Annotated in this window: 112 protein-coding genes and 1 riboswitch (1 of these 113 only partly in view); of the genes, 57 read left to right on the forward strand and 55 right to left on the reverse strand. The window is 62.4% G+C overall.

Going from position 1 to position 112,467, the window contains the following annotated elements; all coding sequences use genetic code 11:
- Both ACE3PR_RS03185 and ACE3PR_RS03190 read right to left on the reverse strand, forming a co-directional pair.
- Positions 1-1,750 (reverse strand): DNA translocase FtsK 4TM domain-containing protein (locus ACE3PR_RS03185; protein ID WP_374368098.1); only part of this gene is annotated, 1,750 nt, incomplete at its 3' end.
- 4 nt (positions 1,751-1,754) lie between these two features.
- On the reverse strand, positions 1,755-2,993 hold the full coding sequence (locus tag ACE3PR_RS03190; RefSeq protein WP_374368100.1) for an aminotransferase class I/II-fold pyridoxal phosphate-dependent enzyme: 1,239 nt from the start codon (positions 2,991-2,993) through the stop codon (positions 1,755-1,757).
- 390 nt (positions 2,994-3,383) lie between these two features.
- Here ACE3PR_RS03190 and ACE3PR_RS03195 point away from each other — a divergent pair, with 390 nt between their 5' ends.
- Positions 3,384-4,232: a lysophospholipid acyltransferase family protein gene (locus ACE3PR_RS03195; RefSeq protein ID WP_374368103.1), complete on the forward strand. Its 849-nt coding sequence runs from the start codon at positions 3,384-3,386 to the stop codon at positions 4,230-4,232.
- Here the strand turns inward: ACE3PR_RS03195 and ACE3PR_RS03200 are convergent.
- From ACE3PR_RS03200 to recA, 6 genes are all read right to left on the reverse strand, one after another.
- Positions 4,229-5,503, reverse strand: a complete 1,275-nt coding sequence (locus ACE3PR_RS03200) for an NAD(P)/FAD-dependent oxidoreductase (protein WP_374368105.1) — start codon at positions 5,501-5,503, stop codon at positions 4,229-4,231. The two genes, ACE3PR_RS03195 and ACE3PR_RS03200, sit on opposite strands and share 4 nt — an antisense overlap.
- 15 nt (positions 5,504-5,518) lie before the next feature.
- On the reverse strand, positions 5,519-6,442 hold the full coding sequence (locus ACE3PR_RS03205) for a 3-hydroxyacyl-CoA dehydrogenase family protein (protein ID WP_374368107.1): 924 nt from the start codon (positions 6,440-6,442) through the stop codon (positions 5,519-5,521).
- Between the two features lie 72 nt (positions 6,443-6,514).
- Positions 6,515-8,665, reverse strand: coding sequence for a methyl-accepting chemotaxis protein (locus tag ACE3PR_RS03210; RefSeq protein WP_374368109.1), 2,151 nt, complete (start codon positions 8,663-8,665; stop codon positions 6,515-6,517).
- Between the two features lie 151 nt (positions 8,666-8,816).
- Positions 8,817-10,166 carry a hypothetical protein gene (locus ACE3PR_RS03215; protein WP_374368111.1) on the reverse strand — a complete coding sequence of 450 codons (1,350 nt, stop codon included), beginning with the start codon at positions 10,164-10,166 and terminating at the stop codon, positions 8,817-8,819.
- 26 nt (positions 10,167-10,192) lie between these two features.
- Positions 10,193-10,825, reverse strand: coding sequence for a molybdenum cofactor guanylyltransferase MobA (mobA, locus tag ACE3PR_RS03220; RefSeq protein WP_374368113.1), 633 nt, complete (start codon positions 10,823-10,825; stop codon positions 10,193-10,195).
- Between the two features lie 163 nt (positions 10,826-10,988).
- The gene (gene recA / locus ACE3PR_RS03225) at positions 10,989-12,065 is read right to left on the reverse strand and encodes a recombinase RecA (protein ID WP_374368115.1); all 1,077 of its coding nucleotides are present in this window, start codon (positions 12,063-12,065) and stop codon (positions 10,989-10,991) included.
- Between the two features lie 324 nt (positions 12,066-12,389).
- Between recA and ACE3PR_RS03230 the strand changes: the two genes are divergently transcribed.
- The 8 genes from ACE3PR_RS03230 (at position 12,390) to ACE3PR_RS03265 (ending at position 19,875) form a co-directional block, all read left to right on the forward strand.
- On the forward strand, positions 12,390-12,968 hold the full coding sequence (locus ACE3PR_RS03230; protein WP_374368117.1) for a LemA family protein: 579 nt from the start codon (positions 12,390-12,392) through the stop codon (positions 12,966-12,968).
- Positions 12,969-12,980: 12 nt separating this feature from the next.
- Positions 12,981-14,000: a M48 family metallopeptidase gene (locus ACE3PR_RS03235; protein ID WP_374368119.1), complete on the forward strand. Its 1,020-nt coding sequence runs from the start codon at positions 12,981-12,983 to the stop codon at positions 13,998-14,000.
- 142 nt (positions 14,001-14,142) lie between these two features.
- Positions 14,143-14,709: an elongation factor P gene (gene efp / locus ACE3PR_RS03240; RefSeq protein ID WP_374368121.1), complete on the forward strand. Its 567-nt coding sequence runs from the start codon at positions 14,143-14,145 to the stop codon at positions 14,707-14,709.
- A 25-nt stretch (positions 14,710-14,734) separates the two neighbouring features.
- Positions 14,735-15,526, forward strand: a complete 792-nt coding sequence (locus tag ACE3PR_RS03245; protein ID WP_374368123.1) for an inositol monophosphatase family protein — start codon at positions 14,735-14,737, stop codon at positions 15,524-15,526.
- Between the two features lie 122 nt (positions 15,527-15,648).
- Entirely contained in the window at positions 15,649-16,908 is a 1,260-nt protein-coding gene (locus tag ACE3PR_RS03250; protein WP_374368125.1) for an OmpA family protein, read from the forward strand.
- Between the two features lie 44 nt (positions 16,909-16,952).
- The gene (locus tag ACE3PR_RS03255; RefSeq protein WP_374368128.1) at positions 16,953-18,101 is read left to right on the forward strand and encodes a flagellar motor protein MotA; all 1,149 of its coding nucleotides are present in this window, start codon (positions 16,953-16,955) and stop codon (positions 18,099-18,101) included.
- Positions 18,102-18,104: 3 nt separating this feature from the next.
- On the forward strand, positions 18,105-19,256 hold the full coding sequence (locus tag ACE3PR_RS03260; protein WP_374368131.1) for a peptidoglycan -binding protein: 1,152 nt from the start codon (positions 18,105-18,107) through the stop codon (positions 19,254-19,256).
- A gap of 10 nt (positions 19,257-19,266) precedes the next feature.
- Entirely contained in the window at positions 19,267-19,875 is a 609-nt protein-coding gene (locus ACE3PR_RS03265; RefSeq protein ID WP_374368134.1) for a class I SAM-dependent methyltransferase, read from the forward strand.
- Positions 19,876-19,891: 16 nt separating this feature from the next.
- Here ACE3PR_RS03265 and ACE3PR_RS03270 read toward each other — a convergent pair whose 3' ends face one another.
- The gene (locus ACE3PR_RS03270; RefSeq protein ID WP_374368137.1) at positions 19,892-20,836 is read right to left on the reverse strand and encodes a hypothetical protein; all 945 of its coding nucleotides are present in this window, start codon (positions 20,834-20,836) and stop codon (positions 19,892-19,894) included.
- Between the two features lie 294 nt (positions 20,837-21,130).
- A complete protein-coding gene (locus tag ACE3PR_RS03275; protein WP_374368139.1) occupies positions 21,131-21,700 on the reverse strand; it encodes a hypothetical protein in 570 nt (189 codons plus the stop codon).
- Between the two features lie 170 nt (positions 21,701-21,870).
- Here ACE3PR_RS03275 and ACE3PR_RS03280 point away from each other — a divergent pair, with 170 nt between their 5' ends.
- Genes ACE3PR_RS03280 through ACE3PR_RS03290 form a run of 3 tightly spaced genes read left to right on the forward strand, consistent with a single transcriptional unit; the run spans position 21,871 to position 23,135 of the window.
- Positions 21,871-22,041, forward strand: coding sequence for a hypothetical protein (locus ACE3PR_RS03280; RefSeq protein WP_374368142.1), 171 nt, complete (start codon positions 21,871-21,873; stop codon positions 22,039-22,041).
- Positions 22,042-22,086: 45 nt separating this feature from the next.
- Entirely contained in the window at positions 22,087-22,614 is a 528-nt protein-coding gene (locus tag ACE3PR_RS03285; RefSeq protein WP_374368145.1) for an MFS transporter, read from the forward strand.
- Complete coding sequence (locus tag ACE3PR_RS03290; RefSeq protein WP_374369310.1) at positions 22,545-23,135, forward strand: MFS transporter; 591 nt, start codon at positions 22,545-22,547, stop codon at positions 23,133-23,135. The genes ACE3PR_RS03285 and ACE3PR_RS03290 overlap by 70 nt, the downstream gene beginning before the upstream one ends.
- A gap of 9 nt (positions 23,136-23,144) precedes the next feature.
- Here the strand turns inward: ACE3PR_RS03290 and ACE3PR_RS03295 are convergent, their stop codons facing one another.
- The 7 genes from ACE3PR_RS03295 to ACE3PR_RS03325 form a co-directional block, all read right to left on the reverse strand.
- Positions 23,145-25,262 carry a methyl-accepting chemotaxis protein gene (locus ACE3PR_RS03295; protein ID WP_374368148.1) on the reverse strand — a complete coding sequence of 706 codons (2,118 nt, stop codon included), beginning with the start codon at positions 25,260-25,262 and terminating at the stop codon, positions 23,145-23,147.
- A 167-nt stretch (positions 25,263-25,429) separates the two neighbouring features.
- Positions 25,430-25,858, reverse strand: coding sequence for an SRPBCC domain-containing protein (locus tag ACE3PR_RS03300; RefSeq protein ID WP_374368151.1), 429 nt, complete (start codon positions 25,856-25,858; stop codon positions 25,430-25,432).
- A gap of 11 nt (positions 25,859-25,869) precedes the next feature.
- Entirely contained in the window at positions 25,870-26,406 is a 537-nt protein-coding gene (locus tag ACE3PR_RS03305; RefSeq protein ID WP_374368154.1) for an SRPBCC family protein, read from the reverse strand.
- A gap of 27 nt (positions 26,407-26,433) precedes the next feature.
- Positions 26,434-27,189 (reverse strand): hypothetical protein, encoded by a 756-nt coding sequence (locus tag ACE3PR_RS03310; protein WP_374368157.1) that lies wholly within the window; start codon positions 27,187-27,189, stop codon positions 26,434-26,436.
- Positions 27,186-27,554 (reverse strand): metalloregulator ArsR/SmtB family transcription factor, encoded by a 369-nt coding sequence (locus tag ACE3PR_RS03315; RefSeq protein ID WP_374368159.1) that lies wholly within the window; start codon positions 27,552-27,554, stop codon positions 27,186-27,188. Before ACE3PR_RS03315 ends, ACE3PR_RS03310 begins: the two co-directional genes overlap by 4 nt.
- A 108-nt stretch (positions 27,555-27,662) precedes the next feature.
- Positions 27,663-28,313, reverse strand: coding sequence for a DUF1013 domain-containing protein (locus ACE3PR_RS03320; RefSeq protein WP_374368162.1), 651 nt, complete (start codon positions 28,311-28,313; stop codon positions 27,663-27,665).
- Between the two features lie 215 nt (positions 28,314-28,528).
- Positions 28,529-29,527 (reverse strand): NAD(P)H-quinone oxidoreductase, encoded by a 999-nt coding sequence (locus ACE3PR_RS03325; protein WP_374368165.1) that lies wholly within the window; start codon positions 29,525-29,527, stop codon positions 28,529-28,531.
- Between the two features lie 92 nt (positions 29,528-29,619).
- Between ACE3PR_RS03325 and ACE3PR_RS03330 the strand changes: the two genes are divergently transcribed.
- Positions 29,620-29,817, forward strand: coding sequence for a DUF1192 domain-containing protein (locus tag ACE3PR_RS03330; RefSeq protein WP_374368168.1), 198 nt, complete (start codon positions 29,620-29,622; stop codon positions 29,815-29,817).
- A gap of 425 nt (positions 29,818-30,242) precedes the next feature.
- Here ACE3PR_RS03330 and ACE3PR_RS03335 read toward each other — a convergent pair whose 3' ends face one another.
- Complete coding sequence (locus tag ACE3PR_RS03335) at positions 30,243-30,707, reverse strand: Hsp20 family protein (RefSeq protein ID WP_374369312.1); 465 nt, start codon at positions 30,705-30,707, stop codon at positions 30,243-30,245.
- A 303-nt stretch (positions 30,708-31,010) separates the two neighbouring features.
- Here ACE3PR_RS03335 and ACE3PR_RS03340 point away from each other — a divergent pair, with 303 nt between their 5' ends.
- Both ACE3PR_RS03340 and ACE3PR_RS03345 read left to right on the forward strand, forming a co-directional pair.
- Positions 31,011-31,460, forward strand: coding sequence for a DUF1465 family protein (locus ACE3PR_RS03340; RefSeq protein WP_374368170.1), 450 nt, complete (start codon positions 31,011-31,013; stop codon positions 31,458-31,460).
- 84 nt (positions 31,461-31,544) lie between these two features.
- Positions 31,545-31,712, forward strand: a complete 168-nt coding sequence (locus tag ACE3PR_RS03345; protein WP_374368173.1) for a hypothetical protein — start codon at positions 31,545-31,547, stop codon at positions 31,710-31,712.
- A gap of 108 nt (positions 31,713-31,820) precedes the next feature.
- Here ACE3PR_RS03345 and rpmE read toward each other — a convergent pair whose 3' ends face one another.
- Entirely contained in the window at positions 31,821-32,054 is a 234-nt protein-coding gene (rpmE, locus tag ACE3PR_RS03350; RefSeq protein ID WP_374368175.1) for a 50S ribosomal protein L31, read from the reverse strand.
- Positions 32,055-32,237: 183 nt separating this feature from the next.
- Entirely contained in the window at positions 32,238-32,861 is a 624-nt protein-coding gene (locus ACE3PR_RS03355; protein ID WP_374368177.1) for a glutathione S-transferase family protein, read from the reverse strand.
- 194 nt (positions 32,862-33,055) lie between these two features.
- Between ACE3PR_RS03355 and ACE3PR_RS03360 the strand changes: the two genes are divergently transcribed.
- The 10 genes from ACE3PR_RS03360 (at position 33,056) to ACE3PR_RS03405 (ending at position 42,509) form a co-directional block, all read left to right on the forward strand.
- A complete protein-coding gene (locus ACE3PR_RS03360) occupies positions 33,056-33,337 on the forward strand; it encodes a type II toxin-antitoxin system RelE/ParE family toxin (protein ID WP_374369314.1) in 282 nt (93 codons plus the stop codon).
- Positions 33,338-33,349: 12 nt separating this feature from the next.
- Positions 33,350-33,637, forward strand: a complete 288-nt coding sequence (locus ACE3PR_RS03365) for a HigA family addiction module antitoxin (protein WP_374368179.1) — start codon at positions 33,350-33,352, stop codon at positions 33,635-33,637.
- A gap of 168 nt (positions 33,638-33,805) precedes the next feature.
- The gene (gene cyaY / locus ACE3PR_RS03370) at positions 33,806-34,153 is read left to right on the forward strand and encodes an iron donor protein CyaY (RefSeq protein WP_374368183.1); all 348 of its coding nucleotides are present in this window, start codon (positions 33,806-33,808) and stop codon (positions 34,151-34,153) included.
- 9 nt (positions 34,154-34,162) lie between these two features.
- Positions 34,163-35,953: an ABC transporter transmembrane domain-containing protein gene (locus tag ACE3PR_RS03375; RefSeq protein WP_374368185.1), complete on the forward strand. Its 1,791-nt coding sequence runs from the start codon at positions 34,163-34,165 to the stop codon at positions 35,951-35,953.
- Positions 35,953-36,894, forward strand: a complete 942-nt coding sequence (locus ACE3PR_RS03380; RefSeq protein WP_374368187.1) for a carbohydrate kinase family protein — start codon at positions 35,953-35,955, stop codon at positions 36,892-36,894. Before ACE3PR_RS03375 ends, ACE3PR_RS03380 begins: the two co-directional genes overlap by 1 nt.
- On the forward strand, positions 36,891-37,802 hold the full coding sequence (locus tag ACE3PR_RS03385; RefSeq protein WP_374368189.1) for a pseudouridine-5'-phosphate glycosidase: 912 nt from the start codon (positions 36,891-36,893) through the stop codon (positions 37,800-37,802). The genes ACE3PR_RS03380 and ACE3PR_RS03385 overlap by 4 nt, the downstream gene beginning before the upstream one ends.
- Before the next feature lie 167 nt (positions 37,803-37,969).
- A complete protein-coding gene (locus ACE3PR_RS03390) occupies positions 37,970-39,208 on the forward strand; it encodes an aromatic ring-hydroxylating dioxygenase subunit alpha (RefSeq protein ID WP_374368192.1) in 1,239 nt (412 codons plus the stop codon).
- Between the two features lie 78 nt (positions 39,209-39,286).
- Positions 39,287-39,937, forward strand: coding sequence for a transcriptional regulator BetI (gene betI / locus ACE3PR_RS03395; protein ID WP_374368194.1), 651 nt, complete (start codon positions 39,287-39,289; stop codon positions 39,935-39,937).
- A 27-nt stretch (positions 39,938-39,964) separates the two neighbouring features.
- Complete coding sequence (locus tag ACE3PR_RS03400; RefSeq protein ID WP_374368196.1) at positions 39,965-41,140, forward strand: acyl-CoA dehydrogenase family protein; 1,176 nt, start codon at positions 39,965-39,967, stop codon at positions 41,138-41,140.
- 91 nt (positions 41,141-41,231) lie between these two features.
- Positions 41,232-42,509, forward strand: coding sequence for an MFS transporter (locus ACE3PR_RS03405; RefSeq protein WP_374368198.1), 1,278 nt, complete (start codon positions 41,232-41,234; stop codon positions 42,507-42,509).
- Here the strand turns inward: ACE3PR_RS03405 and ACE3PR_RS03410 are convergent.
- Positions 42,506-44,572 (reverse strand): FAD-dependent oxidoreductase, encoded by a 2,067-nt coding sequence (locus tag ACE3PR_RS03410; protein WP_374368200.1) that lies wholly within the window; start codon positions 44,570-44,572, stop codon positions 42,506-42,508. The two genes, ACE3PR_RS03405 and ACE3PR_RS03410, sit on opposite strands and share 4 nt — an antisense overlap.
- 111 nt (positions 44,573-44,683) lie before the next feature.
- Between ACE3PR_RS03410 and ACE3PR_RS03415 the strand changes: the two genes are divergently transcribed.
- A complete protein-coding gene (locus ACE3PR_RS03415) occupies positions 44,684-46,153 on the forward strand; it encodes a M81 family metallopeptidase (protein ID WP_374368202.1) in 1,470 nt (489 codons plus the stop codon).
- Here the strand turns inward: ACE3PR_RS03415 and ACE3PR_RS03420 are convergent.
- From ACE3PR_RS03420 to ACE3PR_RS03450, 7 genes are all read right to left on the reverse strand, one after another.
- Entirely contained in the window at positions 46,150-47,073 is a 924-nt protein-coding gene (locus ACE3PR_RS03420) for a ribokinase (RefSeq protein ID WP_374368204.1), read from the reverse strand. The two genes, ACE3PR_RS03415 and ACE3PR_RS03420, sit on opposite strands and share 4 nt — an antisense overlap.
- A complete protein-coding gene (locus tag ACE3PR_RS03425) occupies positions 47,070-49,313 on the reverse strand; it encodes a trehalase family glycosidase (RefSeq protein ID WP_374368206.1) in 2,244 nt (747 codons plus the stop codon). Before ACE3PR_RS03425 ends, ACE3PR_RS03420 begins: the two co-directional genes overlap by 4 nt.
- Positions 49,310-49,915 (reverse strand): cysteine hydrolase family protein, encoded by a 606-nt coding sequence (locus ACE3PR_RS03430; RefSeq protein WP_374368208.1) that lies wholly within the window; start codon positions 49,913-49,915, stop codon positions 49,310-49,312. The genes ACE3PR_RS03425 and ACE3PR_RS03430 overlap by 4 nt, the downstream gene beginning before the upstream one ends.
- On the reverse strand, positions 49,912-50,985 hold the full coding sequence (locus ACE3PR_RS03435) for an ABC transporter ATP-binding protein (protein WP_374368210.1): 1,074 nt from the start codon (positions 50,983-50,985) through the stop codon (positions 49,912-49,914). The genes ACE3PR_RS03430 and ACE3PR_RS03435 overlap by 4 nt, the downstream gene beginning before the upstream one ends.
- Entirely contained in the window at positions 50,978-51,793 is an 816-nt protein-coding gene (locus ACE3PR_RS03440) for an ABC transporter permease (protein ID WP_374368212.1), read from the reverse strand. Before ACE3PR_RS03440 ends, ACE3PR_RS03435 begins: the two co-directional genes overlap by 8 nt.
- On the reverse strand, positions 51,790-52,653 hold the full coding sequence (locus tag ACE3PR_RS03445) for an ABC transporter permease (protein ID WP_374368214.1): 864 nt from the start codon (positions 52,651-52,653) through the stop codon (positions 51,790-51,792). The genes ACE3PR_RS03440 and ACE3PR_RS03445 overlap by 4 nt, the downstream gene beginning before the upstream one ends.
- A 72-nt stretch (positions 52,654-52,725) precedes the next feature.
- Complete coding sequence (locus ACE3PR_RS03450; RefSeq protein ID WP_374368216.1) at positions 52,726-53,838, reverse strand: PotD/PotF family extracellular solute-binding protein; 1,113 nt, start codon at positions 53,836-53,838, stop codon at positions 52,726-52,728.
- A gap of 243 nt (positions 53,839-54,081) precedes the next feature.
- Between ACE3PR_RS03450 and ACE3PR_RS03455 the strand changes: the two genes are divergently transcribed.
- Together ACE3PR_RS03455 and ACE3PR_RS03460 are read left to right on the forward strand one after the other, a co-directional pair.
- Complete coding sequence (locus ACE3PR_RS03455; protein WP_374368219.1) at positions 54,082-55,323, forward strand: aminotransferase class V-fold PLP-dependent enzyme; 1,242 nt, start codon at positions 54,082-54,084, stop codon at positions 55,321-55,323.
- Between the two features lie 39 nt (positions 55,324-55,362).
- On the forward strand, positions 55,363-56,037 hold the full coding sequence (locus tag ACE3PR_RS03460; RefSeq protein WP_374368221.1) for a Fe2+-dependent dioxygenase: 675 nt from the start codon (positions 55,363-55,365) through the stop codon (positions 56,035-56,037).
- Here ACE3PR_RS03460 and ACE3PR_RS03465 read toward each other — a convergent pair.
- On the reverse strand, positions 56,034-57,215 hold the full coding sequence (locus ACE3PR_RS03465; protein ID WP_374368223.1) for an acetyl-CoA C-acyltransferase: 1,182 nt from the start codon (positions 57,213-57,215) through the stop codon (positions 56,034-56,036). The two genes, ACE3PR_RS03460 and ACE3PR_RS03465, sit on opposite strands and share 4 nt — an antisense overlap.
- 95 nt (positions 57,216-57,310) lie before the next feature.
- Here ACE3PR_RS03465 and ACE3PR_RS03470 point away from each other — a divergent pair, with 95 nt between their 5' ends.
- The gene (locus ACE3PR_RS03470) at positions 57,311-57,790 is read left to right on the forward strand and encodes a MaoC family dehydratase (protein ID WP_374368225.1); all 480 of its coding nucleotides are present in this window, start codon (positions 57,311-57,313) and stop codon (positions 57,788-57,790) included.
- 4 nt (positions 57,791-57,794) lie between these two features.
- Here the strand turns inward: ACE3PR_RS03470 and ACE3PR_RS03475 are convergent, their stop codons facing one another.
- On the reverse strand, positions 57,795-59,651 hold the full coding sequence (locus ACE3PR_RS03475; protein WP_374368227.1) for a prolyl oligopeptidase family serine peptidase: 1,857 nt from the start codon (positions 59,649-59,651) through the stop codon (positions 57,795-57,797).
- A 146-nt stretch (positions 59,652-59,797) separates the two neighbouring features.
- Between ACE3PR_RS03475 and ACE3PR_RS03480 the strand changes: the two genes are divergently transcribed.
- Positions 59,798-61,105 carry an aspartate aminotransferase family protein gene (locus ACE3PR_RS03480; protein ID WP_374368229.1) on the forward strand — a complete coding sequence of 436 codons (1,308 nt, stop codon included), beginning with the start codon at positions 59,798-59,800 and terminating at the stop codon, positions 61,103-61,105.
- A gap of 2 nt (positions 61,106-61,107) precedes the next feature.
- On the opposite strand, the gene thiQ is transcribed toward ACE3PR_RS03480, so the two are convergent.
- From thiQ to ACE3PR_RS03500, 4 genes are all read right to left on the reverse strand, one after another.
- Positions 61,108-61,809 carry a thiamine ABC transporter ATP-binding protein gene (gene thiQ, locus ACE3PR_RS03485; RefSeq protein WP_374368231.1) on the reverse strand — a complete coding sequence of 234 codons (702 nt, stop codon included), beginning with the start codon at positions 61,807-61,809 and terminating at the stop codon, positions 61,108-61,110.
- Positions 61,796-63,400 (reverse strand): thiamine/thiamine pyrophosphate ABC transporter permease ThiP, encoded by a 1,605-nt coding sequence (locus ACE3PR_RS03490; protein WP_374368233.1) that lies wholly within the window; start codon positions 63,398-63,400, stop codon positions 61,796-61,798. The genes thiQ and ACE3PR_RS03490 overlap by 14 nt, the downstream gene beginning before the upstream one ends.
- The gene (thiB, locus tag ACE3PR_RS03495; RefSeq protein ID WP_374368235.1) at positions 63,376-64,389 is read right to left on the reverse strand and encodes a thiamine ABC transporter substrate binding subunit; all 1,014 of its coding nucleotides are present in this window, start codon (positions 64,387-64,389) and stop codon (positions 63,376-63,378) included. Before thiB ends, ACE3PR_RS03490 begins: the two co-directional genes overlap by 25 nt.
- 64 nt (positions 64,390-64,453) lie before the next feature.
- Positions 64,454-64,569, reverse strand: a riboswitch (TPP riboswitch).
- Between the two features lie 27 nt (positions 64,570-64,596).
- Complete coding sequence (locus tag ACE3PR_RS03500) at positions 64,597-65,484, reverse strand: phosphotransferase (protein ID WP_374368237.1); 888 nt, start codon at positions 65,482-65,484, stop codon at positions 64,597-64,599.
- A 72-nt stretch (positions 65,485-65,556) separates the two neighbouring features.
- On the opposite strand from ACE3PR_RS03500, the gene ACE3PR_RS03505 reads away from it, so the two are divergent.
- From ACE3PR_RS03505 to pip, 3 genes are all read left to right on the forward strand, one after another.
- Positions 65,557-66,549 (forward strand): GGDEF domain-containing protein, encoded by a 993-nt coding sequence (locus tag ACE3PR_RS03505; RefSeq protein ID WP_374368239.1) that lies wholly within the window; start codon positions 65,557-65,559, stop codon positions 66,547-66,549.
- A 66-nt stretch (positions 66,550-66,615) separates the two neighbouring features.
- On the forward strand, positions 66,616-67,161 hold the full coding sequence (locus ACE3PR_RS03510) for a hypothetical protein (protein WP_374368241.1): 546 nt from the start codon (positions 66,616-66,618) through the stop codon (positions 67,159-67,161).
- A gap of 84 nt (positions 67,162-67,245) precedes the next feature.
- On the forward strand, positions 67,246-68,184 hold the full coding sequence (pip, locus tag ACE3PR_RS03515) for a prolyl aminopeptidase (protein ID WP_374368243.1): 939 nt from the start codon (positions 67,246-67,248) through the stop codon (positions 68,182-68,184).
- A 61-nt stretch (positions 68,185-68,245) separates the two neighbouring features.
- On the opposite strand, the gene secA is transcribed toward pip, so the two are convergent.
- Positions 68,246-70,885, reverse strand: a complete 2,640-nt coding sequence (gene secA / locus ACE3PR_RS03520; protein WP_374368245.1) for a preprotein translocase subunit SecA — start codon at positions 70,883-70,885, stop codon at positions 68,246-68,248.
- A 216-nt stretch (positions 70,886-71,101) separates the two neighbouring features.
- Between secA and ACE3PR_RS03525 the strand changes: the two genes are divergently transcribed.
- Genes ACE3PR_RS03525 through ACE3PR_RS03545 form a run of 5 tightly spaced genes read left to right on the forward strand, consistent with a single transcriptional unit; the run spans position 71,102 to position 74,965 of the window.
- A complete protein-coding gene (locus ACE3PR_RS03525) occupies positions 71,102-71,989 on the forward strand; it encodes a peptidylprolyl isomerase (RefSeq protein WP_374368247.1) in 888 nt (295 codons plus the stop codon).
- Positions 71,990-72,026: 37 nt separating this feature from the next.
- On the forward strand, positions 72,027-73,262 hold the full coding sequence (argJ, locus tag ACE3PR_RS03530; RefSeq protein ID WP_374368249.1) for a bifunctional glutamate N-acetyltransferase/amino-acid acetyltransferase ArgJ: 1,236 nt from the start codon (positions 72,027-72,029) through the stop codon (positions 73,260-73,262).
- Positions 73,243-73,845, forward strand: coding sequence for a GNAT family N-acetyltransferase (locus ACE3PR_RS03535; RefSeq protein WP_374368251.1), 603 nt, complete (start codon positions 73,243-73,245; stop codon positions 73,843-73,845). The genes argJ and ACE3PR_RS03535 overlap by 20 nt, the downstream gene beginning before the upstream one ends.
- Positions 73,842-74,249 carry an 8-oxo-dGTP diphosphatase MutT gene (gene mutT / locus ACE3PR_RS03540; RefSeq protein ID WP_374368253.1) on the forward strand — a complete coding sequence of 136 codons (408 nt, stop codon included), beginning with the start codon at positions 73,842-73,844 and terminating at the stop codon, positions 74,247-74,249. Before ACE3PR_RS03535 ends, mutT begins: the two co-directional genes overlap by 4 nt.
- A gap of 35 nt (positions 74,250-74,284) precedes the next feature.
- Positions 74,285-74,965, forward strand: coding sequence for a FecR domain-containing protein (locus ACE3PR_RS03545; protein WP_374368255.1), 681 nt, complete (start codon positions 74,285-74,287; stop codon positions 74,963-74,965).
- On the opposite strand, the gene ACE3PR_RS03550 is transcribed toward ACE3PR_RS03545, so the two are convergent.
- Entirely contained in the window at positions 74,962-75,873 is a 912-nt protein-coding gene (locus tag ACE3PR_RS03550; RefSeq protein WP_374368257.1) for a methyltransferase domain-containing protein, read from the reverse strand. The two genes, ACE3PR_RS03545 and ACE3PR_RS03550, sit on opposite strands and share 4 nt — an antisense overlap.
- Positions 75,874-75,942: 69 nt before the next feature.
- Here ACE3PR_RS03550 and ACE3PR_RS03555 point away from each other — a divergent pair, with 69 nt between their 5' ends.
- From ACE3PR_RS03555 to ACE3PR_RS03570, 4 genes are all read left to right on the forward strand, one after another.
- Positions 75,943-76,707 (forward strand): ComF family protein, encoded by a 765-nt coding sequence (locus ACE3PR_RS03555; protein ID WP_374368259.1) that lies wholly within the window; start codon positions 75,943-75,945, stop codon positions 76,705-76,707.
- A 126-nt stretch (positions 76,708-76,833) separates the two neighbouring features.
- Positions 76,834-77,097 carry a glutaredoxin 3 gene (grxC, locus tag ACE3PR_RS03560; protein WP_374368261.1) on the forward strand — a complete coding sequence of 88 codons (264 nt, stop codon included), beginning with the start codon at positions 76,834-76,836 and terminating at the stop codon, positions 77,095-77,097.
- A 27-nt stretch (positions 77,098-77,124) separates the two neighbouring features.
- Positions 77,125-77,988, forward strand: a complete 864-nt coding sequence (locus ACE3PR_RS03565; protein ID WP_374368263.1) for a carbon-nitrogen hydrolase family protein — start codon at positions 77,125-77,127, stop codon at positions 77,986-77,988.
- 32 nt (positions 77,989-78,020) lie between these two features.
- Entirely contained in the window at positions 78,021-78,656 is a 636-nt protein-coding gene (locus tag ACE3PR_RS03570; RefSeq protein ID WP_374368265.1) for a peroxiredoxin, read from the forward strand.
- Between the two features lie 46 nt (positions 78,657-78,702).
- On the opposite strand, the gene ACE3PR_RS03575 is transcribed toward ACE3PR_RS03570, so the two are convergent.
- From ACE3PR_RS03575 to ubiA, 3 genes are read right to left on the reverse strand one after another with little or no spacing between them, the layout of a single operon-like run.
- Positions 78,703-79,437: an MOSC domain-containing protein gene (locus tag ACE3PR_RS03575; RefSeq protein WP_374368267.1), complete on the reverse strand. Its 735-nt coding sequence runs from the start codon at positions 79,435-79,437 to the stop codon at positions 78,703-78,705.
- Positions 79,438-79,439: 2 nt separating this feature from the next.
- Positions 79,440-80,093 (reverse strand): methyltransferase, encoded by a 654-nt coding sequence (locus ACE3PR_RS03580; protein WP_374368269.1) that lies wholly within the window; start codon positions 80,091-80,093, stop codon positions 79,440-79,442.
- On the reverse strand, positions 80,090-81,001 hold the full coding sequence (gene ubiA, locus ACE3PR_RS03585; protein ID WP_374368271.1) for a 4-hydroxybenzoate octaprenyltransferase: 912 nt from the start codon (positions 80,999-81,001) through the stop codon (positions 80,090-80,092). Before ubiA ends, ACE3PR_RS03580 begins: the two co-directional genes overlap by 4 nt.
- 77 nt (positions 81,002-81,078) lie before the next feature.
- Between ubiA and ACE3PR_RS03590 the strand changes: the two genes are divergently transcribed.
- The 4 genes from ACE3PR_RS03590 to ACE3PR_RS03605 all read left to right on the forward strand — a co-directional run bounded on the left by ACE3PR_RS03590 (position 81,079) and on the right by ACE3PR_RS03605 (position 84,398).
- On the forward strand, positions 81,079-81,861 hold the full coding sequence (locus ACE3PR_RS03590; RefSeq protein WP_374368272.1) for a 16S rRNA (uracil(1498)-N(3))-methyltransferase: 783 nt from the start codon (positions 81,079-81,081) through the stop codon (positions 81,859-81,861).
- Between the two features lie 14 nt (positions 81,862-81,875).
- A complete protein-coding gene (locus ACE3PR_RS03595) occupies positions 81,876-83,240 on the forward strand; it encodes a glutamate--cysteine ligase (RefSeq protein ID WP_374368273.1) in 1,365 nt (454 codons plus the stop codon).
- A gap of 25 nt (positions 83,241-83,265) precedes the next feature.
- Positions 83,266-83,889, forward strand: coding sequence for a LysE family translocator (locus tag ACE3PR_RS03600; RefSeq protein ID WP_374368274.1), 624 nt, complete (start codon positions 83,266-83,268; stop codon positions 83,887-83,889).
- A 62-nt stretch (positions 83,890-83,951) separates the two neighbouring features.
- A complete protein-coding gene (locus ACE3PR_RS03605; RefSeq protein WP_374368276.1) occupies positions 83,952-84,398 on the forward strand; it encodes a DnaJ family molecular chaperone in 447 nt (148 codons plus the stop codon).
- A 6-nt stretch (positions 84,399-84,404) separates the two neighbouring features.
- Here the strand turns inward: ACE3PR_RS03605 and ACE3PR_RS03610 are convergent, their stop codons facing one another.
- Together ACE3PR_RS03610 and ACE3PR_RS03615 are read right to left on the reverse strand one after the other, a co-directional pair.
- Positions 84,405-85,589, reverse strand: a complete 1,185-nt coding sequence (locus ACE3PR_RS03610) for a VWA domain-containing protein (protein ID WP_374368278.1) — start codon at positions 85,587-85,589, stop codon at positions 84,405-84,407.
- A 6-nt stretch (positions 85,590-85,595) separates the two neighbouring features.
- Positions 85,596-86,450 carry an AAA family ATPase gene (locus tag ACE3PR_RS03615; RefSeq protein ID WP_374368280.1) on the reverse strand — a complete coding sequence of 285 codons (855 nt, stop codon included), beginning with the start codon at positions 86,448-86,450 and terminating at the stop codon, positions 85,596-85,598.
- Positions 86,451-86,558: 108 nt separating this feature from the next.
- On the opposite strand from ACE3PR_RS03615, the gene hspQ reads away from it, so the two are divergent.
- Both hspQ and nhaA read left to right on the forward strand, forming a co-directional pair.
- Positions 86,559-86,888: a heat shock protein HspQ gene (hspQ, locus tag ACE3PR_RS03620; RefSeq protein ID WP_374368282.1), complete on the forward strand. Its 330-nt coding sequence runs from the start codon at positions 86,559-86,561 to the stop codon at positions 86,886-86,888.
- Positions 86,889-87,213: 325 nt separating this feature from the next.
- On the forward strand, positions 87,214-88,383 hold the full coding sequence (nhaA, locus tag ACE3PR_RS03625; RefSeq protein ID WP_374368284.1) for a Na+/H+ antiporter NhaA: 1,170 nt from the start codon (positions 87,214-87,216) through the stop codon (positions 88,381-88,383).
- Here the strand turns inward: nhaA and ACE3PR_RS03630 are convergent.
- Both ACE3PR_RS03630 and ACE3PR_RS03635 read right to left on the reverse strand, forming a co-directional pair.
- Complete coding sequence (locus ACE3PR_RS03630; protein ID WP_374368286.1) at positions 88,380-89,147, reverse strand: serine protease; 768 nt, start codon at positions 89,145-89,147, stop codon at positions 88,380-88,382. The genes nhaA and ACE3PR_RS03630 overlap by 4 nt on opposite strands.
- A 17-nt stretch (positions 89,148-89,164) precedes the next feature.
- The gene (locus ACE3PR_RS03635) at positions 89,165-89,518 is read right to left on the reverse strand and encodes a hypothetical protein (RefSeq protein WP_374368288.1); all 354 of its coding nucleotides are present in this window, start codon (positions 89,516-89,518) and stop codon (positions 89,165-89,167) included.
- 277 nt (positions 89,519-89,795) lie between these two features.
- Here ACE3PR_RS03635 and ACE3PR_RS03640 point away from each other — a divergent pair, with 277 nt between their 5' ends.
- A complete protein-coding gene (locus tag ACE3PR_RS03640) occupies positions 89,796-94,610 on the forward strand; it encodes an NAD-glutamate dehydrogenase (protein WP_374368290.1) in 4,815 nt (1,604 codons plus the stop codon).
- On the opposite strand, the gene ACE3PR_RS03645 is transcribed toward ACE3PR_RS03640, so the two are convergent.
- From ACE3PR_RS03645 to ACE3PR_RS03655, 3 genes are read right to left on the reverse strand one after another with little or no spacing between them, the layout of a single operon-like run.
- Positions 94,607-95,239 (reverse strand): LysE family translocator, encoded by a 633-nt coding sequence (locus tag ACE3PR_RS03645; protein ID WP_374368292.1) that lies wholly within the window; start codon positions 95,237-95,239, stop codon positions 94,607-94,609. The two genes, ACE3PR_RS03640 and ACE3PR_RS03645, sit on opposite strands and share 4 nt — an antisense overlap.
- Positions 95,240-95,257: 18 nt before the next feature.
- Positions 95,258-95,902: a methionine biosynthesis protein MetW gene (metW, locus tag ACE3PR_RS03650; RefSeq protein ID WP_374368293.1), complete on the reverse strand. Its 645-nt coding sequence runs from the start codon at positions 95,900-95,902 to the stop codon at positions 95,258-95,260.
- A 10-nt stretch (positions 95,903-95,912) separates the two neighbouring features.
- On the reverse strand, positions 95,913-97,106 hold the full coding sequence (locus ACE3PR_RS03655) for a homoserine O-acetyltransferase (protein WP_374368294.1): 1,194 nt from the start codon (positions 97,104-97,106) through the stop codon (positions 95,913-95,915).
- Positions 97,107-97,321: 215 nt separating this feature from the next.
- On the opposite strand from ACE3PR_RS03655, the gene pheA reads away from it, so the two are divergent.
- The 5 genes from pheA (at position 97,322) to ACE3PR_RS03680 (ending at position 102,160) form a co-directional block, all read left to right on the forward strand.
- The gene (gene pheA / locus ACE3PR_RS03660) at positions 97,322-98,230 is read left to right on the forward strand and encodes a chorismate mutase (protein ID WP_374368296.1); all 909 of its coding nucleotides are present in this window, start codon (positions 97,322-97,324) and stop codon (positions 98,228-98,230) included.
- Between the two features lie 22 nt (positions 98,231-98,252).
- The gene (gene hisC, locus ACE3PR_RS03665) at positions 98,253-99,353 is read left to right on the forward strand and encodes a histidinol-phosphate transaminase (RefSeq protein WP_374368297.1); all 1,101 of its coding nucleotides are present in this window, start codon (positions 98,253-98,255) and stop codon (positions 99,351-99,353) included.
- Positions 99,350-100,231 carry a prephenate/arogenate dehydrogenase family protein gene (locus ACE3PR_RS03670; protein ID WP_374368298.1) on the forward strand — a complete coding sequence of 294 codons (882 nt, stop codon included), beginning with the start codon at positions 99,350-99,352 and terminating at the stop codon, positions 100,229-100,231. The genes hisC and ACE3PR_RS03670 overlap by 4 nt, the downstream gene beginning before the upstream one ends.
- Positions 100,232-100,235: 4 nt before the next feature.
- Entirely contained in the window at positions 100,236-100,556 is a 321-nt protein-coding gene (locus ACE3PR_RS03675; RefSeq protein ID WP_374368300.1) for a chorismate mutase, read from the forward strand.
- Between the two features lie 179 nt (positions 100,557-100,735).
- Positions 100,736-102,160 (forward strand): homospermidine synthase, encoded by a 1,425-nt coding sequence (locus ACE3PR_RS03680; protein WP_374368302.1) that lies wholly within the window; start codon positions 100,736-100,738, stop codon positions 102,158-102,160.
- Positions 102,161-102,208: 48 nt separating this feature from the next.
- Here ACE3PR_RS03680 and ACE3PR_RS03685 read toward each other — a convergent pair whose 3' ends face one another.
- The 8 genes from ACE3PR_RS03685 to ACE3PR_RS03720 all read right to left on the reverse strand — a co-directional run bounded on the left by ACE3PR_RS03685 (position 102,209) and on the right by ACE3PR_RS03720 (position 109,527).
- Positions 102,209-103,240: a DUF2125 domain-containing protein gene (locus ACE3PR_RS03685; protein WP_374368304.1), complete on the reverse strand. Its 1,032-nt coding sequence runs from the start codon at positions 103,238-103,240 to the stop codon at positions 102,209-102,211.
- Entirely contained in the window at positions 103,237-103,962 is a 726-nt protein-coding gene (locus tag ACE3PR_RS03690) for an ABC transporter permease (RefSeq protein ID WP_374368306.1), read from the reverse strand. The genes ACE3PR_RS03685 and ACE3PR_RS03690 overlap by 4 nt, the downstream gene beginning before the upstream one ends.
- 18 nt (positions 103,963-103,980) lie before the next feature.
- Positions 103,981-104,712: an ABC transporter permease gene (locus ACE3PR_RS03695; RefSeq protein WP_374368308.1), complete on the reverse strand. Its 732-nt coding sequence runs from the start codon at positions 104,710-104,712 to the stop codon at positions 103,981-103,983.
- A gap of 177 nt (positions 104,713-104,889) precedes the next feature.
- Entirely contained in the window at positions 104,890-105,690 is an 801-nt protein-coding gene (locus ACE3PR_RS03700) for a transporter substrate-binding domain-containing protein (protein ID WP_374368311.1), read from the reverse strand.
- Positions 105,691-105,921: 231 nt separating this feature from the next.
- Positions 105,922-107,091 carry a pyridoxal phosphate-dependent aminotransferase gene (locus ACE3PR_RS03705; RefSeq protein ID WP_374368313.1) on the reverse strand — a complete coding sequence of 390 codons (1,170 nt, stop codon included), beginning with the start codon at positions 107,089-107,091 and terminating at the stop codon, positions 105,922-105,924.
- A gap of 116 nt (positions 107,092-107,207) precedes the next feature.
- Positions 107,208-108,872 carry a tetratricopeptide repeat protein gene (locus ACE3PR_RS03710; RefSeq protein WP_374368315.1) on the reverse strand — a complete coding sequence of 555 codons (1,665 nt, stop codon included), beginning with the start codon at positions 108,870-108,872 and terminating at the stop codon, positions 107,208-107,210.
- A 119-nt stretch (positions 108,873-108,991) separates the two neighbouring features.
- Positions 108,992-109,276 (reverse strand): hypothetical protein, encoded by a 285-nt coding sequence (locus ACE3PR_RS03715; protein ID WP_374368317.1) that lies wholly within the window; start codon positions 109,274-109,276, stop codon positions 108,992-108,994.
- A gap of 32 nt (positions 109,277-109,308) precedes the next feature.
- Positions 109,309-109,527, reverse strand: coding sequence for a hypothetical protein (locus ACE3PR_RS03720; RefSeq protein WP_374368319.1), 219 nt, complete (start codon positions 109,525-109,527; stop codon positions 109,309-109,311).
- A 192-nt stretch (positions 109,528-109,719) separates the two neighbouring features.
- Between ACE3PR_RS03720 and ACE3PR_RS03725 the strand changes: the two genes are divergently transcribed.
- The gene (locus ACE3PR_RS03725) at positions 109,720-110,607 is read left to right on the forward strand and encodes a CoA ester lyase (RefSeq protein WP_374368321.1); all 888 of its coding nucleotides are present in this window, start codon (positions 109,720-109,722) and stop codon (positions 110,605-110,607) included.
- A 2-nt stretch (positions 110,608-110,609) separates the two neighbouring features.
- On the opposite strand, the gene ACE3PR_RS03730 is transcribed toward ACE3PR_RS03725, so the two are convergent.
- Positions 110,610-110,774 carry a hypothetical protein gene (locus ACE3PR_RS03730; protein WP_374368323.1) on the reverse strand — a complete coding sequence of 55 codons (165 nt, stop codon included), beginning with the start codon at positions 110,772-110,774 and terminating at the stop codon, positions 110,610-110,612.
- Positions 110,775-110,890: 116 nt separating this feature from the next.
- On the opposite strand from ACE3PR_RS03730, the gene ACE3PR_RS03735 reads away from it, so the two are divergent.
- On the forward strand, positions 110,891-111,637 hold the full coding sequence (locus ACE3PR_RS03735) for a Crp/Fnr family transcriptional regulator (protein ID WP_374368326.1): 747 nt from the start codon (positions 110,891-110,893) through the stop codon (positions 111,635-111,637).
- Positions 111,638-111,643: 6 nt separating this feature from the next.
- On the forward strand, positions 111,644-112,467 hold the 5' portion of the coding sequence (locus tag ACE3PR_RS03740; RefSeq protein WP_374368328.1) for a hemolysin family protein. 520 nt of this gene lie beyond the right edge of the window; the window shows 824 of its 1,344 coding nt (coding positions 1-824); its start codon is at positions 111,644-111,646; its stop codon lies beyond the right edge, outside the window.

The raw sequence follows: 112,467 nt of genomic DNA on the forward strand, positions 1-112,467 counted from the left end.
TCTGCACGCGCCGGGTCAGCGTCTCGCCGGCCAGCCGCGCCTGTTCCAGGCGCTGGGTGAAGCCGTCGATATTGCGGACACCCAGGCGCGACATGGCGCGGTAGCGGTTTTCCATCTCGCGCACGACCCAGCGCAAGGCGACGATCGCCTTCTTCGGCTCCGTGACCACGGGCGACAAGAGATGCGGGATGCCGTCATAGACGGAAAGTTCCAGCATCTTGGGATCGATCATGATGAATTTGCACTGCTCGGGCGTGAGGCGATAGAGCAGCGACAGGATCATCGTGTTGATGGCGACGGATTTGCCGGATCCGGTGGTACCGGCGATCAGCAGATGCGGCATACGCGCCAGATCGACCACGATCGGGGCACCGCCGATATCCTTGCCAAGCACGAGGGCGAGGCGCGATTGCGTGCCCTGATAGCTATCATCCTCGATCAATTCGCGGAACGCCACCACCTCACGCTCGCGGTTCGGGAGTTCGATGCCGATGACACTGCGCCCTGGCACGACGGCGATGCGCACCGACACCGCGCTCATCGAGCGAGCCACATCGTCGGCGAGGCCGACCACGCGGCTGGTCTTGGTGCCCGGCGCCGGTTCGAGTTCATAGAGGGTGACGACCGGGCCTGGCCGCACCTTGACGATCTCGCCCTTCACGCCGAAATCGTCGAGCACGGTTTCAAGCAGCCGCGCATTCTTTTCGAGGCTTTCCTCGTTGATGCGCTGCACCGCGAGATTGGCCGTCGGCATCGAGAGAATATCGACCGGCGGCAATTCGAACTCGCTCTCGTCAAGGACGAGCTTGGCCTGGCGCGCATTCTTGGCGGCTTTCGCCGGCTTGGTTTTCTCCCTGGTCTTGGCCATGGGGGCAACCACCAGCTTGCCGCTGCGCTCGGAACGGTCATAGACCTCCGGCTCATGCGGCATCTCGATGGCGGGGCGGCGTGCGTCATCGCCTTCGAAGCGCGGCTCGCGCCGGGCATTGGATTCCTTCGACCCACCGAAGCTGAATCGCGGCAGGCGCAGCTGGAACCCGCGCGGCCGCGCGCCATCCTGCTGAGACATTCCTTGCCGGCCCCGATCGATCACCTCGCCCATGCTACGGCCCATTCGTGCCACTCGCCGGCCGAAGCGGACATAACCGCCAACACCGATGCCCAGCACGTGATAGAGCACGACAAGGCCAAGCGCGAAGATCGCCAGCGCCAGCAGGCGTTCCACTAAAGCCGGGTCGAGTTCCGGCGCGATCCGCAGGGCAAGTGCCGTGAGACCACCGGCGCCATCCGAACCGGAGAGAATCATGTGCCCGGCAAGGCCGCCCAGCCCGGTGAGCCAAGGCCATGCGCCCGTCCCCGGCAGGACCGCGAAGGCCGCAGCCAACAGCAGGGCGCTGACCGGCAGCAGCACGAGCTTCAGCCAGACGCGGCCGAGAGCGTGGTCGCGCAGGAGGCCGATACCCCAGGCGATGAAGGCTGCCGGCGGCACCAAAGCGGCCAGGCCCAGACCTTGCAGGACAAAATCGGCGAAGACGGCACCGCCGGTACCAAAGAGATTGGCGACGGGCTGGTCGGCGGCGCGGTTGAAGCTGGGGTCGGCCCCACTCGCGGTCAAGAGCGCCAGCAGATAGACGAGTCCCGCCAAGACCAGCGCGATGCCGAGTGATTCGATCCCGCGCCGTTTGAGAAAGGGCCCAAGATTGCCGAGGCCGAAACCGGATTGCAGCGTCATGCCGCCATTCGCCGCCATCTTGTTATCCCCCAACCAGAGCCGGCTTGGCCGGTCGTTTCACATCGAGCCTACGTAGCACACCGGCCATCCGCGTCAGCGCCCCTTCGAGCAGCGCCGGTTCATAGACCAGAGCCACCCGGATATAGGGTGCGCCGGGATTGCGACCCGCGGCATCCGGCCGGCTCATATAGCCACCCGGCAGCACCTTGATCGCCGCCTCGCGCCACAAGGCCGTCGTCGCCGCTTCGCCGTCGCCGACATCAAGCCAGAGAAAGAAACCACCGGCAGGGCGCACGGTTCCGAAGATCGGCGACAGAATCCGCTCGGCAAGATCGAAACTCTGGCAATAGCGGGCGCGGTTCTCGACCACATGCGCCTCATCTGACCACAGCGCGGTCGAGGCGGCCAGCACCGGCAGCGGCACGGCAACACCGCCGTAATTGATCAACTGGGCGATGCGGCCGACCTGGCGCCGGTCGCCGGCGATGAAGCCGGAGCGCATGCCAGGGGCACTCGACCGTTTCGAGAGCGAATGGAAGATCAGGAGATTATCGGTGGAGCCGCTTTCCTGCGCCGCCTCGATCGCTCCCGCCGGCGGTGCGCCGGTATAGATTTCGGCGTAACATTCGTCGGCGGCAATGATGAAATCGTGTCGGCGGGCGAGAACCAGCCAGCGCCGCCAGAAATCCTTGTCGGCCACGGCCCCCTGGGGGTTGGCCGGCGAGCAGAGATAGACCATGGCCGTTTCGCGGAGGAGTTCCGCCGGGACCGCCTGCGGATCCGGAAGGAAGCCGGTCTCGCGCCCGGCGGGCAGGAAGGCCGGCTCGCCACCCGCCACCACCGCGGCCCCGGCATAGGTATGGTAGAAGGGATTGCCCATCAGCACCTTGCCCTTGCCTTTGGGCAGCCCTTGGGCGACGGCGGATAGCGCGATATGGAACAGTGCTTCACGGGTGCCGGAAACCGGGAGGATCATGCCATCGGTGCTGACGAAACCCTGCTCGATGCCATAACGGCGGCCAAGCCAAGCCTGAACGGCGCCGCGAAAGGCCTCGGTGCCGATGGTCGGCGGGTATTTGCTCCAGGCGTCTTTTGCGTTAGCGATCGCTTCGATGGCAAAGACCGGCGGCTGGAATTGCGGTTCGCCCAGCGATAACAGCAAAGGCGTATTGCCGCCCCCCGGATGGACCCCTTCCAGCAGCTTGTTGAGCCGCGTGAAAGGGTGAAATTGGGCCAGCGACTCGACACGATCCTGATTCATTCCCGAAACCTTGGCCGCCAAGGGCAAAAATGCAAGCTACATCAACGCCCGACTCGGACGCGACTCGGCGGCGACTCGGAATGAGTACAAACCGGCACAAGCAGGGAACGACACTAATCTCTTAAGAGTCACCCATCAAGCGCTTGTATTCACGCAGATTCCAATCACTAGGCGGATTGCCTGTCATGGTCGCGAAAGGTTCCATCTGCGTTCACGCCGGTTCATAAACGCATTTAATAACTGTATTTAGAGTAAAATTATTGTTTTTACATTTTATGGCAATGCCACAAGCCGTCTATTTGGCAGCGCGGCAAGGTCGGAATCAGCCCTGTCACCCCGATGTCATTCAATTGCGATGGGTATGAAACGCGACAGAATTACTTTGTTCGGATGACCAACCTCTCGCTCACCTATGCCAGCGATTGCGACACCAAGCTGTCGCGTCTCTCCATCCGCGCCATCGAGGTCCTAACCGGCCAGACCCGGCTGAAGCGCCTTTATGACATCTACGAAGCGGAGATGAAGGGTTCGGTCGATTTCTGGGAAGCGGCGATGCGCCTCCTCGAACTCAGCCTGGACTATGATTCAGCCAAGCTCGCCAAGCTGCCCGCGACCGGATCGCTGGTGATCGTCGCCAACCATCCCTTCGGGCTGGTGGACGGCATCCTCATCGGCCATCTCGCCAACCGGGTGCGGCGCGATTTCAAGGTGCTGACCAATGCCAGGCTCTATCCGCCCGATGCGGATATCCAGCAATTCATCCTGCCGATCGATTTCGACCCGACGCCGGAAGCCAAGGAAGTGACCCTGCGCACCCGGGCAATCGCACGCCAGCATCTGATGGCGGGTGGTTGCCTGGTGGTGTTTCCGGCGGGCGGTGTCGCCACCACGCCGACCCCCTTTGCCAAGCGGGCCATCGACGACGATTGGAAGCCCTTCACGGCGCGGCTCATCCACGCGGCCAAGGCCGATGTGGTGCCGATGTTCTTTCACGGCCAGAACAGCCGCCTGTTCCAGATCGCCAGCCATATCAGCATGACGGCGCGGCTTGCCTTCCTGCTGCACGAGGTTGCCAACAAGATCGGCGACGATTTCCGCGTCTCGATCGGCGACGTGCTGCCCTATGCGGCGATCCAACCGATGCGCGATCCGCAGGAACTCAGCCGCTATTTGCGGGCGCGCACCGAATGGCTGGGCAACCCGGCGGCCCGGCCCGGCTTCAGCGGGATCATCGCCTAGGCCGCGTGTTTCTTGCCTTCCTTCCAATCGTAGAAGCGCATCATCCAGGGCACGAACCAGTTGTTGCCCTGATAGAGCGGCACCGTGGGGAAGGGCTGATCCGCGAAGACCGACTTCACCGAACCCGGGGCAAGGATACGCTGCGCCAGCAACCGCCCGAAATGCGAGCCCATCGGCAGGCCTGCAAAGCAATAGCCGACCGCGTAGTGCATCCCCTCATGTTGGCCGAGATGCGGCAACAGATCGAATGTGGCGGCACAGCGCCCAGTCCAGGAATGGCTGAGAGCGACGTCCTTGAGATCCGGAAAAACGGCGCGGAGTTCGCCCAGCAGCCGTTTGCCCATTGTCTGCTGGTCGCTGCGCTCGCCGGTCTTCCCACAATAGAGAATGCGCGTACCATCAGGTGACCGGCGGATGGCGTCGATATTCATGTAGGAATCGATATAGGTCCGGTCCTTCGGCAGGAGCTGGTCGATCAGGCCGGCGGGCAAGGGTTCGGTCGCGACCTGCCAGGCGTCGAAGGGAATGAGGCGCCGCCGCAGCCAGGGCACCAGACCATCCGTGTAGCCGTTGGTGGCGAGGATCACCTCGCGCGCCGCGATCTGCCCGCGCTCCGTCGCGACAACGAAGCCCTCATCCTGCCGCACGATCTTGGTGGCGCGCGTCAGCGGGTGAAGGGCGATACCCAGGCCGAGCGCGGCCTTGACCAATCCCTGGTGATAAAGGCCGGGATGGATCGAGGCGAGGTCGGGCAGCACCACGCCGCCGATATAACGCGGGCTGCCGATCTCGCGCGGCAAGGCCTGCTTGTCGAGAATCTCGAAGGGTGATCCCAAATGCGTCTGGCGCAATTCGTATTCACGCTTCACGTCATCGAATTGCGCCGGTGTTTCCGCGAGCACCAGGCGACCATGAACGCGAAAGCCACAATCGATCGAATATTCCGAAACGGTATCGGCCACCGCGCGGAACGCCACCTGCATTTCCTGATAGGTGGCGATGGCATGCGGAAGCCCCTTGCCGTTCACCAGATCCCCGAAGGAATACTTCAAGGTACGGCCGACGAAGCCGGAATTGCGGCTGGAGGCACCCGATCCGATGAGGCCGCTATCGAGCACCAAAACATGACGCCCGGCCTGGGTCAGTTTCAAGGCGGCGATGAGCCCGGTATAACCGGAGCCGATGATGACGACATCGGCCTTCTGCGGCAGATCGGCCGTGGCGATTTGCGGTCGTGGGGCGGCTTCCCACCAATAGGGGTCGGTCTTCATGTCCTGTCCTGCGAATTATGATTTTTGGGCGCGATCGGCTTTCAGCCAGCGGAAAAGCTCGGCCATGCGCTGGGCGCGCAAGGCGCCGGCATCGCGTTTCGACCAATCGTAGATGCCCGGCATATCGCCCTGCCCCAGGCGTGCCGCAACCTGCTCGGGCGCCTGGGATGCCGTCGAAAGGTCGGGGATGAGCGAATTGCCGAAGCTCACCATGGTCGCCAGGCCGCCAATATCGGCGGATTCGATCGGGCCGGTGATACCGACCCGGCGGCCGAACGAGGCCTTGACCACCGCATCGATCGCCTCGGCCGACGCGATGCCGTCGGCCCAGAGCGCCCAGGCTTCGCGCAGCAAGGCGAATTGCAGGCGGTTGCCGATGAAACCCTTCACTTCCTTTTCGATGACCACCGGCTCCTTGCCGGCGCCGCGGATGAGCGACACCGTGCGCTGCAAGATTTCCGGCGCGCAATGTGGCCCACCGCAGATCTCGACCAGGGGAATGAGCTGAGGCGGATACCAGAAATGGGTGGCGATGACCCGCTGCCGATGCTTCACCTTGGCCAGAAGGGCACTCGCCGGCTGGCCGCTCGACGAGCCGAGAATGGTCGTGGGCGCGCAGAGGCGGTCCAGATCGGCGAAGATGTCGACCTTGAGGGCGAGATCCTCGGTCACGGCCTCGATCACGAGATCGGCCCCGGCCGCGTCATCCAGCCTGGTACTGAGCGCAACCCGCTTGGCGGCTGCTTCCGCCTGCGGCTGCGAGAGGAGACCGTTGGCCACGAAATCGGCGAGGCTGGCGCGGATCTTTTGCAACGCCTGATCAAGGCTCGCCTGGCTTCGGCCGATCATCGTCACCGGATGTCCGGCACTGGCGAAGACCTGCGCCACGCCATGCCCGATGATGCCATTGCCAATGACGACGATGCGTTCTTGCCCCATGTCCCCTGCCTCCGACGCGTTGTTCTTGGCGTCGGAGGCTAGGACAGATGGATCATGCCGGTCGAGCGGTTTTTAGCTTGCACGCACCTGAGCAATGAAGGATTCGACCTCGCGGTTGAGCGAGCTTGCCTGTTCCGCCATCATTTCTGCCGCGTTGAGCACGCCGGCCGCGGTGTCGCGGGCCGAGCGCACGGCATCCTCGACGCCGGTCACGTTCTGACGCACGGATTGCGTGCCGCCGGAAGCCTGTTGCGCATTGTTGGAAATCTCGCGCGTCGCGGCCGATTGCTCCTCGACCGCGGCGGCGATCGAGCTTGAAATCTCGTCGATGCGTTCGATCGTGCTGGTGACCGTTGCCATGGCTTTCGCCACACCATCGGTCGAGCCCTGAATCGCCTGGATTTCCACCGAGATATTCTCGGTGGCCTTGGTGGTCTGGCTGGCGAGGGCCTTTACCTCGTTGGCGACGACCGCGAAGCCCTTGCCGGCTTCACCCGCGCGGGCTGCCTCGATCGTGGCGTTGAGGGCGAGGAGATTGGTCTGCTCGGCGATCGCGGTAATGAGCTTCACGACCTCGCCAATGCGCTGCGAGACGGCGACCAGATTCTTCATCGTCTCGTTGGCATTGCCGATCTCGCCCACCGCCGTGCGGGCGACTTCGGAAGAACTCGCTACCTGGCGGCTGATCTCGCTGATCGAGGCGGAGAGCTGTTCCGCCGCCGCGGCCACCGCATCGACGCTGCCAGAGGCTTGATCGGTGGCCCCGGACGCCTCGCCGATACGCTGGGTTGCCCCTTCGGCCACCTGAGTCATGGATTTGGCATGATCCTGCAATTGCTGGGCGGATTTGGTGACGCTGTTGACCACACCCTTGACCGAACGCTCGAAGGAATCCGCCAGCTTCTCCATGGCGGCATGCTTCTCCGCTTCGGCACGCTCGGCGGCCGCCTGCCGCTCGTTCTCAAGCCGCAGTTTTTCCTGCTGACCCAGTTTCAGAACCTCAACCGAACGCGCGAGCTCGCCGATTTCGTCGCCGCGTTCGGCGCCCTTGACCTCGGCGGCAAAGTTCCCATGCGCCACATCGCTGGTAACCTCAGCCAAGGCAATAATCGGTTTGGCAATACGATTGCCGACCCAGGCAAAGACCAAGGCGCCGATAAAGAGGGCTGCAACGATGATTGCCGCGATGGTCCAAATGAGCTCATTCGCCTTCGCCAGCACTGTGGCCACCGGCACCTTGACAATGAGAGTCCAGACTTCCACCGGACCGGCAAAGCCGATCGGCATGAAGACGAAGAAGTTGCCGCTCGCGCCATCGATCTTGACCCAGGGCGCGGTCGATTTGCTGGCCAGATACTCGTCATAGAGTGCCTTCGTCGCCAATTCTGGCACGAAGTCGCGGGTCTTGGCCTCGTCTTCACCGGCGGCGTTCTTCTCGGTATAGGATTCCACGGCGATCGTCTGGCCGAGACGCGCCGCATCCGAATGCCCGGCCCAGATGCCGTTATCGCTGAGCAACAGCACCTCACCGGTGCCCATCGGCTTGATCTTGGCCAGTTCCTCGGTGAGCTTGGTCATCTTCATGTCGACGGTGGCGATGCCGAATGCGGTGTCGCCATCCATCATCGGCACGGCAACGGTCGACATCAGCACATCCACCCCTTCGATCGGATAGATATAGGGCGGCGTCAGGGTGGTGCGCTTGTTGGCCAGCGGCACCAGATACCATCCCTCGATACCCGCCTCGATTGTCATGACGAGAGGATCGGTCGCGACACCATCGGGCGTGTTGTAGTAATATGGCACGAAGCGGCCCGCTTCGTCCTGTTCCGGCGCCTGGCCCGCAAAGGCCGCATCATTATTGTCATAGCCATTGGGTTCGAAGGCGACCGTCGTGCCGGCATAATCGGGCTTCGCTGCGATGACCGGAATCACCAGATCCTTGATCTGGGTGCGCGGCATGCCGGATTTCTTGGCACCTTCCATCGAACGGCCGATCGTCTCGGCGATATCGACCGCCGGCTGGATGGCACCGGTCACCTGGCGCGCTGTGCCCTCTGCGATGGCACGGAGATTGTCGGTGGCATCCGCCTGCGCCTGCTGATACGCGGTCCAGCCCGCAATGCCGCCGGCACCAGCGATACCCACCAGCAAAACGGCGATGCCGGACAAGAGCACGCGAGCGCGCAGCCCTATGCGACCCGATTTGGTCTTACCGGACATGGTCTCTCCCCTTGTACTTATGTACTTATGATGGGGAAATAGTCCCTGAAGAAACTTAAGGCAGTGTTAACAGCAAGGCGCTGTAGATTTCGTATGTGTGAAGTTATCGCGACGAATTGGGCTCATTCGTCATACGATTGCGCACGCAGATTCAGAGATCGAGCCGCAAGGATTCACCTGAATAGGTACAGCCACCATTGGGAAGACCGGCATCCTCCGGATAGTTCGACCAGATGCCGGGCAGAAAGAGCGGCTTGTTCTTCCTGATCGGCGCATTGGCGACGAGACGCATCTGCTTGCCGTCATGCGCCTGCGAATAGACCAGCCCAAGTCCATTGAGAAAGCCATACTCGTCGTCCCAAGTGACGCGCAGCACGATGACATCGCGCCCCTCTTCGTCCTTCGCTGGCCATGTGGCTACGCGCGGCAGTTTCTCGGGCTTGCCGGCGCCCCGATTGACCGTGCCATCAAGACCGATGCCGATCTGATCGTATTGCATCCGCGGGATCGACGCGTCATCCGCGATGCCGTCGCCCTCGCGCGCGGTCCAAATTTCGACGTGAGGCGCCTTGACCCAGGACAGGCCCGAAGCCGCCTTGCGCGCCTCGACCGCCAGAGGATCGCGAATCTGAATGAGGAGCGAGCTTGCCGTCTCCGCGATCACGCGCATCTCGGCCCTGTCATCCGATGCCGCCGGGGCTCCATGAATCAGGAAGCCGTTTGCCCCGTCGCTGGTGAGAGCGAGGCCGCAGCTACCCAGCGTGGTGCCTTCGGGGAGCCGACTGGCATCGGCAGCGAAGGGCGCCGGCACGGCATAAGCCGCGATCACAGCGGGCGCCGGCTGCGGTTCCAATGCTATCGTAAAATCCGCAGCCACATCTGGACAACCTATTGAAAGGTCGTCCACGGGCACGTTCTCTGCCAGCCAACCGTAGCTGCGTGCCTCGATCCTGGTGCGATCGACGATGGTAAGCTCGGCAATACCCGGTGCTACGTTGTGATAGGAGCAACTTGCCTCCTCGATCACCATCAGCGGCGAAAGGCGGATCTTCTTGGTGACCTCCCAGCGCCAGGCAGAACCACCATATTGCCGGTGCGTGATCTGATTGGGCGTGATTTCAACGATGTCCTCGCCCACGCCGGACGCACCATAGCCGTCATTGCAGAGAGCCAACACCTGGCGTGGCGCGGCGTTGTCCGCCAGCAGCCAGAATTCGCGGCCACCATCCAGCTCGCCACCGCCAAGTGCCGCCTCGGTCGAGCGGCAACCTTCCTCGGGCAAGTCATTGGTCTGATCGCCCAGGCCCAGGATCACTTCCACAACACGCTGGGTCGTGCCATCGGCCGCGGTCCCGGCATCGGTGACGGCGACGATCTCGCAACTTTGGCGTTCGCCACAGACAGCGTCACGCTCCTCGGCGGAGAGATCGGCGGCGAAGGACGAACAGGGTGCTGCGAGCGCCAGGCTGCAAATGCCGGCAAGAAGGCGGAACATGGTCACAGCGGGGCTCCGGGGAAAGAGAATGGCTAGGTCATCGCCAGAAGCCGCTCGGCCTCGGCCAGATCGGCTTGCGTGTTGACATTGAAGAATGGGTCGCCGGCTTGCGCGGCAAAGTTCACGCGGATCGTGCGATGGCGGTCACAGAAGCGTTCGACCTTGCGAATGCCCTCTTGGGTCAGGGCGCGGCGCAGATCCGCACGGAGTGCCACCCGCCACAGACCGATCACCGGATGCACGCGGCCACCACTTTCGGCGAGCGCGATATCGGCGTCTTCCGCCGCCAGCGCCGCACCGAGGCGCCGGGCCAGATCGGCCGGCAGGAACGGGCAATCGGTTGAGACGCTCAGAGCGAAGGGGCTGCCCCGGTGATGGGCTGCGACCCAATCGAGGCCGGCGAGGATACCTGCCAAAGGGCCCGGGTAATCCGGCAGATCGTCCGGGACCACCGGCAACCCGAAAGCGGCAAAGCGCACGGGATCGCCGTTGGCGTTGAGGATGAATGCGCCCACCTGCGGGCGAAGCCTATCGATCACGCGCGTGAGGATCGGCTGGCCGCCCAATGGCCGCAGACATTTGTCGCCGCCCCCCAAACGTGTGGCACGGCCACCGGCCAGGAGGATGGCAGGGATGGAGAGTGAATCGACGGAACCGGCGTGCATGAAATGAGTTTAACATGGCGTTCCGAGAGAGACAGCCAGGCACTGGTGAAATGAGGCTTGCTCCCAAACGACGAAACGCGCCGGCCCTGGGGTGTGACCCGGGACCGGCGCGTTTGCCGGAGAGAAGCCTAAGCCCGCAGGATGAACCCGCCGGCGATCTCGATCACTCGTCGGAAGTTTCCTTTTCGCCGCCTGCATCCATCATCGCCCCGGCGACGAGGCCGGCATTGGCACGGATCTTTTGTTCGATGTCGTTGGCCATGGCGGGATTGTCGCGCAGGAATTGCTTGGCGTTCTCGCGGCCCTGGCCGATGCGCTGGCCGCTATAGGAGAACCAGGCGCCGGATTTCTCGACCACCCCGGCGGCGACACCGAGATCGATCAGTTCGCCGGTCTTCGAGATGCCTTCGCCATACATGATGTCGAATTCGACCACGCGGAAGGGCGGGGCCAGCTTGTTCTTGACCACCTTCACCTTGGTCTGGTTGCCGACCACGGTTTCCTTGTCCTTGATGGCGCCGATGCGGCGGATGTCGAGGCGGACCGAGGCGTAAAACTTGAGCGCGTTGCCGCCGGTCGTGGTTTCCGGATTGCCGAACATCACGCCGATCTTCATGCGGATCTGGTTGATGAAGATGACCATAGTGCGCGAACGGTTGATCGAACCGGTGAGCTTGCGCAGGGCCTGGCTCATCAAACGGGCATGGAGGCCGACATGGGAATCGCCCATCTCGCCCTCGAGTTCGGCGCGCGGCACCAGAGCCGCCACCGAGTCAATGACCAGGATGTCGATGGCACCGGAACGAACCAGCGTATCGGCGATTTCGAGTGCCTGTTCGCCGGCATCGGGCTGCGAGATCAGAAGATCGCTGACATTGACGCCGAGCTTGGTCGCGTAAGAAGGGTCGAGGGCGTGTTCGGCGTCGACATAGGCGCAGGTGCCGCCGGCCTTCTGTGCCTCGGCGCAAACCTGGAGCGCCAGCGTGGTCTTGCCCGAGCTTTCCGGGCCATAAATTTCAACGATACGTCCCCGCGGCAGGCCACCGATGCCGAGCGCGATATCGAGCCCCAGCGACCCGGTCGAGACGACTTCCGTCTCAACCGCCTGCTCGCTCGACCCCAACCGCATGATGGAGCCCTTGCCGAACGCGCGCTCGATCTGAGCCAGCGCCGCGTCCAAAGCCTTGTTCTTGTCCATACTGTCCTTATCCGAAATACGCACCACATTGGCCTGCGACATAAGCATCTCTCCCACCTTAGATCACAGCACCGGAGGGGTGACAATTTCGGCGCCGAATGCGACCGAATGTACATTGTTTGTTCTGGTTGTAAAGCTTTTAGATCGAAAAGAGAACGAGATAGGTTTTATTTCGGCAGTTCAACAACATATTGAGTTTCCGAGCGATCGCCGGATACCAGGACTAGGCAAATGGATTTGAGGGGGAGCGCGGCTGAATTTGCCCTCCAGGGGCCGAATCACCCCGGGAACCGCGTTGCCGCCATCTCGGCGTTCCGGCAGGATGGCCGGGGATGACTGCCATCCTAACTGCGCTGGGGAAGATCGATGACTTTCATCTGGGTTGTGCTCGGCCTTGCCGTCCTGGTCATCGGCTGGGGCATCGTCATTTATAATCGGCTGGTGCGCCTGAAGACCCAGGTCGCCAATGGCTGGAGCCAGATCGACGTGCAGTTGAAGAGGCGCTACGACCTCATCCCCAATCTGGTCGAGAGCGTCAAAGACTATATGAGCTATGAGCAGGAAACGCTGCGCCAGGTAATCGAGGCCCGCAACAGCGCCGTGAAGGCCAATGCCGGCGGTATCCCGAGCCACGAGACCATCGCCGCCGAGGGTGCGCTTTCGGCGTCGCTCGGCCGCCTCTTCGCGCTCTCCGAGAACTACCCCAATCTCAAGGCCAACGAGACCGTGCAGCAATTGATGGAAGAGCTGAGCAGCACCGAAAACAAGATCGGTTTCGCGCGGCAATTTTATAATGATTCCGCCACGACCTATAATGCGGCGGTCCTCAGCTTCCCCGACAACATGATCGCCAGCCGCTACAATTTCCAGCAGGCTGAATTGTGGCGTGTGGCGGAATCCGAACGCGCCGCGGTGGAAGCGGCCCCCAAGGTCAATCTGCGCTAGCGCATCGCCGCCATGAGCGACACCGTCACCGCCGCCGACACACGGCAAGGTCCGGAGGCGCCGCGCATCAACGGCACCGACTTCCTGACTGCCCAGGCCGCAAACAGGCGCAATACCTGGGTGTTGATCATCCTCCTCATTCTGCTGGGCTTCGTGTTGGGCTATCTCATCGGCTGGACAGTGGAGACCTGGAGTGCCGGCGCGTATGAACCGGTCGATCTGCTGGCGCTGAGCGGCATGGGGATATTGGGCGGAGTCATCCTTTCGGGAATCGGACTCGTCTCCAGCGCCGTAACCTTGTTTGCCGGCGACCGCGTGATCATGGCCTTGACCGGCGCCCAGGAAGTCTCGGCGGAGACCGAACCGGTACTGCATAACGTGGTCGAGGAGATGGCGATCGCCGCCGGCCTGCCGAAGCCGAGGGTGGCCCTCATAGAGAGCGAGGCGCTCAACGCCTTTGCCACCGGCATGCGTGCCGACAAGGCGACAATCGGCGTCACGCGCGGGCTCCTCACCGCGCTCAATCGCGAGCAGCTCCAGGCGGTCGTCGCCCATGAGATGGGTCATGTGCTCAATCTCGACACGCGCTACATGGCGGCGGTCGGCATCATGGTGGGCCTCATCGCTTTGGTGTCTGACATGGCCCTGCGTTCGCTCCGCTTCGGCGGCCGGTCGCGCAGCTCGGGCAAGAAAGGCGGCGGCGCCGTCATCGTCCTCGTCATCCTCGTGCTGTTCGCGATCCTGGCGCCGATCGCCGCGCAGATGGTGCGCTTTGCCGTCTCGCGGCAGCGGGAATTCCTGGCCGATGCGACCTCGGTCCAGTTGACGCGCAACCCGCAGGGGCTGATCGGTGCCCTTAAAGTCCTGGACGGGGCCGGCAAGGCGCCGGAAATCGGCAACCGCGCCACCCAGCACATTTTCATCGTCAATCCTGTGCGGGATTTCGCGAGCGGCAGTCACGCCCTCTTTGCCACCCATCCCTCGATCGAGGAACGGATCGAGCGCCTTGCCAATCTCGGGCGGGAAAGCTAACCCAATCAACGGGATCAAACCAGGAACATCCAGCAAGCCACGGGTTGCAACCTACCCGCCGGTTTACTCTGGGGGACCTTCCTGCTAGAACCCGGCCCGCTTTCCCAGACACCCTATTTCAGAGACTGATCAGGTTCACGCCATGAAGATCAACGGCAACGCCATTCGCCCGGGCAACATCATCGAGCACCAGAATCGCCTTTGGCGTGCCGTGAAGACGCAGCATGTGAAGCCTGGCAAGGGCGGCGCCTTCCTGCAGGTCGAGTTGAAGGACATCCGCGACGGCACCAAGCTCAACGAGCGTTTCCGCTCGTCGGACACGGTCGACCGCGTGCGCCTGGATGAAAAGGAATACCAATTCCTGTTCTCGTCCGGCGACGACTACACCTTCATGGACAACGAGACCTTCGAGCAGTTGACCGTGAACGCCGATCTCATCGGCGAACCGGTCGTCTATCTCACCGAGGGCATGGTGGTGACGGTCGAGAGCTATGAAGACTCGCCCATCTCGGTCACCCTGCCGGAAACGGTGGTCTGCCTGATCACCGAGGCAGATGCCGTGGTGAAGGGGCAGACGGCCTCCTCTTCCTACAAGCCCGCGGTGCTGGAAAACGGCGTCCGCGTATTGGTGCCGCCCCATGTCGAAAGCGGCACAAGGATCGTCGTCCGGACCGCCGATTCCGAGTACATGGAACGCGCTCGCGACTAACGAACGATCGGATTGATAGAGACTTATGGCCACTCGCTCCGCGCTTATCAACGTCATGTGCAAGGCCGCCGACAAGGCGGCCCGTTCGCTCCGCCGCGATTTCGGCGAGGTGGAGCAGCTTCAGGTCTCGCAGAAGGGCCCGGCCGATTTCGTCAGCAATGCCGACATCAAGGCCGACCGCATCATCAAGGAAGAACTGAAGAAGGCACGGCCGACCTTCGGCTTCCTGATGGAAGAGAGCGGCACCGAGGCTGGCTCGGATCCGGATCACCGCTGGATCTGCGATCCGCTGGACGGCACGACCAATTTCCTTCACGGCATCCCGCATTTCGCGATCTCGATCGCGCTTGAGGCCAAGGGCGAGATCATCGCCGGCGTGGTGTTCGATCCGATCAAGGACGAGTTGTTCTGGGCCGAGAAAGGCGCCGGCTGCTTCCTCAATGAACGCCGCATGCGCGTCTCGGGCCGCAAGAACCTCAACGAATGCCTGCTCGGCACCGGCATCCCGTTCCGCGGCCATGGCCATTTCGACCGCTTCCTCGGCCAGATGGACAAGGCCATGCGCGAGACGGCGGGTGTCCGGCGCCTGGGCGCCGCCGCCCTCGACCTCGCTTACGTGGCGGCCGGCCGCTATGACGGCTTCTGGGAAGAATTTCTATCGCCCTGGGATCTGGCGGCCGGGATCATCCTGGTGAAGGAAGCCGGCGGCTATGTCAGCGATCTCAAGGGCGGGCAGACCATGCTCAAATCCGGCGAGATTCTGGCGACCAACAACACCCTCCACGCGCCGATTCAGGCGCTGATCGGTCACCGCTGAACCCGATCCGGCCCTAACTCTTTCTCGCACTTCACAAAAGCGCGGGTTGTAGGGACAAAATCGGATCGGTTATAGTCCTCGCCAAATTGCATCACAAAGATCAAGGCAGTGGCAGGCGGATCATGACCCAGAAGGCATTTGCGGGGCGGGCACTTTCGGGCGCCGTTATGGCAGCACCCTTGTTGCTGGCGCTGATGGCCAGCACAGCCACGGCACAACAGGCTTATTATTACCCGCAAGCGGGCAACAGCCCGGTGACGGTAAATTACGGGGCATTGACGCCTTACGGCGCGCCTGGATACCAGCCCTATGGCGCCCCGGCCTATACCCAGCCGCGTTCGGTGTTCACACCGCAAGCCGCGGTACCGGTCTATGCGGCCCCCGCCTACAGCACACCCAGCAGCCAGTTCCTGCCGGGTCAGGTAACTGGCGGCCCGGCCTATAGCCGCCCCGCTTACCCCAATCCGGCTTATGGCCCGATCACCTATACCGCCTCGCCGGTACAGCCGCCTTTCGTGGCGCCCTATGCCAATCCGGCTTTTGGGTCACAGGTCGCGGGGCTGCCGAATTCGACCCCGGAAAGCTATCTCAATGTGCCGGGCCAGGCGCCGGTCGCCCTCTACGGCACGCCGCAGCCGGGTGCCAAACCCTTCGATCCCAATAGCCTGAAGCGCAAGAAGGCCCGCGCCGCGGCACCGGCCCCCACTTCCGAGCCGAGCGCCGTCGAAGAAGCCGCGGCCGCACAGGTCGCCGCGGTTGAAGAGCAGCTGGAATCGGGTGCTGCGCCGGCGGCACCGCTGCCCGAGCCGACACCGCCGGCAGCCCCCGCGGAAATCCCGGCCAGCGTGCCCTCGCCCGTGCAGGAAGCCGCCGTGACGCCGGCCGCCCCCGCCGCGGAACCCGCGCCTGCGGAAGCGGCGCCCGCTGAGCCTGCCGCAGAAGCGGCACCCGCCGAGCCCGCCACCGAATCAGCCGCCGTGGAACCGACGGCGCCCGTGGACGAAACTCCCGTGGAAGAAACTCCGGCCGAGGAAGCGCCCGCCGATACCGGCGGTGCTGCGGCCTTGCCGGGCGGTGCCACGCGCATCGTCTTCGAGGGCGATGCCGATGAACTCCCGGCCGGGGCCAGCGCCGAACTCGATGCCATTGCCCAGCGCATGGCGGCAGATGAAAGCATCAAGGTTCAGGTCCTCGCCTATAGCAGCAGTATCGGCGACAATGAGAGCCAGGCGCGCCGCAAGGCGCTCTCGCGCGGCCTCGAGGTGCGCAAATACCTGATCGGCAAGGGCGTCCGCTCGAACCGCATTGATGTGCGCGCTTTGGGCTCGAAGAGCGAAGGCAGCCCCGCCGACCGCGTCGACATCGTGCCGGCGGCGGGCTGAGCGCGCGTGACGAGCGCGTCCTCCCCCTCAAGCGGCAAAGCGGCATGAGCCGTCCTACCTGGCAATTGATCTGGATGCTGGTCGCCCTGGCGGCGGTCGGCCTCACGACCGGCTTGCTGGCCGGCCCGATCATCACCGCCTTCTCGCACAATCCGGCGCTCAACACCGGCATCCTGGTCGTGCTCGTGATCGGGATCATTTTCACCTTCTGGCAGGTCATCCGCCTCAACAGCGACATCAACTGGCTGGAGGATTTCCGCAAGGCGGGCCACCCATCGAGCTATGCGCAGCCGCGTCTGCTCGCCCCCATGGCGGCCATGCTGAAGGACAAGACCGGGCGCCTCAGCCTCAACACCTCGTCGCTGCGTTCGCTGCTGGACGGCATCCAGTCGCGCCTCGATGACAGCCGCGAGATCAGCCGCTATATCGCCAGCCTGCTCATCTTCCTGGGGTTGCTCGGCACGTTCTGGGGCCTCCTCGGCACGGTCAAAGGCGTGGCGGACGCCATCACCAATCTGCAGGTGGTGGGCGGCCAGGATCCGACGGTCATGTTCGATACGCTGAAGCAGAGTCTCGCCGAACCGCTGGGCGGCATGGGCATCGCATTTTCTTCCTCGCTGTTCGGCCTCGCCGGCTCGCTCATCGTCGGCTTCCTGGAATTGCAGGCGAGCCAGGCGCAGAACCGCTTCTTCAACGAACTCGAAGACTGGCTTTCCGGCCAGACGCGCCTGTCGAGCGGTGGCGTCGGGTCGTTTTCCGAGGTGGGCGACCAGCCGATCCCGGCCTATATCCAGGCGCTCCTCGAACAGACCGCCGAGAGCCTCAACGAATTGCAGCGCATCATGCAGCGCTCGGAGGAGGCCCGCGGCGCCTCGGCCCAGGGTTTCAAGGTATTGGCCGATCAGATGGTCATGCTGGGCGATCAGCTCCGCAGCCAGCAGCAGGTGACGGGACGTCTGGCCGAGATGCAGGGCGAGATGCGCAACGTGCTCGGCCGCCTCAACGACCTCGCCGCCAGCGGTGGCTTCGGCATCGATGCCAACAGCCGCACGCATCTCAGGAATCTCGATACGCATCTGGCGCGCCTTGCCGACGAACTGGCACAGGGCCGCAACCAATCGGTCCAGGACATCCGCGCCGAAATCAAATTGCTGGCCCGCACCATCGCCGCCGCTGCCAGCAGCGAGCGCTAGATCATGAGTATCGCGGGACGCAGGCGCCAGCGTTCCTTGGAAGCCTGGCCCGGCTATGTCGACGTGTTGTCGACCCTGCTCATGGTCATCGTCTTCGTGCTCATGGTCTTCGTCGTGGCGCAGATGTTCCTGTCCCTTGCGCTGTCGGGCCGCGATGATGCTTTGGCCAAGCTCCACAACCAGATTCTGGAAATCGCCTCGATGCTGGCGATGGAACAGAAGACCGCCGAGGATCTCCGCGCGCAGCTGTCGCAAATGTCCGGCGAGCTAGCCGGTTCAACGGCGGAACGCGATGCCTTGAAGGATCAGCTGACCGTCGTGATCGGCGAGCGCGACGCGGCGCAGCGCCAATCGGCCTTGTCGGAGGAGCAGGCCAAGAAGCTCGCCGCAGCCTATGAGACGATCGACGCCGACCGCGCCCGCATCACCGCCCTCCTCGCCGACATCGCCGCGTTGCAAAGCCTCAAGGACGATCTGGCGCAGAAGCTGCTCACAGCCGATGCCGAGAAGCAGAAGATCACCGACGAGGCGCGGCTGCAGATGGAGATCCTCAATCAGCAGACCCTGGCGCTGCGCGAGGAACTCGCGCGCATCTCGGCGCTTCTCGAAAGCTCGGAAGCCAAGACCAAGGAGCAGGAAGTCCAGATCGTCGATCTCGGCAACCGGCTTAATGCCGCCCTGGCTTCAAAAGTCGAGGAACTGGCGCGCTACCGCTCGGAATTCTTCGGGCGTCTGCGCGAGGTGCTGGGCGAGCGCGACGACATCCGCATCGTCGGCGATCGTTTCGTGTTCCAGTCGGAGGTTCTCTTCGCCTCCGGCTCGGCCACGATCGAGGATGCCGGCAAGGCACAATTGGACGAACTGGCCACCACGCTCATTCTTCTCTCGATGGACATTCCTTCGGATCTCGATTGGGTCTTGCGCATCGACGGCCACACCGACAGGCGCCCGATCGCCACCTATCAATTCCCGTCCAACTGGGAGCTTTCGACCGCGCGCGCCGTCGCTGTCGCAAAATATCTCATCAGCCGCGGCCTGCCGCCCGAGCGCATGGTGACCGCGGGCTATGCCGAGTTCCGACCGTTAGACCCGGCCGATAATGACGCAGCCTATAACAAGAACCGCCGCATCGAGTTCAAGCTCGACCAGCGATAGGATGGCATCTATGCCTGTCATCAGCGGCACCGAAGGTTATGCAAACGAAGCCGACAAGCTTGCGGTTCAATACGAGAGCTTCACCTTCGAAGCCCTGCACAAGGACATCATCCCGCTTTTTCCAAAGGATGCGAAGAAGGCGCTCGATATCGGCGCCGGCACCGGACGCGATGCAGCGGGCCTCGCCGGAATGGGCCTTGAGGTGCTCGCTGTCGAACCGGTGGCCGAGATGCGCGCCCACGCCCGGCGCCTGCACCCCTCCCCGCGGATCGACTGGCTGGATGATTGCCTGCCGCAATTGGCGCGCGTCCATGCACGAGCTGAGACCTTCGACATCGTCATGATGACCGCCGTCCTGATGCATTTCGATGCAGCGGAACGGGCGCTGATCATGGCGCGCGTCGTGCCGCTCCTTGCCCCGCAGGGTGTCATGGCCCTGTCGCTCCGACACGGTCCGGTCCCGCCGGGCCGGCGCATGTTCGCGGTCGCGGACGAAGACGTCATTGCGCTCGCCGCAACTCATGGCCTCGCGCCGATGCTGACGCTTTCCGGCAAGCGCGACAAGTTCCAACGCGACGACGTCACCTGGTCGCGGCTGGTATTCAAACATCGAGATTGAGGCGGGCGCCCCGCCCTTACGCCATCTGCACGAATTCGAATTGCGGATGGCCCTGGGGCAAGCGGGCATCCTGGCGGCGGTCGCCTTCACGGCGATCACCCGCGCGGCGGTCCTGGGCCACGTCGCGGCGCTCGACAGAGCGGCGATTGGCGGTACGGCGGTCGCCGGGATAGGGGACGGCATTCCACCATTCGCCGGCGCGGCGGTCGGCCGAGCGACGATCGCCGGCACGTCGGTCGGTAGCGCGGCGGTCATTGCCGCGGCGATCGCTGGACGCAGCGCCGGCCATCAGGACGTCGAGGCTGGCCAATTGTTCCTGGCGCTGGCGTTCGGCTTCGCCGAGTTCGGCCAGGGCATGCTGGCGGATCTCCTCGGCGCGGGCCGCCACCAGCATCGGCAGATCGGCCTCGCAGGCGGTCAGCAGATGATGATTCTCGCGCCCCTCGACGGCACCGCTCATCGCGTTCAAGGCACCAAAGACGCCGATGCAGACCGAGCCGGAGCATTCGATATTGTGGTCGCCATAGCGCTCGACACGGCCGTCGCTGGCCATGGCGAGGTGATCCCAGAAGCGCTCCAGCCCCAGGACCGAATAACCGACGAAATGGCGATAGCCCTTCATGCGGGCGAAATTAAAGCCGAAAGTGCCGAGCGCGAAGGCCACGCCCCGCGCGCCATAGCGGCCCTTGCGGAATTGCGGCAGCACGGCCAGGCGTTCGGGAATGATGAAATCGGCGAAATAGCGGATGCGCATGGTGCCGGCGATCTGGCCATGAACCCGGGCAATGACCTGGGTGGCGCTGAAATCGTTGCCGTCGAATTCCTCGTCTTCGCTGCAGCCGAATTCGTGCACGAAAACAGCGCGACGGATTTCCATCGCCTCAAGCAGGTCGCCGACCTCCTTGATGACCGAAACTTCGATCTGCGCCCCATTCTGGGACTGGCATTCGATCCGCGTCATCTACCCCTCGCCGCCCTCGTCTACCGCATGTGGGTAAAGCCGATCCGACAAGAACGTCCCCAAATCATCCCGTCCCAATGCTGGTTTCCCGACAGGATGCCGTTCTCATTCTCAACAAAATCAATCCTAAAGCGCAAGTAGTTAAAATTTTATGTGAATTTGTAGCAAGTTTTGTCATCATTTGAGATGCTTAGGATGTCGGCAAAATAGGACCATCCGCTTATGTTCATGCGAAAAGCAGGAAGATTTGCCGAAATTTCAGTCCCCTGCGCACCGATTCGTGCTGGCAGGTGCCTAGCGAATGGGAACGCGCTTTAGGACCATGCGCGCGTCGGTGAACAAGTTCCGCCAATCCCGGGCAAGCCTTGCCTGCTGAGCCTCGGTGAATTCGGTCAACGCAAGTTCCTCGACCTCGGCGGCGGCGTTGAGCTTCAACTCGCCCTGGAAGCTGCCGGCCTCAATGGCCCGGCGCATTTCCTCGGCCCGTGGCTTCCAGGCAAGGACGACGCGATCCTGCGCGTTCTCGGCAACGACGAACAGCATCCAGGGATCGCCGGGTTTGTCTTGCACATCGAGGAACAGCGTATCGCCGACGCGGCGAAGATGGAGAGGAATCGGATCGCTGATCGGATTGCCGTCTGGATCGGCATCGCTGACCGAGAAAACGCCCTTCCAGGGATCAACATCGGCGATGGCGAAAAAGCCAGGTTCACCGCCCGCCTCCAGAGGTTCGGCCACCCAGAAACCGCTCCACTGGCCGGGCGCCGCCGGTTCGGCCGTGCCGATCGGTTCCGCGTGCTGCACGAAACAGGCGGCAAGGCCGAGGGCCACGGCAAGCGAGAGAAGCGATCTGGCAAGGCGCATGGGTCGGCTCCGGCACAGGATGCAGGCAGCACCTTAGAATGCTGCATGGCCCCGCGCTATGACGGCGCGCACATCAGGCCAAGTGTCCAACGCGTCCCTTCGACCGGTCCCGCCCCCGGGCCGGTCCCGTTTGTGTACTGGATACCGTCGGGCGATCATGGCATGGAGACATGACCATCATCGGAAACCTGGAACACACGCCCATGATCCCCGAGACCCAAACCCGCTCCTGGCTGCCCTGGCTCGTTGTGGGCTTTGCCTTCCTGGCGCTCGCCCTCGCCTTCTCGGCCCGCGCCACGGCGGGTTTGGTGATGCCGGTCTGGGAGCAGGAACTCGGCTAGTCCCGCAGCCATGCCTCCGGCACAGTCGCGGCGATGCTGCTGTTGATGGCTTTCCTCGCACCGGTCGCCGGACGGATGGTCGACCGGCATGGCGTGCGCGTGATGCTGGCGGGCGGCCTCGTTCTGATCGGCCTGGGCTGCCTCGCCGTCGCCAGCACCAGCAATCGCTATCTCTTTTCGATCGCTTTCGCCGGCCTCAGCGGATTGGGCTTCAGCATCGTCGCCACCCATGTGGTTTCGACCGCCGTGGCGCGGCTTTTCGACAAGCATCGCGGCCTGGCGCTCGGCATCGCCACCTCGGGTTCGACCGGTGGGCAGTTCCTGATCCTGCCGCTTATCGCTGTCGTCCTCGCACAATTCAGCTGGCGCTGGAGTTTCCTTGCCATGGGGATCGCGGCAATCGCCCTCGCCCCTCTGCTTTGGCGCATGCTGGCGCCGCGACCGGGCACGCCCAAGGAGCACATGAGAAGCAGGCGAGCTTCAGCAGCGATGCCCTGGCGATCCTGCGGCGCCCCGCCTTTCACATCCTGTTCTGGAGCTTCCTGCTCTGCGGCTTCACCACCACCGGCGTGATCGAGACGCATCTGATGCCCTATGCGCAATATTGCGGCTTCGGTCCGGTCACCAGCGCCGCCGCCTATGGCCTGCTCTCGGCCGTCAACATGCTGGGCATGATCCTCTCCGGCTGGCTCACCGACCGCATGAACCGCGTGACGCTCCTCGGCAGCATCTATGTGCTGCGCGGCCTCACTTTCATCGTGCTCTTGAATATCGGCGTCGAGATCGAATGGCTGATGGTCTTTGCCGTGTTGTTCGGTGTTGTGGACTATTCCACCGTGCCGCCGACCGCGAGCCTCGTCGCCTCGCATCTGGGCCTCCGTGTCATGGGCCTAGCAATGGGCCTGATCTCCGCCGGCCATTCGATCGGCGGGGCGGTAGGCGCGCTCTTCGGCGGTTATCTCTTCGACAATCTCGGCCAGTATGAGTGGATCTGGCTGTCCTCGATCTTCCTCGCCATCCTTGCCGGCCTGATGGTGTTCCTGCTGAAGGACAGAGGAGCGACGGGCGCCATGGCGCCCATCGCCGCCCAGTAAACCACTTGATTAAGCCGCCCGCATCTCGGCCAGGAACTGCAGCACCATGTTGCGCATAGTCTCTGCCTGCTGGGTGAGTTCCCGTGACGCCGTGAGCACCTGTTGGGCGGAAGCGCCGGTGCGTGTGGCCGCCTCGTTGACCTGCACGATATTGCCGGAAACTTCCTCGGTGCCCCTGGCCGCCTGCTGAACGTTGCCGGCGATTTCCGATGTCGCCACATTCTGCTCCTCGACCGCCGCCGAAATGGCCGCCGCGATTTCGTCGATACGGACAATCGTGCCGCCGATGCCCTTGATGGCATTGGCCGCGTCGCCGCTCACCGATTGCATCGCCTGGATCTGCTGGGCGATCTCGTCGGTTGCCTTCGCCGTCTGGGTCGCGAGATTCTTGACTTCCGAAGCCACGACCGCAAAGCCCTTGCCGGCATCGCCGGCGCGGGCGGCCTCGATCGTCGCATTGAGCGCCAGGAGGTTGGTCTGCGACGCGATCGAATTGATAAGTTCGACCACCTCACCCACCTTGGCGGCGGTCTCGACCAGACCAGCCACCGTGCCGTTGGTGCGTTCGGCCTCGGTCACCGCCTGGCGGGCAATGTTTTGCGACATGGTGACCTGCTGACCGATCTCGTTGGTGGATTTGGTCAGTTCGTCGGTGGCAACGGCCACCGTCTTCACATTGGCGCTGGCCTGTTCCGAAGCGGCGGCGACGGCCGTCGCCTTCTCGGCACTCTCGGCAGCCGCCCCGGTCATTTCCTGCGCCGTGCCGTTGAGTTGGCTCGCCGCACCTGTGACGGTATTGAGAACATCCTTGATCTTCGTGTCGAAATTACTGATCAGCTCCTCGACCACCTTGGCACGGCTCTGCCGCGCAGCCAGTTCCGCCTGCTGCGCCAATTCCAGACGCTGCCGCTCGACCGCGTTGGCCTTGAAGACCTCGACCGCCGAGGCCATGGCACCGATTTCATCCCGCTGGCCAAGGCCCGGAATCTCGGCCGAGGTATCGCCCGTGGCCAGGTTCGACATCGCCTGCGTCAGAGCGGAGATCGGGCGAATGACGCGGCGGCCGACAACGGAAAGACCAAACGCACACAGACCGATGGCGGCAATCACGACCAGTCCATGGGCGATCAGGCCGAGGCGCAACTGGGCGGTCCGGTCGGCCGCATGGGATTGCGCCGCCTTCACCACCAAGGTCACAAAACCCTTGAGCAGATCCGCCGGCGGCTTGGAGAAGCTGCGCCACTCCTTGGCCGTCATCTCCACCTTATCGCCCGCAACGAGCTGCTCGAAAATGGCATCGCGCTTAGGCGCGAAGTCGCCATGATAGACGCGTTCGATTTCGACGCGTGCCGCCACCAGTTCCGGACGTGTGGCGCCGGTATCGAGCACGCTCACCAAGCCTTCCCAACCCGTTTCCACGCGGGCCGCGGCGTCGATCGCCTTCTCGCGCATTTCCTGGGACAGTTCGCCCGCCAGCAAGGCGTCTTCGATCTGGCGGCGGAAGGTTGAATCGGTATCGCGGACGATCCAGCTCAGCTTGCGCGCGGTCAGCAATTGATCGATTACCGGATCGGCTAGCCGGATGGAGCCGGCAAAGGCATTCGAGGCGAGGCCCAGCTCTTCGACGAAATCGGCCGCGTAGCCATAATATTCCTTGCGCAGCTTCTCATCCCGCTGATTGACCGGCTTGGCAAAATCGGCCAAGCCCTGCTGGTAGAGAGCGTCGTATTTGGCAGCACTCGCCTGCAATTTGCCCTGCCATTGGTCGCGATCGGGCAAATCGCCCGCCGTGATGGCTGCCAGCGCTTCGGTCAGCGCCGCAGCCGCGATGCCGTGCAATTCGTCGATCTCGGCGCGCACCTCGGTATCGCCGGGTTCGGCGGCGAGCAGCGCACGATTGAGGACGCTGCGATCGTTGCGCAGGGCCTGCATGGCCTGGAAGACCAGCTTGTCGACGGCACTGACGTCCTGGATATGGGCGGCGGTGCGATAGCTCTGCCAGCCCGACCAGAGCGACCAGCCGGCACTCGACAGGAGGAGCAGGGCAATGGCGCTGAAAACGCCGGTCAGAATGACCTTGATCGTCAGGCCGGAAGCGCCGACCGAATCGCGGGCCGAATGAGGCATGGAAGCATCCTTTAAGCTGAAAAAACGCCATCTCAGGAATGTCTGGGTTCCTAGGCATTCTGTCCGCCAATTCTTAAGGACGCCTTAATTGCAAACTGTTGACTGTTGAATTCTGCAGCCCGGACGCACATTCCGGTGCGGTCTTTGCTTGCCCGTTCACGATGAGCTCAGAACTTGCGGTCCTGGTAGGGTATGCCCTTGCCGTCCTCGCAATAGCCCTTGAGGCTCAGCAGGAAGACGCCCCAATTGTAATTGCAGAAGCGATAGAACTCGGTGACGGCGCGCCATTTTTCCTGTTTCAGCGTGACCGCGACCTTCCCCTTGCGCGGCTCCAGATCGAAACTGATCTCGGTGCCGATCCATTCCGGATCGGAATCGAGGCAATGCCAGAGCTGGCGCCTGCCGGGAACAAGCTCCACGACCTTCATCCGGTCCGGCTTGCCGCTGCCGAAAGCGAAGCTGTTGATGGCCCCCACCTCCGGCGTCACGGAGAGGTTGTCGGTCCACACCGCAGCGAGACCCGCTTGTGTGGTGAGGGCCGCGAAGACCTGTTCGATCGGCGCCTTCACATATTGGATATGCTCGATGCTGGGCATGGTTCACTCCATCACGAAATGCGCTGGTCGTATTCGCGTTCGAGAGCGGCGTGGGTCGACCAGAAGGGACCCGGCGTGTTGCCGGCCAGCCGATCGGCGAGAATACCGAGATGGGTATGCCAGCCACCGGCAACGCTGAGCATGAAATCGCGGTTGGGCAGGCGCCGGTGGGTCAGCGTCAGGCGCACCTTGTCGCCGGCTTGCGACAGTTCGAACGTGACCTCCGAACCTTCGCCGCCCCAAAGATAGGCAAGCAGGCGCGGTTTTTCGCAGGCCGTCACCTGGCATTTCACCGAGGCACAGGCGGCATCCTTGTATTTCGCCGGCGGTGCTTCGTGCACCGGCGACAGATCGCTGTTGCGGAAGTTGAGCTCGACCGCACCGCCGACACGCTGCTCCATCGGTCCGCTCGCCAGCCACAGCCCGCGTTTTTCGGGATCGGTGAGGTATTCCCACACCCGCTCGATAGGTCCCGGCAACAGGCGTTCAAAGACGATGGTGCCGGCTTCGGTGATGGTCCCGTGCCGTTCGGCGATATCCGTGGTCATGGCCACTCTCCTGCCCTAGATGGGAAGTTACGTATGGTGAAGGCAAAGAACGTCGCGATAGGCGCAAAGATCATCGAGGAGCAGCTTCTCGTCAGAGAGGATCTTCGCCTTCTCCGCCGCGCCAATCAGCTGGATGATGTAGCTCTGCTCATCATTCCCCTGCCGGTCGATAAAGGGATGCAATAGGCTCGAAGGATCCGCCAGATCCGGCTTGGCACCGATATCCGCGTTGGTGATGTTCGGTGCGTAGAACATCAAATGCGGCATCGCCATGGTATGCACTTGCAGATCGGGCGGCCCGATCGTGCGCATGAGCGGGCCGACCATATAGGAAAGGCCCGCCTTCTCCGGCGCCTGATAGGTCTTGTCGTCATAGCGGCGCTGCACTTCGGCCTTCAGTTCCGCCGGCGCCATGCCTTCCGCGCGCAGTTGCGCCGCCTCTATGATGACCTTGAGATAGGTGGCCGTACCGGCCGCGTCATAGCAAAGGGGATAGTAGATATCGTTGCGAAAATCCGCCATCTCCCAGACGGTGCGCTGGACCAGGCAGGCAATGCCGCTGCTCCCTTGCCGCGCCAGCCGGTAACCCGATGCGGGATCGAGCAGATAGACCGATGCCGCGTCGCGCAATGCGGGTGGCAATGCACTCAAGGCGAAGCGGGTTTCAAGCTCAGCCGGCATCGGCTCGATGATTGTGTCGGCCGATCCGCTTGATTGTGTGGCCCAAATCATCCACCCGCCGGCAATGAGCGGCAGGGCCATGGCGATTTTCAGCGCGCTCATTTTGGTTTCCCTTTCCCTTGCTTCGCTGGCCGGGACTTTGCCAGCTTGGGCTTCGTCAGTTGCGCGTCTTCCTCGCGCAGAACTTTTTCCAGGGCATCGAGGCTGCCCTGCCAGAAGCGCCGCATGCGCTGCAGCCAATCATCCATCTCGGAGAGACCGTCGGGATCGAGGCTGTAGATCCGCCGCTGTCCATCGATCCGCACCTGCACCAGCCCGGCCTCGCGCAGGGCTTTCAAATGCTGCGAAATCGCCGGGGCCGAAAGATCGAACTGACCGGCGATGGTTCCGGCCGCCTGCTCGCCGGGGCCGAGAAACTCGACGATGCGGCGGCGGGTGGGATCGGCAAGGGCTGTGAAACTGTCCATGTCGGTATATTTATTAATTCACTTAATTAAGTCAACACGAAAATACATGCGTCAAAAAAACACCGCTGCCCGGCTGGGCGGCGGTGTTTTTCTTTGTATGTGCGCGGCTCAGTTCTTGGTCGGGAACAAGGCCGAGAGATCGCCCCAGCGCGATTGCTGGCCCTGATCGTCGAGCGGCTGCTGCATTTCCTCCGGCGCGTCCGGATTGGGCAGCGGATCGAGGGTCGCGGGCTTGCCGGCGGCCTTGCGCGCCTTGAGGATCGCGGCGTTGAGATCGGTCTGGGTGCAGAGGCCCAGGAGCACCGGATCGCGCGGGCGCAGATTGGCGGTGTTCCAATGGCTGCGGTCGCGGATGGCGGCGATGGTCTGCTTAGTGGTGCCGATCAGGCGCGAGATCTGCGCATCGGAAAGTTCCGGATGATGGCGGATGAGCCAGGCGACGGCGTCCGGCTTGTCCTGGCGCTTGGAAACCGGCGTGTAGCGCGGGCCCTTGGTACGGGTCAGCGGCTGCGGAATGTCCGACTTCGCCATCTTCAGATTGGCGGCACCATCTTCCTCGCAACGCTTGATCTCTTCCGCGGTCAGCTGGCCATTGGCGATGGGGTCCTGGCCGACGATGCCGATCGCCACTTCGCCGTCAGCGATACCCTGGACTTCCAGGGGATGCAGGCCGCAAAAGGCGCCGATCTGTTCGAAGCTCAAACCGGTATTGTCGATGAGCCAGACGGCGGTCGCCTTGGGCATCAGAACTTGGGTCATGACTAATCCTCCTTCGCCACCGGGGCGGCAACCCCGTTGGGCGGTCAAGCAACGACTTGACCATGTTGGGAAATTCGACCGCCCGCGCGAGCCTGGCCAAAACCCGCCCAGCGCGCAATCCAGCGATCCTCAATGGAGGCAAATAGCATTGGCCCCGCAGGCTGCCAAGGGCAATCTTTGCCGGATTTTGGGGTTTTCCCCGTAACGGCCTGGAATCAGGCCGAAATCGTCAACACGATCTTGCCGGTATGGGCGCTGGATTCCATCAATTCATGGGCCGCCGCCGCCTCTGCCAGCGGAAAGGTTTTGAAGAGCACCGGCTTGACCTTGCCGGCGGTCAGAAGCGGCCAGACCTGGGCCTTCAGCGCCGCCGCGATGGCACCCTTTTGCGCCACCGAACGCGGCCGCAAGGTGGAGCCGGTGATGGTCTGGCGCTTCATCATGACTTGCGCGAAATTCACCTCGGCCTTGGCGCCCTGCAGGAAGGCGATCATGACCAGACGACCATCCATGGCGAGGCAGGAGAGATTGCGGTTGATGTACTCGCCGCCGACCATGTCGAGGATGAGATCGGCACCCTTCTTGTCGGTCGCCCGCAATACCTCTTCCGCGAAATCCTGCTTGCGGTAATTAATGGCAAGATCGGCGCCGAGATCGCGGCAGGCTTTCGCCTTGTCGTCGCTGCCCACCGTCGCGATGACGCGCGCGCCGAAATGATGCGCGAGCTGAATGGCAGTCGTGCCGATGCCGCTGGACCCGCCATGCACCAGGAAGGTCTCGCCGGCTTGCAAGCGGCCGCGCTCGAAGACATTGGTCCAGACGGTGAAGAAGGTTTCCGGCACCGCCGCCGCATGGATCATGTCGAAGCCCGACGGAATGGGCAGAACCTGCGGTGCCGGCGCCGTGCAATATTCGGCATAGCCGCCGCCTGAAACCAACGCCATCACCTGGTCGCCCACGCGCCAATCCCTGACGTCATCGGCCAGCGCCACGATCTCGCCCGCGACTTCGAGGCCCGGCAAATCCGAAGCACCGGGCGGCGGCGCGTAACCCCCGGTCCGCTGCAGCACGTCCGGCCGGTTGATGCCGGCGGCCGCCACCTTGATCAGCACCTCGCCCGCAGCCGGTTTCGGCACCGGACGCTTGCCCGGCACCAGAACCTCGGGGCCGCCGAAGCGGGTGATCTCGATCGCGGTCATATTGGTGGGAATCATCGGGCGCCCTTTCGGTCCAATCTCACCTCGACCTAGCCGGGCGGCATGGCAATTGGCAAGGCCGGCGATTAGACTGACGAGCAAGCACCCGGATGATGAGCGCCACCATGGATACCGACGATCTCGAGCCCCGCGCCAAGAAGGCGCAAAAGCGCAACCTGGAACCGATGTCGGTCGAGGAGCTGCAGGCCTATATCGGGGAGCTGGAGGCCGAGATCGCGCGGGTCGAGGAAGACATCGCGCGCAAGAAAAAGCACCTCTCGGCGGCTGAAAGCCTGTTCAAAAAGTGAACAGCTATTCAGTTTCGCGGCACTTGCCCGAAAATCATGCAAGAAAGCAATAAAATTGCGGGTTGCGTTAACCGTTTGTTCACGCGCGCCGCTTAATTTGGCAGACAGGAAGGACCTCGTCCTTCCTCTCCTGGATCTCTCCGATCCAGTTTCATGCCTCCCTGTCTAACTTGCCGCCGGCCTTTGGGCCGGCGGATTTGTTCTGTCGGCACGGCATCTAATCACGACAGATTGAATCAGGATTTGCGGGCTCATCACGAATGCGCGCGTGGCCCATAGATGCGTCGAATCTGGCTTGACCTCGTCCCCCGCCAATCCTAACTTTCGGCTGCGACAAGTTAGACAGGTCTGAGGCTTTACGAAAATAGAGAGGGCCGCAACCGGGTGATCCGGTTAGCGGCCCTCCGCTTTTTCAGGCCAGCTAATTAAGCGGCCTTGTTCTCGATCACCTGCGGCTGCGCTTTCGGAGCAGCTTCGATCTTGATGGTGCGCGGCTTCATCGCCTCGGGCACCTCGCGCTTCAGATCGACATGCAGCAGACCATTGACCAGCGACGCACCGACGACACGAATGTGGTCGGCGAGTTCAAAGCGCCGTTCGAAGGCGCGGCCGGCAATGCCGCGATGCAGGTAATTGCGCGGCTTCTCGTCCTTGGCCGGTTTGCCGGCGACGACGAGTTGGTTTTCCTGCGCGGTGATGGTGATTTCTTCATCGGTGAAGCCGGCGACCGCCATGGTAATGCGATAGGAATCTTCGCCGTCCTGCTCGATGTTGTAAGGCGGGTAGGAAAGCTGTGCCTCGTCGGTCCGCAGCGCCGAATCCATCAGGCGCGAGACGCGGTCATAGCCGATCGAGGAACGAAAGAGCGGGGAGAGATCGAGAGTACGCATAGCCATATCCTCCTGTGAGCAACATGGAATTAGTTCCGGGCCATCACATGATCGACCCGACAAGTGAACCGATACCCGCATCCTGGGCGTATCGGCAAAGCAACATTTAGGTGGTCGTTTTGGCGCTTCAAGCCTTCATCATCACTTTTTCTTAACCTGTTGATTGTCTGTTAACGCGGGTGCCCGTGCCGTGGTCATATGAACCGTCGGCGCGACCAAACGTTTGGCCATGATCTCAGCCCCGCATTCACGCCGGAATTCACGGGGGTGAAGGCGGTCAAAGCCAGAAGGAGCGAGCGATCGATGGCCAGCATCGAGTTCTATGACCGCACCATGTCCGAGACGATGGGGCTGCTGGTCGAAGCACGGCGCTATCTGAGCGACCGCGCCGAGACCGACAACCGGCGCCTCACCATCGATCAGGGCTTGATGACGTCGGTCGAAACGATGCGCCTGGTTTCGCGCCTCACCGAGGCTCTGGCCTGGCTCCTCACCCATCGCGCCGTGCTGATGGGCGAGCTCTCCGTCGACGAGGCTTTGGCGCCCGAGCGGCGCCTGGGTGGGCATGATCTCTGTAGCCGCGATACCACCGAAGAGATGCGCCACATGCCGACCGATTTCCAGCATCTGCTGGCGCGCAGCCTGGAGCTCTACGAGCGCATCGCCCATCTCGACGCCCAGATCAGCGACCGGGCCCATAACCCGGAGGGTGCCGGTTCCTGGCCCCCGGAACGCGGCAGCGGCCGGGGCTGAGCCGCGCCAAAGGTCGGGGAACAAATCACCGGGCTGTGACGTTGTTACGGGTGCCCGATTTCCGGGCTGCCAACGGAGGACGTCATGAAGGGATTTCAGCTAGCGCTGGTCGCCGGCCTGCTGTTGCTGAGCGCCTGCGCCGAGAGCCGCATCTTCGACACCAATTGCAGCGGCAATGGCATGATCAGCAATCCAACTTATTGCAACAACGATCTCCACCCCTATGCCGGCCCCTGGGCGAATCGCGGCTAAGCCCGGGCGCCAAGCGCCCAAAGCCCGGCAGAAAGCAGAACGGCCGCCCCACCGGGCGGCCGTTGCCAATTCCGCGCTTTGACGCCGGACCGGGTCCGGCAGCAAGGCTTAGTCGTTGTTCTTCTTCAAGCCCAGGCCCGAGAAGCGCTTGTTGAACTTGGCGAGCTGGCCGCCGGAATCGAGCAAGCGATGGACACCGGTCCAGGCCGGATGCGACTTCGGATCGATGTCGAGGTTGAGGGTGTCCCCCTCCTTGCCCCAGGTCGACCGGGTCTTGAACTTGGTGCCGTCGGTCATGACGACATTGATCTCATGGTATTCGGGATGAATGTTGGCCTTCATGGCGATAGCTCCTGGAACAGATCCAATAAGATAAGACCCCTCCGGGCGCGAACCCTGGGCCAATTGGGGCCGGGTTATAACCAAGACCCCCGGCTATGGCAAGTAGTGGCGGGTTTGAGCGGACAAAGTCCCGTTTTCAAGCCGACTCCCTTCCAATATGGTTAACAAAACCCGAAGACTGCGTCACCCATTCTGCGGATAGGCGATATCCGGTGGATAGGTCGCGACAAAGGCCGGCAACGCCTCGCAGCGCGCCACCAAGGCGTCGAGGTTGGGATACCGGCCGGTGGGCGCCAGATCGGGATCGGTCATGCGGACATAGCGCAGCATGGAGACGGTGGTGATCCGGGCCTGGTCGATGGGCGCCGCCGCCGGCCAGGGAGTGGCGTCCAGGGCCGCGATGGCACCCGCCGCCTGGGTACGGCACCGGGCGATCCATTCCGGCCAGCGATATTGGGTGGGCCGGATGAGGCGCTCATAGCCCGAGGCCCCCGCCTTGTCGATCGCCCCGCAGCCGAGCGCAATCAATTGCAGCGCCCGCCGCCGCGCCACACCCTCCCGCGGCACCAATGCCCGTTCCGGACCCACGCATTCATCCAGCCAATCGAGGATCGCCACGGAATCGATCAGCACCTCGCCATCATCGAGAATGAGCGAGGGGATCCGCCCCAGCGGATTGGTCGTGCGCATGTCGTCAAAGTCGCCGAACACGGAACGCTTGTCATGCGTGTAGTCGAAGCCGAGCTGCGAGAGCGAAATCGCGACGCGGCGGACATAGGGGGAATCGAATTGGCCGACGAGGATCATGGACAAGGTCGCTCCTTTACTTAATCCGCGAAAATAGCTCGGATCATAATCATCCCTTGAAACCGCTCGAAGGAATCTTAAAGTTTTACAATCAGAATGCCAGAATGATGGCACGACCATCATCCAGCAATATTCGGACAATCAAGATGTTGGTCACACTTGAATTATGTATCACATCATGATACATGTTTGCGATGATCGTTAGCGCCAGAGACAAGCGGACGGCCGATGCCATAGCCGGAAAATTCGGCAAGGGGTTCCCCAGCGATCTCGTGAAGCGAACCCGCATTCTGCTGACCGTGCTTCAGGCCGCGACCATTCTTGACGACCTGAAGACACCGAGCGGCAATCACCTGGAAGCCCTGAAAGGTGATCGGGCTGGCCAGCATTCGGTACGGATCAACGATCAATGGCGCATCTGTTTTCGCTGGACGCCGGCCGGTCCAGAACAAGTTGAGATTGTCGACTATCACTGACGAGGACGAGCCATGCTTGTTGTGAAAAATCCGGTGCATCCCGGCGACGTGTTGAAGGAGCTTTACCTGGAGCCTGCCGGCTTGAGCACTGGGCAGCTTGCCAAGCGCCTGGGCGTGCCCCGGACGCGCATCGAACGTCTGGTACGGGGCGAAACCGCGATGACACCAGATACCGCCATTCGCCTCGCCCGCGCCTTTCGCACCAGTGGGCAGTTTTGGATGAACTTGCAGACGAATTACGACCTCTATTGGACTGGGCGGGATCTGAAGGTTGGGGGAATCAAGCCGATCGCCGCGTGAGGCACTGAACACAACTCGGCTCAAGGACCATTTCTCAGGCGCCCGCCACCCTACCGCGACAAAATGGTTAACGGGTGCGGTACTTTACCCATTGCGGGTCCCCGCCGGGGCGGCTATTCCAAAGCCGGTTTTAGCAATGATCAAATCGGCGAAGGATTCCCCCGGGACATGGACGATTCCACCTTCGAAAAGCTGGCCGATGCGACCCTCAAGGGGCTGATGGCGACGATCGAGGACGCTTTGGCCGACGAGATCGAGGATATCGACCTGCAGGGATCGGTTCTGACCATCGAACTGGCCGCCGGCGGCACCTATGTCGTCAACAAGCATGTCGCCAACAAGGAGATCTGGCTGTCCAGCCCCAGGAGCGGGGCGGCGCATTTCGCCTTCGATCCTGCGAGCGGGCAATGGCACTCGACCCGCGGCGGGGCGGATCTTCACGCACGCCTCGGCGCGGAGCTAAGCGAGGTGGCGGGAACGCCGCTGACCCTGACGCCCGCCGGCCAGGAAGGCTGAGGCCGCATCATGGCGCGTGGGCCCAATCTTCCCGACCGGCCGGTCTCGCGCGAATACCGGCGCCTCATCGATCTGTTGCGCTTCGTCGGGCCCTATCGCTGGCAGGTGGTCGGCGGCACCTTCGCACTGCTAATTTCGGCCAGCACAGTTCTGGCCCTGGGCAGCGGCATGCGCTATTTGGTCGATCGCGGCTTCGGCCTGGGCGATCCCGGGATTCTCGACCAGACGGTGCTGGCCCTCTTCGCCGTCACCGTGATCATGGCCTGTTCGACCTATGCGCGCTTTTTCCTGGTGACCTGGGTGGGCGAGCGCGTCGTGGCGGATGTCAGGAAGGCGGTCTTCGATCATATCGTGCGCCTGTCGCCCGGCTTCTTCGAGGTGACGCGGACCGGCGAGGTGATCTCGCGCCTCACCACCGACACCACCTTGCTGCAGACGGTGGTCGGGTCCTCGGCCTCGATCGCGCTGCGGAACTCGATCATGATGGTGGGGGCGACGGTGATGCTGTTCATCACCAGCCCGAAATTGACCGGCCTTGTGTTCCTGGTGATTCCCTTCGTGGTGGCGCCGATCATCATCTATGGCCGCAAGGTGCGGAAGCTCTCGCGCCTGTCGCAGGACAAGATCGCGGAAGTCTCGGCCGATGCCAGCGAATCCCTTTACGGCATCCGCACGGTCCAGGCCTTCGCCCATGAGAACGAGGACCGCGCGCGTTTTGCCGCGCGCGTCGAGGAAGCCTTCGACGCCGCGCGCGACCGCATCCGCGCCCGCGCCCTCCTCACCGGCCTCGTCATCTTGCTCATCTTCGGCGCCATCTCGATCGTGCTCAAGATCGGCGGCGGCGACGTGCTCTCGGGCGACATTTCGGCCGGCCAGCTTTCCGCCTTCGTCTTCTATGCGATCGTGGCCGCCGGGTCGCTGGGCGCCATCACCGAGGTGGTGGGCGATCTGCAACGCGCGGCGGGTGCGATGGAACGCATCATCGAGCTGTTGAACACGCGCCCGATCATCGAGGCGCCGGCAAGCCCGCGCGCTTTGCCGCATCCGGTGACGGGACGCATCAAGTTCGATCACGTCACCTTCTTCTATCCCTCGCGCCCCGAAACCAAGGCGCTCGACGATTTCTCGCTGGAGATCGCGCCCGGCGAGACGGTGGCGATCGTCGGTCCGTCCGGTGCCGGCAAGACCACGGTCATGCAATTGCTGATGCGCTTCTACGATCCGGATCAGGGGCGCATCACGCTCGACGGAATCGACGTCAAGGATTTCGCGCCGGAAGAACTGCGCGGCACGATGGGGCTGGTGCCGCAGGATCCGGTGATCTTCTCCACCAGTGCCGCCGAGAACATCCGCTATGGTCGGCCGGATGCGGATGACGCGGCCGTGCGCCTGGCCGCCGATGCCGCCCATGCCAGCGAGTTCATCGACCGCCTGCCGCAGGGTTTCGACGCGCATCTGGGCGAGCGCGGCGTGCGCCTCTCCGGCGGGCAGCGCCAGCGTATCGCGATTGCACGCGCTGTCCTGCGCGATCCTGCCTTGCTGCTGCTCGACGAAGCGACCTCGGCGCTGGATGCGGAATCGGAGCAGATGGTGCAGGCCGCCCTCGACCGCGCCATGGAGAACCGCACCACCATCGTCATCGCGCACCGGCTGGCGACCGTGCTGAAGGCCGACCGCATCGTGGTGATGGACAAGGGCCGGATCGATGCCATCGGCACCCATGCCGAGCTAATCCGCCAGGGCGGACTCTATGCGCGTCTGGCCGAGCTGCAATTCGACCAACCGCAAGCAGCGGCGTGATGGCCACCCGCCCCAAACAGCCGGCGATCACCGTCATCGGCGGCGCCAATCTCGACATCAAGAGCCGCATCGCCGGCAAGGCCATTGCCGGCACCTCCAATCCCGGCTGGACCGAGATGAGCCCCGGCGGCGTCGGGCGCAACATCGCCGAGAACCTGGCGCGGCTGGGGGCGCGCGTGAGCCTGCTCACCCTTATCGGCGAGGATACGAATGGCGACCGGCTGCGGCGCAGCGCCCGCGCCGCCGGCATCGACACAACGCTGATGATGCGCCGGCGGGGATCGACCGGTACCTATAGCGCCACGCTGGATGCCGAGGGCGAGATGCTGATCGCGGTCAGCGACATGCGGCTCATCGACGGGATGAAACCCGGCGACATCACGCGGCACAAAGATGTGTTGGCGCAATCCGATCTGCTGGTGGGCGACGCCAATCTGCCAGCGGTCTGCCTCAACGCGTTGCTGCGCCTCGCCGCCCGGGCGGAGGTGCCGCTGGTGCTGGAACCGGTTTCGGTGCCCAAGGCGAAACGCCTGCGCCCGCTGCTCGATGAGGGCCTGCCGATCATGGCGCTGACACCCAACCGTGACGAGTTGGGCGAACTCACCGGCATGCCGGTCAAGAATGAGCGCGATCTCGGCCGTGCCGCCTTGCGGCTGCATGAACGAGGTGTCGCGCATGTGCTGGTCGGCCTCGGCGCCGCTGGCTGTTTCCTGTCCTCGGCCGAAGAGGGGCAGCACATGATCGCCACGCGCAAGGCCGGCGCCATCCGCGACGTGACCGGCGGCGGCGATGCGATGGTGGCGGGCTTTGCCTATGGCCTTGCCAGCGGCATGGATGCCCGGCAGGCTGCCCGGAAGGGCCAGGAACTGGCGGCAAGCGCCGTGCGTTCGATGCAGAGTGTCGCCGCGAAAACGAGCAACACCGCGAGGAAACAGCCATGAAGAATTATCTGGACGTCGCCCCGGAAGTCGCCGAGGCAGTAAAGGCCGGGCGCGCCGTGGTGGCGCTCGAATCCACCATCATCGCCCATGGCATGCCTTATCCGCAGAATCTCTCTACCGCGCGGGGCGTCGAGGCGATCATCCGCCAGAACGGCGCCGTGCCGGCCACCATCGCCATCCTGAACGGGCGCCTGAAAGCAGGCCTGACCGATGCAGAGATCGAGGAGGTCGCAAAATCCGGCGATATGGTGAAAGCCAGCGTGCGCGACATGCCGGTGCTGGTCGCCAGTGGCGGCCATGGTGCGACGACCGTCGCCAGCACCATGCGCATCGCCGCCATGGCCGGCATTCGCGTTTTCGCGACCGGTGGTATCGGCGGCGTGCATCGCGGTGCCGCGAAGAGCCTCGACATCTCTGCCGATCTCCAGGAGATGGCCAAGAGCGATGTCGCGGTCGTCTGTGCCGGGGCGAAATCGATCCTCGATATCGGCCTGACGCTGGAATATCTGGAAACGCTGGGCGTCCCCGTCATCACCCATGGAAGTGACGATTTCCCGGCCTTCTATTCCCGAGAGAGCGGGCACAAATCCCCGTTCCGCGCCGATAGTGCCCAGGAGATCGCTGCCATCTGCCACGCGAAATGGGATATGGGGCTGGCCGGCGGCCTGGTCATCGCCAACCCGATCCCAACAGCCGACGAGATCCCCGGCGCCGAGATGGACCGACAGATCCATGCTGCCCTGGTCGAGGCCGACACGATGGGCGTCAAGGGAAAGGCCGTCACCCCCTTCCTGCTGAAGCATGTGGCCGCCCTGACCGAGGGCCGCTCGCTCACCGCCAATATCGCGCTGGTGCGGAACAATGCGCGGCTGGGGGCCGAGATCGCCCGGGCTTTGGCCGGGAAATAACCCCAACATCGCGTCTTAGGACCTTGCCCGCAAACCCTTGAAACTCTTCACTTTTGATTGAACCATCATTCAATATAAACACTCTATTGATATGAAATAATTGACTTTATTCACTCTGTATTGCATGATCTACCGCATATAAACGCCGGACAAATCGGGAGCGGGTCATGACGATGATGCAGAATCTCAAAGGCCAACAGAACGAAACCCATGGCGGCCTGGCGGTGAGCCTGCCGGCCTGGGCCTACAGCAATGACGAACTGGCCGAGATCGAATATGAGCGCGTCATCCTGCCCTCCTGGCAGTTCGTCTGCCATATCAGCCAGGTAAGCCAGCCGGGCGATTACGCGACCCTCGACATGAAGAAGGATTCGATCCTGGTGATCCGCGCCAGGGACGGCGTGTTGCGTGCCTTCATGAATGTCTGCCGGCACCGCGCGGCCAAGCTGCTGGACGGGACCGGCTCGTGCAAGGGCCGCATCACCTGCCCCTATCACGGCTGGAGCTATGACCTTGGCGGCGAGTTGAAGGCCGTCCCCTCGCAGCACACCTTCCCCGGAATCGAGAAGGACAAACTGGGCCTGATGCCGGTCGAGATGGAGATCCTGCACGGCATGGTCTTCATCCGTGTCGTTTCGGGCGGGCCGAGCTTGCGCGAGAGCTTCGGCGCGGCGGCCGATCTCCTTGCGCCCTATCGCCTCGAGGAAATGGTGCCGTCGGGCGAACCCTGGATCGACACCTGGAACTGCAATTGGAAGATCGCGGTCGACAACAATCTGGAAAACTATCACGTGCCGATCGGGCATCCCGGTTATCACCGCATGCTGGACAGCGATCTCTCCGGCGTCATCAACGAGCATGGCGTTGCCCACAGCGTCAGCGTGCTGAAGGAAAAGCCTTCCGCCAATTGGGCCGAGCGCATGTACCAGAAGCTGGCCCCGCAGGTGCTGACCGAACTGGATCCCGAGACGCGCAAGACCTGGCTGTTCTATTCCATGGCGCCCAATATCGGCATCGACATCTATCCCGACAGCTTCGACATCTTCCAGATCCTGCCCAAGGACGGCACCACCTGCGTCATGCGCTATCCGGTCTTCGTGCGGCCGGGGTCGGGAGCGGTCGCTGGGGGGAACGGGCGGGAGCGCAAGGTGCTGCAATACCTCAATCAGCGGATCAACCGGCAGGTCGGCCATGAGGACCGGGAATTGTGCGAACGGGTCCAGACCGGCATGACCTCCCACGGCTATGAGCCGGGGCCGCTTTCCAATTACGAGCATGCGGTGGTAGATTTCCACAATCGGATTCGTGCCGCCTGCCCGATCGTTGCCGAGACGCAGGCGCCGGCATCCGGAACCGTGCGGCGGCGCAACGATGCCTTGCTGGGGACGGAACGGTCGGCGGCCTGAGTTTTGGGCCGCCAGATGGCCGTCAGCATCACCAGCAGAGGCGTTACGCGGTTTCTGCCGCCTGAAAAGGCAAGAGGCATGAGCCGCGAACTGGCCAAGGAAGCGCGACGCCGGCAGCTGATCGAAGCGACCATCGACGGCATCGCCCGCAAGGGCTTTACCGATCTCAAGATTGCCGACGTCGCCGCCGAAGCCGGTCTTTCGGTGGGCATCGTGAATTTCTATTTCAAGAGCAAGGATGCGCTCCTCATCGCGACCTTGAAGCATCTGGTCGAGGATTACGAGCAGCATGTGGCGCAAACCCTGGCGCGGGCCGGCAAATCCGCCGCGACCCAGATCGACGCCATGATCGAGGCGGACTTCGCCCGCAACCATGCCAACCGCAAATATGTCACCGTCTGGTACGCCTTCTGGGGCGAGACGCGCTGGCGGCCGGAATTCTCGAAGCTCTGCGCCGATCTTTCCACCTCGTTCCAGCAGAGCATGACGCGCAGCATTGAGCGTCTGATCGAGGAAGGCGGCTATCAGGGGATCGATGCCGGGCTGGTGGCGCGCGGCTTCAACGCCATGATCGACGGATTGTGGCTCGACATGCTGATCAATCCCAAACAGACCGACCGCGACACGGCCAAGGCCAGCGTCCGGACCTATCTCGCCGCCCTTTTCCCCAAGGAATTCGGGCAGCAGCGACAGCAGCACCCGGGTCAATCCGAACCCAGCGCCGCCTGACCCTTCCGCCAATCCACCGGAGTCGCCATGACCATCCCGCTTCCTCCCCGTGCCCGCGCGATCCAGGCGCGCGTGCGTGCCTTCGTCGATGCCGAACTCATTCCCTGGGAAGTGCATGCCGAGATGCATGAAGGCCTGGTGCCCGAGGATGTCTGGCAGCGCATGAAGACGAAGGCCCGGGAAGCCGGGCTCGACAACATGGATCTGCCCGAAAGCATGGGCGGACGCGGCTACAGCAAGCTTGAGCAGGCAGTGGCGCAGGAACAGACCGGGCGCGTCACCAATGCGCTGGGCTGGTGCGCCAACAATCCGCAAAGCTGGATGCTGGAGGCCTGCTCGCCCTACCAGATCGAAACCTGGATCAAGCCGCTGATGACCGATGCGCGGCACGAATGTTATGCGATCACCGAGGCTGAGGCGGGGTCGGATGTCGATGCCATACAGTCGACTGCGCGGCGCGACGGGGACCATTACGTGCTCAACGGCGAGAAATGGCATGTGACCAGCGCCAATCTCGCCGATTTCATGTTCTTCCAGGCCAAGATCGCCGATGGCCCCAACAAGGGGGCCCACGCCCTCTTCTTCGTCGATCACGCGACGCCTGGGATCGAATTGGTGCGCAGCCCCGCTTACACGCATACCTACCGGGCGCACCACCCGATCTACCGCTTTCACGACGTGCGCGTCCCCGTAGCCAACCGGATCGGCGCGGAAGGCGATGGCATGGGCTTCACCTATGCCTGGTTCCGCCACGAGCGGCTGATGATCGCGGCGCGCTGCTGCGGGGCGGCGGAGCGCCTGATCGAGGAAGCAACCGCCTTTGCCAAGAGCCGCATCGTCTTCGGCCAGCCTTTGGCCGAGCAGCAGGCCATCCAGTTCATGCTGGCCGACAGCGTCACCGAGCTTTTCGCCGCGCGGCTCATGACCTATGAGACGGCCCGCGCAATCGATGAGGGCGCCGACCTCAAGACGGCCCACGGCCAATGCGCCATGGTGAAGCTCTATGCCAGCGAGATGGCCGGCCGGGTTGCCGACCGCGCCGTGCAGATCTTCGGCGGTCGCGGCTACATGCGCGAGAACGTGGCCGAGCGCTTTTTCCGCGAACTCCGGGTCGACCGGATCTGGGAAGGTGCCAGCGAAATCCAGCGCGTCATCATCGCCAACGGCCTGCTGAAGCGCGGCGTGAGGTCGCTGGTGGAATAGCCGGGTGTGAGGCCAAGCTAGCCAGGACCACCCCGAAAGCACTAGATTCCCCCGGGCGCCGCCACTTCAGGCGGGCGTTTCGGGGGAAGTCATGTCGCATGCCATGTGGCGGGTGTTGCAGCCGATCCTGCCGGTCATTATCGGCATTACGCTGATCGAGGTGGCGCTCGGCATCCTGATGCCGCTCATCGGCATCCAGTTGGCCCGCGGGGGCGCCTCCAGCATCGTCATCGGCGCGACCGCTTCGGCCTATTTCGTGGGCTTCCTGGCCGGCACCCTCACCTGCCAGCGCATCATCCGCCGGGTCGGCCATATCCGGGCCTTCGGTGTCTTCGTGGTGCTGGCGGCGGATGCCACCATCCTGCATCTCGTCTTCCAGAACGCTTATGTCTGGATCGGCTTGCGCGCCATCGCCGGCTTTGCGCTGGCCGGCGGCTTCGTCGTGATCGAAAGCTGGCTCAACGACAAATCGAGCGATGCTACCAGGAGCCGCATCTTCGCGATCTATACGGCGGTGAGCTGGGGCGCCTCGGGCGTCTCGCCCTTGATGCTCAATATCGACGACCCTTCCGGCAGCCTGCTCTTTGCGCTCTGCGCCGTCTGCCTCGCCAGCGCCATGATCCCCCTGGGTCTTACCAAGATCGGCAATCCCGTGATGGAGGAGCATACCCATCTCGGCATCCCCAGCCTCTTCCGCATCTCGCCCTTGGGCGTCGTCTGCTGCTTCGGCGCCGGCTTCCTGACCAGCGCCATGTACGGCCTGATGCCGGCCTTCATCGCTGGCAAGGGCATGGGTGAGGCGGAACTGTCGGTGCTGATTTCGATCGGCACCATCGCCGTGCTCGCCGCGCAGATCCCCATCGGCTTTGCCGCCGATCGCTACGGGCGGCGACCGGTGATCATTCTCACCGTCACGGCGACCGCCTTCATCAGCCTGGTGATCTACGCGACGCCGGTCTTGTCCTTTACCTTCCTGATTGGCCTGTTCTTCGTGCTCTCGGCTTTCCAATCGCCGCTCTATGCGCTGGGCATCGGCCAGACCAGCGACTACGTGCCGCGCGAGCAATTCGTGGCGGCCTCCAGCGGCCTCCTCTTCGCCTGGGGCCTCGGCGCCTCGATCGGCCCGGCCATCGCCGGCTTCATCATGAAGCTCATCGGCCACCAATCCCTGTTCCTGTTCGTGGGGGCCGGTTATGGCCTGATCGGCGTCTACGCCTTCTACCGCGTTGCCCGTCGGAAGGCGAAGACGCCCCAGGAGCAGAGCAATTTCGTGCCCGTGCCGCCGGCGCAAGGCGCCTATGCCGCACCCGAACTCGACCCCCGCGGCGAGCACCCGCCGCATGCCACCACGCAGCCGAGCGTCGATTAGGGTGTCGTCACAAGCGGGAGCGCGCGGCGGAACTTGACTTCGCCGAGATCGGCAGCATCGAGTTCACGGGCGTAGCGGTGGCCGGCATAGACGGCGTAGGCGATGAGGCCGGGGGCGAGGCAATCGCCGATCCGGGTCACCGATTTGATGCCGGCATCCTTCAACGCTTCCGGCTGTGCCATCAGTTCGTGATAGAGCGCTTCTTCCGGGAGGCGCGCCGTCACAGGAACGACGGCGCCCACCGCGACATATTGTGCCGGATCGCCATAGGCGGAGACGAGTTGCGCTTCGCCGGCCTTGATGCCCGCGAGATCATGGGCAGTGATCACCCGGACGCCGAGCTCGCGCAGGCGCTTGTTGATGAAGATCACTTCCAGCGTGTTGGCGGTCCAGCTTGAGGCGGTGTCGCCCGGCGTCACATAGATGACCTCCAGCCCCGCCTTCACCAAGCGTTCGGCCAGCACGCCGGCGAGATAGAAGAGATCGTCGTCATAAACCAGGACCGGCCCCTTCTCGGGCAGACGCCCCGCCATGATATCGCTGGGCGAGAACACGGCCACTTCACCGAGGCCAGGGATCGGAAAGGGATGCGAGCGTCCAACGCCATCTTTGCGCCAGGTCGAGCCGGTCGCGAGCACCACGCGCTCGAAGCCCTGTTCCAATATCTCGGCGACACCCATGCGGCTGTCGAGATAGGTTTCGACCTGGTTCATCTTGGCGATCTGTCCGAGGCGGTAATCGCGCACGCGGCCCCAGGCGGAAAGGCCGGGAAGACGCGATTCCTGATTGACGCGACCACCCAGCTCCGTGCCGGCTTCGGCCAAAGCCACCTCATAGCCGCGCAGACCCAATGCGCGCGCGGCTTCAAGGCCGGCAGGGCCACCACCGACGATCAAGACGCGATCCTGCGAGGCCTTCGCCGGCATGATCTCCGGGTGCCAACCCTTGCGCCATTCCTCGCCCATGGTCGGGTTCTGGGTGCAGCGGATCGGCGTGATCGTATAATCGCCGGTGATGCAGATGTTGCAGCCGATGCATTCGCGGATGTCTTCGACACGGCCTTCCTCGATCTTCTTCGGCAGATAGGGATCGGCGATCGAGGGACGCGCCGCGCCGATCATGTCGAGCATGCCTTTCCGGATCAGCGAGACCATGCGGTCGGGCGAGGTGTAGCGGCCGACACCGACCACCGGCTTGGTGGTGAGCTTCTTCACGAAGGCGGTGAAGGGCTCCTGATAGCCTTCCTCGGCAAAGCGCGAAGTTTGGGAATCGTACTTCCAGTTGGAGACATTGACGTCCCAGAGATCGGGCAATTCCGCCAGCATGGCAACGATGTCCTTGGCCTCACCTTCCGATGAGATACCATCATCGCCCATCATCTCGTCGACCGCGAAACGGACGGCGATGCCGCAGGTGTCACCTACGGCTGCCTTCGCCTCCTCGATCGTTTCGCGGAACAGCCGGACGCGGTTTTCGAGCGAGCCGCCATATTCGTCGATGCGCTGGTTGCGGCGCTTCTGCAGGAAATGCATCGGCAAGGACAGATCGTGGCCGGCATAGACATAGATGATGTCGAACCCAGCCTTCTTCGCGCGCAAGGCGGCATCGCGATGCCAGCGGCGATAATTGCGGATGTCCTCGCGGTCCATGGCGCGGGCCTGGAAGGGGTAATAGCTGGTCGGCTGGTGGATGGGACCGATCGGCACTTCGCGGCTGTAGAGATTGGACGCCGAGGGGCCGTTATGCACCAGTTCGATTGCCGCCAGCGAGCCATGCCGATGCACCGCCTCGGTCATCATGGAGAGGTAGGGAATGTCGTGATCGTCCCAGATGCGGGCCTCAACGTAAGGGGTCACGTCGCCGGAAGGATGGATCTCGCATTCCTCGGTCGACACCACCGCCCAGCCGCCCTCGGCTTTCATCCCGCGCATGGCGGCATGGCCCTGGGGATGCTGATGCCCCATGCCGTTGCAATGCGGCACCTGGAAGAAACGGTTCCTGGCTGTGACCGGACCGATTTTCACCGGTTCGAACAGAATGTCGTAACGTGGGTCGCGGGACATATTTCTTCCCCCTGCCTGATGATCGGGCGGGACTTTAAACGGGCGTACAACATGGACGCAAGCCACCCGTTCCGCTAGCCTGCCAGGCACATGCGATGGGGGAGGTGACGAATGTCAAAAAAGAAACTGGCGGTTGCACGCATGTGGTACGAAGGCAATTCCTTCTCGCCCAGCGTCACCGGCCTCGATACCTTCCAGGCCAGCGAATGGAGTGAGGGTGACAGTGCCGTCACCTTCTATCGCGGCACGGCAACCGAAATCGGCGCAGTGATCGCCTTTGCCGAAAACCACCCAGATTGGGACATTACCTATCTGCGCTGCGCCGGGGCCCCGCCCGGCGGGCCTGTCGCCGACGACGCTTTCAAGATCATCGAGGCCGATATTCTCTCTGGCCTGATGCGGCAGAATTGGGATGCGGTCTATCTGTCGCTGCACGGCGCCATGATCACCGAGAGCAACCCCACACCGGATTTCGACCTGCTGCGCGGCGTCCGCGAGGTGATCGGCCGCACGCCTTTGGCCGCCAGCTTCGATCTTCACGCCAATCTTGGGCCGGAGATGATCGGCCAGCTCGACATCGCCACCGGCTACAAGACCTATCCGCATATCGACAAGGATGTGGCGGCGACCCAGGCGCTTACCTGCCTGGTGGCAATGGTCAACGGCCGGGTGGCGCCGGTCTCGGCTGTCGCCAAGGTGAAGGCGATCTATACCAGCTTCAACATGCGCACCACCGATGGACCGATGGCGGAGATCGCCGCCCTGGCGGAAGAATGGCGCGCGCAACCGGGCGTGCTGGAAGCAACCGTGTTCGGCGGCTTTGCCTATGGCGATTCGCCCTTCGCCGGACCAACCGCCCTGGTCGTGACCGATAACGACCCAGCACTCGCGCGCCGCGCCGCAGATGCACTTGCCGCCGAAATGGCTGAGCGGCGACCCCGCTTCGAGATAAAGCCGCCTTCGCCTGCCGAGGCGATCGCGCAAGCCCTCGCGACGCCCGGCGACAAACCTGCCGCGGTCACCGACCCCGCCGACAATCCGCTCTCTGGCGGTATCGGCGATACACCGGGGCTGTTCCGGGCATTGCTGGCAGCCAGACCAGGCGTGCCGGCGGTCTTCGGTTTCTTCTGGGATCCCGCTCTAGTCGAGCGCGCGCGGCAAGCCAGCATTGGCGCCACAATCGATGTGCGCCTGGGCGGCCGGGTCAGCGACAAATTCGGCGCACCGATCGAAGCCAGCGCAAAGGTTCTCGCCCTTACCGACGGCCGCTTCCGCAATATGGGACCTTATGATCACCATCTTGAAGTCGATGTTGGCGCGACCGCCATGCTGGATGTTGATGGGATCAAGGTCATCGTCACCAGCGGATGCCAGACGCCGAACGACCCGGCCTATTTTTCGTTGCACGGAATCGACCTTGCCAAGCTCGGCCTGCTCTGCGTGAAGGCGAAGAATCATTTCCGCGCCGGCTTTACCGAGCTTACCCGCTGCATCATCGAATGCGACGCGCCGGGGCCGGCCGGCGTCTCGCTGGATCACTACGATTTCCGCTACGCGCCGAAGGAATTGCTGGGGCGCTAGAAGACCCTGGCTGCCGGCAATTCCGGCAGGCGCTTTTCGATCTCGGCAAGTGTTGGCAGGCTGGGCTGAGCGCCCGTCTTCAGGCAGGCAAGCGCGCCGCCGATGGCGGCGTGGCGAAGTGCCAGAGGAAGATCGAGGCCGCGATCAATCGCCGCCGCGAAACCGCCCACAAACGAATCACCGGCACCGACCGTATCAATCGGCTTGATCGAGAGTGCCGGCACGTCGAAACCGCCACCCTTTCCCAGATAGGCGGCAGCGCCGGCGCCGCCCAGTGTGACAATGACGGTGGTATCGGTGGCACGGGCGATATTGGCCGCGGCCTGGCGGGCATCCTTGGCGGAAACCTGCAAATCCAGCGCCACCTGCTTCGCCTCGTTCTCATTGACGATCAGCCAATCGACCAACCCAAGTGATTCGGCCGGAATTGCGGCGGCAGGTGCTGCATTGAGGAGGATGCGGGTACCTTTCGCCTTGGCAGCGCGGATCAGTGCCCAGTTCTCCTCGAGCGGCACTTCCATTTGCATCACGACCAGCGTGTCCGGCCCCAGCAGTGCAGCCGGCATCTGGCTGGCCCTGGTATGGCGGTTAGCGCCGGAAGCGACCACGACGTGGTTCTCGCCCGCCTTGTCGACGCAGATCGCGGCAAGTCCGGTTGGATCGCCGACCTTGGCAAGGTGGGAGAGATCGACACCCGCCGCGCGGAGATCGGCGATGGCGGTCTCGGCCAAGGGATCGGTGCCGATCGATCCTATCATCGTCACCCTGGCACCGGCACGCGCCGCGGCCAACGCCTGGTTGGCACCCTTGCCGCCGGCGGTGAGTTCGTAGCCGGGGCCCAGCACGGTTTCGCCCGGCAGCGGCAGATGATGGACCGCGATCATCACGTCCACATTGAGCGAGCCGAAAACGACGATCATGACTGAACCTCGATCACGCAGAGCTGCCGCGTTGTGACGGCGGGCAGCTTGACGACGGTTTCCTGCCCGGAGGTGATTGGCACAATGTCGGCGTCGCCATACGTGACGCGCAGGACCTTGCCAGCGAGATAGACGTTGCCACCGGCGATAGGGGGTTCGAAGGCAATGCCGCCCGCCGCGACCTCGATCTGGCGGAAACGGCCGGGGATGTCGGTCGCAAAGACGCTAGCGCCGTCGAGAGTCAATGTGAGGCGGCCCTCCTGCGCCACGATCTCGGCCGAGCGGCCGAAGGCGTTGAGAGGTCCCAGTTTCCAATCGCCGGGTTGATGCGTGATCTCCCAGCCATGCCACGGGGTGACATCGATGATTTCGTTGACGGCGAGGAGCGGCATCAGGAGCCCCCAGCCATAAAAGAGATCGGTATCGGGCTGGTCGTCGCCGAGGCCGGTATCGGCGTTGAAATTCTCCGGGCATTGGCGGCGTGCCCAGGCCGTGGCGAAGAGTGCCCCGCTGTCTTGCGCCAGAGCGCCCGCTTCGTTATCAAGCCCGGCCCGTTTCAATCCCTGATAGGTGAGATAATTGAGCGGCGGCCAGGCGCGGCCGCGCCAATAGACGTTGTCGTGAAATGCCGGATCGTCGCGCGTCACCGAAGGCAGGCGCCAGCGGCCGCCGAATTTCAAGGGATGATTGAGCGCCGCGCAGAGCGATTTCCGCTGATCGGGATCGGCAGCATCGGCCAGCAGCGGATAGAAACTGGTCGGTGCCAGAGCGCGCACAAATTCGCCGGACCAGCGGCGATTGGCGAAAATACACCGCTGATCGTCCCATAGGTCCTTACCGATGCGGGCGCGCAGCTTCCCGGCCCGCGCTTTCAGGCGATCGGCCGTTTCCTGCTCGCCCAAAGCCGTCGCCCAGGCGGACAGCACCTCGGCATCCACCACGAGCGCCGAATTGAGCGCCACGTCGACGGCGTCCAGGCAGCCGGTCGCGGGATCGAAGATTGTGTCGTCATGGAGCGGCGAATTATCCATGGTAGATTCATTCTTGGCGCCGAGCTTGGTGCCCTTATAGAGACCGCTGCCAATGCCGGCCGAGGTGCCCCAGCCCATCAGGCCGGTTACCGGAGAATCCTTCGGAGCGCCGGAGCGATGGCTGCACCACCAGTCGTGATTCTTGAGGAGGCGCCGATAGCCGATTTCAATGAGGCTGTCGTCACCGGTATGGCGCCAGATCTTCCACAGCACCAATGAGCAGATTGGCAATTGCGAGCGGTCGATCCAGGCGTCGTTGCCGGTGATGAGGCAGGCGAGATTGCCCTCCGGCGTTTCGGTCGAGAGCACGGCGCGGATATTCTCGCGCGCCATGCCGGCATCGAACAGGGCCGTGCCCAGTGCATGATAGAAGATATCGTCGAGCCACAGACCGAAACCGCCGAATTTCTGGGCAACCCAGGTGCGGCTCAGCGTCATATAAGGCCAGTCGTTGATGAAATCGTGCACCGAGTTCCAGCCGACAATGTCACGGATGGCATCCAGACTGCCCTCGCCAAGGCCGGATTGACGCACGGGCAAAGTAGGCGGTGTGGGCGCCGCGAGCGCTGCCTTGGCCTCCGCCAAAGCCGCCGCCGCATTGTCGCCAAGGCCGATGGCGAAGCTCATCTGCGGTGTTTCATCAAGATTGTAGCGCAACGCAGGTACCCGCCCCTCAGTCCCGCGCGAGGCGAGATAGAAATAGCCGCGGGTTTCGAATTCTTCCGCGAGAGATGGGCGATCGGCGTGGAAGGTCGCCATGAGCGGGACGGCGTGGCCGATCACGGCGACATGCGTGCCGTCAATCTCGGTCGCCAGCACACCGGTCTTCTCGTCGAAGCGCCAGAGGATGTCGTCGCGGCCGCCCACTTCGAAGACCGGCATGATCCAGAAACGGAGGCCCCATTCGCCATTGGCCGTGGCCTGCCAGGCACCCCGCAAGCCCCGCCGGGTTGGGCGATCCCATTGCCAGTCAAAGGCCGTGCCGCCATGCTCGGCGGAAAAGCTGATCCGGGCGGCGCCGACATCGCGCGGCCCATAGGTGATGCGGCCCTGCATGGCGGGAAAATCGGTGAAGCTGTTCCGGGCGCCTGAATAGGCGGCGACGGTCACGGTAAGCCCTAAGGGCAGATGCATCATCTGCGCGGGAAATTCGCTGCGCCAGGAATTCCAATGGCGTGCCTCGGGAAGATCGGGATAACGCGCGCTCATGGCCATTGCTCCAGGATCTCGTCCACCGTGGCGCAGAAGACCTGCGATTTCAGACGGCGCGGGATGACATCCAGGATATGGCGATGGCCGTCAAGATCACTGCTGGTGATGGCGTCGATCGGCAGCACGACGAAATAGCCCCGATCAACCGCCTCCATCAGGGTGGCCAGCACGCAGACATCGGTCTCAATGCCCGACAGCACGAGCGTGTCGGCCTGGCGGCGTTTCAATTCCGCCGGCAAGGCCGGGTTATGGAAGGAGGAATAGGTGGGTTTGTCGAAGACGCAGGATTTATCAGTCACCAACGGCAGGAGGCTGGGCAGGATGTCCATCTGCGCCCCGGCGGATAGGGTGGCCCCCGGCCACAGACGGTAGAGAGCCGCCCAGGAGCCTTCCGCCACCTCTGCCGAATGAGCCGAGATGAACCGTGTCCACAGGGTCTGTTTCGGCTTGGCCGCAGCCAATTTGCTGATTGCCGGGACGATAGCGTGAATGCCGGCGAACCCCCATTGCGGGTTGCTGGCGAAGATTTCCTGCATGTCGACGACGATATGCTGGCTGCACGCGGTGAGCGGCAGTTTGACTCTGGGTTTGTCGGTCACGGCATTACCACAACATTGTCGGCCACGGGCCATTCCAGAGTGACGTCGCTGCCTTCCGGCAGAGGCGCCCGGCTCTTGTTCTGCTCAAAGACGAGCATGATGCGATCACCCACACTGATCCGATAGGTGAGGCTGGAGCCGGAGAAGATCGCGGCGGCGACCCGGCCACGGATTCGGTTGGGTGCGGCAGAAAGATCCGACGTTGCCGGTTCGATGCTGATCTTTTCCGGCCGCAGGGCGACGAGCACCGTGCCATTGACCGCGAGATTCGCTGCCGGCACCAAAATCTCGCCGCCCGTCGCGAGCGCAACGCGTGCTTCACCGCCCGCGATGGCGCTGACCTGACCGTCCAGGAAATTGGCCTCCCCCAGGAAACCGGCGGCGAAGCGATTGACCGGACGCTCATAAACGGCGCGCGGATTTCCGGCCTGGACCACCTGGCCCTTGTTGAAGATGGCGACGCGATCGGAGAGAGTCAGCGCCTCCTCCTGGTCATGCGTCACGAAAATCGTGGTGATGCCGATCTGGCGCTGAATGCGGCGGAGTTCGACCTGCATTTCCTGACGAAGATGCTTGTCGAGGGCGCTCAAGGGTTCGTCGAGCAGGAGAACCTGGGGTCGCGTGACCAATGCGCGCGCCAAAGCGACGCGCTGCTGCTGGCCACCCGACAATTGCCGCGGCCGGCGCTCTTCCAAACCCGACAGGCGCACAAGATCGAGGCTTTCCGTAACGCGCTGCTTGATCTCCTGCGCCGGCACGCCGCGCACGTCGAGGCCGAAGGCGATGTTCTCGGCAACGCTCAGATGCGGGAACAGGGCATAGTTCTGGAACACCATGCCGATATTGCGCTTGTGCACCGGAATGCGCGCGATGTCGGTGCCATCAACGCGGATCTCGCCCGTATCGAGCGAGATGAAGCCGGCGATGGCGCGCAGCAAGGTGGTCTTGCCAGAGCCGGAGGGCCCCAGCAGACCGAAGAACTCGCCATCGGCAAAGGTCAGATCGACGCCGTCCAGCGCAGCGACCGAACCGTAGCGCTTGATGGCACCCAAGACCGCAACCTCACTCATTCCCCGACCTTTCCCCACCAAAGCGATAGAACCTGGCCACGATCAACATCAGCCCCATCGAAACGAAGATGATGATTGACGAGATGGCGTTGATCTCCGGCGTGAAACCCTTGCGGATCGAGGTATAGATCTCGACCGGCAAGGTTGTGATGCCGGGCGGTGCCAGGAAATACGAAATCACGAATTGATCGAACGAAACCGCGAAGGCAAAGAGAGCCGCCGCCACGACGCCCGGCGCCAGGATCGGCACGGAGACACGGCGGAAGACCTGCCAAGGCGTCGCCCCCAGGGTTGCCGCCGCCTCTTCCAAGGCCTTCGGGTAATCGTTAAGCCGCGCGCCCACGACGAAGATCACATAGGGGAGCGACAAGGCGACATGGCCGAGCAGAATCGCATGGAGGCCGCGCGCCAAGCCTGGCGCACCGACCGAACGGCCGATCCAGAAGAAGAAAACCAGCATCGCCGTGCCGATTACGAGCCATGGAATGGCAATGGGCGGAAACAGCAGGGATTGCAGCAGCGTCTTGCCGCGGAAGGTGTAGCGGCCGAAGGCGACCGCCGCCATGGTGCCGAGCGAGGTCGCGATCACGGTATTGGTGAGCGCGATCCAGACCGAGTTCCAGCCCGCCTGCAGCAGGCGCTTGTTGCCGGCCAATGCCTCGAACCAGACCAGATCGAATTCGAAAGGCAGGCCATAAAGCGGCGATTTATTGAAGGCGAAGAGCGCCATCACCAGGATCGGCAGATAGAGGAAGACCAGCACCAGGATGAGATAGAAGCGGATGCCGCTGTTGATCAGGCCTCTCATGCATTGCCTCCCTGGCGGCGGAGGAAGGGATAGAGGATGCCGAAGATCAGCAGCACGATGGCGAGCAGCACGAAGGAGAGAGCCGCGCCCAGCGGCCAATTGGCCGTCACCGTGAATTGTTCCTCGATATTCATGCCGAGCGTCGCCCCCTTCGTGCCACCAAGGATGCGAGGCTCCATGAAGGAGCCGATTACGGGCACGAAGATAAGAGCCGAGCCGGAGATGATCCCCGGGAGGCTCAGTGGCAGGACCACGCGGCGGAAGGTGGTGAATTGCGTGGCACCCAGCGAGCGCCCGGCCTCGATCAGACTGTCGTCGATCGCCTGCAAGGCGATGTAGCAGGTCAGGATCATGTAGGGGAGATAGGAATGCACCAGCCCGATGATGACGGCAGGATAGGTGAAGAGCAGATCCACCGCCGGCGCACCCGGAAACATCGCCTGGACGCTCAAATCAACGATGCCGTTCGAGCGCAGCACCATGGTCCAGGAGAAGATGCGCACCAAGGCATTCGACCAGAAGGGCAGCACGATCAGAAGAAAAATCGCTTCACGCCAGCGCCCCTTGACGCGCTTGGCCAGCGCATAGGCCGCCGGATAGCCGATCAGGAAACAGAACAAGGTCACCCAGAGGCCGAGTTCGATCGACCAGCGGGTGAGCGACCAATAAAAATCCTTGGAGAAAAACGTACCGTAATTCTGCAGCGTGAAATTCGCCGATTTCGGCACCAGGGGTGATTTGTCGAGAAAGCTCAACGCCAGCATGGCAAGGAGCGGCAGGAAGATCGTACAGGCCAGCCACAAATAGGCTGGCCCGGTGAGGCTCAGAATGGCCCAGCGCGTGCGCGTCGTCGGTGTCATTCGAAATCCCCTGAACGCTGACGCCGCCCCGCTCTCGGTCGGGGCGGCGTTCTCGCATTCATCCCCGAGTTGTTATTTCGCGAACTCGGTCTTCACTTCGGTCCAGAGGTCGGAGAAGGACTGGCGCTCCTCATCCGACAGCGGCGCCATGAATTGCAGGCGATCGACGTTCTGCTGGTCGAGATAGAACGCCTTCGACGGATCGCTATCCGGCAAAGCCTGCATCGCCTTGTTATTGGCCGAGGCAGGCGGGCCGACTTCCGCCCATTTCGAGTAGAATTCCTGGCTGACCATGTAGTCGATGAACTTGTGGGCACCCTCGACGTTCGGCGCGTCGGTACCGATGGCAAGGCCGTCGAACCACCCGATGGCGCCCTCGGTCGGGACGAAATAGCCGACAGGCAACTTGAAGGTGTTGCGGCTACGGAAGGCCGAACCGCTCCAATAGATCGAAACATCGAACGCCTTGGCCTGGAACTGCTTGTTCCAGTCGTCTTCCGACGACCACATGGTGGCAAGGTTCGGCTTCAGGGCGAGAAGCTTTTCCTTCACTTTGGCGAGATCGGTCGGGTGGTTCATGTCCTGACCGGTCGCGATGGCGGCAAAGCTTACCGCCTCGATCGCGTCGTCACGCACGCAGACGCGCTTGGCGAGGCTCGGATCCCAGAGGATTTCGACCGAGGTCGGCGCTTCCTTGAAGACGTCGGTCGAATAGGCGATCGCGGTCATGCCCCAAACCCAGGAGACGCCGTAGAGCTTGCCGTCGGACGAAAGCACCGGAGAATCGCGGAAGGACGGGTTGAGATCGCCGAAATTCTTGATCTGCGCGCTGTCGATCGGCTGGATCACGCCGAGTTCCGAGGCGCGGCCGTTCCAGGCGGAATTGGTGACGATAACGTCATAGGCGCCGGGATTGGTCTGCAGCTTGGTGATCATCTCCGCTTCGGAATTGTAGTATTCGTGCACGACATCCAGGCCGGTGGCGGCCTTGAAAGCCTCCAATGCCCAGGGCTCATCCGTGCCATAACCCTGCCAGTTCAAGACCTTCACTTCGGTATTGGCAGATGCGCGGCGGATGAAGGGACCAGCCCCCAATCCGGCCGCGAGACCCAGCGTCGAAGCGCCGGCCACGAAACGGCGCCGCGACACCTTCGCGAAGCCGCCCTTAATCGTCTTCCCAGTCATTCCGTCCTCCTCCAAAGGCACACGTTTCGGTGCCGTCACGCCGAGCAAAACACGGTTCTTTTAGGCATTCAAGCCAGTTCATTTGTATACAAATGATCTTTCCACCAGAGCCCTCCTGCGTCAAGGGGCAGCAAGCACCAGCCCTTTACTCAGGTTCTATGCCTTGACTTGGCAATGCCGGGCTCGCGAGATGCATCACAAGGGCGTGACGCCAGTCACCTCATCTTGGTAAGAAGCAGAATTATGACCACCAACGCCATCCGCGCCGAGCCGATCGATGCCGCCCAGCCCCTGGTAGCGCGGGCGGTGTTTCCCTTGCTGCGCGACCAGCCGGATCTCATCTATCTCGATTCCGCCGCCAGTGCTCAAAAACCGGCACCGGTCCTTGCGCGCCTCAACCGTTTTTATGGCAGCGAATACGCCAATATTCACCGCGGGCTCTATGGGCTCAGCGAAACGGCGAGCGACGCCTACGAGGCCGCGCGGGACCGCGTCGCCCGGTTCCTAGGTGCAGCGTCGGACGAGATCATCTTTACCCATAATGCGACGGAAGCCATCAATCTGGTCGCCCATGCTTATGGCGATGCTTTCCTGAAGCCGGGCGAACTCATTCTCGTCTCGCTGCTGGAACACCACGCCAATATCGTGCCGTGGCAGATTCTGCGCGACCGCAAACACCTGCGCCTCGCCGCGATCCCCGTCGATCCTCATGGCGATATCGACCTTGCCGCCTACGAGACATTGTTGCGGCGGGGGCCGAAACTGGTCTGCATCACGGCAACGGCCAACACGATCGGCACGGTGACGCCGCTCAAATTCATGATCGCCCTCGCCCACCGCGCGGGTGCCGTCGTCATGGTGGATGCCGCCCAGGCAGCACCCCATATGGCGCTCGATGTTCATGATCTCGATTGCGATTTCCTGGCCATAACGGGCCACAAGCTCTACGGCCCGGACGGTATCGGCGCGCTCTACGTACGCAAAAGCATCCTTGCTGACCTGCCGCCATTCCTCGGCGGCGGCGGCATGATCCGGACCGTCACCATCGAGCGCACGGAATTCGCCGACGGTCCGCGCCGTTTCGAAGCGGGGACACCGTCGATCGGCGGTGCCGTCGGCCTCGCCACGGCGCTGGATTTCATCGAAGAGATCGGCATGGAGCGGATCGCGGCGCATGATGCGGCCCTGCTGGCCCATGCCGAGGCGCGGCTGCCGGAAATCGCCGGGCTGCGGATCCTGGGAGCCCCCAAACATCGCGCCGGCATTCTTTCCTTCACCGTGGAGGGACTGCATCCCCACGATATCGGTTCGCTCCTGGGTGAAGAAAAAATCTGTCTCCGCGCGGGCCATCATTGCGCACAGCCCCTGATGGAGCATTTCGGTCTCGCCGGCACGGCGCGCCTGTCCTTTGCCGTCCACAACACCATCGGCGATATCGACCGTCTGGTTGACAGTCTGGCGCGAGTACGTCAGATGCTGCGTTGAACCGCATGGTCGATGCTCATTTAGGATGAAAGCAGAATCATGATTGTGATTATTCCGGATGTCCTGACGCTGGAAGAACAGCAGGAACTGAAGCGCCTGGCCGGTGAATTGCCGTTTGTCGACGGCAAGGAAACCGCCGGCTTCCGTGCCAAACTGGTCAAGAACAACGAGCAGGTTTCCAAGGAAGCGCAGGGCCGCCAGGTCATGCAGAAAATGGTCTTGGGCGCCCTCGCCCGCTCCAAGGAATTCCGCACCGGCGCTTTGCCGCACAAGATCCGGCCGCCGCTGATCAGCCGCTACCGGCCGGGCATGGCCTATGGCCTGCATGTCGATGACGCCTTGATGGGTCAGACTTTCCAGCGCGAGAGATCAGATGTCTCGGTTACCGTCTTCATCAACGACGTCACCGATTACGAGGGCGGCGAGTTGGTCATTCACTCGCCCTACGGCCCGCAGGAAGTGAAACTCCCGGCACGCTATGCCGTGGTTTATCCTTCCAGCACCTTGCATGAAGTGGCCGAGGTCACCAAGGGTGAGCGCCTGGTCGCCGTCACCTGGGTGCAGTCGTATGTGCGCGACGAGCGGCAGCGGCAGATGCTCGCGGACATGGTGCGGGTGCGGAACAAGCTGCACGCCCTCGACCCCAATGGCGAGGAAACCAATCTCGCGTTCCACATCCATACCAATCTCACCCGGATGTGGAGCGAGACCTAAGCCAGGCTTTCGAGCGCCAGAGCAATACCCTGCCCGCCGCCGATGCAAAGTGTCACCATGCCGCGCCTTACGCCGTCCCGCTGCATGCCGTGAAGCAGGCGCGTCGTCAGGACTGCGCCGCTGGCGCCGATCGGATGGCCGTGGGCGATGGCGCCGCCTTCGACATTCACCACGTCATGGGATAAGCCGAGCTCGCGGGCGACGACGAGGGCAACAACGGCAAAGGCCTCATTGATCTCGACCCGCTCGACATCGCCTGCCTTCCAGCCCGCGCGCTGAAGCGCCTGATGCATTGCCGGCACCGGACCGAGACCGAACCAATCCGGCTCGACCGCGCCAATGCCATAGGAAACGAGACGCGCCAGCGGCTTCAGGCCGAGCGAAGCCGCAACACTTTCTTCCGCCAGGATCATCGCGGAAGCGCCGGCATTGATGCCCGGCGCATTGCCCGCCGTGATAGTGCCATCGGGACGAAATGCGGGCTTCAACCGTGCCAGGGATTCGGCCGTGGTATCCGGGCGGTTATGCTCGTCCGTGTCGAACGATGTCGGTCCCTTGCGGCCCGGCACCTCGATGGGAACGATCTCGGCCTTGAACTTACCGGCCGCCTGCGCCGCTGAAAATCGCTGCTGCGAGCGTGCCGCCCAATCATCCTGCTCGGCACGGCCGATCTGGAATTTGGTGGCGAGATCCTCGGCATGCCAGCCGGAAGGCTTGTCCGAAAAAGCATCATTCAGCCCGTCACGACCGATCGCATCAAATATCTGCCCGTCACCCAGACGGTTGCCCCAGCGCCCGCGCGGCAACAGATAGGGAGCCGCGTCCATGTTCTCCATGCCGCCGGCCACCGCGATCTGGCTATGGCCCAACAGGATGTCCTGTGCTGCCGTCACGATCGCCTGGGCGCCAGAACCGCAGACGCGGTTGACGGTCATGGCAGGAACCTCGACCGGCAACCCACCCTTGATCGCCGCCTGACGTGCGGGGTTCATCTTGACGCCGGCCTGGATCACATTGCCGAAAACCACGTTCTCGACCTTTTCCGGTGGCAGCCCTGCCGCCTGAAGCGAGGCACGAATGGCGGCCGCGGCCAGTTCCGGTGCCGGGACATCTTTCAGCGTACCGCCGAAAGTACCGATCGCCGTGCGCCGAGGAGCCACGATAACGACGGAACGCATGGGCATTGGTATCTCCTATGTCCTATAATTTTATATGTCCTATAATTTTACGCAGCCGGCTGGATTATAAATGACGCATATCATATATAATCCAGATGCCGATATTTGCAATCCCAGCCCTTCAAGGTGCCGAATTGATCTATCTCGACGATCTGCAGATGGGCCAGACCTTCGTCAGCGAGCAGCATGCGCTGGATACACAGCAGATCAAGGACTTTGCCCGGCAATTCGACCCGCAGCCTTTTCACCTGGATGAAACCGCCGCTGCCGAGTCCTTGTTCGGCGGTCTCGCGGCAAGCGGCTGGCACACGGCGGCCATCACCATGCGCTTGCTGACACAAAGTGGTCTCAAGATTGCCGGTGGCTTGATCGGCGCCGGCGCAGAGATCTCCTGGCCACGCCCAACGCGCCCCGGCGACGTTCTGCACGTCGTAAGCGAGGTCCTGACCATTACGCCCTCGCGCTCGCGTAACGATCGCGGCATGGTGACCTTGCGCAGCGAGACGCGCAACCAGCGTGGCGAGCCGGTTCAGATCATGACCTCGAAGCTGGTCGTGCCGCGCCGGTCCGCTTGATCGGTCAGGCAAAGGCGGCGGCGAAGAACGCGGCGAGGCGGCGGTAGAGCACACGCTGGTTCTCCGGCCGGCCAATACCATGACCTTCATCAGCAAAAGTCAGCAACTCGAAATCGACCTTTGCCGCCGTCAGCCTCGCCATCACATCGGTCACATTCTGCGGCGTCACGTTGGGGTCGTTATCGCCCTGGACGATCAGCAATCTGCCTTTGATATTGCCGACGAAATGGATCGGCGACCGTTCGTGGTAGCGTTCGGGTGCCTGCACCGGCGAACCGCCCATCATCTCCTCGGAATAGGGACGCAAATCCGGTCTTGTTGTCTCGTAATCGACCACCAGATCGGTCATGCCGCAGATTGGCGCCGCGGCGGCAATGGTCGCCACAGGGAAATGCGTGATCGCCCACCAGGAGGAATAGCCGCCATAGGAAGTGCCGGTGATACCGACCTTGCCGGATCGCGCGACGCCGTCGCGGATCAAGGCCTCGGCGCCCGTCCGGATGTCCTCCTGCTCCAGTCCACCCCAGCCCTGAACCTTGATCGATTCCTCGAAGGCGAGGCTGAAGCCGGTCGAGCCACGGTAATTCGGCGTCATCACATTGAAGCCGCAGGCGACGTAATACTGGATTTCGGGGTCGAAGGCGTCTTCGTCGTGATGCGTGGGGCCGCCATGCACCAGCAGGATGGTACCGCGTGCGGAGCCTTTGGCGCGATAAAGCCACCCTTGAATCTCGAGCCCGTCGACGGATTTCCAGCGGTAATCCTCGGCAGGCACCAGTTCCGCCGGTTGCACCCCCGGATCCCGAGGGTGACGTGCGACCTGACCCAGTATCGTGAAAGGCGGCTCAGCGCCAAGCCGCAGGATACGCGAGGGCACCTGCGCGCTGTCATGCCAGGCGAGCCAGGCGCCGCTCGCATCGACACCCAGAGGGGCATAGGAGCCCGGGCCGGGGATAAAGGGAATCTCGCGACGCGATGTGGGATCAAGAAGACGATTGATCGTGCGCGCATCACGCACTTCCTCCACCACGATGTATGGCGAACGCCGCAGCCAATGCGCATCTTCCGGATTGCGGCTGGGATCATGTATTAGCCAATCAACCGTCTCATCCGCCCGATGCCAGAGGCCGATGCGGCGGCCTTCCTTTGCGTCCGCCGCCAGCACGATATGCGCGCCATCCGGTGACCAGGCACCATCCACCTTGATGTCGTCGCCGAGATTGACGATCTCACGGTCGAACGAACCGTCGATCGCGGCAAGCCAGAGCTGATAGCCCGCGGGGTGGCGGTCCTTGCGCTCGTAGAGCACCAGCTTGTCATCAGGCGAGACCAGCGGCCAGCAGAAGGCCGGCTTTTCGGGCCTTGCCAGGACCTGACGCGTATCCGTCTCGATATCGTGGAGATAGATGACGGAGGGTTCGATTTCCTCGCCGCTCTCGGGATCAAGATTGGCGGCATAGACAAGATGGCGGTTGTCGGCCAGCAACTGGCCGCCGTGGATGTAATATTCCGGGGCCTCGGGCGTCAGGCGGCGAGGGGTGCGGTCATCGAGGAAGACCTGAAGCAGCGAGATACGCTCGTCACCGTCCCGGGACTGGCCCACGATCATGGATTGGCTGTCGCGTGCCCAGATGACGTAATCGCAATCGCGACCATCATCGATGAGACAACGCGGCGGCTGGCTGCCATCGGCTGGCTGCAACCAGAGCTGCGCGGTGGGACCGAGCTTGCCCCAGATAAGGGCGAGTTGCGTTCCATCCGGCGAGAGGCTGGCAGAATAGAGTGTGGGCAGGCTCAGCAACCGATCGAGAAACGGATCGAAGGCGGCGAGTTCGGAAGCGAGTGGCGCGATATCGGGCAAGGCTGCATTCCCAGGCGATCGTTTGGCCCCGGCGTTCTAGCATATTTCAGGCGCGGAGCATCAACCCGCCCCTCGCCGGAGCCAGAAAAATGGGTTAATAAGGCCACCGATGCCCGCCAATCAGCCTGCATGCCCTGGGGATTTCGATGAACGTTTCGCTGGATTCCGCCCTTACCGAAGCCGAAGCGCGCTATTCTGCCGCCAATGTGGCCAGCGCCGAACGCCATGCCGGCGCCCGCCAGGCGATGCCGGGCGGCAATACGCGGACCGTACTCCATTACTCGCCCTTCCCCCTCACCTGGACCAAGGGTGAAGGCGCCGTCCTCACCGATCTCGACGGGCATGAATATGTCGATTATCTCGGCGAATATTCGGCGGGGCTCTACGGCCATTCCAATCCGAAGATCCAGGCGGCACTGAAGAAGGCGATCGATGACGGCACCGTTCTGGGCGGCCCCAACAAATACGAGGCGGAACTGGCGAGCCTGCTGACCAGCCGCTTTCCGTCGCTGCAGCAATTGCGCTTCTGCAATTCCGGCACCGAGGCCAATGTCTTTGCGCTGATGACCGCACGTGCCGTCACCGGGCGCACCAAGATCATGGTGTTCGATGGCGGCTATCACGGCGGCGTGCTCTATTTCGGCCATGGCGGCATCCCCATCAACCTGCCGCTCGATTGGGTGACGGCGCCCTATAACGACATTGACGGCACGCTCAAGCTTATCAAGATGCATGGGCAAGACCTTGCCGCGATCCTCATCGAACCGATGCTGGGGAGCGGCGGCTGCCTGCCGGCGCGGCGGGATTTCCTCGGCGCCTTGCGTCAGGCAGCGAGCGAGCTCGGCATCATCCTGATCTTCGACGAGGTCATGTCGTCGCGCCTCTCATCGGGCGGCTTGCAGGCGGCGACGGGGGTGACGCCCGACATGACGACGCTCGGCAAATATCTTGGCGGCGGCGCTTCCTTCGGCGCCTTCGGCGGGCGCAGCGACATCATGGCCCATTACGATCCCGAGAAGCCGGGCTATTGGCCCCATGCCGGTACCTTCAACAACAACGTTCTGAGCATGGCGGCGGGCCTTACTGGTTTGCGCGACGTCTACACGCCGGAAGCCGCCGTCCTCCTCAATGCCAAGGGCGACCGCCTGCGTGATGGCATCAATACCCTTGCGCGCAAGCACAACGTGGCGCTGGCGGCGACAGGTATCGGTTCGTTCATCGGCCTTCATTTCAGCCGCGATGTGCCGGATAGGCCGGTGCATCACACCCAGGAGGAAGAGGCTTTGCATGGCAAGCTTCACAAGCTGATGCATCTCGATTTCATCGCCGCCGGCCTCTTTTTCGCACGGCGTGGCTATATGGCACTTAGTCTCGCGCTCACCGAGGCGCATATAGACCGGTTTCTGAGCCAGACCGAGGAATTCATCCTCTCGCGCCGCGCCTTGCTCGGCTGATCTCAGGTGCCGAGATAGGCGCGGATATCCGGATCGGTCGCGGCGAGGATCTCCGCGGTGGGACCGCTACGCACCACCTTGCCGGCCGCGATAAACGCCGTTCGGTCAGCGGCAAAGGCGGCATCGGCAGGATCGTGCGTCACCATCAGCACCGTCAGATTCTCGCGCGATTTGAGATCAAGAACGAGGCTCAGCATCTCGCGCCGCAAGGCAGGGCCCAGAGCGGCGAAAGCCTCATCCAGCATCAGGACCGGTCGCTTTCTCAGAATGCAGCGGGCAATGGCGACGCGCTGACGCTCGCCGCCGGAGAGCTGACCTGGCAAGCGATCTTCGAAACCGGTAAGCCCTACCTCGCCGAGCGCCCAGGCGACAGCGGCGCGATCATCCGGCGTAAGGCGCAATCCCGGATGCAATCCCAGCCCGACATTCTGCGCCACGCTGAGATGCGCGAAGAGGTTGTGATCCTGAAAGAGGGTCGTGACGGGGCGTTCCGCCGGCGGCAGGGCGGTGATATCCTGCCCATCGATCACGATCCGGCCGGCGAGTGGTTCCTCGAAGCCACCGATCAGCGCCAGCAAGGTGCTCTTGCCCGCGCCGCTGGGCCCGATGATCGCCATCACGGCGCCTTGCTCGACCTCAAGGTCGAAACGCATGACCAGATCTTCATAGGTGAAGGCGAGGCCGGATATTTCAATGTAGCTCACGACCACCCACCACGCGTTCGATGACCCAATAGAAGCCGAGCGCCAGGACGAGGAGGACCAGCGCCGTGCTGGCAGCGCCATCGAGGCGATAGGCGCCGAGCTGACCGTAGAGCAGCAAAGTAAGGTTGACCATGTCCTGATGCCCAAAGAGTGCGATCGCGCCGAGATCGCCCATGGCGATGACACTGGAGAGCGCCAATGCCGTGGCAATCGGCCGCCGCAAGGTTGGCCAGTCGATTTCCAGGAAGCGGTGCCAGCCTTTGATGCCGAGTGCCGTGCAAAGCTTGTCGTGCCGCTCCACCGCCTGCGCCAAAGCCGGTTCCAGCACACTCAGCACAAAGGGCAAGGCCATGATGGCGCTGAGGGTGATGACGCCCGGAGCCGCAAAATCATAGAGGTCGACCCGCCCACTCGCGGCAAGGAACATGCCGGTACCGATCACCATTGGCGAGACGAAGAGGCCAAGCCGGCCGATCAGACCCAAGAGCATCGCCCGGCGGCGATAGGCATGCGTGAGCGCATGCTGCCGTGCCTGGGCCATGGCATATCCGAGAAAAGTCGCAGCCAGTCCGCCACCCAGGCCAAGACCCAGACTGATCGCGGCGGCGCGCAGCAGGCTCGATGGCGCGGCGGCAGCGGGCAATCCCGCGACGCCCCTTTGCACAAGAGCGACGAGCGGCAAGGCCACGAACAGCGCACCCACGCATAGAATGGTGAAATCGAGCGCACGGGCGCGCGAACCATGGCCGTCATAGCGCCGGATGGCGATCTGCGCGCTGTGCCCCAGCGCCATGTCGCGGCCCAACCGCCAGACCGCCCAGGCACCGCCGGCGCAGCATATCGCCTGCAGCAGGGCCAGCACAGCGCCGAGACGCAGATCGAAATCGAAGCGCAGCGCCTGATAGATCGCAACTTCCAGCGTCGTCGCCCGGGGGCCACCACCGAGAGTGAGGGCGATCGCAAAGGTCGCAAAGCAGAGCATAAAAATGACCAACCCGATGGCCGGCAATTGCTGGCGCAGCAGCGGCATTTCAATGATGCGAAAGATGTCGCGGTTCGTCATGCCGAGTTGGGCTGAGAGGCGCCACGTCTCGGCGGGAATCGCGCCGTAGGAAGGCAGCAGCAGACGGATGGCAAGCGGCAGGTTGAAGAAGACATGGGCGATGAGGATACCGGCCAGGCCATAGAGCTGTGGCCGCCAATCCAGACCGACCGCATGCGCTGCGGCGGCGAGATAGCCATTGCCGCCATAGACCGCGACCACACCGAAAATACCGACGATGGTTGGTATCACCATGGGCAAGGCGCACAGCCGCACCAGCAGCAGGCGTCCCGGAAAATCGCTCTGTCTTGCCAAGGCGCGCGTCATCGGCACGGCGGCCAGCAATGCCAGCAAGGTCGAGAGCAGTGCCTGGTAGAAAGTGAAGCCAAGCACCCGGCCGATATAGTCCCAGGGTGGCGCGCCACCCTCGCCGCCGGTTGCAAGCAGCAGGACGAAAATAAGCGCGGCGGCGCCAATCAGCGCCGCCGCCAGCCCCAGACCGATAGCGACGATCGGGGGCAGATTTACTGGCTGACGATACCGAGCCATTCCCTGATCCAGGCATCGCGGTTCTGGGCGGCATCCTCGGCTGAGAGCAGCAGCGATTTTTCCGGCTTCGGCAGGTCGATGAAGGCTTGCGGCAGATCGGCGCCGATGTCCCTCACCGGATACATGTAATTGGTGGTCGGCAGGACCTTTTGCGCTTCCGGCGAGACCAGGAAGGCGAGGAAGGATCGTGCCAAATCTGGTTGCCTGGATTCGCTGATCCGCGCCGCCACTTCGATCTGCATGTAATGACCTTCCGGGAAGATCATGGCCTTGTAGCGGTCGGAGCTCTCGACGATCTGGTGATAGGCGGGCGAGGTGGTGTAGGAGAGCACGATCGGCGCCTCGCCTTCGGTGAAGAGCCCGTAGGATTCGCTCCAGCCCTTGGTAACGGTGAGGATCTTCGGCTTGATGCCGGCCCAGATCTCCGGCGCCTTGTCGCCATAGATCTCGCGCAGCCACATGACGAGGCCGAGGCCCGGCGTACTGGTGCGCGGATCCTGGATGAGGATCTTCGGCTCGTCCTTGCCGTCGGCGAGTGCTTCGAAGGAGGCTGGGGGATTGGGCAGCTTCTCGCTGTCATAGACGAAGGAAAAATAACCCCAATCATAGGGCACGAAATTTTCGTCCCGCCAATCGATTGGCAAGGCAAGGCCGGCAAGATCGACGCCGTGCGGCGCTATAAGCCCGGTCGCCTTGGTTTCCGCAGTGAGATTGGTGTCGAGGCCGAGAACAACATCCGCCTTGGTATTCTTGCCCTCAAGCTTCAGCCGCGCGAGGAGCGAGGCACCGTCTTCCAGGGCCACCCATTGCAAATCGCAGGCGCATTGCGCCTCGAACGCCGTCTCCAGCGTCGGGCCGGGACCCCATTCGCTGGTAAAGGAATTATAGGTGTAGACGGTCAGGACAGGCTTGTCCTGCGCCAGCGCGGCGGGCACGGCGAGGCCGATGAGGACGCCGCAGAACGGTGTCATGAAGTGCGTGATACGCATGAAATCGTTTCCTCCGCTTGGGGTACCGGCGGAGGGAGGAGCGTCGGATCTGGACCGGGATGGTTTCAATCGCGCACTCATATCCCTCCGCCGGCATGACCCGGATCAGGTTCCGCGGGTTGAAGCGCAATTCCGCCTCTCTCAGCCCCTGTGATCTCTGGGGCACCCCGTTGAGTGCGGCCACTTTCGTGAAGCGGCGCCCGAATGTCAAGCTTCGGCGAGCCAGATCCCATAGCGTGGATCAACCAGGCGGGCCTGCAAGCGCCTTATCCGGTCATCGCGGAGATGAACTAGATCGGCGGCGGCATTGCCGGCGGCGCGTTCCATTTCGCACCAACTGGCCGCCACCAGGAGCAGGGCCGTTTTGTAGAGCTCGAAGCGCGGCCATTGCCGGGCCCCGATCCGGGGTTCGATGACGGCCCGTTCCGCTGCTTCGTCGAGTGCCGCCTCAAGCGCGATCGCAGCGAGGTCCCAGAGCGGCTCCTCCATTGCTGCGAATTCCCAGTCGATGAGACAAAGCGAGCCATCGCAGCGACGCAGGAAATTGGCCGGATTTGGGTCGATATGGCAAGGCACGCGGGGCCCCGGATTCCGCCGCAGCGCTGTCTGCGCTGGATCAAGCTGGCGGCGAAGATCGATCATCAGAGGCGTCGGCGCCAGATCAAGATAAAGGTCGATCGCCTGGAACAGGCCCTGCTGGAAGGGAAAGCGGATGTCGGAACAATGCAGGGTGCCGAGGAGCGCGACCACCTCGGCAAAAGTAGCGAGGTTACGAAAATCATCACCGGAGAGCGCCCGGGCGCCGGTCTCAAATTCGGCAATATACCAGCCACGCCGTGTATCGGCAGCGAGGACAGCAGGAGCCAGCCCAAGCTTCGCCACGGCGTCGGCATTACCGCTTTCCGCCGCGCGGTCGAGATAACGCGAGGCACTCTCGCCCGGCCAACGAAGGACGAGATCGCAGCCGCCGCCTTGCAAGCGGTAGCTGCGATTGGTGAGGCCGCCCAGCGACGATACGTGCCATTGCTCGCGCGGAATCACGGCCAGCAACGGCACGGTCGGGAAGAGGTCTTCTATCTCGGGATCAAGGCGCATGCTGGCCGCTTAGCCGATCAGCGCAAGCTTTGGCAAGGCCGGCTTTGGCAAAGGCTGTGGGCAGAACGACCCTTGTCAGGGCCGCACCGCTCTGTCACCGTGGCAACGATTTTCAATCTGGTAGCGAGTTCCGGCAATATGGCGGCAAAGCAAAGCGACCCGGTCACGCCAGCAGCGGCAATGTCGCTGGTGGTCCTCAGCGGCGATCCGGCATTGGCCGACCGCCTGCGCGGCCTGACGGCACTGCGACCGCGCAACTCTGTCGAAATCGTGCCGGCGCTCAATCCCGAAGCGGCCCTCGCCGCGCTCACTTTCCAATTGCGCAATGGTGTCGTGCTCTACGATTTGCGCGGCCATACTGCGCCTGGCCGCAATCTGCTTTCGGTGGTCCCGGTGCTGAAGCGCCAGGGCGCTGTCATTGTCCTGGTCGACGATGATTCCGCCCCGATCGCCGCCGCCGCTCTGAATGCCGGCGCCATCGATGTGATCGTCGAGACGGATCTTAGCCCAGCCTTGCTGGTGCATGTGTTGCGTTATGCCTTGATGCAACGGGCGATCGATCAACGGCTGACGAAAACGCGCCTGCATGAACCGGTGATCGGAATTCCCAGTCAGATCCTGTTCTGGGAAATTCTGTTGCTGGCCGTGCGGCGGGCCCAGCGCAACAAGGATTTCTTCGCCTTGCTGCTGGTGGATCTCGATAATCTGCCCGATGGAGAATGCGCGGAAGGGCCGTATCGCGACCTCGCCTTGCGTGATCTGGTGGCGCGCATACAACCGATCCTGCGCAGTAGCGACACCATTGCGCGCCTGGAGACCCAGCAATTGGTGATCCTGGCGGAATCGATGCCGCGCATCGAAGATGTCCAGATCGTGGCCGAGAAGATCATCGAGGAAGTGGAACGGCCGCTGGAATCCGGCGCCGGTCCGATCGCCCTCGATGCGGCCATCGGCGTTGCCCTGTTCCCCACCAGCGCCGAGAGTGCCGAGGGCATGCTGGGGCGGGCGACCGATGCCGTCATGCAGGCGCGCGAACGCGGCCGCAACCGCTTCGCCTTTGCCTGACGGGCGGCTGAACGGTCGACAGCTTGGCCCGGCATGGGCTTTGCATCTTTCCCTGGCGAAAGCTCCATGAAGGGGAAGAATCTGCCCATGCTGTCCATGTTCTCAAAGCGCGCCGCGCCGGAAAAAACCATATCCGACAAGCGGATAGAGCCAGTCACGACACGTGCGCCGGCCGATAACGTGACACCGCTCAAGATGCCGCTGAAGGTCGAAGCCCCGGCAGCTTCGGCCGCCGGCATTGCCGCGCCAGCACGGCAATCTGCGGCGCAGCGCCTGAAAATTTTCGACAACGTGCCGAGCGCCGGGCAATACATCTATCACCTCAACAGCGATATCCGAGCCTTCACCCGCGCGGAGACGGAAAGCGCCGTCGTCAAATGCACGCCCGTCGAAGTGCAGCGGGTGGCCCGACTTCTGGCGAAACTGAAGGGGCGTTATCTCGCCCAGGTCGTCGATCTGGGCAGCCTCAAGCGGGCCTCGATCGGCGAAATGGACATCAATGATCTGAGGCGCGCGCGGGAAATGGCGGAGGAGGTCGAACTGGGTCTCACGGCCTTGCGCCAGGCGATCGAAAGGGGCGATTTGCCGCTAGATGGCGTGAAAGCCGACTAGCCGCCCTGTCTTGCCCAATCAAGTAAGATCGCCTAATCCTGATGGCCACACCCAAGCTACTCCAGCCCTCAGGACGAACCCACCATGCGCACGCTCTATCCGGCGATCGAACCTTTTCGTACCGGCTATCTCGATACCGGGGATGGGCATCAGGTCTATTGGGAGATTTCCGGCAATCCCGACGGCAAGCCGGCCGTCTTCCTGCATGGTGGCCCCGGCGCCGGCTGTTCGCCCGCGCATCGCCGGCTGTTCGATCCGAAGAAATACCGTGTGCTGTTGTTCGACCAGCGCGGCTGCGGCCGCTCAAAGCCCCATGCCAGTCTGGAGAACAACACGACCTGGGATCTGGTCAAGGATATCGAATCCCTGCGGGGCATCATGGGCGTCGACAAGTGGCTGGTCTTCGGCGGGTCCTGGGGCTCGACCCTGGCGCTGGCCTATGCCGAGACGCATCCAGCCCATGTCAGCGAATTGGTCGTCCGCGGCATCTTCACCCTGAAGAAGCGCGAGATCGACTGGTACTATCAGAACGGCGCCTCGAATCTCTTCCCCGATCTCTGGGAGAGCTTCCTCGCTCCCATTCCGGAAGCCGAGCGCGGCGATCTGGTAAGCGCCTATCGGAAGCGCCTGACCGGTCCCGACCCGAAGGCGCAGATCGAAGCAGCGCGCGCCTGGAGTGTATGGGAAGGCAGCACCATCAAATTGCTGCCCAGCAAGCAGAACAGTACCCATTATGGCCAGGACCAGTTCGCCCTCGCTTTCGCCCGCATCGAGAACCACTATTTCGTCCATGGCGGCTGGATGGATGAGGGCCAACTGATCCGGGATGCTCACAAGCTGAAGAGCATTCCCGGCATCATCATCCAGGGCCGCTACGATGTCTGCACCCCGGCCGTTACCGCGTGGGAATTGCACAGGGCCTGGCCGGAGGCGCAATTCGTCATCGTTGACGATGCCGGACACGCCTTCGACGAACCGGGCATCATGAACCAGCTGATCGAAGCGACCGATCGGTTCGCATGATAGCCAGGCCATAAAAAAATCCCCGGGGCAAGACCCGGGGATTTTTGTTCTTGTGCAAGGGTTACGCCGTCAGGCGGCCGTGGCAGTGCTTGTATTTTTTTCCGGAGCCGCAGGGGCAATCGGCATTTCGGTTGAGATTGGTCCAGCTATTGGGATCGTTCGGATTGACCCCGCCAGCCACCGGCGCGGGGGCCGGCGCCTGAGGCGCCGCGTTCTGCTCGGCCTGGGCCCGGACCTCGATATGCGACAGCATCGCGGTGGCCTGTTCGCGCAGCCGATCGAGCATCCCCTCGAACATCTCGAAGGCTTCGCGCTTGTATTCATTGAGCGGGTCGCGCTGGCCATAGGCACGCAAGGAGACGGCGTGGCGCAAATGATCCATGTTGAGGAGATGCTCTTTCCAATTCTGGTCGAGGATCTGGAGCACCAGCGATTTCTCGATCGCGCGCATCAGTTCGGGGCCAGTATTGGCGGCCTTCTCGGCCATCTTGCGGTCCACCGCTTCCACCAAGCGCTCCTGCATCGCCTCATTGGCGATACCCTCTTCCTTGGCCCAATCACCGAAGGGCAGGTCAAGGCCGAAGATGCGCAGCGTCTCTTCATGGAGACCCTTCACATCCCATTGTTCGGCAAAGGCCTTCTCGGGAATATAACGAGCGATCAGGTCGCTGATCACCTCGTGGCGCATGCCGGCGACCTCTTCCTTGAGGTCCGTTGCCGCCATCAATTCCTTGCGCTGCTCGTAGATCACCTTGCGCTGATCGTTCATGACGTTGTCGAACTTCAGCAGGTTCTTGCGGATCTCGAAGTTGCGCGCTTCGACCTTCTGCTGCGCCTTCTCGAGCGCCTTGTTGATCCAGGGGTGGACGATCGCCTCGCCTTCCTTGAGACCCAAGCGCTTCAGCATCGTATCCATGCGCTCGGAACCGAAGATGCGCATGAGATCATCTTCGAGGCTGAGGAAGAAGCGCGAGGCGCCCGGATCGCCCTGGCGGCCGGAACGGCCGCGCAACTGATTGTCGATGCGCCGGCTCTCATGGCGCTCAGTGGCGACGACGAAAAGACCGCCGGCTTCCAGCGCCACTTTTTTCTTGGCTTCGACTTCGGCCATGATCGCCGCGATGCGCTTCTCGCGCTCCGGACCCTCGGGCACCTCACCGAGCTCGCGCTCGATGCGCATCTTGATATTGCCGCCAAGCTGGATGTCGGTGCCGCGACCAGCCATGTTGGTAGCGATCGTCACAGCACCGGGCACGCCGGCATCGGCGATGATGAAGGCTTCCTGTTCGTGGAAGCGGGCGTTCAACACCTGGTGCGGAATTTTCTTCTGCTTCAGCACATCGGACAGCAGCTCGGATTTCTCAATCGACACAGTGCCGACCAGGACCGGCTGCTGCCGATTGCGGCATTCCTCGACCAGTTCGACGATCGCCTTGTACTTCTCGTTGGCCGAACGATAGACCTCGTCATGATGGTCGATACGCGAAACCGGCACATTGGTCGGAATCTCGACGACATCGAGACCATAGATGTCGGAGAATTCGGGGGCTTCCGTCATCGCCGTGCCGGTCATGCCGGCAAGCTTGGGATACATGCGGAAATAGTTCTGGAAGGTGATCGAGGCCAGCGTCTGGTTCTCGTTCTGGATCTTGACGCCTTCCTTGGCTTCCAGCGCCTGATGGAGACCCTCGGAATAGCGCCGGCCCTCCATCATGCGGCCGGTGAATTCGTCGATGATTATGACCTTGTCGTCCTTGACGATGTAATCAACATCGCGGGTAAAGAGCTTGTGGGCACGGAGCGCCTGATTGACGTGATGGACCAGGCTGATATTGGCGGCGTCATAGAGCGTGCCGGTCTTCATCAAACCGGCGCCGCGCAGCAATTGCTCGATATGCTCGTTGCCGGCATCGGTCAATGTTACGTGGCGAGATTTCTCGTCCTTCTCGAAATCACCCTCGATGAGATGCGGAATCAGCTTGTCGACACGGGCATAGAGGTCGGAATTGTCCTCGGTCGGGCCGGAAATGATGAGCGGTGTACGCGCTTCGTCGATCAGAATGCTGTCGACTTCGTCGACGATGGCGAAATTGAACGGCCGCTGCGTCATGTCCTCGACGCGGTGCTTCATGTTATCGCGCAGATAGTCGAAGCCGAATTCGTTATTGGTGCCATAGGTCACGTCGCAGGCATAGGCAGCCCGTCGTTCGACATCGTTGAGACCGTGGACCACAGCGCCGACCGTGAGGCCGAGGAACTGATAGACCTGCCCCATCCAGGTCGAGTCACGCTTGGCCAGATAATCGTTGACCGTGACGACATGGACGCCCTTGCCTTCAATGGCGTTCAGATAGGTAGCGAGCGTCGCCACCAGGGTCTTGCCTTCACCGGTCTTCATTTCGGCGATCTTGCCCTGATGAAGAACCACGCCGCCTTTGATCTGGACGTCGAAATGCCGCTGGCCGAGCGTGCGCAAGGCAGCCTCACGGACGGTCGCAAAGGCGTCCGGCAGAATGTCGTCGAGAGTCTCGCCCTTTTCCAGCCGTTCGCGCAGCCAGATCGTACGGCCGCGCAACTCGTCGTCGCTCAGCGGCTTCACTTCCGCTTCGAGCGCGTTAACCGCGGCGACCGTCTTGTCCAAGCTCTTGATGAATCGGTCATTCGCGGATCCAAAGACCCGCCTCGCCAACGCCGCGAACATGCTCAGAAACCTTTAAAAATCCGGATTGTGCTTGCGCAACAGATAGGTCGCGGGCGCTTCCCTGTCAACTTGGGGTGAAGTATCGGGAATCCTTGACCTTTCCCCTTGTAAGGGGAAGCAGCCTTGGGCATAGTCGCCGGCAATTTGCGGGGTTCGGGGTTGCAAAACCGGTTGCCCGCGACTTTTTTTAGGCAGTCCAAGGACCTCCCCAATCCCATGGCCAAACAGACTTTTCGTACCGTAGCACTTGCCGGCTTCATTGCTCTCGGCATGACCGGCAACGCCCTTTCACAGGACGCCACAACGCCTGACCCCAAGCTGGTGGTGGCCAAGCTGAACGGCCAGGACATCACGCGACAGGATATTCTCGATATCGCCGAGGGCATGCGGCCGGAAATCCGCGCCAATATCGACCAGGTCTTTCCGCAATTGCTCGATTACTACGTCTTCCTGAGCCTGGCCGCGGCGAAGGGCCGCGCCGAGGGCCTGATGGACGACCCGACAGTCAAGGAAACCATCGCCAAGAACATCAAGACCCTGGAAGACAACGCGGTCCGTGAAGCCTATCTCAACCGCGAGATCGTGGAAAAGGTGACCGACGCCACGGTCGATGCCCGCTACAACGAAGAAAAGGCCAAGTTCGAAGCGACCACCAAGGACCTGCCGGCGGAACGCGAAGTGAGCGCCGCCCACATCCTGGTCAAGACCGAGGAAGAGGCCAAGGCCCTCATTGAGCAATTGAAGGGCGGTGGCGATTTCGCAGCCCTCGCCAAGGAAAAGTCGATCGATCCCAGCGCTGCCAAGAATGCTGGTGAGCTCGGCTGGTTCGGCGCGGATAGCGGCTTCGTGAAGGAATTCGCCGACGCGGCCCTTGCCATGAAGAAGGGCGAGATCAGCGAAACCCCTGTGAAGACCCAGTTCGGCTATCACGTCATCCGTCTCAATGACGAACGCGAGAAGCCGAAGCCGGCCTTCAATGTGGCCAAGGACGAAATCCGCGCCACGATGATCGACGAAATGCGCCTGCAGCTCGCCAAGGATCTGAAGGAAGGCGCGCAGCTCGATATCATCGACCCCACCGGCGGCGCGAAGCCGAAACAATAAGCCGCATTCTCACAGCAATCGGAAAGGCCGACGATCGATGGGCACCAAGGTTTCGCCGCTCGCACCGACCGTGTTCCACCATCTGCCGGCCCTTCCAGGCGTGCGCCTCGCGGCCCGCGCCTGCGGCGTCCGTTATCAGGGGCGCACCGACGTCATGCTGATGGAACTGGCACCCGGCAGCACCATCGCCGGCGTACTTACCCGCTCGCTGACCCGTTCGGCTCCCGTCGATATCTGCCGCAAGCATTTGAGGGGCGGCAAGGCGCGGGCGATCCTGGTCAATGCCGGCAATGCCAACGCCTTTACCGGCAAGGTCGGGCTGCAAGCCGCTGAACGCTGCCTAAAGGCGACAGCGGCGCAGTTCAAATGCAAGCCGAGCGAGGTTTACCTGGCCTCGACCGGCGTCATCGGCGAACCACTCAACGATGCGCGCATCACCGAGAACCTGCCGGCCCTCGCCCGTGACCTCAAGGACGACGCGTGGAACGATGCGGCACGCGCCATCATGACCACCGACACCTTCCCCAAAGTCGCCTATCGCACCGCCAAGATCGGTGGCGTCGAGGTGACCATTAACGGTTTTGCCAAGGGTTCCGGCATGATCGCGCCCGACATGGCGACCATGCTGGCCTTCGTGATGACGGATGCCAAGATTCCAGCGGCGATCCTGCAGGCCCTGTTGAAGAAGGGCGCCGACCGCTCTTTCAACTGCATCACGGTCGACAGCGACACCTCGACCAGCGACACCTTGCTCCTCGCCGCGACCGGCCAGGGCGCCAAGCACAAGAAGCCTGCTTCCGCTACCGACCCGCTGCTGAAGGAATTCCGCGGCGCGCTGGATTCGCTGCTGACGGATCTTGCCGTGCAGGTGGTGCAGGACGGCGAAGGTGCCGAGAAGCTCATCACCATCGACGTCTCCGGTGCCGCCAGTGTCGGCGCTGCGCGCCGCATCGGTCTTGCCATCGCCAACTCGCCCCTGGTCAAGACCGCAATCGCCGGTGAAGACGCCAATTGGGGTCGTATCGTCATGGCCATCGGCAAGTCCGGCGAGAAGGCCGATCGCGACAAAGTTTCGATCAGCATCGGTGGCGTCGAGATCACGCGCAACGGCCAACGCCGCCCGGATTACGACGAAGCGCCGGTTGCCGCCCATATCAAGACACGCGATGTCCGCATCGCCGTCGATGTCGGCGTGGGCAGCGGCAAAGCGCGCGTCTGGACCTGCGACCTCACCCATCGCTATATCGAAATCAATGCCGATTACCGCTCCTGATCTCGCGACCCAGCGATTGATTTTGCGTCCCCTGGAGCCGACCGACGCCACCGAGATCGTGCGCCTGGTGAACGACTTTGAGGTGGCACGCTATACGGCGACGATCCCTTATCCCTACGATATGCAGATGGCGGTGGAATTCGTCGAGGCGCCGGAAACCTCGGCCGCCGCTGCCGGCCGGTTTCTGGACGATCCGGAAGGGGCTGTGGTGCTGGCCATCGAGTTGAAGCAATCGGCGCAGTTGATCGGCTGCATCGGACTGCAGAAGACCCCTGACGGGCCGGAGCTCGGTTATTGGATCGGCAAGGAATTCTGGGGCTTTGGCTACGCGACCGAGGCAGCGGCACGCATGGTGCGGCTCGCCTTCGAAACTTACCAATTGCCGGAACTGATCGCCTCGGCGGTTACCATCAACGATGCCTCGCACCGCGTTCTCGAGAAGGTCGGCTTTGTCATCAGCGGCGCCGGCGACATTCATTCCCGCGCGCAGAATTGCCATCTTCCCGTGGTGCATCGGCGGCTGAATTTTGCCGATTGGCAGCAGGCTCAGCTTCGCGCCGCACAAGGGTACGCAGCGCAGTGAGCGGAACCCGCGTGCTCCTGGTCGTCGCGGTGGCACTGGTCGATGCCGACGGCCGTGTCCTTCTGGCACAACGGCCCGCCGGCAAGAGCATGGCGGGATTGTGGGAGTTTCCCGGCGGCAAGGTTCATGAAGGCGAGACGCCCGAGGCCGCCCTCATTCGGGAACTGCATGAGGAACTCGGCATCGACGTGAAGGAAAGCTGCCTCGCCCCCCTGACCTTCGCGTCGCATGGGTATGAGACGTTCCACCTGCTGATGCCGCTTTATGTCTGCCGGCGCTGGGAAGGTGCCGTAACCGCGCGAGAAGGCCAGCAATTCGCCTGGGTGCGGCCGACAAGGCTTTCCGACTACCCGATGCCGCCCGCCGATAAACCGCTGATTGCCATGTTGTGCGATTTATTGTGAAATCGCGGTCGGCGATCATCGCCGTTGGGGGTCAAATGCGCAGATTTGTTCCATTATTGCTGGGCTTCGCCCTGCTCGGCGCAGCCTCGCCTGCTTATGCCGAGCCGGTCGGTCTGGTGCAGAAGCTGCAGAACACCGCCTATGGCACGCCGCCCGCGGCGGCCAGAACTCCCAAGCAACCGACCGACGGGGTCGAGTTCGACGAACTCATCGAAACGGTCCGCAAAAGCGCCATACAGATCGGGTTTGTGGATGGTTCAAGCCTCACGCTCGGGGCCGATGCGACGGTCAAGATCGACGAATTTGTGTTCGATTCTGACAACGAAACCGGCCAAGCCGCCTTCACTCTCAGCCGTGGCGCCATCCGCTGGGTGACCGGCGTTCTGCCGCCCAGCGGTATCCGTATCGAAACGCCGACGGCGAGCATCGCCATTCGCGGCACCACCCTGAAGCTCGGCCTGCGGGCCAATGGCGATACGATTCTTGCCCTTATCAGCGGCCTTGTCACCGTCACCTCGCGCGACAGCAATGCGAGTGCCGATCTCGCGGCCGGGCAAAGTGCACTGATCACCCCGCAGGGTATCGAGGTTCTGGATGAAATTCTGTCGGTCGCAGATGCCGTGGTCGACGATGGCTGGTCCAGGGCCGAGAATTTCCGCACCGGCCGGGGCCGTGAGCGCGATTCCGACAATGAAAGCGGCGGCAGCGGCAATTAGCGCTGATCGCCGGCTGGTTTTCCGACCGCCTGCAACAGGCTGACCGTGCCGCTGCCGCGAGCGGCAGGTTGTTGCTGGCTGGCGTCCGGCGCCCACCCCGTCACGAAAATGGCCTGGATGGTAGCGGTGATACGACCATCCCCCATTGCATGACGTTCCGCATAGAGAGCCGCGGTACGGGCAAAGACGCGGCGACGGGTGGGGCCGCGATGCCGCCCCAGAAGAGCATTCCCTTCGCCCATGCCACGCAAATCGCGCATCAGCGCCAGGGGATCGCGATAGGTCAGCGTGATCGTTTCGCAATCTGCGACCGGCAGCGCGAAGCCAGCCCGCTGCAACAGGCCTGCCGCATCGCGCAGCCCCACCATGGGCGAGACCCGTGGGCTCGCCCCACCCGTTTCCGCAAGCTCCGCCTCCATCAGGCATTGCCGCAATTCGGCCAGTGTCTCGCCACCCAGCATCACGCCCAGGAACAGGCCGTCCGGGCGCAGGGCATGGCGCACCTGAATCATGGCGCCCGGCAGGTCGTTCACCCAATGAAGGCCAAGGCAGGAAAGAACCAGATCTAGGCTGCCCGGTCGGAACGGCAGGGCTTCTTCATCACAAATAAGACCAGCCGGGGAGCTCGGCACCGCAAAGCCGGGATCGCTCGGGGCCGATAGCCAGGTTCCAATTCTGCCGCCCAGCGCGGCGCCAGCAATCGAGCGGAGGCGACCGGGATAGGGCGACAGATCCACCGCCAGCGGGAATGTGCGGGTGACGTCGGACAGACGGTCCAGCAGCCGCTCGGCCAATTCCTGGAACAGGAAGTCGTGGCGGCCGAAATCCGCTTGCGCGCGGCGCCGCTGACGGCGCAGCTGCGCCCGGTCAAAAACCTGTGCCTGATCCGGTCTTTCCAATTTGCTCATGGCGCGTCAGTACCCTGGACATCCGGGCGCGGGCAAGCAAGGATTTGCTTGAGGAGGCTGCGATTGCCCATGGATATGCAGACAAGATCCGCCGAAGCCTTGAAGCCGCTCCGTATCGCGGGGCGACGGATGCTCGATGCTATCCTGCCGCCCAGATGCCTGAAATGCGGTGATCTCGTCGAGATCCAGGGTGGTGTTTGCCCCTCTTGCTGGCAGGGATTGCGTTTCATCTCGGCTCCCGCCTGTGCCTGCTGCGGCCTGCCCTTCGAGTTCGACCAAGGCCCGGGCGCCCTCTGCGCCTCCTGTGCGGCAACCCCGCCGGTCTTCGACCGGGCCAGGGCTGTTTTCCGTTATGACGAGAACAGCCGCGACCTCATCCTGGCCTTCAAACATGCTGACCGCACTTCGTCGGCGCCGGCCTTCGCCAACTGGCTGGCGCGTGCGGGCGCTGAATTGCTGGCAGAGGCCGATTTCATCGCGCCGGTGCCCTTGCATTGGTCCCGCCTCTTCACCCGCCGCTACAATCAAGCCGCCTTGTTGAGCCTTGCCCTTGGTCGGCTGAGCGGCAAGAAGGTCGTGCCGGACCTTCTCATCCGGCGCCGCGCGACCCCGAAACAAGGCCGCCTCGGGCGCCTGGCCCGGCAGCGCAATGTGGCGGGTGCCTTTGCCCTCAACCCTCGCCGCCATGACCTTATCGCCGGCCGGCGCATCCTTCTTATCGACGACGTCGTTACGACCGGCGCCACCATTGCCGGCTGCGCCCGCGCCCTGCGCCAGAATGGTGCCGGGGGCATCGATGTCCTTGCCCTGGCCCGGGTTATTGCCGCCGATTAAAAAGCGCGCGGCAATGTCTCCGAAGTGGCAGCGCCCCCTTGTCAAGACGCCCTCAAAGCCTGACATTAGGGTTATTCCCCACTGGACAAACGATGCTGTCGGGAATTCTCTCGGGTTGGTGTGTGAATGGCGAAAGTCGAAATCTATACCACCATGCTCTGCGGCTATTGCTACCGGGCAAAGAAGTTGCTGGATGAGCGCGGCGTCACTTATCGCGAGATCGACGTGATGACGGACGGCAAGCTGCGCGAAGAAATGCGCGCCCGTGCCGGCGGTCGCTCCAGCGTGCCGCAAATCTTCATCGATGACCGGCATATCGGCGGCTGCGACGAGCTCTATGCGCTTGAGCGCGCCGGCAAGCTGGCGCCCTTGCTGCAGACCGGCGGATAACATGGACGGCATAACGGGAGTTTCAAGATGAGCGAGAACCCAGCCTCGGTCTTTACCGCAGCCTGCGTGCAGATGACCTCGGCGCGCGACGTGGCCCCCAACATCGCCGCGGCCAGCGATCTCATCCGTGCCGCTCATGCCAAGGGCGCCAGATTGGTGGTGACGCCGGAAAACACCACCATCCTCGAACCGGACAAAAAAGCGGCCCTCGCCAAGGCGCCCTATGAAGCCGAGCATCCCGGCCTCGTCGCCTTCGGCGATCTCGCCAAGGAACTCGGCATCTGGCTGGTGATCGGCTCGATGCCGGTCCGTGCCGAAGAAACACGAATCGCCAACCGCCAATTCGTGTTCGACCCGAAGGGCCAGGTGGTCGCGCGGTACGACAAGATCCATATGTTCGACGTCGATCTTGCGACCGGTGAAAGCCATCGGGAATCAGCGCAAGTGCGCCCCGGCCATGAAGCCGTGATCGCGCCGACACCCTGGGGCGGGCTCGGCCTTACCATCTGCTACGACGTGCGCTTCGCCTATCTGCACCGGGCGCTTGCCCAGGCCGGCGCCATCATGTTGACCGGCCCCGCCGCCTTCACCGTACCGACCGGCGAGGCGCATTGGCATGTGCTGCTGCGCGCTCGTGCGATCGAGACCGGTTGCTTCATGTTCGCCGCTGCGCAGACCGGCATCCATGCCGAAGGCCGCGGCACCTATGGCCATTCACTGATCATCGACCCCTGGGGCAAGGTGCTGGCCGATGCCGGCACGGAGGTCGGCGTGGTGACGGCCGAGATCGATACCGCGCTTGTCACGAAAGCGCGCTATGCGGTGCCGGCGCTCAGCCACGACCGTACATTCACCCGGCCGGCAGCCCCATTAAGCGCGGCCGGCGAATAATAAAGGGACTGCGACAGCAAGGAGGATTGATCATGACGCTTCGACTTGGCGACACTGCGCCCGATTTCGAACAGGATTCGACCGACGGCCGCATCAAGTTCCATGACTGGATCGGCAATTCCTGGGCAATCCTGTTCTCGCATCCCAAGGATTACACACCGGTCTGCACCACCGAGCTCGGCGAAGTGGCGCGTCTCAAGCCCGAATTCGACAAGCGCAACACCAAGGTCATCGGCCTCAGTGTCGATCCGGTGAAGGACCATCATGCCTGGGCGGCGGACATCAAGGAAACCCAGGGCCATGCCCTAAATTTCCCGCTGCTCGCCGATGCCGACCGCAAGGTGTCGGAACTCTATGACATGATTCATCCGAACATGGACCAGACGGCCACCGTTCGGTCGGTCTTCATTATCGGCCCGGACAAGAAGGTGAAGCTGCAAATCACCTATCCGATGAGCACCGGGCGCAATTTTGATGAAATTCTGCGGGTGCTCGATTCCTTGCAGCTGACCGCCGGGTTCAAGGTCGCCACACCGGTCAACTGGCGCGACGGTCAGGATTGCATCATCCCGCCCAGCATCCCCGATGCCGAGGCCGACAAGCTGTTTCCCAAGGGCTACAAGAAGATCAAACCCTATCTGCGCGTGACGCCACAGCCGAACAAGTAATCTCGGATCGTGGCTGGTGGATGCCCGCTTAGAGCACGGGCATCCACTATCCGCCCAAATCGACGCGGTCGCCGAGTAGCACCGCGCCAGGCCGCAGAACGGCGCCATAGACACCGGCAACCGTCTTGTTGAGCAATGCCGTGCTTTGCAGGATACCGGGGTCGTCCGGCAGATCTCCTTGCGCCCGCGTCGTCAGGGCACAGCGCTTACAAACGTCGTTGATGTCGAAAGCCGCAGCGCCGATGGCGATCGCCCGACCCATCCAATCCTGCTCCAGGAAGCCCACTTCGTCACCGCAATCCAGCAGGATATTGGGCCGGAATCGTGCCGGGACAAAATCACCCGCCTCGTGATGCCGCTTGAGGCGCTTCAGGGTCGCCGTCGTCAGAAGATGGCAATGGCTTTGCTCGTAAAGCCTGGGGACCCGGCTGCCGTCGTTGACGACGAAGGCCGCCTTCATGCCGAGGCGTTCACTGATGATGGCATCGATGCGGGTATCGTCGCCGCGGATCGATCCATCGCCGAAATCAAGCTCGACCAGCGCCGGAGCGCCGTTCTCGCGCGGTTCTTCGAGATAATGCGCCGACCATGTGATGAGGCCGCGATATTGCTTCTTGGCACGGCTGGCATGGGCGATGCAGCCGAGTTCGAGATCGGCGATGCCGTAGGCGCGGTCGCCGGGAATCCCGGCAGGCCCGAACGCCACCGAGGACAATGTCTCGCCCCGGACGCTTTGCACCGGATAGCGGTAGAGGCCAGCCACTTTTGCCGCAATATCCAAGATCATTCTCCCTTGTCGATGCGCCAGACGGTGGTAAGGCGCATATCCTTGTCCTCGAGATCGGTCGAGGTCGGCACCTGATAGCGTGCCAGTTCGGTGATACCGCGGCGCGGCAGATAGGCCCGCCCCGGATCGCCCATGAGCACGACGACGCCCCGCGCCGCCAGAACCTGCAGCCAGGCAAAGACCCGTTCGGCCATGGGTTGCTCGTAACAAATATCGCCGGCGAGAACGACATCGACGTCGAGATCTGTTCGGCCGACGATATCATCCGTCGCAATCTCGATCGTCACGCCATTGAGCCTGGCATTGAGGGCGATAGCCGCTGCGGCATGGGCATCGATCTCGGCCGCGATCACCCTGCCGGCTCCCGCTTTCGCCGCGGCGATGCCGGAAAGACCGCTGCCCGCAGCAAAATCGAGCACGCGCTTGCCCACGACCCATTCCGGCCGATCCAGGATGAAACGGGTAAGCGCCTGCCCGCCGGGCCAGCAGAAAGCCCAGAAGGGCGGCGGCACGCCGAGATTGTCCAGTTCGTCCTGTGTCGCGCGCCAGATCGGTGTCATTTCATCGGCGAGATGGAGTCTTACCTCCGGCACCAGGCTTGGCCGGGTGATACGGGTTTGCCGGCGGATGAAATCCTTGGGCGCCGTCACGTGATCAATCGATCGAGTACAATGCCGAATAGCAGAATCCAGCCGACATAACGATTGCTTCGGAACTTGTTGAGGCAGTCCTTGGCGTCATCGAGATCGACGTCGTGCAATTGCCAGAAAAGATGGATCAGAACGCCGGCAAGACCGATATAGGCGATCCAGCCGCTGCCGCTCGTAATCATTGCCAGGGAGAAGCAGACAATGGTCAAGGCACCAAAGCCAAACAACCAGGGCTTGGTCTGCGTTCCCAGCCGCAAGGCCGTCGATTTGATCCCGATCAGCGCATCGTCGGCCTTGTCCTGATGGGCATAGATCGTGTCGTAGAAGAGCGTCCAGAAAATGCCACCGGCATAGAGCCAGACGGGTGCCGCCGAGAGGCCGCCAGTAACGGCAGCCCAACCCAGCAAGGCGCCCCAATTGAACGTGAGGCCGAGAAAGGCTTGCGGCCACCAGGTGATCCGCTTCATGAAGGGATAGGCGGCAACCAGCACCAGAGACGCAACACCCAGCCAGATGGCATTGAGGGGAAATTGCAAAAGGACCAGAAGGCCGAGGCCTAGTTGCAGGCCGAGAAAGGCAAAGGCCTGCTTGAGCGACAGAGCCCCGGAGGCGAGCGGCCGGTTGGCGGTGCGCGCGACCTTGGCGTCAAAATCGCGGTCTGCGATGTCGTTGATGGTGCAGCCGGCGCCACGCATGACGATTGCACCGACGGCGAAAAGGGTCAGCAACCGCAGATCAGGCCCCTGTCCTGGCGCGGCGGCGAGGCAGACCGACCACCAGCAGGGGAAAAGCAACAACCAGGTCCCGATCGGCCGGTCGAGCCGTGCCAGGCGCAAATAGGGGCGGATTCCGGCCGGTACGAACCGGTCAATCCAATCACCCATCGCGATATCGCTGGCGCCCGTCATGGCATTATCATTCCACTGATCTATAGGTAGTCTGAAGTCCCGCGACCATAGTCACAGCCACGGAAACGCTCAAGATCATGATCCCACGCCTGTATCTGCCCGTCGATTTGAAAGAAGGGGCCGTTGTCACCGCCGACGAGCGCGCCGCGCATTATCTGCGCAATGTCATGCGCCGCGCGGTGGGTGATCCGGTCTATCTGTTCAATGGGAGAGAGGGTGAATTCTCCGGCGAGATCGCCGAGATGGGCAAGCGTGGCGCCAGTCTGCGTGTGACCGCCTTGCGGCGGCCGCAAATAAGCGTACCCGATGTCTGGCTCTGCTTTGCGCCGCTGAAGAAGGATGCGGTCGATTTCCTGGTGGAAAAGGCAACCGAACTCGGCGTCGCGGCATTCCAGCCGGTATTCACGCAGCACACGGCGACGACCCGGCTCAACCTCGAACGTCTTCAAGCAAATGCCGTCGAGGCGGCGGAACAGACCGAACGGCTGACCCTGCCCGAGATAAGAGCACCCAAAGGCCTTGGGGATTTAATGCGCGATTGGCCGGTGCAACGGCGTCTCATTCTCTGTGCCGAAGCGGGGCCGGCCGCCCCCATTGCGGAGGCGTTATCGGCGCTCAAGGGATCTGTCAGTAATTCTAACGCATGGGCGATACTTTGCGGGCCGGAAGGCGGGTTTGCGCGTTCCGAGCTTGACCTCCTTTCAAATCTACCCTTTGTTACGCCGGTCGGCTTGGGACCTCGAATCCTGCGCGCCGACACGGCAGCGCTGACTGCACTTGCCGTCTTTCAAAGCATCCTGGGCGACGGCGCCCAACGGCCCCCGGCACCCTTGCTGCCGATCGGTCAAATGCCGGATTGATAGGGAGACGTATCGTGTCAGCACCGCCGAAATCGCGCGGCGAGCCGGTGACGGCAAAGCGCCAACTGGTCGAATATCTGGAAGAAGGCAACAAGCCCAAGGCGGATTGGCGCATCGGGACCGAGCACGAGAAATTTGTGTTCGACCGCAAGACCCTGCGTTCGGTCAGCTATGAGGCGCCCAACGGCATCCGCGCCCTGCTGGAAGGCCTCACCCGCTTCGGCTGGGAACGGATCGAGGAAAACGGCAATATCATCGCCTTGGCGCAGAACGGCGAAAGCATCACGCTGGAGCCCGGCGGCCAGTTCGAGCTTTCCGGGGCACCCCTGAAGAATATCCACGAGACCTGCCGCGAAGTCGGCCAGCACCTCAAACAGGTGAAAGAAGTCTCCGACGAGCTTGGCATCGGTGTCCTCGGCATGGGCTTCAATCCGAAATGGTCGCGGGCCGACACACCCTGGATGCCCAAGGGCCGCTACAAGATCATGGGCGATTACATGCCCAAGCGCGGCAAGCTCGGCATCGATATGATGATCCGGACCTGCACCGTGCAGACCAATCTGGATTATTCCAGCGAAGCGGACATGGTGAAGAAATTCCGCGTCAGCCTCGCCTTGCAGCCGATCGCCACCGCGCTCTTTGCCGATTCGCCTTTCACGGAAGGCAAACCGAACGGCTATCTCTCCTATCGCAGCCATATCTGGACCGACACCGACCCGGATCGCTGCGGCATTCTGCCCTTCGTGTTCGAAGCGGGCATGGGCTTTGAACGCTATGTCGATTACCTGCTCGATGTGCCGATGTATTTCGTCTATCGCGACGGTCAGTATATCGATGCCTCGGGGCAATCCTTCCGTGCCTTCCTCGAAGGCAAGCTGCCGGCTCTCCCCGGCGAAATCCCCACCACGGGGGATTGGTCCGACCATCTCACCACCGCCTTTCCGGAGGTTCGCCTGAAGCGCTTCCTGGAAATGCGCGGCGCCGATGGCGGTCCCTGGGAGCGGCTTTGCGCCCTGCCCGCTTTCTGGGTTGGCCTGCTCTATGACAGCACCGCGCTGGATGCCGCCTGGGATCTGGTCAAGGATTGGTCGATCACCGACCACGAACAATTGCGCCGCGACGTGCCGAAACACGCGCTCAAGACGCCATTCCATGGCCGTACCGTGCAGGAACTGGCGCAAGAATCGCTCGCCATCGCCCGTGCCGGATTGCAGCGGCGCGGCGCCACCGATCTCGGCGGCATGGATGAATCGGGTTTCCTCAATCCGTTGCAGATCATCGCCGATAGCGGAAAGACCCCGGCCGAGCTGAAGCTTGAACTCTATCGCGGCAAATGGAGCGGTTCCGTGGATCCGGTGTTCAGCGAGTTCGCCTACTGACAGGAGAAGCACGACGTTCGATCCAGTGGGTTTCGTGCTCTTTCTGCTGGCCGCGATTGCCATCGCCCTGTCACCCGGCCCCGGCCTGCTCTATGTCGCAGCGCGCAGTGTTGCAGGCGGTCGTGGCGAAGGCATCGCCTCCAGCTTCGGGACGGCTATCGGCGGCCTTGTGCATGTGATTGCCGGGGCGATCGGGCTTTCCGCACTGATCATGGCAAGCGCCGAAATTTTCACCATCGTTAAGCTGGTAGGCGCCTGCTATCTCGTCTGGCTCGGCATTCGCGCCTGGCGCTCAGCAGGAATTTCGCTGGACGATCTCAGCCTGTCCACGGCCGGCAATCGCCGCGCCTTCCTCGACGGCATCGTGGTCGAGGTCTTCAATCCGAAGACGGCGGCCTTCTTTCTGGCTTTCACGACACAATTCATCGACCCCGCCCAGGGTCACTTCGCGCTGCAATTCGTGATCCTCGGCAGCATTTCGGTGTTCCTCAATACCAGCGCCGATCTCATCGTCGTCGTATTTGCGACCAGCCTGCGCCGACGCGCCAGCACGCATCCGCATTGGTTTTCGCGCTTGCAGAAGGCCTCTGGCGGGCTGCTGGTCAGCCTCGGTATCGCGCTTGCCTTCGCACGGCGGCCAGCCGTCTGAATCGGGCTACCAAATATTAATAGTTTAATTACAATCCACCTCTGATTTCGCTGGGGGTGTGCATGTTTGATTCGTCGCAGACCAAGAAAACCCGGATCAAGATCATGATGCGGGTTGAGATGGATGACGGGAACGAGCGATTGTTGTTCATGTTCGTGGCGCCGAATACGCGCGTCAGCGACACCATCAACGACACGCGCGAATTCCTGCCTTTCGAGACCGCCGAGGGCGATACCGAGATCATCAACAAGCATCGGATCCGTCGGATCGTGCCGATGGAGAGCAAGACGCGGCCGAGCCGGGACCCTTACGATATTCTCGGCATTTCGGAATCGGCCAGCGATGCCGAGGTAAAGGCCGCCTATCACAAAGCGATCATGCCGGTGCACCCGGACAACATTCAGGCCCTCAACCTGCCACCAGACTTCCTGGCCTTGGCCAACCGCATGGCAGCCCAGGCCAACGAAGCCTATGCCAAAATCAAGAAGGCACGCGGTCAGAACGATTGAGCTTGCTCAGTGGGGGCGGCGCAGGGCTTTGAGCGCGTCATCCAGGCCATCGAGAGTGAGCGGATACATGCGCTCGCCCATGATCTGCCGCATGAGCTTGAGCGAGGCGGTGAAACCCCAGTAATGGGTGTCGCGAGGATTGATCCAAACCGACTTGGGATAGTGTTTCAGCAGGCGCTCCATCCAAACAGCACCCGATTCCTCGTTCCAATGCTCGACCGAGCCACCGGCATGGGTGATCTCGTAAGGTCCCATGGTCGCGTCGCCGACGATGACCAGGGACCAGTCAGGACCGTAGGTATTCATCACCTGTGAGGTCGAGGTGAAATCGTCGAAGCGGCGGCGATTCGAGCGCCAGAGCCGCTCATAGGGGCAGTTATGGAAATAGAACGTTTCGAGATGCTTGAATTCGGATTTGGCGGCTGAAAAGAGCTGCGCCGATTCCTCGATATGGTCGTCCATCGAACCACCGATATCCAGCAGCAGCAAGACCTTCACCTTGTTGCGCCGTTCGGGCCGCAGATGAAGATCGAGCACACCGCCATTGGCCGCGGTCGCCCGAATGGTACCACTGAGATCAAGCTCATTGGCTTCACCTTCGCGGCCCCAGCGGCGCAAGCGGCGCAGAGCGAGCTTGATGCCGCGCGTTCCCAATTCGACCTCGCCATCGAGATCCTTGAATTCGCGCTTGTCCCAGACCTTGACCGCGCGGCGATGGCGCGATTCCGCCTGGCCGATTCGAATGCCTTCCGGATTGTAGCCATAGGCACCAAAAGGTGAGGTGCCGCCGGTGCCGATCCATTTCGAACCGCCCTGGTGGCGTTCCTTCTGTTCCGCTAAACGCTGGCGCAGGGTTTCCATCAGCTTGTCGAATCCGCCCAGAGATTGAATGGCGGCCATTTCCTCGGGCGAGAGATACTTCTCGGCGAGCTTCTTCAGCCATTCATCGGGAATGTCGGCGAGCAGGTCTTCCGAGATACCGGCAATACCCCGGAAATAAAGGCTGAAGACCCGGTCGAATCGATCTACCAGCCTTTCATCCTTCACCAAAGTCGCGCGGGCGAGGTAGTAGAAGTCTTCGATATCGAGCAGTGCCACCTGATGCTTCATGGCTTTGAGCAGGGTGAGATATTCGGTCAGGGAGACCGCGACACCTTCGTTGCGCAAGGAGGTGATGAAGCCCGCGAACATGATGACCTATTGTCCGCGCCGCGCCAGGAAAGCGACGCGCTCAAAGAGATGCACGTCCTGCTCGTTCTTGAGGAGCGCTCCATAGAGCGGCGGCACCACCAGCTTGGGATCGTTCGACTTCAGGATTTCCGGCGGAATATCGTCGACCATGAGCAGCTTCAGCCAATCGAGGAGTTCCGATGTCGCCGGCTTTTTCTTCAGCCCCGGCACCTCGCGGATGTCGAAGAAGAGGTTGAGCGCTTCCCGCACGAGGTCGTGTTTGATGTCGGGGTAATGCGCGGCAACGATCTTCTCCATCGTCGCGCGGTCCGGGAAGCGGATGAAATGGAAGAAGCAGCGGCGCAGGAAAGCGTCCGGCAGTTCCTTTTCGTTGTTGGAGGTGATGATGACCAGTGGCCGGAACTTCGCCGTCACCGTCGCCTTCGTCTCGTAAACGAAGAATTCCATGCGGTCGAGTTCCTGCAACAGATCGTTGGGAAACTCGATATCGGCCTTGTCGATTTCGTCGATCAACAGGACGGCGCGTTGTTCCGAAGCGAAGGCTTCCCACAATTTGCCGCGGATGATGTAGTTGCCGATGTCGTGCACACGCTGATCGCCGAGCTGGCCATCGCGAAGGCGTGCCACGGCGTCATATTCGTAGAGGCCCTGCGCCGCCTTGGTGGTCGATTTCACGTGCCATTCGATGAGCGGCATCCCCAAAGCCTGCGCCACCTCGCGTGCCAGCACGGTCTTGCCGGTGCCAGGTTCGCCCTTGACCAGCAAGGGCCGCTCGAGGGTCATGGCGGCGTTGACGGCGATTTCCAAGTCACGGGTGGTGATATAGCTGCCGGTACCAGCAAAGGTCTTGTTGGCGGTCATGGATTCTTTCCATTTGAGTGCTGGGGGCGATCCTCGACGAATTCCGGCCGGCTCACAAGGGTGGGAGCCGCCCTTGACGCGCTGGCATTGGCAGCCAATCTTGTTGCCATGACCCAGCGTTCAGCGCGTTTCAAGATTGGCGACGTCGTACAGCACCGCGTTTATCCATTCCGCGGCGTGGTGTTCGATGTCGACCCAATGTTCAGCAATACCGAGGAATGGCTGCAATCGATCCCGGCGGAGATCCGCCCCAATCGCGACCAGCCTTTCTATCATCTCCTCGCCGAAAACACCGAGACCACCTATGTGGCCTATGTTTCGGAGCAGAACCTGTTGCCCGATGCGAGCGGGCGGCCATGCCGGCACCCGTTGATCCGCGACATGTTCGATGGGCCGGAAAGCGGAAGTTACCGCCTGAAAGCCGGTCGCGCGAACTGAGCCTCCGCAAATCTGACGGTAAAAAAGCCAATGTTTCCAATCGGCTTGACACAAGAACTAAATTAGAACATAAAGTGAATACATAGAATACAGCGGAGGCGAAAATGCTGTCGATTACCAAAAATGCACTCGAAGCCGTGGCCTTCTCGGCGTTGATGATGCTGATTCTGGCGCTCCCGACCCTCGCCTGAGAGGGATACGGTCCGCCGGAAGGCGATCTTAGGCTTTCGATCTCGGAACGAACCCGCTAGTTTGCCCGCATCGGACGGGGCCGGCCTCGGTCTCTCGTGCGTTTTGCCATGCTGACAACGGGGTATCCGGGGAAATGTCGCCTATCCGCCGCTTCCTGCAGCTCGAATCCGCAGGCGGGATCATCCTGCTTATGGCCGCGGTTCTGGCCTTCGTCTGTGAAAATTCCGCCCTTTCGGGCCTCTATCAGGGTTTCCTATCCCTGCCCTTCGGTGTCTCGTTGGGCGAGGCTGGCCTCGAAAAGCCGATTCTGCTCTGGATCAATGACGGCCTGATGGCGGTCTTTTTCCTGGTGGTGGGGTCGGAGATCAAGCGCGAATTGGTGGCCGGCGAATTGTCGTCACCGGCACAGGCAGCCCTGCCCGGAATCGCGGCTTTGGGCGGCATGGCAGTGCCGGCGATGATTTATGTCGCCATCAATTGGAGCGCGCCGGAACTGCTGGTCGGCTGGGCCATTCCCTCCGCCACCGACATCGCCTTCGCGGTGGCCGTGCTGACCCTGCTCGGGCCACGCATGCCGCACAGCTTGAAGATATTCCTCCTGGCACTCGCCATCCTCGATGATCTCGGTGCCATCGTGATCATCGCCATTTTCTATACAAGCGATCTGTCGCTGCTGGCTTTGGGCCTGGCCGCTCTGGGTATTCTCGGCCTCTTCATCCTCAACCGGTCCGGGGTTCGCAGTGTCCTGCCTTACATCCTCATCGGCATCTTCGTCTGGGCCTGCGTCCTGAAATCTGGGGTGCATGCGACCCTGGCCGGTGTGGTCACGGCGATGTTCCTGCCCTACCGGGTCGACGGCGACCGCGAACAATCGGCGCTGCGCCGGGTTGAGAACGCGCTCCACCCCTGGGTCAGCTACGGCATCATGCCGCTTTTCGCCTTTGCCAATGCCGGGATCGATCTCAGGGAATTGTCGCTGGAATCCTTTACCCATACCCTGACGCTCGGCATCGCCTTCGGGCTCTTCTTCGGTAAACAGATCGGGGTCATGCTGGCGGTGGCCGGCGGCTCGGCACTCGGCATCTTTAGGCGCCCGTCCGGGGCCAGTTGGTCGCAAATCTATGGTGTCTGCATCCTGACCGGGATCGGCTTTACCATGTCGCTCTTCATCGGCACGCTCGCCTTCCCCGATACCCATAACGGCGCCGAAGTCCGCCTGGGCGTACTCACTGGCTCGCTGGGCTCGGCCCTCGTCGGCTATCTGATCTTGCGCTTCCTGGCGCGGCCGCTAAAAAATCTTTAGCGCTGTGCGGCCTTGGCGAAGTTCCAGACCGGCACGCCGGTTCCATACTCGTTGCCGCTGACGGTGACGGCACCGCTTTGCAGGCCGACGACGGTGACTTTTCTGCCTTCGATCTGCAGAAGGGGGCCGCCGGATGCCCCGAAGGTGGCATCGCAATTGTGCAGCACCAGAGAAACCTCCGCGAAAATCTTCTCGGCCCGGCAGCCGGCATGGCGCATGACAATCTCGGGCCAATCGGCACTGTAGCCGGCATTGCTCATCGTCCCGGCCCTGCCGGCAGCGAGCAGACCCTCCCAGTCGATCTTGGCCAAGGGCACCGGCTTGATATCCAGTGGTTTCTCTAACTCCACCAGCACCCAGTCACGTGCCATCCCACGCACCTCCAGACGCTCCTTGGGATCGTATTCGGGATCGAAGATGAAGCGCTTGGCCCGCGAATGGGCTGCATAGGTTCCGCGGTCGTAGCCCGCCACGAAATGAGTCTCCAGCGGTATGCCCCAGCGGCCATCCGGCGCGTTGTAAAGGCAATGCGCTGCGGTCAGCACCATATCGGGCGCGATGAGCGTGCCCGTGCAATGGCCTCGTCCTTCCAGATTGATGCGGCCGATGGCGATCCAGGGCCAGGTTTTGGAATCGACGCGGACGCGGTCATCCGTGCCGGTGACACCGATCTTCGGCAAGGGCGGCAATGTATCCGCCACCACATTTGGCGCGCCCGCCAGCGTCAGCCAGGCAACCGGCAGGAGTTGCAAATATCGGTACATCGCGCAGGGTAAATGCGTCAGGGCGCCAGGATCGCGTTATGGAAGAGCAGGCCGATAAAAGCCGCCAGCGAGAAGGTCGCCACCGCAAGTCCCAGCACCACAAACTGACTTACCCGGTCATTCGGCCGCAATTCCTGATCGATCGCCCTGCGGGCCGGAGAGCGTTTTTCCTTCCCCACCAGGAAGACGGCGTAAGCGCGCTCGCCGAAGGGTATCGGCAGCGACAGGCGCAAATCGATCGGATGGCGGCGCTGGATGGTCCCTTGTGCCACACGGCTGATGGCTTCAGCCTGCGCCGGCGAAAGGCTGTCGCGGATATCCGCCGGCAGTTTGCGCAAGAAGGCTTCGCCGCGGACTTCGTCCATCAGCATGGTCCTATCCTCCTAAAAAGAATCCGGGCACACCCCCAAATCCATTGCTGCGACCCGGTCCGGTACAACTTGGCCGGTAAAGTTTAAATTTTCTTTACCAAAAGCGGTATCGATCGATGAAACGCACGAAAATACCGCCGCTTCGTCCGGGTGACCGGCCAATCGCCGGGCGAAAGCACCGCCACGTCATTGGCGCTTTTCGCGCGCTTCGGCTAGAATCCGGCCAAAATCAGATAATTAAGTGTTCAACAACACCTGTCATTGGGGTCCTTACATCATGCGAGCGGACAAGCTCAAACAGCAGCTGATCGACGAAATCGTGCGTTTCGTCGGCGACCGGATCGAACGCAAACGCGCCACGCTGATCGAAGCGTTCATCCGGCATTTTTACGCCAATGTCCCCTTCGCGGATTTCGCCGGTGACTCGCCCGAGGATCTGTTCTGCGCCGCCCTGTCGCTGGCCAATTTCTCGGCGCAACGCATGGCCGGGCAAACCAAGGTGCGGGTGTTCAACCCGCGGGTCGACGAGCATGGCTGGCGCTCGCCCCATACCGTGATCGAGATCGTCAATGACGACATGCCGTTCCTGGTCGATTCCGTTACGGCGGAAATGAACCGCCAGGAACTCGGCGTCCATCTGGTGATCCATCCGATTATTCCGGTCACCCGCGGTCCCAAAGGCGAAATGACCGATATCGGCGGCAAGGACGCCAAACCGGAATCGATCATGCAGTTCCGCGTCAATCAGGTGGCGACGCAGGAACAGCTCGACACCATTCGCCAGCGACTCGAATCCGTCCTCAAGGACGTCCGCCTGGCCGTCAACGACTGGCAGCCGATGCGCGCGCGTCTGGCCTCAGTGATTGAGGAAGTCGCCGCCGGCAAACTGCCGATGCCGGCGGAAGAAGTGGCCGAGGTCACCGACTTCCTCTATTGGATCAATGACGATCATTTCACCTTCCTCGGTTATCGTGAATACAGCTTCGCCGGCGAGGACGAGAGCATCAGCTATCATATCCGCGAGGAGGCGGGGCTCGGCGTGTTGCGCGACCCCGGCGTGCGCGTGTTCGAGGGAATGCGGAATCTCGATGCGCTGCCACCCGATGTGCGCACGTTCCTTACCCAGCCAAAGCTCATCCTGGTTACCAAGGCGAATCTGCGTTCGACCGTGCACCGCAACGTGCATCTCGATACATTCGGCATCAAGATTTTCGACAAGAAGGGCAACGTTGTCGGCGAGCGTCTGTTTGCCGGCCTCTTTACTTCTGTCGCCTATAACCGCTCGCCCTGGGAAATCCCGCTGCTGCGACACAAGGTGCAGCGCGTGTTCGACCGCGCCGGTTTTGACCCGCAAAGCCATGACGGCAAGGCCCTGGCCAACATCCTCGAGACCTATCCGCGCGACGAGTTGTTTCAGATCGACGCCGATGAATTGCTGGAAACAGCCCTTGGCATTCTCAACCTGCAGGAACGCCAGCGCGTCGCCCTCTTCGTTCGCCGCGACCCCTATGAGCGCTTCCTATCTTGCTTCGTCTATCTGCCGCGCGACTGGATGTCGACGGAGCTGCGCCTGCGAATCCAGGCATTGTTGTGCCGCGCCTTCAACGGCCGCCTCTCCAATTTCTATGTCCACCTGACCGAAAGCCCGCTGGCACGGGTGCATCTCATCATCGCCACGACACCGGGCGAAATTCCCACCTATGACGTCAAGGAACTTGAGCAGCTTGTCACCGATGCCTGCCGCACCTGGAAGGATCAACTCAGAGAAGCCCTGATCGATTCCAAGGGCGAAGCGGACGGCCTTGCTTTGCTGCGCGCCTATGCCGGCGCCTTTCCGGTCGGCTTCGAGGAATATTTCAACGCCCATGCCGCCGTGAGCGATATCGATCGCATTCAGGAAGCGATTTCCCAGAACAAGACGGCCATCAACCTCTATCGCCCCATCGAAGCGGCCGAGAACGAGCTCCATCTGAAGCTTTACAAGGCCGGCGACAAGATCGCGCTATCGACCGTTCTGCCGTCGCTGGAAAATTTCGGCCTCAAGGTGATCAGCGAAATGCCCTTCGAGGTGCTTCCGGCCGGCGCCGATCAACCGGTCTGGATTCACGCCTTTACCATGGTGACGGCGGACGGCGCCGAGATCGACATCGCCACCATCCGCGACAAATTCCATCAGGCCTATGCCAGGATCTGGGAAGGCCAGATGGAGGATGACGGGTTCAACCGCCTGGTCATGACCGCGCGACTTGGCTGGCGCGACGTCACGCTGATGCGGGCGTTGTGCAAATATCTGCGTCAGGCCGCCATTCCCTTCAGTCAGAGCTATATGGAGGCGACGCTCAACGCCAATCCGGCGATCACGCGCAAGATCACCAAGCTCTTCCACGTGCGCAACGATCCCGCTTTTCAGGATGACCGCCTGGCCGCCGCGGCCAAGATCGAGAGCGAGATCGCGACCTGCCTCGATGCCGTGGTCAATCTCGACGAAGACAGGATCCTGCGGCGCTATCTGAATGTCGTGCAGTGTACCCTGCGCACCAATTTCTATCAGAAGGCGGTCGACGGCGGCCGCAAGGAATACATCTCCTTCAAGCTCGATTCAGCGCGCATCGAGGAATTGCCATTGCCGCGTCCGCTGGTCGAAGTCTTCGTCTATTCGCCACGCGCGGAAGCGATCCATCTGCGCGGCGGCAAAGTCGCCCGCGGCGGCATCCGCTGGTCTGACCGACGCGAGGATTTCCGCACCGAGGTTCTGGGCCTTATGAAGGCGCAGATGGTGAAGAACGCCGTCATTGTGCCGGTGGGGTCCAAGGGTGGATTCGTGGTTAAGCGGCCGCCGCAAGGCGGTGATCGCGACGCCATGATGGCAGAGGTCGTCCATTGCTATAAGACGCTGATGCGGGGCCTCCTGGACATCACCGACAATCTGGTCGGCGGCGCCGTGAAGCCGCCCGCCCAGGTCGTGCGCCATGACGAGGATGACCCCTATCTCGTCGTCGCCGCCGACAAGGGGACAGCGACCTTCTCCGACATCGCAAATTCCGTCTCGCGCGATTACGGCTTCTGGCTGGACGACGCTTTTGCGTCGGGCGGCTCGGCCGGCTACGACCACAAGAAAATGGGCATCACCGCGCGCGGTGCCTGGGAATGCGTCAAGCGCCATTTCCGGGAGCTCGACCACGACATTCAGAATGTCGATTTCACCTGTGTTGGCGTCGGCGACATGTCGGGCGATGTGTTCGGCAACGGCATGCTGCTTTCAGAGCACACCAAGCTGGTGGCCGCCTTCAATCACATGCACATCTTCCTGGATCCGGATCCGGATCCCAAAGCGAGCTTTGCCGAACGGCAACGGCTCTTCAATCTACCACGCTCGGCCTGGAGTGATTATGACGCCAAGCTGATTTCGAAGGGCGGCGGCATCTTCGAGCGCAAGGCAAAATCGATCCGTCTCAGCGCCGAAGTGAAACAGCGCTTCAGTATCACCAAGGATCAGGTGACACCCAACGAACTGGTGCAGATTCTTCTGAAATCCGAAGTCGACCTGCTCTTCTTCGGCGGCATCGGCACCTATGTCAAAGCGACGGACGAAACGCATGCCGATGTGGGCGATCGCGCCAACGATGCCCTGAGGGTCAATGCCGAGGAGCTGCGCTGCCGCGTGATCGGCGAAGGGGCCAATCTGGGCTGTACCCAGCGCGGCCGAGTCGAGGCGGCCTTGGGCGGCAAGCGCATCAACACCGACGCGGTCGACAATTCGGCCGGTGTCGACACGTCGGACCATGAAGTCAACATCAAGATCCTGCTGAATGAAGCGGTCGCCAATGGCGACCTGACGGTCAAGCAACGCGACATCCTGCTGGCCGAGATGACCGAGGAAGTTGGCGAGCTTGTTCTCCGCGACAACTACCTGCAATCGCAGGCGCTTTCGATCGCAGAGGCACAGAGCTATACCCTGGTCGACCAGCAGGGCCGCTTCATGCGGGGCCTTGAGCGGATCGGCCGACTCGATCGCGGCATCGAGTTCCTGCCGGATGACGAGACTCTGCGCCAGCGCGTGACACAACGGATCGGGCTCTCTCGGCCGGAGGGTGCGGTCCTCCTGGCCTATGCCAAGAATGTGCTCTATGACGAGCTCCTGCCCTCGGATCTGCCGGACGATCCGCAGCTTGCCGACGATCTTCTCAACTACTTCCCGAGCAAGCTGCGCGGCACATACAAGAAGCTGATCAAGAAGCATCGGCTGCGCCGCGAAATCATTGCAACGGTGGTGACCAACAGCCTGGTCAACCGCATGGGCGCCACCTTCGTGCATGTGACGCGGGAGAAAACCGGACAAAGCGCCTCGGCGATCGCCAGGGCCTATGCCGTCACCCGCGCCGCCTTCAAGCTCCGAGAGATGTGGGTATCGATCCAGTCGCTCGACAACCGGGTATCGGCCAGCATCCAGACCTCGATGCTGATCGAGATCAATCGCCTTGCCGAGCAGGCCACCCTTTGGTTCCTGCGGAACGGGGAGCATCCGCTCGATGTCGCAGCGAATATTGCAGCAACCGAGCCCGGCATCGCAGCGATCGAGGCGGCACTGCCGAATTTGCTCGCGCCAGGCGATCAAGCGGCCAATACCAAGCGCGCCGGCAATCTGATGTCGGCCGGCGTGCCGGAACCGCTGGCCAAGCGCATTTCACAATTGGCAAGCCTTGGGGCGACACTCGATGTCGTGCGCATTTCCGCCCAGACCAAGATCAAGGTCGAGGATGTGGCCCGGACTTTCTTCACCATCGGCGACCAGTTCAATCTGGATTGGTTGCGCCAGGGTGCGAAGGGCCTGATCGGCGACAGCCATTGGCAACGCCTGGCGGTCTTCGCCATCATCGACGATCTCAACACGCATCAGCGCGATCTGACGCTGGCAGTGCTCGGCAACGACCTGGGTCTCACCGGCATCGAGGCGATCGACGGCTGGAAAGCAGGGCGCAGCGCCGCCCTGGCTCGTTCCGAGGCGCTGTTTACGGAATTGCGTCAGGCGACCAAGCTGGAACTGGCCATGCTGGCGGTGGCCAACCGGGCGCTGCGGAGCTTGCTGAGTTAGGCCAGCTTGGCGGAACCGAACAGCAGGCGCAGGCCCAGCGCCGCCATCAGCACGCCTGCTGTTCGATCAACCCAGCCTTTGCCGCGGAGATAGGCAGCCCGTGGCCGCGCCGCCGAGAAGGCCAGTGCCACGATCGCATACCAAGAGCCTTCGACCGCAAAGAGCAGTGGGGGCAGGATTATCATCGCCCAGCTAGGCGGCGAGGCCGGCAGCAGGGCCGCAAAGATGCTGCTGTAGACGATCACGGTTTTCGGATTGCTGATCTGGGTGATGAAGGCGAACCAGAACGACCGCATCCAGCCTTCATCGCCCATATCTCCTTCGGCCGAGGACAATGGTTCCTTGGCGCCGCGCCACAAGAGATAGGCAAGATAGAGCAGATAGAGACCGCCGCCGATCTTGAGCGCCAGATAGAGCCATTCGAAACGGGCAAAAACTGCTTGCAGGCCGATGACGGCGAGGGTTGCCAGCAAGGCGCCGCCCAAACCCATGCCGAGCGCCGCGGCCAAACCCTGGCGGCGCGAGCGCGAAACCGAGATACGCGCCACCAGGAGAAAACTGGGGCCGGGACTGATCGCCCCAACAGCAATTGCGAACATGATTGCCGCGATAGCATAGGCCGCTTCCATGGATCGCTCCTTCCGGTTTTAGGAATCACTCCGCTTCTTGAGCAGAAACATGCCCTGCTCGCCCAGTAGATTGGCGCGCCACTTGCTGCCGAAAGCCCCCGGCCGGCCATTGGCGTCGATCACCATCGCGCGTTCGATCTCGACATCGAGCTCCGTGCAGAGATCCAGGAAATCCTGAATGGTACAAAAGTGGATATTGGGCGTGTTGTACCATTTCAGCGGAATCGTCTTGGTTTCCGGCATGCGGCCGGTCCAGCCCAGCTTCCAGCGCACTTTCCAATGGCCGAAATTTGGAAAGGAGACGATCGCCTTGCGGCCGATACGGACCAATTGCTCAACCACGTTCTTCGGATCTCGCGTCGCCTGCAGAGTCTGCGACAGGATCACGTAATCGAAGGCATCGCTGGGATAGGCGTCGAGATCGGTATCTGCGTCGCCCTGGATGATCGACAGGCCCTGTGCCACACCGGCATTGACGCCGGCTTGGCTGAGTTCCATGCCGCGGCCATCGACCTGCTTCATATGAACGAGATAATCCAGCAGCACACCATCGCCGCAGCCGACATCCAGCACGCGCGATTTGGGGGCCACCATATCCGCGATCAATTGCAGATCGACGCGGATGCGTTTGGCGGCGGCTGTTTCCGGTTCGTCGAGTGCCATCTCGTCCCTTTCAGCGAATGCCGCGATGCCAGGCGCAGCCGTCGAGGAAGCCCCTCATAACGGCGCTGAATTCCGGCTCTTCGAGCAGGAAAGCATCATGCCCCTTGTCGCTGTCGATCTCGACAAAGCTGACATTGGCGGCACAGGCGTTGAGAGCATGAACCACGTTGCGGCTTTCCGAAGTCGGGAACAGCCAGTCGCTGGTGAAGGAAACCAGGCAGAACCGCGTCCTGGTGTTGCTGAAGGCGCGAGCCAGTTGCCCGTCATGCTCCGCGGCGAGATCGAAGTAATCCATCGCCCGGGTGATGTAGAGATAGGAATTGGCGTCGAACCGGTCGACGAAGATCGAACCCTGGTGGCGCAGATAACTTTCCACCTGGAAGTCGGCATCAAAACCATAGGCGACCCGCGCGCGGTCCTGCAGGTTGCGGCCGAATTTGCGGTGCAGCGCCGCCTCGCTCAAATAAGTGATATGGGCGGCCATGCGGGCCACGGCGAGGCCGCGGGCCGGGCTGGTCCCCTGAGCGAGGTATTCGCCGCCGCGCCATTCGGGATCGGCGGTGATCGCCTGACGACCGACCTCGTGGAAGGCGATGTTCTGGGCGGAATGGCGCGCGGCACAGGCAATCGGCATGGCCGCGAAGACCCGCTCCGGATAGGCCGCCGCCCATTGCAGCACCTGCATGCCGCCCATGGAGCCGCCAATGACGGCGAAGAGCTGGGCGATGCCCAGGTGGTCGATCAGACGCGCCTGGGCGCGCACCATGTCGCCAATGGTGATGACCGGAAAGCCGAGGCCATAGGGTTTGCCGGTGCCCGGGTTGATATCCGAGGGGCCGGTCGAGCCGAGGCAGGAGCCGATCACATTGGAACAAATCACGAAAAAGCGATCGGTATCGATGGGCTTCCCCGCTCCCACCATAATTTCCCACCAGCCGGGCTTGCCGGTAATCGGGTGCCGTTCGGCCACGAACTGGTCGCCGGTCAGGGCATGGCAGATCAAAATGGCATTGGATTTCGCAGCGTTGAGCGTGCCGTAGGTCTGGTAGGCAATGGTAAAGGGGGCAAGTTCCGCGCCGGAATCCAGCCGCAGGGGTTGATCGGCGCCAAAGCCCAACCGCTGCCCCGGGAAGTCGACCCGCCGGCCGGAAAACTGGCTGCCCGGGATTTCCGGGCCCGGAATCTCTGGGCTTTGGGAGGTCATGGGGCTTTGCCGGCTCACTGCTGAAATGCGGTCGCAGGAATGCCTCCCGAGCGCCCGGCTGTCAATGGCTTCTTTCAAGGTTTTCTTTGCTTTTCCGCCGCTTGGCCGCTATCACTGGGCCGCGGCCGGGCCCCCATCCGGGGCCGGAACAAGGCTGCTTTGGGCATCGTTGGCGGGAAGTGGTTCGGGGGAACATGCAAGGTTCTGATGGCACGATGGACGAGCTTGTCCAACTGCGACAGAAGATCGACGCAATTGACGACCAATTGCACGATCTGCTGATGCAGCGGACCGAGCTTGCCGTGGCAGTGGGGGCCGCCAAGGCGGCGCGCCAGCCCGTGAGCGGGGATTCCCCGGCGGAAGGCGCCAAATTCATGCGCCCCGCCCGAGAAGCCAAAATTCTGCGGCGCCTGATCGCCCGCCACAAAGGCAAACTGCCCAAGGCGGTGCTGGTGCGGATGTGGCGCGAGATGATCTCGGCCCTCCTCCAGATCGAAGGGCCTTTCGCCGTTGCCGTATACGCGCCCCAGGGCCAGCCCGGCTATTGGGACCTCGCCCGCGATCATTACGGCAGCCGGGTCAAACTGTTGACCTTCAGCCGCGTCGACCGGGCGCTGTCGGCCGTCATGGACGGCTCGGCCACGGTCGCGGTCCTGCCCTTCCCGCGCGAGGACGAGACGGATTCCTGGTGGCGGCGCCTCACCGGCTCTTCCCAGCTTCCGCACGTCATCGCCCGCCTGCCCTTTGGCGACCCAGGTAACCAGCGCAACACCGATCTCCAGGCCCTGGTGGTTGGCCGGACGCCGACCGAGCCCACGGATCGGGATCACTCCCTGCTGGTCATGGAGGCGCCGGAGCCGGTCAGCCGCTCCGCCCTGCGCCAGGCTTTGGCCGGCGTCGGCCTGGAAACCAGTTTCATCCATGGCGGCCGCGACCGCCGCGGCCCCGATCTCAATCTGGTCGAGGTCGCGGGCTTCGTCGCTGCGGCGGATCCGCGTCTCACGCTGGTGACGGCAGCCTTGGGCAAGGAGGCACGCCTCCATACCATCGGCGCCTATGCCGAACCCCTGAGCAAGGCCGAGTTGGCCGACGAATCCAACGGCCCCGAATCCAACGGCCATTGAGGCCGATGAGGAGTATCCGATCATGAGTCTCGCCGTTCGCCCCGGAATCATGGATATCGCCGCCTATGTGCCGGGCGAACATGACCTGCCGGGCTCGGGGCCGATCTACAAGATGTCGTCGAACGAGAGTGCGCTGGGTGCCAGTGCCGCTGCGATGGCGGCCTATGGCAAGGCCGCAAGCGAACTGCACCGCTATCCGGACGGCGCCAGCCATGCCTTGCGCACCGCTTTGGCGCGCGAGGTCGGCGGCAAGGAAGACGAGATCATCTGCGGTACCGGCTCCGACGACATCCTCGTCCTGATCACCCGCGCCTATGCCGGGCCCGGCGACGAGGTGCTCTATTCGCGGCACGGTTTCCTGATCTATCCCATCGCCGCGCAATCGGTGGGGGCGACACCGGTTACGGCGCCGGAAAAGAACCTCACCACCGATGTCGATGCGCTCCTGGCCAAGGTGACGCCGCAGACAAAAATCTGTTTCGTTGCGAACCCGAACAACCCGACGGGGAGCTACATCCCCGCCAGCGAAATGCGCCGCCTCCGCGAGAAACTGCCGCAGAACGTGCTGCTGGTGGTCGATGCGGCCTATGCGGAATATGTCGACAAGGCCGACTATACCGACGGCTCGGAACTGGTGAAGGAATTCGACAACGTCATCGTCTCGCGCACCTTCTCCAAGATCTATGGCCTCGCGGCCCTGCGTCTCGGCTGGGCCTATGGCCAGAAGAGCATCGTCGACGTCCTTCATCGCATTCGTGGCGTCTTCAACGTGGCAGCCCCGGCGCAGATCGCCGGCGTGGCGGCGCTGGCCGATCGCGACCATGTCCAGCGCTCGAAGGCCCATAACGATCACTGGCTGCCCTGGTTCGAGAACCAGATGAAGGCAATCGGGCTTCATCCCTATCCCAGCGTCACCAACTTCATCCTAGTGCGCTTCCCATCTGATCCGAAACTCAATGCGGATGCTGCCGAGAAATTCCTGAAATCCCGCCGCGTGCTGGTGCGCAAGATGGGTGCCTATGGCCTGCCCGATTGCCTGCGCATCACCATCGCCGAGGAAGCGGCGGTAAAAGCCTGCGCCGCGGCTCTCGCCGAATTCGTGCAGGGAGCGGCAACGCAATGAGCGGCCCGCTCTTTGCGCGCGTGGCACTGGTCGGCATCGGCCTCATCGGCTCGTCTCTCGCGCGCGGCGTCAAGGCCGAGGGCCTCTCCAGCGAGATCGCGATCTTCGATGCCTCGCCCGACGCCCGTGCCGCTGCCCGCGAACTCGGCCTCGGCAAGGTCGAGGACAGCCTTGCCGCGGCCGTCACCGGCGCCGATCTGGTCATCATTGCGACTCCGATCGGCGCCTATGCCGATCTCGGCCCGGAATTGGCCCGGCACCTGAAGCCGGGCGCCATCCTGAGCGATGTCGGCTCGGTCAAGCAGGCGGTCGTGCGCGATCTTGGACCGCATGTGCCCGAGGGCGTTCATTTCATTCCCGGCCACCCAATCGCCGGCACCGAGCATTCCGGACCGCGCGCCGGCTTTGCCGAGCTGTTCAAGGGTCGCTGGTGCATCCTCACCCCCGTGCCCGGCTCCGACACGGCAGCCGTGGAGCGGTTACAGACGTTCTGGCAGCGCATTGGCAGCATGGTCGAGGTGATGGAACCCCGCCATCACGACCAGGTGTTGGCAATCACTTCGCATCTGCCGCATCTCATCGCCTATACCATCGTCGACACGGCGACCAATCTGGAGGAATCCACGCAATCGGAGGTAATCAAGTTCTCCGCCTCCGGCTTCCGCGACTTCACGCGCATCGCCGCCTCCGACCCCACCATGTGGCGCGACATCTTCCTCAACAACCGCGAGGCGGTGCTGGAAATTCTCGGCCGCTTCACCGAGGACCTCACTGCCCTGCAGCGCGCCATCCGCTGGGGCGAAGGCGACAAGCTGTTCGACGTCTTTACCCGGACCCGCGAAGTACGGCGCGGCATCATCGACGCCAAACAGGCTTGAGATCATGGCCGACAAAACCATTTCGGGCAGGCGCAAGGCCTGCAAGGACATGAATGAGGTCCGCGAGGCCATCGACGCCCTCGACCGCCAGATCGTGGCGCTGCTGGCCGACCGCCTGCACTTCATCAACGAGGCGGGGCGGCTCAAAGCCAGCCGCGACGCTGTCCGCGACGAGGCGCGAGTGGAGGATGTCGTCGCCAAGGTGCGACAGGCAGCCACTTCCGCCGGCATCGATCCGGACTTCGTCGAGCCGCTCTACCGCGACCTCGTCGAGCGCTCGATCGGCCACGAATTCAATGTCTTCGACCGCCTGCACAAATCCTAGCCGGCGGGGAACCGTCGCCGCCCTGCAAAATTCACTTGCGAGTCTGTGGTTTTTCCCTTAAGCGCCGATGTCTCGGGGCTCTCTGGTCGACAATCCCGCGTTTGGGCGCTCGTTTTTGCGCGAAGCTGGCTGCGCAGGTCTTAGCAGCATACCGACCGCTTTTTCTGGACATGAGGTAGATGATGGCAAAGTTTCCCTATAAGGGCCGCATTGTAATGATTGGTTATGGCTCGGTCGGCCGGTGCACGATGCCGCTGATCGAGCGTCACTTCGACATGCCCCTTGACCGCGTCACGGTCATCGACGGCCATGACCACACGGACGATGCGGCGCGCTTCATCGCCAAGGGCGTCACCTACATCGTCGACCCCATGCACCAGGGCAATTACAACAAGCTGCTGTCCAAGCATCTCTCGAAGGGCGATCTCCTGATCAACCTGTCGGTCGAGGTCGATTCCCTGGCGCTGATCACCTGGTGCCAGAAGCATGGCGTGCTCTATATCGATACCTGCATCGAGCCCTGGGCCGGCTATTACGACAATTCCGAGATTCCGGAAGAGCAGCGCACCAATTACTTCCTGCGCCACCGGGCTCTTGAAGCCGCCAAGAAGTTTCCCAAGAACGGCCCCTCCGCCCTGCTGACGCATGGCGCCAATCCGGGCCTCATTACTCACTTCATCAAGCAGGGCGTTCTCGACATCGCGCGCATGCGCGGCCTGAACGCGACCAAGCCGAAGAACCGCGAAGGCTGGGCCAAATTGATGCGCGATTGCGGCGTCAAGGTGATCCACGTGGCCGAGCATGACCTGCAGGTCACCGACGTGCCGAAGCTGCCCGGCGAGTTCTGCAACACCTGGTCGATCCCCGGCTTCGTCGGCGAAGGCTGCCAGCCGGCCGAACTTGGCTGGGGCACGCATGAAAAGCGCCTGCCGGAGAACGCGGTCGAGCACAAGGTCGGCAGCAAGGCTGCCATCTTCCTGCGCCAGCCGGGCTGCACCACCGAGGTGCGTTCGTGGACACCCCATGGCGGTCCGATGATCGCCTATCTGATCACTCATGGTGAATCGATCACCACTGCCGATTACTTCTCGGTCGCCGAGAAGGGAAAAGTGGTCTACCGCCCGACCGTGCATTACGCCTATCACCCCTGCGATGACGCCGTCCTCTCGGTGCGCGAGTTCCAGGAGAAGGGCTTCAAGATGCAGGAGAATGTCCGCTTGCTCGGCGAGGAGATCGTTGAGGGCATCGACGAACTGGGCGCCTTGCTGATGGGTGATTTCGGCGCCTATTGGTATGGCTCGCAGCTTTCGATCCACGAGGCCCGCCGCATCATGGGCCCGGAATACAATGCCACCTCGCCGCAGATCGCCTCGCCGGTGCTCGCCGGCGCCATGTGGCTGATCGAGAATCCCAATCGCGGTGTGGTCGAGCCGGAAGAGATTGACCACGATTACATTCTCGACGTCTGCCGGCCCTATCTCGGGCCGGTGGTGGGCTGCTATTCGGACTGGAATCCGCTGAAGGACCGCAATGTCCTGTTCCCGGAACCGGGTCTCGACCTGAAGGATCCCTGGCAGTTCGAGAACTTCCGCGTCCGCCGCTGAGCTTAGAAATTAAGCTGACGAAGCCCGCGCCATCCGGCGCGGGCTTTTTCATTGCCAGGTGAGAACCGGCAACCGGGCGAGCTTGATCGGCCCCAGCCAGACATAGCCCTGCTGCAGACTGAGCGCGATGCTCACAACCTTGCGGCCGCTCTCGTCCGTTTTTGCCATCCCCTCGGCCATCATGCGCCCGGTCTTGGCGGCGCCCGGCTCAAGCATTCCCTCATTAGCCAAAAGATCGACGGTCTCGGTGAGGCCCTGTGCGCGGATAGTCAGTGCCCCCAGCATTTGCTGGTTACGATCGAGCGCCAACGTGCCCTCGCCTTCGAGATCAAGGGGGACCTGGACAAAGGCGAAACGGCTGAGCTCGATCGTCCCGCCGGCCTGTGCCCATTGCGCCAGCGCAACACGCGGCGGCAGACCTGAGGGGATCGGTCCCATGATCGTTCCCGCCGCCGCGGCCTTGGCAATCGGGTCCGCCGTCAAAGCGCGCTGCCCGTCGGGCAGTTGCAGATGACCCAAAGTGAGGTCGAAGCCGAGCAGTTTCTCGCGGTGATCGCGGGGGGTAAGCGGCGGCAAGTCAATCGTCAGGTCGGCCGTCGCCGCGGCATAACTCTGTCTTCCATCGGTGAGAGTCAGATTCTGCATCTGCGCATCTATCCGCTCCAGCCGACCATCGCTCGTCAGGCGAACGGCACCGCCGATCCGAGACGCAGCCAAGTTTACGTCAGCCGAGACCGGGCTGGTGATCGAGATCTCGATTGGCTGGGCGGCCTCGAACGCGACCGCCAGAAGGTTCCAGGGGCGCATCGACAAGGTGCCCGCCGCCGCGCGCAGGGTTAGAAGCCCATCGGCAACCGGCTGAGTGAGCGTGACTTCGGTGACATCGCGGCGAAAGGCGAAGGGAAAGCCGGTGACATCTCCGGGCTGGACCTCGACCACGTTCCCAAGGGCCAGTTGCTGGCTGACCCAATCCGCGATGCCCGCCTCAAGGCGACCGGCGACATGGTGCCAATAGGCGGTATAGGCGCCGCCAAAAATCAGCACCGCGGCAAGGCTGCCGGCAAGAAACCGCCGCTTCACGCCTTGGCGAGGGGTTTGGTGCTGCTGGAAACCGGCATCCGGTCCTTGTTGAGCCGCCGCTCCAGCCAATTGAGCCCGCGGGTAAGACAGAAGACGGTGAAGAAATAGACGATCCCGGCACCGATCAGGGTGTCATAGACACGGAAAGTGTCGACGCGGATCGTCGTCGCAGTCCCCATCACCTCGTAAACCGTTACCAGCGAAGCAAGCGACGTCGCCTTCAAGAGCAGGATCGTCTCCGAACTCATGGTCGGCAGGCAAATGCGTACCGCACGTGGCAAAGTCACGCGCCAGAATACCTGCGCCCGGCTCATGCCGAAGGCACGCGCCGCCTCTATCTCGCCATAGGGCACCGCCTGGATGGCACCGCGTAGAATTTCCCCGGTATAGCCCGCCGTATTCAGGCTCAAGGCGAAGATCGCATACCAGAGTCCATCGCGCAGGAACGGGAGGCCGCGCATCATCCAGCCGGGGATCAACTGGCCCAGACCGTAATAGATGAAGTAGAGCTGAATGAGGAACGGGGTGCCGCGCATCATGAAGATGAATATCCGCGCGGGAATCCACAAAAGCGGATTGGGTGACAGGCGCGCAAGGGCGACCGGCACGGCGAGGATGTTGCCAATAAAGCTGGAAGCAAAGGTCAGAAGGAGCGTTAGCGGCAATGCCAGGATGAGCTGCGGCATGACCACGGTGAACATATAAATCGGATCAAACTTCATGTCGCTCGCTCCCCGGTCTCAGACGCGCCGCACGCCGCGATTGGCGCGTTTTTCCAGACGGCCGGTGATATACATCGAAAGCCCCGACACGATCATGAAGACGATCGCCGTGGCGCCGAGATAGAAGATGAAATGCTTGGTCTGATTGGCAGCTCCGCGTCCAACCGCCATGATGTCGCCGACATCCGCCACGACACTGACCAGAGCGCTATCCTTGGTGATGTTGAGCCACTGATTGCCGAGGCCGGAAATGGCGTAGCGGATCATCTGCGGCAGAATAATGCGAATGAAACGCTGCGGCCCATGCATGCCGAATGCCTTCGCCGCTTCGATCTGGCCCTTGGGCACAGCCTGGATACCGCCACGAAGCACATCGGTGAGATAGGCGCCATAGATGAGACCGAGGGCGGAAATGATGGCGCCGAACGGGTTGATTTCGACGCCGCTTTCGGCAAGGCGCAAAGCCACCAGCAAGCTGGAAAGGGACGAAGTGCCCGCGTAGAAGATCAGGAATATAAGGAGGAGTTCCGGGACAGATCTGACGACGGTCGTATAAACCTCGCCTGCCCGGTTGAGCGTCTTGACGTGACAGAGCTTTGCCCACGCACCGAGCATGCCGATCGCAAAGGCGATGGTATAGGCGCAGGCCGAGATAAACAGCGTGTTGTAGACGCCCCTAAAGAACTCGTCGCCATAGCCCGAATCCCCCCAGGCCAGGGTCATCCACAAGGATTGTGATTCAGCCGCCAAAGCTGGTCCCCTCGCAAAGCCTCAAAACTTTCCCCGCTGGCCGGGTTTACCCGGCTCTTTCCCGCAGGATCGTACCCCCCGCCTCCGGGACCAGCAACAGCCCATTCGGTTGCTGGCAAACAGAAACCGCCCGGCTTTGCAGCCGGGCGGTTCTATCGCAACAGAACGCGTCGCAAATCAGAAGGTCGGCTTCACCAGCATGCCGTCCAGTTCAGGATACTTGGCGGTGATCTCGTCATACTTGCCGCTGGTGACGACATCCTTGATCGCGGCATTGAGGAGATCGAGCGTCGCCTGGTCATCCTTGCGGACGGCAGCACCGACACCTTCACCCATGATCGGATCCTGCGGGACCACGGCCTTCTCTTCATAATCCTTGCCGGCATCCGAGGCCAGGAACGGAGCCAGGGTCGAACGGCCCTCCTGCACGTAGTCGAGGCGGCCGGCGGCGAGATCGGCGATGGCCGTGTCGAGGCCGTCATAGGTCTTGATCTCGGTCGCGGAACCGAAGCGCGCCTGCAGGAACTTCGAGTGGATGGTGGCGTTCTGCGCCCCCAGGATCTTGCCCTTCATCGATTCCGGATTGTCGAAATCGATCTTGGTCGTGTCGGATTTCGGGCCGATGATGATGGTGGTCGAGTCATAGTAGAAATGCGTGAAATTGACCTGCTGCTTGCGGTCGTCATTGATCGTCATCGAGGCAAAGATGAAATCGATCTTGCCTTCCTGCAGGGCCGGAATGATGCCGTCCCAAGCGGTCGGGGTCAGTTCGCATTTGATCTTCGCAGCTTCGCACACTGCCAACGCCATATCGACCTCCCAGCCGGTCCACTGGCCGCTGGTATCCTTGGTCGCGAAAGGCGGATAGTCGGTCTGGTCCATACCGACCTTGTAAACCTTGTCCTGCGCCTGGGCGCTGACGGCCATAACCGCCAAGACCGCACCGGCGATGAGGCTCCCAAACAAGCTCTTTTTCATGATCATTCCCTGGTCAAAGTTGTTGGCACCGACACCGGCTTGGTCTGCCATCCCGCTTGGCCGCTCTGATGTCGACCGTTACGCGGGGGTGGATCGGCTACGGCAAAAGACTAGCATAAGGAAATCCGGCTTGGGTAGCCGCGATACAGGCGTCAAACAGACAATTCCGCGTGAGAAAGGCCCACAAATGAGCGCCTGAGCCAGCGATTCGCCGGTTCCCGGCGCAACATTTCAGGTCCGACGCAGGAATCCCTCGAAACGATCCATGGCCTCGGACAGGCGCTCGTTCGACTGGGCATAGCAGAGTCGCAGATAACCCTCGCCACCGGCGCCAAATGCCGTCCCTGGAGCCAGGCCGACCCGTCCCTCGACCACCAGGCGCTTGCAAAAATCGAGCGCGCTGCCCATGTCGGCCACCTGAAGCATGAGATAGAACGAGGCGTCGGCGGGGATGACGTTAACCCTGTTCATGCCGGCAAGGCGTTCCAGCACCAGATCGCGCCCGCTCTTGCAGCGGGCCACCATCCACTTCACCCAGTCTTCACCTTCCCGCACCGCCTTGACACAGGCTGCCTGCAGAAAGGGCTGACCGCCCGAGGTATTGAACTCGATCAGCCGCTCGATGGCCGGCACGACACTGCGCGGCATCACCATCCAGCCCACGCGCCAGCCCGTCATCGCCCAGGTCTTGGAGAAACTGTTGACGACGAAGACAGGATCGTCCGGCGTCGCGATCTCGAGGAAGGACGGGGCGACCCGCTGATTGTAGACGAGGCGGTTGTAAACTTCGTCAGCCAGCAGGGCTATGCCGCGGGCACGGCAGAAATCGAGGAGTGCACGGCGCTGTTCTTCGGGCATCACCCAGCCGGTGGGATTCCCGGGGCTGGCCACATAGATGGCACGGGTCTTTGCGTCGCAGGCCCCGAACAGCCGGTCCATGTCGAGATGCCAGCCATCGCCCCGGCCCTGCATCGGCACCTGGCGCGCCTCACCCCCCATGATTTCGACCGTACGATAGATGTTCGGCCAGACCGGGGAGACGCAGACCATGTTGTCGCCGGCGCCGATCAGCATCTGGACGATCAGCATCATGGCGTTCATGCCGCCCGAGGTGACGGCGATACGGTCTTCGGTCAGTTCAATACCGTAGAGATCGCGGTGATAGTCAATGAGGGCGTGACGCAGTTCGGGGAGGCCGCGCTTGTAAGTATAGTAAGTCTGGCCGCCGGCCAGCGCCTCGGCAGCAGCATCGCAGACGAATTTCGTGGTGGGGAGATCCCCCTCGCCGACCCACAACCCGACCACGTCGGGGATGGAAAACCCCATCTTCCACACATCGACGATCTGCGAATCCTCAAGATGCTCGATGGCGGGGCGAATCTGATAGGCACTGGCATTCATAGATGGGCTCGCGGGATGATCGGCATAGGCGAGCGCGAGGCTAGAACGGCGCCTCGCGCCGCGCAATCTCTTACCGCCGCATGGCGGTCATGCGCGCGCCTCGGCAAAAAGGGGAGTCAGGCCAATTCGAAATAGATCCGGGTCGCGTTGTAGCCCGCGATGACGCGAAGTGTCTGGCCTGGTTCCACAGCGACCGGCTCGGGGAAAAACTCCATCGCCTGCTTCCAGTGATTGGTGCGGGCGGGACTGGCCGAGCGGTAGACGATCTTGTCATCCATATCGAGATCGAACCAGAACGCCACCCCATGGCAGAGCCCGGCGGCCGTCGCCGTCACCTCCAGAATATGGCGGCCCACTTCATTGAGATTGCTCCGGAAGTCGAAGGTGAAGGCGTCAAAATCCGCGGACAGACGGGTATGCGGATCGGCGGCGAGATCGATCTGGGCATAACCGGGCGAACGCATGCGATCCATCGGCGACATGTCAAAGCCGTCAATTTCGCGCACCGGGTTGATGCGCGCGAGTTGATCGCATTGCAGCAAGGCGCCATAGACATGCGCCCCCTGGGGAATGATCCGGCCTTCCGGCTTGACCAGATTCTCGCGCGCGTGCCGGATCACCGAGATCATGTTGGGCGCCAGCAGCCCCACATTGATAAGTTCCGAAACGAAGACATCGGCCTTGTCCGGCAGATCCTTGCCAACCCGTAGCTGGGTCGATTTTTTTATGATCACGTCGATGCGGTCATCGTAGCCGTTGCAGGAGATCACATCCTTGGCAAGTTCAGCGATGGCCGGAAGCACCTCGCAGGTCACGACCTTGGCGGCGCCAGCGCGCGCCGCCATCATGGCAACGATGCCGGAGCCGGTGCCGATCTCCAGCACCAGATCGCCCGCCTTCACATTGCGATCGAGCGCCGCGCGGTAAGCGTCGTTGCGTTCGTCGTCGTTGATCATCGGCAGATGCCAGGCCGGGATGACACTGGAGAGTTGTAGACGCAGCGCAAAATTGATGTCGGGATCACCGGGAACGCGCACCAACCCCTCACGCAGAACCGCCAGCGCTTCGTCCGGCTTGTGCTGATCGTGCAGCACCTGCGCCAGCGAGGCATAGGCAGGCGCACATTCCGGGTCGAGTTCGAGGGCCCGTCGAAAGTACTCTTCGGCCCCCTCGATCTCATCCATCTGGTAGAGCAATTCGCCCATATTGAAATGAGCGTCGACATAAGTGGGGTCATGCAGGATCGCCTCGCGAAAACAGATCATCGCCTTGTCGATCTGTCCCTGCCGCTTCAGGGCAACGCCGAGATTGTTGATGGCAGCGACCGGCGCCGGCTGCCGGGTTAGCGCGCGGCGAAAGGCTGCCTCGGCCTCATTGACCTCGCCCTGCCGCAGCAAGGCGTTGCCCAAATTGTTCCAGGCCATGCTGTCATCAGGCGTCAGCAACGTTGCCTGGCGGAAATCGGCGATGGCGATATGGTCGCGGTCTTCGGCGTAATGCAGGGCGCCACGGCTGTTATAGTATTTGCCCTGATGAGGATCGAGGGCGATGGCGCGTTCGACGAGTTCAAGCGCCTCGGCGACGCCGGCACCGCTTTGATAGGCAATGACACCGAGAAGATGCACTGCCGCTGCGTTGTCGGGATCGGCTGCGATAAGGTCGGCGCAAATCCGGCTGGCTTCCTCCAGGTTCCCCTCTTCCAGCGCGGCGGCCGCAATCTTCAGATCGCGTGCGTCCTGGTCCAGAGATAAGTCGGATTGCGTCGGTTCGTCTGCCGCCACTTTGCCCCCAAATCCGGTGCTGGCCGGAACGGATCGTGAGTCGGCGAATCGACCGACTTGTCACGCGGCATAGTCTATCGCGAGTGGGCATAGGGGCGCCAGCCGGGGCGCCGGGCGGGTTAGGCGAGGATGTTGACCAGCGAGCCACGCGGGGCGGTCGGGCTGCCACCGCTCGATGCGCCGCTAGCGATAGCAGCCTGCTCACCGCCAGAAGCCGGAGCCGCTTGCGGCGCCGGAGCCGACGCACCGGAAATCTGCTGAGCAGCCGAAACGGCCTGGCTCAACAGGTTGGCCACCGATTGGGATTGCTGCTGCTGGGCGCGAATCCCCGACAAGGCAGCTTGCTGACCGCGCTGAACACTGGCGATCTGGGCGGCGGCAAAGCCGGCGGCGGCGACATCCATGCGGGAATTCCTAGTTGGTGTTGCTTAGGCGCTCAGACGGTAACGTCGAGCAGGGATTGCACGGTTTCGTTCTCGGTGCGGATCACCGCGGCATTGGCCTTGAAGCTGGTCGCCGCCAAGCTCAGCGAGACAACGTCCTCAGCGTCAACGGCGCCTTCCGCCACATTCTGCGCCGTCTGCTCAAGCTGAGCCTGCGCCTTTTTAAGGCCCTCGACGGCATTGCTGATCGTGCTGGACGATGTAATTTCCATTCTTGCCTCCCGGCAGAGCGTCGGCTTGATTCCTGTCTTCCGCCAACATACCGGAAACACGTTAACATTTGATTGCGAATTCCGACCCCAAATATGCCGTCACACCGCCGATTTTGACCTAGGTATAGGTTGCCTTCAGGCGACAATTCACCCATATCAAAGGTCGTTTCCAGCACAATTTAGAGTCAATCGATGCAGATTCGGCCCCGCAGATCGGTCCTTTACCTTCCCGCCAGCAACGCGCGCGCCCTGGAAAAAGCACGGACCCTGCCGGTCGACGCCCTGATCCTGGATCTGGAAGACGCCGTGGCGCCGGAAGCCAAGGAAGCAGCGCGGACGCAATTGGCCGAGGCAATCAAGAGCGGCGGCTTTGGGGAGCGGGAAATAGTTATACGTGTCAATGGATTAGACACGTCTTGGGGCCATGATGACGTGGCTGCGCTGGCGTCTCTCGGCGCGAATGCCATCCTCTTTCCCAAAATTCAATCGCCCGAAGATGTCCATGCCGCCGTGGCGGCCCTCGATGCTGTTGGCGCACCTGCCACGCTCCCGATCTGGATCATGGCGGAAACACCACGCTGCATCATGGGAATGGATGCCATCGCCGGAGCCAGCCCGCGCCTGGCCTGCCTGGTGGCCGGCACGTCGGATCTCAGCCGGGATCTTCGCGCACGACCGGCACCAGGCCGGATCGGCTTGATTTCAGCGCTCTCGATTATCGTCATGGCCGCCCGCGCACATGGCCTGGACGCCCTTGATGGGGTGCATCTTGACCTGAATGACGAGGCCGGGTTTCTGGCCGATTGTGCGCAGGGCCGTGACCTCGGTTTCGACGGCAAGACCCTGATCCACCCAAAGCAGATCGCCGGCGCCAATGCGGCCTTTGCCCCCAATCTGGCGGAGGTTGAACAATCCAAGGCCATTGTCGCCGCCTGGGCCGAGGCCCGGGCCGCCGGAAAGGGCATCTGCGTGCTCAACGGCAAACTCATCGAGAACCTGCATGTCGAGGATGCCGAGCGCCTCCTGGCCCTCGATCAGGCCATCCAGGCGCTGGCCGCTGCCCAACAGGTCGCGGCTTAATTTCAGCCCCGGCCCGGCCGCTCGCCATGGACGCAGGCGATTTGCTGCAGCTTTTGGACCTTGCCGAAAGCACCGAGATTGGCTGCCGGGGCCGTGCAGGCACTCACACCAATCCCCAAAAGGGTCAAAAATAACAAGGTTTTCATACACTTGATCGATTGGTTCACGGGTATTCTCCTGGGAAAACTCTGGGCTGGCTGGCCATTTTTGTCGGTGACCAGCAATGGACTTAACCTGGGGTGCCGTTTCGTTTAGGTTGTGAACCCATTCACAGGAGGGAGCCGTGGTCAGCGCGGACAAAACCGCATCCGCAACCGGCATGCTCGCGCTGCCGGCGCGAACTCAGTTGCTAGCGCGGAGCTTCCTGTTTCGGGGCCTGGAGCCAGCACTTCTCGAGCGCGTCGCGCGCCTCTGCCAACCGCGCCGCCTTAATGTCGGCGAAACATTGTTCTGGGAAGATGAGCCGGCGGAAGCGCTCTACGGTACGGCAAAGGGGTTGATACGAATTTGGGTCCACGGGCCCGACGGCCGGGAACTCACCCTCAATTTGATGGAAACCGGCGATTTCTTCGGCGAGATCGCCCTTCTGGATGGATTGCCGCGGACGGCCAGTGCAACGGCTCTGGCTGATACCGAGCTCATCAGCGTGCCGCGCGCTGCCTTTCTCGAATTGATGGCACAGGAGCCGAAACTGGCGCTCCACATCATCGAATTGCTGTGCGAACGGTTGCGCCACAATACCGATCGCATCCGTGACGCGGCCTTCCTGGACCTCGGCACCCGCCTCGCCAAGACGCTGGAGGCCCTCGCCATGGGGCATGGCGAGGAAAGCGATGACGGCATCGTCATCACGGCGAAGCTCAATCAATCGGCGCTCGCACAACTGCTCGGCGTCACGCGCGAGGCCATCAACAAGCAGTTGAAGCAATTCACTGTGGAGGGGCTGGTGACCACCAAAGCCGGACAAATCATCGTGCGCGACAGTGCTGCCTTGTCAGCGCGCAGCAAAGTCAAAGAAGAAAGCACCTAACCAATCATGCCTGAAGGCCCGCTAGAAGACACCTCGGTCTGGTTCGAGATACTCATCGTTCTGCTCCTCGTTCTCCTCAATGGCTTTTTCGCGATGTCGGAACTGGCCATCGTCTCGGCCCGCCGCGCACGCCTCAAGCCGATTGCCGAAGCCGGGCACAAAGGTGCCAAGAAAGCGATCGAACTGGCGGAAGACCCCACCCTCTTCCTCTCCACCGTGCAGATTGGCATTACCCTGGTCGGCATCGTCGCCGGCGCCTATTCCGGCGCCACCCTATCGGCACCGCTCGCTTATGCGCTCAACGATTGGCCGCTGATCGCCCCCTATGCCTATCCGATTGCAGTTACGCTGGTGGTAGCCACCATCACTTATCTTTCCCTTATCATCGGCGAATTGGTTCCTAAACGCATCGCCATGAATCACGCCGAGGCCATCGCCATGCGCGTGAGCCTGCCGATGTCGCTGATCGCCAAAGTGGGCGCACCGCTGGTCTACCTGCTGCGTGTTTCGACCAAAGGTGTACTTACCTTGATCGGCCTGGGCGGCGAGCGCGACGATCAGGTGACCGAGGAAGAAGTAAAATCCATGGTGGCCGAGGGTACCGAGACAGGCGTCTTCGCCCAGGCCGAGCGGCATATGATCGAAGGCGTGCTGCATCTGGCCGATTATTCGATCCGCAGCATCATGACGCCAAGGCCGGATATCGACTGGATCGATGTCGAGGACGTGAACGAGGTTACCATCCAGCATATCATCGCCAGCCATCATTCGCGCCTGCTGCTCTGTCAGGGCAGTGTCGACGAAGTGCTGGGCGTCGTGCATGCCAAAGA

The sequence above is a fragment of the Dongia sp. genome, assembly GCF_041909655.1.
In the GTDB taxonomy this organism is placed as follows: Bacteria; Pseudomonadota; Alphaproteobacteria; order Dongiales; family Dongiaceae; genus Dongia.

Excerpts from the sequence above, each read along its gene's own strand:
- ACE3PR_RS03550 (WP_374368257.1), bottom strand. The coding sequence starts at position 75,873 with ATGAGCAAATTGGAAAGACCGGATCAGGCACAGGTTTTTGACCGGGCG.
- ACE3PR_RS03255 (WP_374368128.1), top strand. The coding sequence starts at position 16,953 with ATGAGCCGTCCTACCTGGCAATTGATCTGGATGCTGGTCGCCCTGGCG.
- ACE3PR_RS03340 (WP_374368170.1), top strand. The coding sequence starts at position 31,011 with ATGGCCAGCATCGAGTTCTATGACCGCACCATGTCCGAGACGATGGGG.
- nhaA (WP_374368284.1), top strand. The coding sequence starts at position 87,214 with ATGTCGCCTATCCGCCGCTTCCTGCAGCTCGAATCCGCAGGCGGGATC.
- ACE3PR_RS03615 (WP_374368280.1), bottom strand. The coding sequence starts at position 86,450 with ATGACCGCCAACAAGACCTTTGCTGGTACCGGCAGCTATATCACCACC.
- ACE3PR_RS03190 (WP_374368100.1), bottom strand. The coding sequence starts at position 2,993 with ATGAATCAGGATCGTGTCGAGTCGCTGGCCCAATTTCACCCTTTCACG.
- ACE3PR_RS03310 (WP_374368157.1), bottom strand. The coding sequence starts at position 27,189 with ATGAGCGCGCTGAAAATCGCCATGGCCCTGCCGCTCATTGCCGGCGGG.
- ACE3PR_RS03690 (WP_374368306.1), bottom strand. The coding sequence starts at position 103,962 with ATGAAGTTTGATCCGATTTATATGTTCACCGTGGTCATGCCGCAGCTC.
- ACE3PR_RS03235 (WP_374368119.1), top strand. The coding sequence starts at position 12,981 with ATGAGCGACACCGTCACCGCCGCCGACACACGGCAAGGTCCGGAGGCG.
- ACE3PR_RS03500 (WP_374368237.1), bottom strand. The coding sequence starts at position 65,484 with ATGCGCCTTGATCCCGAGATAGAAGACCTCTTCCCGACCGTGCCGTTG.
- ACE3PR_RS03590 (WP_374368272.1), top strand. The coding sequence starts at position 81,079 with ATGATCCCACGCCTGTATCTGCCCGTCGATTTGAAAGAAGGGGCCGTT.
- ACE3PR_RS03425 (WP_374368206.1), bottom strand. The coding sequence starts at position 49,313 with ATGAGCGCGCGTTATCCCGATCTTCCCGAGGCACGCCATTGGAATTCC.
- ACE3PR_RS03545 (WP_374368255.1), top strand. The coding sequence starts at position 74,285 with ATGCGCAGATTTGTTCCATTATTGCTGGGCTTCGCCCTGCTCGGCGCA.
- ACE3PR_RS03335 (WP_374369312.1), bottom strand. The coding sequence starts at position 30,707 with ATGCGTACTCTCGATCTCTCCCCGCTCTTTCGTTCCTCGATCGGCTAT.
- ACE3PR_RS03345 (WP_374368173.1), top strand. The coding sequence starts at position 31,545 with ATGAAGGGATTTCAGCTAGCGCTGGTCGCCGGCCTGCTGTTGCTGAGC.
- ACE3PR_RS03555 (WP_374368259.1), top strand. The coding sequence starts at position 75,943 with ATGGATATGCAGACAAGATCCGCCGAAGCCTTGAAGCCGCTCCGTATC.
- ACE3PR_RS03415 (WP_374368202.1), top strand. The coding sequence starts at position 44,684 with ATGTCAAAAAAGAAACTGGCGGTTGCACGCATGTGGTACGAAGGCAAT.
- ACE3PR_RS03405 (WP_374368198.1), top strand. The coding sequence starts at position 41,232 with ATGTCGCATGCCATGTGGCGGGTGTTGCAGCCGATCCTGCCGGTCATT.
- ACE3PR_RS03230 (WP_374368117.1), top strand. The coding sequence starts at position 12,390 with ATGACTTTCATCTGGGTTGTGCTCGGCCTTGCCGTCCTGGTCATCGGC.
- ACE3PR_RS03325 (WP_374368165.1), bottom strand. The coding sequence starts at position 29,527 with ATGATTCCCACCAATATGACCGCGATCGAGATCACCCGCTTCGGCGGC.
- ACE3PR_RS03480 (WP_374368229.1), top strand. The coding sequence starts at position 59,798 with ATGAACGTTTCGCTGGATTCCGCCCTTACCGAAGCCGAAGCGCGCTAT.
- ACE3PR_RS03305 (WP_374368154.1), bottom strand. The coding sequence starts at position 26,406 with ATGACCACGGATATCGCCGAACGGCACGGGACCATCACCGAAGCCGGC.
- ACE3PR_RS03355 (WP_374368177.1), bottom strand. The coding sequence starts at position 32,861 with ATGATCCTCGTCGGCCAATTCGATTCCCCCTATGTCCGCCGCGTCGCG.
- ACE3PR_RS03510 (WP_374368241.1), top strand. The coding sequence starts at position 66,616 with ATGAAGGGGAAGAATCTGCCCATGCTGTCCATGTTCTCAAAGCGCGCC.
- ACE3PR_RS03275 (WP_374368139.1), bottom strand. The coding sequence starts at position 21,700 with ATGCGCCTTGCCAGATCGCTTCTCTCGCTTGCCGTGGCCCTCGGCCTT.
- pip (WP_374368243.1), top strand. The coding sequence starts at position 67,246 with ATGCGCACGCTCTATCCGGCGATCGAACCTTTTCGTACCGGCTATCTC.
- ACE3PR_RS03705 (WP_374368313.1), bottom strand. The coding sequence starts at position 107,091 with ATGAATGCCAGTGCCTATCAGATTCGCCCCGCCATCGAGCATCTTGAG.
- ACE3PR_RS03645 (WP_374368292.1), bottom strand. The coding sequence starts at position 95,239 with ATGGAAGCGGCCTATGCTATCGCGGCAATCATGTTCGCAATTGCTGTT.
- ACE3PR_RS03390 (WP_374368192.1), top strand. The coding sequence starts at position 37,970 with ATGACGATGATGCAGAATCTCAAAGGCCAACAGAACGAAACCCATGGC.
- ACE3PR_RS03715 (WP_374368317.1), bottom strand. The coding sequence starts at position 109,276 with ATGGATGTCGCCGCCGCCGGCTTTGCCGCCGCCCAGATCGCCAGTGTT.
- ACE3PR_RS03565 (WP_374368263.1), top strand. The coding sequence starts at position 77,125 with ATGAGCGAGAACCCAGCCTCGGTCTTTACCGCAGCCTGCGTGCAGATG.
- ACE3PR_RS03250 (WP_374368125.1), top strand. The coding sequence starts at position 15,649 with ATGACCCAGAAGGCATTTGCGGGGCGGGCACTTTCGGGCGCCGTTATG.
- rpmE (WP_374368175.1), bottom strand. The coding sequence starts at position 32,054 with ATGAAGGCCAACATTCATCCCGAATACCATGAGATCAATGTCGTCATG.
- ACE3PR_RS03435 (WP_374368210.1), bottom strand. The coding sequence starts at position 50,985 with ATGAGTGAGGTTGCGGTCTTGGGTGCCATCAAGCGCTACGGTTCGGTC.
- ACE3PR_RS03680 (WP_374368302.1), top strand. The coding sequence starts at position 100,736 with ATGATGGCAAAGTTTCCCTATAAGGGCCGCATTGTAATGATTGGTTAT.
- ACE3PR_RS03525 (WP_374368247.1), top strand. The coding sequence starts at position 71,102 with ATGGCCAAACAGACTTTTCGTACCGTAGCACTTGCCGGCTTCATTGCT.
- ACE3PR_RS03315 (WP_374368159.1), bottom strand. The coding sequence starts at position 27,554 with ATGGACAGTTTCACAGCCCTTGCCGATCCCACCCGCCGCCGCATCGTC.
- ACE3PR_RS03245 (WP_374368123.1), top strand. The coding sequence starts at position 14,735 with ATGGCCACTCGCTCCGCGCTTATCAACGTCATGTGCAAGGCCGCCGAC.
- ACE3PR_RS03635 (WP_374368288.1), bottom strand. The coding sequence starts at position 89,518 with ATGCTGATGGACGAAGTCCGCGGCGAAGCCTTCTTGCGCAAACTGCCG.
- ACE3PR_RS03300 (WP_374368151.1), bottom strand. The coding sequence starts at position 25,858 with ATGCCCAGCATCGAGCATATCCAATATGTGAAGGCGCCGATCGAACAG.
- ACE3PR_RS03295 (WP_374368148.1), bottom strand. The coding sequence starts at position 25,262 with ATGCCTCATTCGGCCCGCGATTCGGTCGGCGCTTCCGGCCTGACGATC.
- ACE3PR_RS03700 (WP_374368311.1), bottom strand. The coding sequence starts at position 105,690 with ATGAAAAAGAGCTTGTTTGGGAGCCTCATCGCCGGTGCGGTCTTGGCG.
- ACE3PR_RS03490 (WP_374368233.1), bottom strand. The coding sequence starts at position 63,400 with ATGGCTCGGTATCGTCAGCCAGTAAATCTGCCCCCGATCGTCGCTATC.
- ACE3PR_RS03400 (WP_374368196.1), top strand. The coding sequence starts at position 39,965 with ATGACCATCCCGCTTCCTCCCCGTGCCCGCGCGATCCAGGCGCGCGTG.
- hisC (WP_374368297.1), top strand. The coding sequence starts at position 98,253 with ATGAGTCTCGCCGTTCGCCCCGGAATCATGGATATCGCCGCCTATGTG.
- ACE3PR_RS03210 (WP_374368109.1), bottom strand. The coding sequence starts at position 8,665 with ATGTCCGGTAAGACCAAATCGGGTCGCATAGGGCTGCGCGCTCGCGTG.
- cyaY (WP_374368183.1), top strand. The coding sequence starts at position 33,806 with ATGGACGATTCCACCTTCGAAAAGCTGGCCGATGCGACCCTCAAGGGG.
- ACE3PR_RS03455 (WP_374368219.1), top strand. The coding sequence starts at position 54,082 with ATGACCACCAACGCCATCCGCGCCGAGCCGATCGATGCCGCCCAGCCC.
- ACE3PR_RS03470 (WP_374368225.1), top strand. The coding sequence starts at position 57,311 with ATGCCGATATTTGCAATCCCAGCCCTTCAAGGTGCCGAATTGATCTAT.
- ACE3PR_RS03725 (WP_374368321.1), top strand. The coding sequence starts at position 109,720 with ATGCAGATTCGGCCCCGCAGATCGGTCCTTTACCTTCCCGCCAGCAAC.
- ACE3PR_RS03655 (WP_374368294.1), bottom strand. The coding sequence starts at position 97,106 with ATGACCTCCCAAAGCCCAGAGATTCCGGGCCCGGAAATCCCGGGCAGC.
- ACE3PR_RS03330 (WP_374368168.1), top strand. The coding sequence starts at position 29,620 with ATGATGAGCGCCACCATGGATACCGACGATCTCGAGCCCCGCGCCAAG.
- ACE3PR_RS03200 (WP_374368105.1), bottom strand. The coding sequence starts at position 5,503 with ATGAAGACCGACCCCTATTGGTGGGAAGCCGCCCCACGACCGCAAATC.
- ACE3PR_RS03360 (WP_374369314.1), top strand. The coding sequence starts at position 33,056 with ATGATCGTTAGCGCCAGAGACAAGCGGACGGCCGATGCCATAGCCGGA.
- ACE3PR_RS03320 (WP_374368162.1), bottom strand. The coding sequence starts at position 28,313 with ATGACCCAAGTTCTGATGCCCAAGGCGACCGCCGTCTGGCTCATCGAC.
- ACE3PR_RS03445 (WP_374368214.1), bottom strand. The coding sequence starts at position 52,653 with ATGACACCGACGACGCGCACGCGCTGGGCCATTCTGAGCCTCACCGGG.
- ACE3PR_RS03365 (WP_374368179.1), top strand. The coding sequence starts at position 33,350 with ATGCTTGTTGTGAAAAATCCGGTGCATCCCGGCGACGTGTTGAAGGAG.
- ACE3PR_RS03460 (WP_374368221.1), top strand. The coding sequence starts at position 55,363 with ATGATTGTGATTATTCCGGATGTCCTGACGCTGGAAGAACAGCAGGAA.
- secA (WP_374368245.1), bottom strand. The coding sequence starts at position 70,885 with ATGTTCGCGGCGTTGGCGAGGCGGGTCTTTGGATCCGCGAATGACCGA.
- ACE3PR_RS03385 (WP_374368189.1), top strand. The coding sequence starts at position 36,891 with ATGAAGAATTATCTGGACGTCGCCCCGGAAGTCGCCGAGGCAGTAAAG.
- ubiA (WP_374368271.1), bottom strand. The coding sequence starts at position 81,001 with ATGACGGGCGCCAGCGATATCGCGATGGGTGATTGGATTGACCGGTTC.
- ACE3PR_RS03630 (WP_374368286.1), bottom strand. The coding sequence starts at position 89,147 with ATGTACCGATATTTGCAACTCCTGCCGGTTGCCTGGCTGACGCTGGCG.
- mobA (WP_374368113.1), bottom strand. The coding sequence starts at position 10,825 with ATGCACGCCGGTTCCGTCGATTCACTCTCCATCCCTGCCATCCTCCTG.
- ACE3PR_RS03440 (WP_374368212.1), bottom strand. The coding sequence starts at position 51,793 with ATGAGAGGCCTGATCAACAGCGGCATCCGCTTCTATCTCATCCTGGTG.
- metW (WP_374368293.1), bottom strand. The coding sequence starts at position 95,902 with ATGGCACTCGACGAACCGGAAACAGCCGCCGCCAAACGCATCCGCGTC.
- ACE3PR_RS03285 (WP_374368145.1), top strand. The coding sequence starts at position 22,087 with ATGGCTTTCCTCGCACCGGTCGCCGGACGGATGGTCGACCGGCATGGC.
- ACE3PR_RS03270 (WP_374368137.1), bottom strand. The coding sequence starts at position 20,836 with ATGACGCGGATCGAATGCCAGTCCCAGAATGGGGCGCAGATCGAAGTT.
- ACE3PR_RS03410 (WP_374368200.1), bottom strand. The coding sequence starts at position 44,572 with ATGTCCCGCGACCCACGTTACGACATTCTGTTCGAACCGGTGAAAATC.
- betI (WP_374368194.1), top strand. The coding sequence starts at position 39,287 with ATGAGCCGCGAACTGGCCAAGGAAGCGCGACGCCGGCAGCTGATCGAA.
- ACE3PR_RS03535 (WP_374368251.1), top strand. The coding sequence starts at position 73,243 with ATGCCGATTACCGCTCCTGATCTCGCGACCCAGCGATTGATTTTGCGT.
- ACE3PR_RS03570 (WP_374368265.1), top strand. The coding sequence starts at position 78,021 with ATGACGCTTCGACTTGGCGACACTGCGCCCGATTTCGAACAGGATTCG.
- thiB (WP_374368235.1), bottom strand. The coding sequence starts at position 64,389 with ATGCGTATCACGCACTTCATGACACCGTTCTGCGGCGTCCTCATCGGC.
- ACE3PR_RS03260 (WP_374368131.1), top strand. The coding sequence starts at position 18,105 with ATGAGTATCGCGGGACGCAGGCGCCAGCGTTCCTTGGAAGCCTGGCCC.
- ACE3PR_RS03280 (WP_374368142.1), top strand. The coding sequence starts at position 21,871 with ATGACCATCATCGGAAACCTGGAACACACGCCCATGATCCCCGAGACC.
- ACE3PR_RS03265 (WP_374368134.1), top strand. The coding sequence starts at position 19,267 with ATGCCTGTCATCAGCGGCACCGAAGGTTATGCAAACGAAGCCGACAAG.
- efp (WP_374368121.1), top strand. The coding sequence starts at position 14,143 with ATGAAGATCAACGGCAACGCCATTCGCCCGGGCAACATCATCGAGCAC.
- ACE3PR_RS03610 (WP_374368278.1), bottom strand. The coding sequence starts at position 85,589 with ATGTTCGCGGGCTTCATCACCTCCTTGCGCAACGAAGGTGTCGCGGTC.
- ACE3PR_RS03450 (WP_374368216.1), bottom strand. The coding sequence starts at position 53,838 with ATGACTGGGAAGACGATTAAGGGCGGCTTCGCGAAGGTGTCGCGGCGC.
- ACE3PR_RS03605 (WP_374368276.1), top strand. The coding sequence starts at position 83,952 with ATGTTTGATTCGTCGCAGACCAAGAAAACCCGGATCAAGATCATGATG.
- ACE3PR_RS03420 (WP_374368204.1), bottom strand. The coding sequence starts at position 47,073 with ATGATCGTCGTTTTCGGCTCGCTCAATGTGGACGTGATGATCGCGGTC.
- ACE3PR_RS03670 (WP_374368298.1), top strand. The coding sequence starts at position 99,350 with ATGAGCGGCCCGCTCTTTGCGCGCGTGGCACTGGTCGGCATCGGCCTC.
- ACE3PR_RS03720 (WP_374368319.1), bottom strand. The coding sequence starts at position 109,527 with ATGGAAATTACATCGTCCAGCACGATCAGCAATGCCGTCGAGGGCCTT.
- argJ (WP_374368249.1), top strand. The coding sequence starts at position 72,027 with ATGGGCACCAAGGTTTCGCCGCTCGCACCGACCGTGTTCCACCATCTG.
- ACE3PR_RS03375 (WP_374368185.1), top strand. The coding sequence starts at position 34,163 with ATGGCGCGTGGGCCCAATCTTCCCGACCGGCCGGTCTCGCGCGAATAC.
- hspQ (WP_374368282.1), top strand. The coding sequence starts at position 86,559 with ATGACCCAGCGTTCAGCGCGTTTCAAGATTGGCGACGTCGTACAGCAC.
- ACE3PR_RS03205 (WP_374368107.1), bottom strand. The coding sequence starts at position 6,442 with ATGGGGCAAGAACGCATCGTCGTCATTGGCAATGGCATCATCGGGCAT.
- ACE3PR_RS03195 (WP_374368103.1), top strand. The coding sequence starts at position 3,384 with ATGACCAACCTCTCGCTCACCTATGCCAGCGATTGCGACACCAAGCTG.
- ACE3PR_RS03465 (WP_374368223.1), bottom strand. The coding sequence starts at position 57,215 with ATGCGTTCCGTCGTTATCGTGGCTCCTCGGCGCACGGCGATCGGTACT.
- grxC (WP_374368261.1), top strand. The coding sequence starts at position 76,834 with ATGGCGAAAGTCGAAATCTATACCACCATGCTCTGCGGCTATTGCTAC.
- ACE3PR_RS03640 (WP_374368290.1), top strand. The coding sequence starts at position 89,796 with ATGCGAGCGGACAAGCTCAAACAGCAGCTGATCGACGAAATCGTGCGT.
- pheA (WP_374368296.1), top strand. The coding sequence starts at position 97,322 with ATGGACGAGCTTGTCCAACTGCGACAGAAGATCGACGCAATTGACGAC.
- recA (WP_374368115.1), bottom strand. The coding sequence starts at position 12,065 with ATGTCGCAGGCCAATGTGGTGCGTATTTCGGATAAGGACAGTATGGAC.
- ACE3PR_RS03380 (WP_374368187.1), top strand. The coding sequence starts at position 35,953 with ATGGCCACCCGCCCCAAACAGCCGGCGATCACCGTCATCGGCGGCGCC.
- ACE3PR_RS03675 (WP_374368300.1), top strand. The coding sequence starts at position 100,236 with ATGGCCGACAAAACCATTTCGGGCAGGCGCAAGGCCTGCAAGGACATG.